At 32.4% G+C, this 115,343-nt stretch carries 118 protein-coding genes and 1 other RNA gene (2 of these 119 only partly in view); 45 read left to right on the forward strand and 74 right to left on the reverse strand.

Annotation, left to right across the window (positions count from 1 at the left end; genetic code table 11):
• The 32 genes from rimO to ABD940_RS04210 form a co-directional block, all read right to left on the reverse strand.
• Positions 1 to 1,075 carry the 5' portion of a 30S ribosomal protein S12 methylthiotransferase RimO gene (rimO, locus tag ABD940_RS04060; protein ID WP_345200476.1) on the reverse strand. Its footprint begins 227 nt before the window's first position, so the window shows 1,075 of its 1,302 coding nt (coding positions 1-1,075); the start codon lies at positions 1,073 to 1,075; the stop codon falls past the left edge of the window.
• A 94-nt stretch (positions 1,076 to 1,169) separates the two neighbouring features.
• Positions 1,170 to 1,715, reverse strand: a complete 546-nt coding sequence (gene rfbC, locus ABD940_RS04065; protein ID WP_345200477.1) for a dTDP-4-dehydrorhamnose 3,5-epimerase — start codon at positions 1,713 to 1,715, stop codon at positions 1,170 to 1,172.
• Between the two features lie 39 nt (positions 1,716 to 1,754).
• Positions 1,755 to 2,327 (reverse strand): sugar transferase, encoded by a 573-nt coding sequence (locus tag ABD940_RS04070; RefSeq protein ID WP_345200479.1) that lies wholly within the window; start codon positions 2,325 to 2,327, stop codon positions 1,755 to 1,757.
• 11 nt (positions 2,328 to 2,338) lie between these two features.
• A complete protein-coding gene (locus ABD940_RS04075; protein ID WP_345200480.1) occupies positions 2,339 to 3,475 on the reverse strand; it encodes an aminotransferase class I/II-fold pyridoxal phosphate-dependent enzyme in 1,137 nt (378 codons plus the stop codon).
• Between the two features lie 9 nt (positions 3,476 to 3,484).
• On the reverse strand, positions 3,485 to 4,081 hold the full coding sequence (locus ABD940_RS04080) for an acetyltransferase (RefSeq protein WP_345200482.1): 597 nt from the start codon (positions 4,079 to 4,081) through the stop codon (positions 3,485 to 3,487).
• A gap of 11 nt (positions 4,082 to 4,092) precedes the next feature.
• Positions 4,093 to 4,695, reverse strand: coding sequence for a sugar transferase (locus ABD940_RS04085; protein WP_345200483.1), 603 nt, complete (start codon positions 4,693 to 4,695; stop codon positions 4,093 to 4,095).
• Between the two features lie 13 nt (positions 4,696 to 4,708).
• A complete protein-coding gene (locus ABD940_RS04090; RefSeq protein ID WP_345200484.1) occupies positions 4,709 to 5,923 on the reverse strand; it encodes a glycosyltransferase family 4 protein in 1,215 nt (404 codons plus the stop codon).
• Positions 5,924 to 7,060, reverse strand: a complete 1,137-nt coding sequence (gene wecB, locus ABD940_RS04095) for a non-hydrolyzing UDP-N-acetylglucosamine 2-epimerase (RefSeq protein ID WP_345200485.1) — start codon at positions 7,058 to 7,060, stop codon at positions 5,924 to 5,926. It abuts the gene before it with no gap.
• Between the two features lie 3 nt (positions 7,061 to 7,063).
• Entirely contained in the window at positions 7,064 to 8,734 is a 1,671-nt protein-coding gene (locus ABD940_RS04100) for a glycosyl hydrolase family 28-related protein (RefSeq protein WP_345200487.1), read from the reverse strand.
• A complete protein-coding gene (locus ABD940_RS04105) occupies positions 8,731 to 9,849 on the reverse strand; it encodes a polysaccharide biosynthesis C-terminal domain-containing protein (protein WP_345200488.1) in 1,119 nt (372 codons plus the stop codon). The genes ABD940_RS04100 and ABD940_RS04105 overlap by 4 nt, the downstream gene beginning before the upstream one ends.
• 2 nt (positions 9,850 to 9,851) lie before the next feature.
• Positions 9,852 to 10,274 carry a WxcM-like domain-containing protein gene (locus ABD940_RS04110; RefSeq protein ID WP_345200489.1) on the reverse strand — a complete coding sequence of 141 codons (423 nt, stop codon included), beginning with the start codon at positions 10,272 to 10,274 and terminating at the stop codon, positions 9,852 to 9,854.
• A 6-nt stretch (positions 10,275 to 10,280) separates the two neighbouring features.
• Positions 10,281 to 11,315, reverse strand: a complete 1,035-nt coding sequence (locus ABD940_RS04115; RefSeq protein ID WP_345200490.1) for a polysaccharide biosynthesis protein — start codon at positions 11,313 to 11,315, stop codon at positions 10,281 to 10,283.
• Positions 11,316 to 11,326: 11 nt separating this feature from the next.
• On the reverse strand, positions 11,327 to 12,334 hold the full coding sequence (locus tag ABD940_RS04120; protein WP_345200491.1) for a glycosyltransferase: 1,008 nt from the start codon (positions 12,332 to 12,334) through the stop codon (positions 11,327 to 11,329).
• The gene (locus ABD940_RS04125; protein WP_345200493.1) at positions 12,331 to 13,317 is read right to left on the reverse strand and encodes a glycosyltransferase family 4 protein; all 987 of its coding nucleotides are present in this window, start codon (positions 13,315 to 13,317) and stop codon (positions 12,331 to 12,333) included. The genes ABD940_RS04120 and ABD940_RS04125 overlap by 4 nt, the downstream gene beginning before the upstream one ends.
• A 2-nt stretch (positions 13,318 to 13,319) precedes the next feature.
• Positions 13,320 to 14,396 carry an EpsG family protein gene (locus tag ABD940_RS22885; protein ID WP_425550350.1) on the reverse strand — a complete coding sequence of 359 codons (1,077 nt, stop codon included), beginning with the start codon at positions 14,394 to 14,396 and terminating at the stop codon, positions 13,320 to 13,322.
• Positions 14,397 to 14,451: 55 nt separating this feature from the next.
• Positions 14,452 to 15,564, reverse strand: coding sequence for an EpsG family protein (locus ABD940_RS04130; protein ID WP_345200494.1), 1,113 nt, complete (start codon positions 15,562 to 15,564; stop codon positions 14,452 to 14,454).
• A gap of 1 nt (position 15,565) precedes the next feature.
• Positions 15,566 to 16,561: a CgeB family protein gene (locus ABD940_RS04135; protein ID WP_345200495.1), complete on the reverse strand. Its 996-nt coding sequence runs from the start codon at positions 16,559 to 16,561 to the stop codon at positions 15,566 to 15,568.
• A complete protein-coding gene (locus ABD940_RS04140; RefSeq protein ID WP_345200496.1) occupies positions 16,558 to 17,430 on the reverse strand; it encodes a glycosyltransferase family 2 protein in 873 nt (290 codons plus the stop codon). Before ABD940_RS04140 ends, ABD940_RS04135 begins: the two co-directional genes overlap by 4 nt.
• Positions 17,430 to 18,044: a CatB-related O-acetyltransferase gene (locus tag ABD940_RS04145; RefSeq protein WP_345200497.1), complete on the reverse strand. Its 615-nt coding sequence runs from the start codon at positions 18,042 to 18,044 to the stop codon at positions 17,430 to 17,432. The genes ABD940_RS04140 and ABD940_RS04145 overlap by 1 nt, the downstream gene beginning before the upstream one ends.
• Before the next feature lie 44 nt (positions 18,045 to 18,088).
• Positions 18,089 to 19,333: a glycosyltransferase gene (locus ABD940_RS04150; protein WP_345200498.1), complete on the reverse strand. Its 1,245-nt coding sequence runs from the start codon at positions 19,331 to 19,333 to the stop codon at positions 18,089 to 18,091.
• Between the two features lie 2 nt (positions 19,334 to 19,335).
• On the reverse strand, positions 19,336 to 20,436 hold the full coding sequence (gene glf, locus ABD940_RS04155) for a UDP-galactopyranose mutase (protein WP_345200499.1): 1,101 nt from the start codon (positions 20,434 to 20,436) through the stop codon (positions 19,336 to 19,338).
• 3 nt (positions 20,437 to 20,439) lie between these two features.
• Entirely contained in the window at positions 20,440 to 21,744 is a 1,305-nt protein-coding gene (locus ABD940_RS04160; protein ID WP_345200500.1) for a flippase, read from the reverse strand.
• 96 nt (positions 21,745 to 21,840) lie between these two features.
• Positions 21,841 to 23,145 carry a nucleotide sugar dehydrogenase gene (locus ABD940_RS04165; protein WP_345200501.1) on the reverse strand — a complete coding sequence of 435 codons (1,305 nt, stop codon included), beginning with the start codon at positions 23,143 to 23,145 and terminating at the stop codon, positions 21,841 to 21,843.
• Positions 23,142 to 25,508, reverse strand: coding sequence for a GumC family protein (locus ABD940_RS04170; protein ID WP_425550354.1), 2,367 nt, complete (start codon positions 25,506 to 25,508; stop codon positions 23,142 to 23,144). Before ABD940_RS04170 ends, ABD940_RS04165 begins: the two co-directional genes overlap by 4 nt.
• 7 nt (positions 25,509 to 25,515) lie before the next feature.
• The gene (locus ABD940_RS04175; protein WP_345200503.1) at positions 25,516 to 26,337 is read right to left on the reverse strand and encodes a polysaccharide biosynthesis/export family protein; all 822 of its coding nucleotides are present in this window, start codon (positions 26,335 to 26,337) and stop codon (positions 25,516 to 25,518) included.
• 37 nt (positions 26,338 to 26,374) lie between these two features.
• The gene (locus tag ABD940_RS04180; RefSeq protein WP_345200504.1) at positions 26,375 to 28,303 is read right to left on the reverse strand and encodes a polysaccharide biosynthesis protein; all 1,929 of its coding nucleotides are present in this window, start codon (positions 28,301 to 28,303) and stop codon (positions 26,375 to 26,377) included.
• A 350-nt stretch (positions 28,304 to 28,653) separates the two neighbouring features.
• Positions 28,654 to 29,112, reverse strand: coding sequence for a regulatory protein RecX (locus tag ABD940_RS04185; RefSeq protein WP_345200506.1), 459 nt, complete (start codon positions 29,110 to 29,112; stop codon positions 28,654 to 28,656).
• A gap of 59 nt (positions 29,113 to 29,171) precedes the next feature.
• The gene (gene glyA, locus ABD940_RS04190; protein WP_345200507.1) at positions 29,172 to 30,437 is read right to left on the reverse strand and encodes a serine hydroxymethyltransferase; all 1,266 of its coding nucleotides are present in this window, start codon (positions 30,435 to 30,437) and stop codon (positions 29,172 to 29,174) included.
• Positions 30,438 to 30,554: 117 nt separating this feature from the next.
• The gene (locus tag ABD940_RS04195) at positions 30,555 to 30,974 is read right to left on the reverse strand and encodes an arsenate reductase ArsC (RefSeq protein ID WP_345200508.1); all 420 of its coding nucleotides are present in this window, start codon (positions 30,972 to 30,974) and stop codon (positions 30,555 to 30,557) included.
• 132 nt (positions 30,975 to 31,106) lie between these two features.
• On the reverse strand, positions 31,107 to 31,580 hold the full coding sequence (locus ABD940_RS04200) for a DUF6428 family protein (protein ID WP_345200509.1): 474 nt from the start codon (positions 31,578 to 31,580) through the stop codon (positions 31,107 to 31,109).
• Between the two features lie 59 nt (positions 31,581 to 31,639).
• Complete coding sequence (locus ABD940_RS04205) at positions 31,640 to 31,966, reverse strand: ArsR/SmtB family transcription factor (protein WP_345200511.1); 327 nt, start codon at positions 31,964 to 31,966, stop codon at positions 31,640 to 31,642.
• 108 nt (positions 31,967 to 32,074) lie between these two features.
• The gene (locus tag ABD940_RS04210; RefSeq protein WP_345200512.1) at positions 32,075 to 32,974 is read right to left on the reverse strand and encodes an NAD(P)/FAD-dependent oxidoreductase; all 900 of its coding nucleotides are present in this window, start codon (positions 32,972 to 32,974) and stop codon (positions 32,075 to 32,077) included.
• A gap of 95 nt (positions 32,975 to 33,069) precedes the next feature.
• On the opposite strand from ABD940_RS04210, the gene ABD940_RS04215 reads away from it, so the two are divergent.
• Positions 33,070 to 33,453 (forward strand): Fur family transcriptional regulator, encoded by a 384-nt coding sequence (locus ABD940_RS04215; protein ID WP_345200513.1) that lies wholly within the window; start codon positions 33,070 to 33,072, stop codon positions 33,451 to 33,453.
• A 133-nt stretch (positions 33,454 to 33,586) separates the two neighbouring features.
• Here the strand turns inward: ABD940_RS04215 and ABD940_RS04220 are convergent, their stop codons facing one another.
• The 4 genes from ABD940_RS04220 to ABD940_RS04235 all read right to left on the reverse strand — a co-directional run bounded on the left by ABD940_RS04220 (position 33,587) and on the right by ABD940_RS04235 (position 38,168).
• Complete coding sequence (locus tag ABD940_RS04220; RefSeq protein WP_345200515.1) at positions 33,587 to 34,783, reverse strand: efflux RND transporter periplasmic adaptor subunit; 1,197 nt, start codon at positions 34,781 to 34,783, stop codon at positions 33,587 to 33,589.
• 78 nt (positions 34,784 to 34,861) lie between these two features.
• On the reverse strand, positions 34,862 to 36,130 hold the full coding sequence (locus tag ABD940_RS04225; protein ID WP_345200516.1) for an ABC transporter permease: 1,269 nt from the start codon (positions 36,128 to 36,130) through the stop codon (positions 34,862 to 34,864).
• Between the two features lie 54 nt (positions 36,131 to 36,184).
• Positions 36,185 to 37,414 carry an ABC transporter permease gene (locus tag ABD940_RS04230; protein WP_345200517.1) on the reverse strand — a complete coding sequence of 410 codons (1,230 nt, stop codon included), beginning with the start codon at positions 37,412 to 37,414 and terminating at the stop codon, positions 36,185 to 36,187.
• Between the two features lie 64 nt (positions 37,415 to 37,478).
• Positions 37,479 to 38,168, reverse strand: coding sequence for an ABC transporter ATP-binding protein (locus tag ABD940_RS04235; RefSeq protein ID WP_345200519.1), 690 nt, complete (start codon positions 38,166 to 38,168; stop codon positions 37,479 to 37,481).
• 426 nt (positions 38,169 to 38,594) lie between these two features.
• On the opposite strand from ABD940_RS04235, the gene ABD940_RS04240 reads away from it, so the two are divergent.
• The 9 genes from ABD940_RS04240 to ABD940_RS04280 all read left to right on the forward strand — a co-directional run bounded on the left by ABD940_RS04240 (position 38,595) and on the right by ABD940_RS04280 (position 48,338).
• Positions 38,595 to 39,569, forward strand: a complete 975-nt coding sequence (locus ABD940_RS04240; RefSeq protein WP_345200520.1) for a ribonucleotide-diphosphate reductase subunit beta — start codon at positions 38,595 to 38,597, stop codon at positions 39,567 to 39,569.
• Positions 39,570 to 39,575: 6 nt separating this feature from the next.
• Positions 39,576 to 39,845 (forward strand): hypothetical protein, encoded by a 270-nt coding sequence (locus tag ABD940_RS04245; protein WP_345200521.1) that lies wholly within the window; start codon positions 39,576 to 39,578, stop codon positions 39,843 to 39,845.
• A 164-nt stretch (positions 39,846 to 40,009) separates the two neighbouring features.
• Positions 40,010 to 41,677 (forward strand): ribonucleoside-diphosphate reductase subunit alpha, encoded by a 1,668-nt coding sequence (locus tag ABD940_RS04250; RefSeq protein ID WP_345200715.1) that lies wholly within the window; start codon positions 40,010 to 40,012, stop codon positions 41,675 to 41,677.
• A 269-nt stretch (positions 41,678 to 41,946) separates the two neighbouring features.
• Positions 41,947 to 42,768, forward strand: a complete 822-nt coding sequence (locus ABD940_RS04255) for a hypothetical protein (RefSeq protein ID WP_345200522.1) — start codon at positions 41,947 to 41,949, stop codon at positions 42,766 to 42,768.
• A gap of 1 nt (position 42,769) precedes the next feature.
• On the forward strand, positions 42,770 to 43,573 hold the full coding sequence (locus ABD940_RS04260) for a hypothetical protein (RefSeq protein WP_345200523.1): 804 nt from the start codon (positions 42,770 to 42,772) through the stop codon (positions 43,571 to 43,573).
• 18 nt (positions 43,574 to 43,591) lie between these two features.
• Positions 43,592 to 44,413, forward strand: coding sequence for a hypothetical protein (locus ABD940_RS04265; protein ID WP_345200524.1), 822 nt, complete (start codon positions 43,592 to 43,594; stop codon positions 44,411 to 44,413).
• 401 nt (positions 44,414 to 44,814) lie between these two features.
• On the forward strand, positions 44,815 to 46,923 hold the full coding sequence (locus ABD940_RS04270) for a T9SS type A sorting domain-containing protein (protein ID WP_345200525.1): 2,109 nt from the start codon (positions 44,815 to 44,817) through the stop codon (positions 46,921 to 46,923).
• A gap of 99 nt (positions 46,924 to 47,022) precedes the next feature.
• On the forward strand, positions 47,023 to 47,913 hold the full coding sequence (locus tag ABD940_RS04275) for a DUF72 domain-containing protein (protein ID WP_345200526.1): 891 nt from the start codon (positions 47,023 to 47,025) through the stop codon (positions 47,911 to 47,913).
• Positions 47,914 to 48,107: 194 nt separating this feature from the next.
• Positions 48,108 to 48,338: a hypothetical protein gene (locus ABD940_RS04280; RefSeq protein ID WP_345200527.1), complete on the forward strand. Its 231-nt coding sequence runs from the start codon at positions 48,108 to 48,110 to the stop codon at positions 48,336 to 48,338.
• Positions 48,339 to 48,415: 77 nt separating this feature from the next.
• On the opposite strand, the gene ABD940_RS04285 is transcribed toward ABD940_RS04280, so the two are convergent.
• The 8 genes from ABD940_RS04285 to ABD940_RS04320 all read right to left on the reverse strand — a co-directional run bounded on the left by ABD940_RS04285 (position 48,416) and on the right by ABD940_RS04320 (position 55,824).
• Complete coding sequence (locus tag ABD940_RS04285; protein ID WP_345200528.1) at positions 48,416 to 49,009, reverse strand: hypothetical protein; 594 nt, start codon at positions 49,007 to 49,009, stop codon at positions 48,416 to 48,418.
• Between the two features lie 39 nt (positions 49,010 to 49,048).
• A complete protein-coding gene (locus tag ABD940_RS04290) occupies positions 49,049 to 49,693 on the reverse strand; it encodes an HD domain-containing protein (RefSeq protein ID WP_345200529.1) in 645 nt (214 codons plus the stop codon).
• A complete protein-coding gene (locus ABD940_RS04295; RefSeq protein WP_345200530.1) occupies positions 49,693 to 50,532 on the reverse strand; it encodes an alpha/beta hydrolase family protein in 840 nt (279 codons plus the stop codon). The genes ABD940_RS04290 and ABD940_RS04295 overlap by 1 nt, the downstream gene beginning before the upstream one ends.
• An 88-nt stretch (positions 50,533 to 50,620) precedes the next feature.
• Positions 50,621 to 51,511 (reverse strand): ribokinase, encoded by an 891-nt coding sequence (locus ABD940_RS04300; protein WP_345200531.1) that lies wholly within the window; start codon positions 51,509 to 51,511, stop codon positions 50,621 to 50,623.
• Positions 51,512 to 51,598: 87 nt separating this feature from the next.
• Positions 51,599 to 52,234 carry a DUF4241 domain-containing protein gene (locus tag ABD940_RS04305; protein ID WP_345200532.1) on the reverse strand — a complete coding sequence of 212 codons (636 nt, stop codon included), beginning with the start codon at positions 52,232 to 52,234 and terminating at the stop codon, positions 51,599 to 51,601.
• A 10-nt stretch (positions 52,235 to 52,244) separates the two neighbouring features.
• The gene (locus tag ABD940_RS04310) at positions 52,245 to 52,559 is read right to left on the reverse strand and encodes a hypothetical protein (RefSeq protein WP_345200534.1); all 315 of its coding nucleotides are present in this window, start codon (positions 52,557 to 52,559) and stop codon (positions 52,245 to 52,247) included.
• A 7-nt stretch (positions 52,560 to 52,566) separates the two neighbouring features.
• Entirely contained in the window at positions 52,567 to 53,181 is a 615-nt protein-coding gene (locus tag ABD940_RS04315) for a hypothetical protein (protein WP_345200536.1), read from the reverse strand.
• 27 nt (positions 53,182 to 53,208) lie between these two features.
• Complete coding sequence (locus ABD940_RS04320) at positions 53,209 to 55,824, reverse strand: valine--tRNA ligase (RefSeq protein ID WP_345200537.1); 2,616 nt, start codon at positions 55,822 to 55,824, stop codon at positions 53,209 to 53,211.
• Between the two features lie 128 nt (positions 55,825 to 55,952).
• Here ABD940_RS04320 and ABD940_RS04325 point away from each other — a divergent pair, with 128 nt between their 5' ends.
• Entirely contained in the window at positions 55,953 to 56,438 is a 486-nt protein-coding gene (locus ABD940_RS04325; protein WP_345200538.1) for a DUF1573 domain-containing protein, read from the forward strand.
• 134 nt (positions 56,439 to 56,572) lie between these two features.
• The gene (locus tag ABD940_RS04330) at positions 56,573 to 57,445 is read left to right on the forward strand and encodes a polyphosphate kinase 2 family protein (protein WP_345200539.1); all 873 of its coding nucleotides are present in this window, start codon (positions 56,573 to 56,575) and stop codon (positions 57,443 to 57,445) included.
• A 175-nt stretch (positions 57,446 to 57,620) separates the two neighbouring features.
• Here ABD940_RS04330 and rnpB read toward each other — a convergent pair.
• Positions 57,621 to 57,943: RNase P RNA component class A (gene rnpB / locus ABD940_RS04335), an RNA gene on the reverse strand.
• Positions 57,944 to 58,100: 157 nt separating this feature from the next.
• Between rnpB and ABD940_RS04340 the strand changes: the two genes are divergently transcribed.
• The 4 genes from ABD940_RS04340 to ABD940_RS04355 all read left to right on the forward strand — a co-directional run bounded on the left by ABD940_RS04340 (position 58,101) and on the right by ABD940_RS04355 (position 61,188).
• Positions 58,101 to 58,592 carry an RNA polymerase sigma factor gene (locus tag ABD940_RS04340; protein WP_072954385.1) on the forward strand — a complete coding sequence of 164 codons (492 nt, stop codon included), beginning with the start codon at positions 58,101 to 58,103 and terminating at the stop codon, positions 58,590 to 58,592.
• A complete protein-coding gene (locus ABD940_RS04345) occupies positions 58,585 to 59,259 on the forward strand; it encodes a beta-carotene 15,15'-monooxygenase (protein ID WP_345200541.1) in 675 nt (224 codons plus the stop codon). Before ABD940_RS04340 ends, ABD940_RS04345 begins: the two co-directional genes overlap by 8 nt.
• Positions 59,260 to 59,320: 61 nt before the next feature.
• On the forward strand, positions 59,321 to 60,943 hold the full coding sequence (locus tag ABD940_RS04350; protein ID WP_345200542.1) for an AMP-binding protein: 1,623 nt from the start codon (positions 59,321 to 59,323) through the stop codon (positions 60,941 to 60,943).
• A 68-nt stretch (positions 60,944 to 61,011) separates the two neighbouring features.
• Entirely contained in the window at positions 61,012 to 61,188 is a 177-nt protein-coding gene (locus ABD940_RS04355; RefSeq protein WP_345200544.1) for a bacteriocin-like protein, read from the forward strand.
• A 53-nt stretch (positions 61,189 to 61,241) separates the two neighbouring features.
• Here the strand turns inward: ABD940_RS04355 and rpoN are convergent, their stop codons facing one another.
• Positions 61,242 to 62,705 (reverse strand): RNA polymerase factor sigma-54, encoded by a 1,464-nt coding sequence (gene rpoN / locus ABD940_RS04360; protein WP_345200545.1) that lies wholly within the window; start codon positions 62,703 to 62,705, stop codon positions 61,242 to 61,244.
• 375 nt (positions 62,706 to 63,080) lie between these two features.
• Between rpoN and ABD940_RS04365 the strand changes: the two genes are divergently transcribed.
• Positions 63,081 to 63,269 carry a hypothetical protein gene (locus ABD940_RS04365; protein WP_345200547.1) on the forward strand — a complete coding sequence of 63 codons (189 nt, stop codon included), beginning with the start codon at positions 63,081 to 63,083 and terminating at the stop codon, positions 63,267 to 63,269.
• 51 nt (positions 63,270 to 63,320) lie between these two features.
• Here ABD940_RS04365 and asnS read toward each other — a convergent pair whose 3' ends face one another.
• The 3 genes from asnS to ABD940_RS04380 form a co-directional block, all read right to left on the reverse strand.
• Positions 63,321 to 64,769 (reverse strand): asparagine--tRNA ligase, encoded by a 1,449-nt coding sequence (gene asnS, locus ABD940_RS04370; RefSeq protein ID WP_345200548.1) that lies wholly within the window; start codon positions 64,767 to 64,769, stop codon positions 63,321 to 63,323.
• 135 nt (positions 64,770 to 64,904) lie between these two features.
• Positions 64,905 to 65,504: a CDP-alcohol phosphatidyltransferase family protein gene (locus ABD940_RS04375; RefSeq protein WP_345200549.1), complete on the reverse strand. Its 600-nt coding sequence runs from the start codon at positions 65,502 to 65,504 to the stop codon at positions 64,905 to 64,907.
• A gap of 2 nt (positions 65,505 to 65,506) precedes the next feature.
• The gene (locus tag ABD940_RS04380) at positions 65,507 to 66,058 is read right to left on the reverse strand and encodes a lipoprotein (protein ID WP_345200550.1); all 552 of its coding nucleotides are present in this window, start codon (positions 66,056 to 66,058) and stop codon (positions 65,507 to 65,509) included.
• A gap of 103 nt (positions 66,059 to 66,161) precedes the next feature.
• Here ABD940_RS04380 and ABD940_RS04385 point away from each other — a divergent pair, with 103 nt between their 5' ends.
• The 3 genes from ABD940_RS04385 (at position 66,162) to ABD940_RS04395 (ending at position 69,598) form a co-directional block, all read left to right on the forward strand.
• Positions 66,162 to 67,088: a helix-turn-helix domain-containing protein gene (locus ABD940_RS04385; protein ID WP_345200552.1), complete on the forward strand. Its 927-nt coding sequence runs from the start codon at positions 66,162 to 66,164 to the stop codon at positions 67,086 to 67,088.
• Between the two features lies 1 nt (position 67,089).
• A complete protein-coding gene (locus tag ABD940_RS04390) occupies positions 67,090 to 67,890 on the forward strand; it encodes an AraC family transcriptional regulator (protein WP_345200553.1) in 801 nt (266 codons plus the stop codon).
• 70 nt (positions 67,891 to 67,960) lie between these two features.
• Positions 67,961 to 69,598 carry a serine hydrolase domain-containing protein gene (locus ABD940_RS04395; protein ID WP_345200554.1) on the forward strand — a complete coding sequence of 546 codons (1,638 nt, stop codon included), beginning with the start codon at positions 67,961 to 67,963 and terminating at the stop codon, positions 69,596 to 69,598.
• An 89-nt stretch (positions 69,599 to 69,687) separates the two neighbouring features.
• On the opposite strand, the gene rimM is transcribed toward ABD940_RS04395, so the two are convergent.
• From rimM to ABD940_RS04415, 4 genes are all read right to left on the reverse strand, one after another.
• Positions 69,688 to 70,230: a ribosome maturation factor RimM gene (rimM, locus tag ABD940_RS04400; protein WP_345200555.1), complete on the reverse strand. Its 543-nt coding sequence runs from the start codon at positions 70,228 to 70,230 to the stop codon at positions 69,688 to 69,690.
• A gap of 11 nt (positions 70,231 to 70,241) precedes the next feature.
• The gene (locus tag ABD940_RS04405) at positions 70,242 to 70,799 is read right to left on the reverse strand and encodes a 30S ribosomal protein S16 (RefSeq protein ID WP_345200556.1); all 558 of its coding nucleotides are present in this window, start codon (positions 70,797 to 70,799) and stop codon (positions 70,242 to 70,244) included.
• A 240-nt stretch (positions 70,800 to 71,039) separates the two neighbouring features.
• Positions 71,040 to 71,549, reverse strand: a complete 510-nt coding sequence (locus ABD940_RS04410) for a nitroreductase family protein (protein WP_345200558.1) — start codon at positions 71,547 to 71,549, stop codon at positions 71,040 to 71,042.
• A 249-nt stretch (positions 71,550 to 71,798) separates the two neighbouring features.
• On the reverse strand, positions 71,799 to 72,248 hold the full coding sequence (locus ABD940_RS04415; RefSeq protein ID WP_345200559.1) for a GreA/GreB family elongation factor: 450 nt from the start codon (positions 72,246 to 72,248) through the stop codon (positions 71,799 to 71,801).
• Between the two features lie 133 nt (positions 72,249 to 72,381).
• On the opposite strand from ABD940_RS04415, the gene ABD940_RS04420 reads away from it, so the two are divergent.
• Complete coding sequence (locus ABD940_RS04420; RefSeq protein ID WP_345200560.1) at positions 72,382 to 72,747, forward strand: DUF805 domain-containing protein; 366 nt, start codon at positions 72,382 to 72,384, stop codon at positions 72,745 to 72,747.
• A 39-nt stretch (positions 72,748 to 72,786) separates the two neighbouring features.
• On the opposite strand, the gene ABD940_RS04425 is transcribed toward ABD940_RS04420, so the two are convergent.
• Positions 72,787 to 73,320 carry an SRPBCC family protein gene (locus ABD940_RS04425; RefSeq protein ID WP_345200562.1) on the reverse strand — a complete coding sequence of 178 codons (534 nt, stop codon included), beginning with the start codon at positions 73,318 to 73,320 and terminating at the stop codon, positions 72,787 to 72,789.
• Positions 73,321 to 73,535: 215 nt separating this feature from the next.
• Between ABD940_RS04425 and ABD940_RS04430 the strand changes: the two genes are divergently transcribed.
• From ABD940_RS04430 to ABD940_RS04485, 12 genes are all read left to right on the forward strand, one after another.
• Positions 73,536 to 75,554, forward strand: a complete 2,019-nt coding sequence (locus ABD940_RS04430) for a M3 family metallopeptidase (RefSeq protein WP_345200563.1) — start codon at positions 73,536 to 73,538, stop codon at positions 75,552 to 75,554.
• Between the two features lie 67 nt (positions 75,555 to 75,621).
• Positions 75,622 to 76,053 carry a hypothetical protein gene (locus tag ABD940_RS04435; protein WP_345200564.1) on the forward strand — a complete coding sequence of 144 codons (432 nt, stop codon included), beginning with the start codon at positions 75,622 to 75,624 and terminating at the stop codon, positions 76,051 to 76,053.
• Between the two features lie 26 nt (positions 76,054 to 76,079).
• Entirely contained in the window at positions 76,080 to 76,649 is a 570-nt protein-coding gene (locus tag ABD940_RS04440) for a hypothetical protein (RefSeq protein ID WP_345200565.1), read from the forward strand.
• 74 nt (positions 76,650 to 76,723) lie between these two features.
• Positions 76,724 to 77,545 carry a carboxylesterase family protein gene (locus ABD940_RS04445; RefSeq protein WP_345200567.1) on the forward strand — a complete coding sequence of 274 codons (822 nt, stop codon included), beginning with the start codon at positions 76,724 to 76,726 and terminating at the stop codon, positions 77,543 to 77,545.
• Positions 77,546 to 77,582: 37 nt separating this feature from the next.
• On the forward strand, positions 77,583 to 77,966 hold the full coding sequence (locus tag ABD940_RS04450) for a tetratricopeptide repeat protein (protein ID WP_345200568.1): 384 nt from the start codon (positions 77,583 to 77,585) through the stop codon (positions 77,964 to 77,966).
• Between the two features lie 104 nt (positions 77,967 to 78,070).
• Complete coding sequence (locus ABD940_RS04455; protein WP_345200569.1) at positions 78,071 to 78,334, forward strand: hypothetical protein; 264 nt, start codon at positions 78,071 to 78,073, stop codon at positions 78,332 to 78,334.
• 406 nt (positions 78,335 to 78,740) lie between these two features.
• The gene (locus tag ABD940_RS04460) at positions 78,741 to 79,703 is read left to right on the forward strand and encodes a GNAT family N-acetyltransferase (RefSeq protein ID WP_345200570.1); all 963 of its coding nucleotides are present in this window, start codon (positions 78,741 to 78,743) and stop codon (positions 79,701 to 79,703) included.
• Positions 79,704 to 79,761: 58 nt separating this feature from the next.
• On the forward strand, positions 79,762 to 80,640 hold the full coding sequence (locus ABD940_RS04465; RefSeq protein ID WP_345200572.1) for a hypothetical protein: 879 nt from the start codon (positions 79,762 to 79,764) through the stop codon (positions 80,638 to 80,640).
• 98 nt (positions 80,641 to 80,738) lie between these two features.
• A complete protein-coding gene (locus ABD940_RS04470) occupies positions 80,739 to 81,362 on the forward strand; it encodes a hypothetical protein (RefSeq protein ID WP_345200573.1) in 624 nt (207 codons plus the stop codon).
• A 36-nt stretch (positions 81,363 to 81,398) separates the two neighbouring features.
• Positions 81,399 to 82,031 (forward strand): hypothetical protein, encoded by a 633-nt coding sequence (locus ABD940_RS04475; RefSeq protein WP_345200575.1) that lies wholly within the window; start codon positions 81,399 to 81,401, stop codon positions 82,029 to 82,031.
• 124 nt (positions 82,032 to 82,155) lie between these two features.
• Positions 82,156 to 82,677: a 3'-5' exonuclease gene (locus ABD940_RS04480; protein WP_345200576.1), complete on the forward strand. Its 522-nt coding sequence runs from the start codon at positions 82,156 to 82,158 to the stop codon at positions 82,675 to 82,677.
• Between the two features lie 35 nt (positions 82,678 to 82,712).
• Positions 82,713 to 83,180 (forward strand): DUF2628 domain-containing protein, encoded by a 468-nt coding sequence (locus tag ABD940_RS04485; RefSeq protein WP_345200577.1) that lies wholly within the window; start codon positions 82,713 to 82,715, stop codon positions 83,178 to 83,180.
• 154 nt (positions 83,181 to 83,334) lie between these two features.
• Here ABD940_RS04485 and ABD940_RS04490 read toward each other — a convergent pair whose 3' ends face one another.
• From ABD940_RS04490 to panD, 4 genes are all read right to left on the reverse strand, one after another.
• A complete protein-coding gene (locus ABD940_RS04490; RefSeq protein WP_345200579.1) occupies positions 83,335 to 84,540 on the reverse strand; it encodes an ankyrin repeat domain-containing protein in 1,206 nt (401 codons plus the stop codon).
• An 82-nt stretch (positions 84,541 to 84,622) separates the two neighbouring features.
• Positions 84,623 to 85,198 (reverse strand): TerD family protein, encoded by a 576-nt coding sequence (locus ABD940_RS04495; RefSeq protein WP_345200580.1) that lies wholly within the window; start codon positions 85,196 to 85,198, stop codon positions 84,623 to 84,625.
• A 185-nt stretch (positions 85,199 to 85,383) separates the two neighbouring features.
• Positions 85,384 to 86,466 (reverse strand): lysylphosphatidylglycerol synthase transmembrane domain-containing protein, encoded by a 1,083-nt coding sequence (locus ABD940_RS04500; RefSeq protein WP_345200582.1) that lies wholly within the window; start codon positions 86,464 to 86,466, stop codon positions 85,384 to 85,386.
• Between the two features lie 4 nt (positions 86,467 to 86,470).
• Complete coding sequence (gene panD, locus ABD940_RS04505; RefSeq protein ID WP_047399636.1) at positions 86,471 to 86,821, reverse strand: aspartate 1-decarboxylase; 351 nt, start codon at positions 86,819 to 86,821, stop codon at positions 86,471 to 86,473.
• Between the two features lie 399 nt (positions 86,822 to 87,220).
• Here panD and ABD940_RS04510 point away from each other — a divergent pair, with 399 nt between their 5' ends.
• Positions 87,221 to 87,535, forward strand: a complete 315-nt coding sequence (locus ABD940_RS04510; protein ID WP_326984925.1) for an HU family DNA-binding protein — start codon at positions 87,221 to 87,223, stop codon at positions 87,533 to 87,535.
• A 75-nt stretch (positions 87,536 to 87,610) separates the two neighbouring features.
• Here the strand turns inward: ABD940_RS04510 and pdxH are convergent, their stop codons facing one another.
• Entirely contained in the window at positions 87,611 to 88,255 is a 645-nt protein-coding gene (gene pdxH, locus ABD940_RS04515) for a pyridoxamine 5'-phosphate oxidase (protein WP_345200584.1), read from the reverse strand.
• Positions 88,256 to 88,279: 24 nt separating this feature from the next.
• Between pdxH and ABD940_RS04520 the strand changes: the two genes are divergently transcribed.
• Together ABD940_RS04520 and ABD940_RS04525 are read left to right on the forward strand one after the other, a co-directional pair.
• Positions 88,280 to 88,828, forward strand: a complete 549-nt coding sequence (locus ABD940_RS04520) for a YqgE/AlgH family protein (protein WP_345200586.1) — start codon at positions 88,280 to 88,282, stop codon at positions 88,826 to 88,828.
• 109 nt (positions 88,829 to 88,937) lie between these two features.
• Positions 88,938 to 89,519, forward strand: a complete 582-nt coding sequence (locus ABD940_RS04525) for an N-acetylmuramoyl-L-alanine amidase family protein (protein ID WP_345200587.1) — start codon at positions 88,938 to 88,940, stop codon at positions 89,517 to 89,519.
• 81 nt (positions 89,520 to 89,600) lie between these two features.
• On the opposite strand, the gene ABD940_RS04530 is transcribed toward ABD940_RS04525, so the two are convergent.
• The 9 genes from ABD940_RS04530 to ABD940_RS04570 all read right to left on the reverse strand — a co-directional run bounded on the left by ABD940_RS04530 (position 89,601) and on the right by ABD940_RS04570 (position 100,687).
• Positions 89,601 to 90,410, reverse strand: coding sequence for an aminotransferase class IV (locus tag ABD940_RS04530; RefSeq protein WP_345200589.1), 810 nt, complete (start codon positions 90,408 to 90,410; stop codon positions 89,601 to 89,603).
• Positions 90,411 to 90,490: 80 nt separating this feature from the next.
• Positions 90,491 to 90,877, reverse strand: coding sequence for an START-like domain-containing protein (locus ABD940_RS04535; protein WP_345200590.1), 387 nt, complete (start codon positions 90,875 to 90,877; stop codon positions 90,491 to 90,493).
• Positions 90,878 to 91,065: 188 nt separating this feature from the next.
• A complete protein-coding gene (locus ABD940_RS04540; RefSeq protein ID WP_345200716.1) occupies positions 91,066 to 92,241 on the reverse strand; it encodes an aspartate aminotransferase family protein in 1,176 nt (391 codons plus the stop codon).
• Between the two features lie 452 nt (positions 92,242 to 92,693).
• Positions 92,694 to 94,436, reverse strand: coding sequence for an OstA-like protein (locus ABD940_RS04545; RefSeq protein WP_345200592.1), 1,743 nt, complete (start codon positions 94,434 to 94,436; stop codon positions 92,694 to 92,696).
• Between the two features lie 3 nt (positions 94,437 to 94,439).
• Positions 94,440 to 94,913 carry a Fur family transcriptional regulator gene (locus tag ABD940_RS04550; protein WP_072954526.1) on the reverse strand — a complete coding sequence of 158 codons (474 nt, stop codon included), beginning with the start codon at positions 94,911 to 94,913 and terminating at the stop codon, positions 94,440 to 94,442.
• Positions 94,914 to 94,980: 67 nt separating this feature from the next.
• Entirely contained in the window at positions 94,981 to 96,975 is a 1,995-nt protein-coding gene (locus ABD940_RS04555) for a KUP/HAK/KT family potassium transporter (RefSeq protein ID WP_345200593.1), read from the reverse strand.
• A gap of 123 nt (positions 96,976 to 97,098) precedes the next feature.
• Entirely contained in the window at positions 97,099 to 98,079 is a 981-nt protein-coding gene (locus tag ABD940_RS04560) for a pyruvate dehydrogenase complex E1 component subunit beta (RefSeq protein WP_345200594.1), read from the reverse strand.
• A gap of 108 nt (positions 98,080 to 98,187) precedes the next feature.
• The gene (locus ABD940_RS04565; RefSeq protein WP_345200596.1) at positions 98,188 to 98,604 is read right to left on the reverse strand and encodes a DUF2147 domain-containing protein; all 417 of its coding nucleotides are present in this window, start codon (positions 98,602 to 98,604) and stop codon (positions 98,188 to 98,190) included.
• A gap of 151 nt (positions 98,605 to 98,755) precedes the next feature.
• The gene (locus tag ABD940_RS04570; protein WP_345200597.1) at positions 98,756 to 100,687 is read right to left on the reverse strand and encodes an LTA synthase family protein; all 1,932 of its coding nucleotides are present in this window, start codon (positions 100,685 to 100,687) and stop codon (positions 98,756 to 98,758) included.
• Between the two features lie 138 nt (positions 100,688 to 100,825).
• Between ABD940_RS04570 and ABD940_RS04575 the strand changes: the two genes are divergently transcribed.
• The 5 genes from ABD940_RS04575 to ABD940_RS04595 are packed head-to-tail and all read left to right on the forward strand — an operon-like array spanning position 100,826 to position 103,876.
• Positions 100,826 to 101,539 (forward strand): CDP-alcohol phosphatidyltransferase family protein, encoded by a 714-nt coding sequence (locus tag ABD940_RS04575; RefSeq protein WP_345200598.1) that lies wholly within the window; start codon positions 100,826 to 100,828, stop codon positions 101,537 to 101,539.
• A 55-nt stretch (positions 101,540 to 101,594) separates the two neighbouring features.
• On the forward strand, positions 101,595 to 102,359 hold the full coding sequence (locus tag ABD940_RS04580) for an exonuclease domain-containing protein (protein WP_345200599.1): 765 nt from the start codon (positions 101,595 to 101,597) through the stop codon (positions 102,357 to 102,359).
• Positions 102,360 to 102,758: a putative signal transducing protein gene (locus ABD940_RS04585; RefSeq protein WP_345200600.1), complete on the forward strand. Its 399-nt coding sequence runs from the start codon at positions 102,360 to 102,362 to the stop codon at positions 102,756 to 102,758.
• A 15-nt stretch (positions 102,759 to 102,773) separates the two neighbouring features.
• Positions 102,774 to 103,379, forward strand: a complete 606-nt coding sequence (locus ABD940_RS04590; protein WP_345200602.1) for a fumarylacetoacetate hydrolase family protein — start codon at positions 102,774 to 102,776, stop codon at positions 103,377 to 103,379.
• 59 nt (positions 103,380 to 103,438) lie between these two features.
• On the forward strand, positions 103,439 to 103,876 hold the full coding sequence (locus ABD940_RS04595) for a universal stress protein (RefSeq protein ID WP_345200603.1): 438 nt from the start codon (positions 103,439 to 103,441) through the stop codon (positions 103,874 to 103,876).
• A gap of 83 nt (positions 103,877 to 103,959) precedes the next feature.
• Here ABD940_RS04595 and ABD940_RS04600 read toward each other — a convergent pair whose 3' ends face one another.
• Complete coding sequence (locus tag ABD940_RS04600) at positions 103,960 to 104,193, reverse strand: DUF6341 family protein (protein WP_345200604.1); 234 nt, start codon at positions 104,191 to 104,193, stop codon at positions 103,960 to 103,962.
• 42 nt (positions 104,194 to 104,235) lie between these two features.
• Between ABD940_RS04600 and ABD940_RS04605 the strand changes: the two genes are divergently transcribed.
• The gene (locus tag ABD940_RS04605; protein WP_345200605.1) at positions 104,236 to 105,141 is read left to right on the forward strand and encodes a DUF6427 family protein; all 906 of its coding nucleotides are present in this window, start codon (positions 104,236 to 104,238) and stop codon (positions 105,139 to 105,141) included.
• 8 nt (positions 105,142 to 105,149) lie between these two features.
• Positions 105,150 to 105,734 carry a DUF3109 family protein gene (locus tag ABD940_RS04610; protein ID WP_345200606.1) on the forward strand — a complete coding sequence of 195 codons (585 nt, stop codon included), beginning with the start codon at positions 105,150 to 105,152 and terminating at the stop codon, positions 105,732 to 105,734.
• A gap of 96 nt (positions 105,735 to 105,830) precedes the next feature.
• Here the strand turns inward: ABD940_RS04610 and ABD940_RS04615 are convergent, their stop codons facing one another.
• From ABD940_RS04615 to ABD940_RS04625, 3 genes are all read right to left on the reverse strand, one after another.
• Positions 105,831 to 108,692, reverse strand: coding sequence for a M16 family metallopeptidase (locus ABD940_RS04615; protein WP_345200608.1), 2,862 nt, complete (start codon positions 108,690 to 108,692; stop codon positions 105,831 to 105,833).
• Positions 108,693 to 109,037: 345 nt separating this feature from the next.
• Positions 109,038 to 109,724 carry a hypothetical protein gene (locus tag ABD940_RS04620; protein WP_345200609.1) on the reverse strand — a complete coding sequence of 229 codons (687 nt, stop codon included), beginning with the start codon at positions 109,722 to 109,724 and terminating at the stop codon, positions 109,038 to 109,040.
• A gap of 114 nt (positions 109,725 to 109,838) precedes the next feature.
• A complete protein-coding gene (locus ABD940_RS04625; RefSeq protein WP_345200611.1) occupies positions 109,839 to 111,173 on the reverse strand; it encodes a trigger factor in 1,335 nt (444 codons plus the stop codon).
• A gap of 632 nt (positions 111,174 to 111,805) precedes the next feature.
• Between ABD940_RS04625 and ABD940_RS04630 the strand changes: the two genes are divergently transcribed.
• Together ABD940_RS04630 and ABD940_RS04635 are read left to right on the forward strand one after the other, a co-directional pair.
• On the forward strand, positions 111,806 to 113,257 hold the full coding sequence (locus ABD940_RS04630) for a hypothetical protein (protein WP_345200612.1): 1,452 nt from the start codon (positions 111,806 to 111,808) through the stop codon (positions 113,255 to 113,257).
• Positions 113,258 to 113,326: 69 nt separating this feature from the next.
• On the forward strand, positions 113,327 to 113,866 hold the full coding sequence (locus ABD940_RS04635; protein WP_345200613.1) for a hypothetical protein: 540 nt from the start codon (positions 113,327 to 113,329) through the stop codon (positions 113,864 to 113,866).
• A 151-nt stretch (positions 113,867 to 114,017) separates the two neighbouring features.
• Here the strand turns inward: ABD940_RS04635 and ABD940_RS04640 are convergent, their stop codons facing one another.
• Complete coding sequence (locus ABD940_RS04640; protein ID WP_345200615.1) at positions 114,018 to 114,614, reverse strand: hypothetical protein; 597 nt, start codon at positions 114,612 to 114,614, stop codon at positions 114,018 to 114,020.
• A gap of 52 nt (positions 114,615 to 114,666) precedes the next feature.
• Positions 114,667 to 115,343: the 3' portion of a TonB-dependent receptor gene (locus ABD940_RS04645; RefSeq protein WP_345200616.1), read on the reverse strand. Its footprint extends 1,708 nt past the window's final position; 677 of the gene's 2,385 nt are visible here — the last part of the coding sequence; the start codon falls outside the window, past its right edge — the gene reads right to left on this strand; it ends in the stop codon at positions 114,667 to 114,669.

The raw sequence follows: 115,343 nt of genomic DNA on the forward strand, positions 1-115,343 counted from the left end.
ACTGAATTTCCATGATCTCCTCCACTCTGGCTTCTTTTACTTCCTGTGCAATATCATCTTCCAACACATATGCTCCCGTATTTTCTTCGTGAGAATATGTAAAACAGCCTAATCTGTCGAATTTTTGTTCTCTTACCCAATCCTTCAATTCTTGGAAAATCTCTTCAGTTTCTCCCGGATATCCTACAATGAGAGTTGTTCTGATCGCCATATCAGGAACTTTTTCTCTGAATTTTCCTAAAAGAGCATCTGTTTTTTCATGAGTCGTTCCTCTTTTCATCGATTTCAATAAATCTGAATTGATATGCTGAAGAGGAATATCTATATAATTACAAACTTTAGGTTCTTCACGGATAATATCCAGAACATCTTCAGGGAAACCGCTTGGGAAGGCATAATGCAGACGAATCCATTCGATTCCTTCTACTTTTACCAATTCTTTTAAAAGATCTCCAAGTGCACGTTTTTTATAAATATCCAAACCATAATAAGTAAGATCCTGAGCAATCAAAATCAATTCTTTAGTTCCTTTTTTGGCTAATTTTTGTGCTTCTGTAACCAATCTTTCAATCGGTGTAGAAACGTGACCGCCCCTCATTAAAGGAATTGCACAAAAAGAACAAGGTCTGTCACAACCTTCAGAAATTTTCAAATAAGCATAATGCTTTGGAGTTGTTGTTAATCTTTCTCCCACCAATTCGTGCTTGTAATCTGCTCCTAAATGTTTTAGTAAGATAGGAAGATCTCTCGTTCCAAAGTATTGGTCAACATCTGGAATTTCGCGAATCAAATCCGGCTTGTATCTCTCAGAAAGACAACCTGTAACGAATACTTTTTCTACTTCTCCTCTATTTTTAGCATCTACATAATCCAGAATTGTATTGATAGATTCTTCCTTTGCATTATCGATAAATCCGCAGGTATTGATTACCACAATATCTCCCTTGTCTTCATGAACAACTTCTTTACCGTTGGCTTTAAGCTGGCTCATTAAGACTTCAGAATCATAAACATTCTTGGAACATCCAAGCGTTACTACATTAATTTTCTTCTTACCTACAGATTTTGTGCGCATCTTTTTGATTTTGAGTTTGCAAAGATACAAAATATTAAAGAGCCTGACTTAAAAAATAAAAGCCACTTTATTAAAGTGGCTTTCAATATGATATTTAAAAATTCTTTTCTTTAAAATCAGGGGCATTTTCATCCTTTTCTGAAAGAACCGCATCTTCTTCTGAAATTTTCCAGTCTATATTAAGATCGGAATCGTTGTATTTTACACTTCCTTCTGATTCTTTATTATAAAAATTATCACATTTATACGCAAAAACACCCGTTTCACTCAATACAGAAAATCCGTGTCCGAAACCTCTGGGAATATATAGCTGTGTTTTATTTTCGGCAGTAAGTTCGATTCCAAACCATTGTCCGAAAGTCGGGGAATCTTCTCTCAAATCTACCGCTACATCCCAAACTTTTCCTTCAAGACACGAAACCAATTTTGCCTGTGCATGTTCTCCTTTTTGTAAATGAAGCCCTCTCAAAACACCATAAGAAGATTTTGAAATATTATCCTGAACAAAATGTCCATTCATTCCCGTAAGTTCTTCAAACTTTTTTTCATTAAATTTTTCAAAGAAATAACCTCTATCATCTTCAAAAATAGTAGGCTCTATAATGTAACAGTCCTTTAAAGGAGTTTCTTTTATTTTCATATTCTAAATAATAACAAAGATAAACTTATAATATTAATCTTATTTTATGATTACTTTAAAAATAGTTTTCGACAAAATTTTAATATCAGTAGAAAACGACATATTTTCCAAATAATGCAGATTCATTTTCACTTTATCCGGAAATAAAACTTCATCATTATATTGTAATGGATTTTTCTGGAGTTTTAAAATAGTATCTTCATTACTATACTTAATGCTTGCTTCAGAGGTGAGCCCGGGTTTTAACTCTAAAACTTTTCTTGAATCTCCTTTCAATCTATCATAATATCCTTCGATATCAGGACGAGGTCCCACAAAGCTCATATCTCCTTTCAAAATATTAAATAACTGCGGTAATTCATCAAATTTAAATTTTCTTAATAATAAACCGATTGAAGAACTTTCTCTCTTTTTATCATTAATCGTTTTAAATTTATAAATCGTGAAGACCTTTCCAAACTGACCTACTCTTTCCTGACAAAAAATACCATTGGATTTTGAGTCTAAACTGGAAATAATAAATAATAAAATCAATAAAGGTAAAAACAGAATGATTAAGAAAATCGATAAAATACAATCGAAAACAACTTTCCAATACCTATACTGACTCATTATTCACCAAATTATTTCCCGAAAAAATCGTTAACTATTTTTGCAATTCTTGCTCTATCTTCATCTCTAAGGTTTGAACCTGAAGGAAGACACAACCCGTTATTGAATAATTTTTCAGAAGTTCCGCCTCCATAAAATGGTACATTTTCAAAAACCGGCTGTAAATGCATCGGCTTCCATAACGGTCTAGATTCAATATTATCTTCAAGGAAAGCCATTCTTAGCTCTTCACGAGTTTTTCCTGTTTCTTGTGGATTAACAACAATTGCAGAAAGCCAGTGATTGGAATAAAAATCTGTATTAGGCTCTGAAAATACAGTAACACCGTCGATATCTTTAAAAAGTTCTACATAAAAATCGTGCATGTGTCTTCTTGCTTCTACACGACTATCTAAAACTTCCATCTGACCTCTTCCGATTCCAGCAACGATATTACTCATCCTATAATTGAAACCAATGTGAGAATGCTGATAATGAGGTGCATTGTCTCTTGCCTGCGTAGAAAGAAAAACAGTTTGATCCTTATCTTCCTGTGTATGACAAACCAAAGCTCCACCTCCTGAAGTTGTAATAATTTTATTTCCGTTAAAACTTAAAATTCCAAAACGACCAAACGTTCCGCACATCTGACCTTTATATTTTGAACCTAAAGCTTCTGCTGCATCTTCAATAACATCGATCTCAAATTCGTTGGCAATAGACATAATCCCGTCCATCTTTGCTGGCATTCCGTAAAGATGCACTACAATAATTGCTTTTGGCTTTTTACCTTTTTGAATTCTCTCTCCGATCGTTTGTCTTAATCCTGCAGGACATATATTCCATGTTTCAGGTTCACTATCAACGAAAATGGGAGTTGCTCCACAATATGCTATTGGGTTTGCAGACGCAGAAAATGTCATCGATTGGCAGATTACCTCATCTCCATGTCCTACTCCACATTGAATCAGAGCCAAATGAAGAGCAGCTGTTCCCGCAGATAAAACTGCAACTTTTGCGTCTTCTCCCAAAAATTTTTCCAAATCTTCTTCAAAACCGTTTACATTTGGTCCTAAAGGTGCTACCCAATTCTCAGCAAAAGCTTCGTTGATATATTTTTGTTCGTTACCTCCCATGTGTGGTGAGGATAACCAGATTTTGTTATTCATTTATGTTATTTAAGAATTATTTATATTTTTTATTATTTTCCCTGGATTCCCAACAACGACCGAATAATCGGGAACATCTTTTAAAATAACAGCACCTGCACCAATTATACACCATTTTCCTATTTTAACATTTTGAATCAGAGTCGCTCCAATACCAATATGTGACCCTTCACCTATGTAAACATTACCAGCTAAAGCTACATTTGGTGATATGTGTACAAAATTTTCAATACAACATTCATGATCAATGGAAGAGTTTGTGTTAATAATACAATGTTCTCCAATAATACTACTTGAATTAATTGTAACTCCTCCCATCACTACAGTTCCTTTTCCAATCTTAACTGTTTTGGAAATTATGGATCTTGGATGAATAAGCTTTATTATTTTGTTGACCGCTTCTTCTGCAATTGTTTTTCTAATAGCATTGTCCCCTATTGTAATTACTAAAGCTTTTTTTTCATCACTTATTTTATGAATAACAGGAAAACCATAACACTCTGTTTTATTCATATCATGATCAATAAAGGCAGTTATTTCAATACCATTTTCAATAGCGATATCTGCTACAACCTTTCCGTGTCCACTTGCCCCAAATAAATACATAGCTGTTTTTTTTAATTTCCTTTAAAAGGTTCTGTCGTTGCATGACCGTCTGCAGATATACCTTCTTTTAAAAACACTTTTTTTACCGTTAAAAAAATAATTTTTAAATCTACAACAAATGATACATTATCAACATACCAAACATCAAAATCAAATTTCTGCTTCCAAGAAATCGCATTTCTTCCATTTACTTGCGCCCAACCGGTAATTCCTGGTTTTAGTTCGTGTCTTCTAGCTTGATGCTCATTATACATTGGTAAATATCGAACCAAAAGCGGTCGAGGTCCAATCACTGACATATCTCCCTTTATTACATTTAGCAACTGCGGAATTTCATCCAAAGAAGTATTTCTCACAAATATTCCAATAGGTGTTACTCTCTCGGCATCCGGCAATAGATTTCCACTGGAATCTTTTTTATCAGTCATTGTTTTAAACTTAATAATACTGAAAACTTTCCCATTTTTTCCAGGTCTTTTCTGGAAGAAAAAAGGTTTACCGTTATTTGTAAAATATAGTCCTATCGTTATAATAATAAATACTGGACTCAATACTAAAAAGCCTATTAACGCCAAACAAAAATCAATAATTCTTTTGAAAAAATTTTTATACACTTTGTGTTCTTATTTAGTTCAACGAATTTATTATTTTTTCATAAGATTTTTTGGTCTGAAATTCTTTTTCAAGAAAATTCCAGCCGTTCTGTCTCATCTGATCAAATTTTTGTGAGTCCATTTTACTAAATAGATCTAATGTTTCAATCATTTCATTAATATCACCTGAATAAACTGATGCGCCACAATTATTATTTACAATATCCAGCCCGATGTCCGTATTTTTATCCGTTGCGGCAATTACTGGCATTTTGTACTCAAGATATGAAAGCAGTCTTGAGGGATAATTCGGAATCGTAAAATCTTTATGTAAAAAGATTAAGCCTACATCACAAGTCTGAACCAAAAGATCATAATCATTTTTAGGTAAAACTGAAATCAGTAATACATTTTTTGGTTGAACAGTATCTGTCCAATTTTTTATTTTTCCATATTCTGTACCTGATCCTGCAATAATGAAAAATATTTTTCCGTCATTTTTTTTAGCATCTAATGTCTCAATCAGAAAATCTATCCCTTGTGGTTTTCCTAAATTCCCTCCGTATATATAGATTTTTTTATCTAAGGGAATATTATATTTTGCTTTAATACTATTTCTTTCTAAATCTGATAATTCCTTAAAGTCCTGTACTTCTATCGAATTAGCATTAATCTCAATTTTGTTTTTTGGAATAAAAGAATTGTGTTGTAAGACAAAATCAACATTTGCTTTAGACATACATCCAATTTTATCAGAAATATTGTATAATTCCTTTTCTTTGTTTCTGAAATATTTGTATAAAACACCTTTTTTAGAAATAAGTTTCATGTCTACTGCATTTTGCGGAAAAATATCCTTCAATAGCAAATAGGTTTTTGCATTGTCTCTATTTTTAATAAACTTAATAAGGTTTGTAAAAGTAATTGGAGGTGTAGAATAGATTATCAAATCAAATTTTACATCAGAGAAATATTTTTTTACAGCTCTTAAAAACAGCTTTTCTATTGATAATGTGGAAATTCCTTTTTCAATAAAATTGGTTTTTTGGATATTTAACGTTCTTACATTCAGAAACTTTGTATTACCTTCAGTTTTTATGCTTGTTTTTTGATTTTCACGTCTTTCTGAGGGTGATACAATATAAAGATGATAACCGTGACTAGAAAATTCACGCATCAAATCATGATATAACCCACGTTGGTTTAATGTATCTATTTTTACTAAAGTAAGAAACAGTATATTCATCATTTATCTTTTACTCCAGACAACTCTATTAATATAATCTGTATAACTTAGAATAATTCTTACCATTTTTTCAGAAACATTTGGCATAGAGTAATCCGAAACTGTTCTATAGTTTCTTTCTTTTCCAATTTTTTGTTGCTGAAGCTGGACTAATCCCTGTAAAATTCTTTCAGGTGATAAACCAACCATCATTACAGACGCCTCCTCCATTGCTTCCGGTCTTTCATGAGCATCTCTAATGTTTAATGCTCTAAAATTTAATATAGACGATTCTTCAGAAATTGTTCCTGAATCTGATAACACAGCATAACTTCTCATTTGCAAAGCATTATAATCATGAAAACCCAATGGTTTCAGGAATTGTATTTCAGGTCTTACAGTCACATTCTTTTTATCAATCATATTTCTTGTTCTTGGGTGTGTTGAAACTATGATTGGAAAACCAAACTTTTCGGCAATGGCATTAAGACTTTCAATTAATCCATTAAAATTTTTTTCAGAATTAATATTTTCTTCTCTGTGAGATGACACTACAAAATATTTCCCTTCTTCCAAATTAAGACGGCTCAAAACATCTGAACTTTCAATCTGAGGAAGATAGTGATTAAGAACCTCAAACATTGGAGAACCTGTTTTGATAATTCTGTCTGCAGGAAGTCCTTCTCTTAATAGATATTCTCTTGCAATATCAGAATACGTCAAATTAATATCTGATGTATGATCAACAATTTTTCTGTTCGTTTCCTCTGGAACTCTCTGATCAAAACATCTGTTTCCCGCTTCCATGTGGAAAATCGGAATCTGTCTTTTCTTTGCAGGAATTGCACAAAGACACGAATTGGTATCTCCCAACACTAAAAATGCATCGGGTTGTAATTCTTCCAAAAGAGGATCTATTTTAATTAAAATATTTCCAACAGTTTCTGTTGCTGTTTTTCCTGCAGCTTCTAAGAAATGATCTGGTTTACGAAGTCCTAAATCTTCAAAGAAAATCTGATTAAGTTCATAATCATAATTTTGTCCTGTATGAACGATGATATGTTCAACAGCTTCAGAAGCATCCAAAGCTGATAATACTCTTGATAGTCTAATGATTTCCGGTCGTGTTCCCACTACCGTCATTACTTTTAATTTTTTCATAATTTATTTGATTTCAAATACAGGAATTGCAGGAACCTGTAATGATGATTTTATAGTGAATAATGTAAAATTATCTGCCACAAAGATATCAGTATCTCCCAAAACATCTGTAGCAAGCGAAGCTTTAATTTTTAGTTTTTTACCATTTGTAGGGATAAATGCAGTAATAGTAGTAAAACCTATATTTGTACCATAAGTTCCAGACATATATGCTTGTTTATAAGTCTGTCCGTTATCCTCCGAAATTTCGAAAATAATTACTCCCAAAAAATCTGATACTTTAGGATTATTTACTATAAATGAAACTCCTGCAATTTTATCATTTGCATTAGTATCTATTGTTTCGGAAGTATTTCCAAATAGTCCTGATGATTTATTAACCCTTACAAAATTTAGTTTTGGATAAGGATTAAGAATATTGACGCTTCCTGATGTCTTTGCTTTAACAGATTTTATTCCACTAAAGTCTTTAAGTACTTTATAAGAACTTTCGTATTTCCCTGTCGGTGTTTTTAATGTTGTACCGTATAAAATAGCTCTGTCTGATAAAAACTGATTTAAAATATTGGAATCATTTTGTCTTACATCACATTCATCTATATACAAATTATAAGGATCATAATTATAAATCATCATTGACTTAATAATGTAAGGTTTATAATCTTTTATTCCGTCAAAATTATTGCCTTTTATAAAAATTTTGTTTTTTTCGCTTCCTGTGGTTTTGCCGGAATATTCCGAATAAGTTCCGTCACTTTTAATGAAAGCGGAGGATACCGAAACGCAGTCTGAAATAACACTTTCAAAATGATTTCCTTCAAAATTAACTGTGCAATGACTTATTTCAATATCAACAATATTAGAAGGTTTATTCCCATTTGCATATGGAATATTGCCTTCCATATTATTATTAATGATATTTACAGGATCTTTGGAAAATCCGCCTCGTATAACTCTGGAATTATCGTGACAGGAATTATTCTGAAAAGTAAATCCCCATGTTAAATTTCTTCCCCCTGCCGGTGAAACTTTGCCATCTTGTAAATCTGAAAAATAAACGCATTCATCATTCTGAGAAAAAGCATTTTGGAGAAATTGCACAAAGGCAACATTATATTGGTTTGCAGATTCGAATTTCACAGCGTAATTAAATCCTCTGAAATTACATCTTTCTACAATAAATGGCCATGTAGGACCTGTAAATTCCGACTGAAATTTTATGCCGATTGTATTTCCCTGAGTTCTGCCGTCTTTTGCAAGAAACTGGATATTTGAAATCCTTACAGGATCTGCTACCGTTTTTTCAAAAATTATTCCTGCTGAATTTTTAGGAATTATTAAAGTACATCCAATGAAAGGTTCATCATTAGCAAAATTTTTATTCTGTTTTGCCCATCCTTCTTCTCTTAGTAACGCACCGGTTCCTACCAGTTGAATTCCTCCTTTTCTAAAAACCAATGGTTTATCCAACAAATACTTTCCGTCTGGAATTACAATTGTTTTTATAGAATTCTTCTCGGCAAAATCAATTGTTTTCTGAAGATTATCAGAATCTGAAGTCTTACCGTCACCAATGCTTCCAAATTTTTTAATGGATAAAAAATTATTTGATAAATTCTGAGCATTATGAGTAGAAAAAATCATAAAGATCAGACAAAAGAATAGTTTTTTCATATCTCTACAAAATAAGTATCCGAATCTTCAGGATTAAAAGGCTCATTGATCCAGAAAATTGTATATAATTCTTCTTCATCAATGTTTTTAATATTATGCGTATACCAAATCGGCATATCTACATAAGCAGGTTCGTTCCCATCCAGATAAAAGTCTAAAACTTCATCTGTATCTATTTTTCTTAATTGTATAAGCGCTTTACCTTTTATAACAGCAAATCTTTCGATCTTTCTTGTATGGAAGTGATTTCCTCTTGTAATTCCGGGAACCGTTGTTGAAAAAGAACATTGTCCGCCAATTCCTAAACGAATAACCTCTACAAATGCACCTCTTGGATCTGTATGTTGTGTAAACTTTACAGGATAATGATTTTTAATATCAAAATAACAACGGAATGTATTGAAAAGATTCAGATCAAATTTACTTTCCAAAACAGGAATTTCACCATTGTCAAAATATAATTTTTTATAATTTTCAAGCTTTGTTAATACTTCCGAAACTTTATTTACAGAAGTGTGAGGAACTTCATACAGCTCATTCGTTTCAGCAATATCAATCTGATTAATGATTTCCTGAACAAGTTCTCCGACATAGATCAGCTTTACTTCACCATCATTATCGATAACAGGATTTTCGCCATGGGTAAGCTTATGACAGAATGTTGCGATAAAGGAGTTGTAATTCGGCTTTCCAAACGGACCGAAAACATTAGGAATAACCATTCCTGTAAATGTTCCTCCATTTTTTTTTGCCCAATCTGCAAATAATTCTCTTCCTTCTTTTTTGGATTTTCCGTATAAATTATCTTTTTCCTCCTGAGACGAAGATGAGAAAAGAATATGTGCTTTTGATTTTGTTCTTTCTAAAGAATCCGTCAGTTTTTTTACCAGTTCAATATTATTATTGAAAATCACCTCCTGATCAGAATGACGATTCATTGCTGCAAGATGAACTATAACATCACATTGTTTAACAAAGTCATCAAGTTTTTCAGAAGATTCAAAAAAATCTTTTTCAAAAGATATTCTTTCAAATTTTTCTGGCTGTAAACTTAGTGTATTATATAAATGAGAGCCAACAAAACCGTTTTGCCCGGTAATTCCAATTTTTTTCATTATTATATTTTTTTAAAGTAATCCTGAGGAAAACGATATTCATCATTTATTTCCCCTAAAGCATGATCTACCATTACCAAAAGTTTCGAGTTTTCTTCTTTTGCCTGAATTGCACTTACATAACCTTTCGGCATATGAAGAATATCCAGCTTATCAGAAACAAGTTTAAATTCTAATATTTCAAAAATATTTAAAGGATTCTCCCAATCGTTAATCTTAATTAATCTGATAATAAAACTTCCCTGAACAGCAGAAAACCAACGTTGTTCAATCTTATGACCTGTCCAACCACGAACAAAATCTATCTCATTGTTTTCAATAGTATAAATTCTTTTGATTGCAGAAGCATTAAAATTATTATTAAAAGATAGTTTTCCTCTTTCATCAGAATGTTTTCTCCCTTCAATAATTTCTGGCAGATCCATAAAATACTAGTCTGGATATTGCATTAGATCTTCTCCTAAAACTTCTTTTCTTATCAAGGGAAGTTTTAGAAGCAATTTTTTCATGCCTTCAACATCTTCTTGTTTTGTATTGTGCGAATGATAATCTTCTATTTTCGAAACTTTCTCTTCTCCTTTAGAAAAATATTGAGCATAATTTAAATCTCTATTATCTGCAGGAATTCTATAAAAATCTCCCATATCTTCGGCTTTTATCATTTCTTCGCGTGTACAAAGAGTTTCATAGAGTTTTTCACCGTGTCTTGTTCCGATAACTTTTATTGGATTATCTGCTTTTAACATTTCTTTTAAAGCTTGTGCCAAATCTCCTATTGTTCCTGCCGGAGCTTTATTTACAAATAAATCGCCTGCATTTCCGTGTTCAAATGCAAATAAGACTAAATCTACAGCTTCTTCCAAAGACATTAAAAACCTTGTCATATTAGGATCTGTAATTGTCATTTCTTCACCACTTTTTATTTGTTTTACAAACAATGGAATTACTGATCCCCTTGATGCCATTACATTTCCGTATCTTGTAAGACAAACTACTGTATTTTCAAGATTTCTGGATGCAGCTACAGCTACTTTTTCCATCATAGCCTTAGAAATTCCCATTGCATTGATAGGATACGCAGCTTTATCGGTACTTAAACAAATTACTTTTTTTACATTATTTGCAGCAGCTGCGTCGATTACGTTTTGTGTCCCTTCAACATTAGTTTTGACAGCTTGCATAGGAAAAAATTCGCATGAAGGCACTTGCTTTAATGCCGCTGCATGAAATACATAATCTACTCCTCTCATTGCAGGTTCAATACTTTTATAATCTCTTACATCTCCGATATAGAATTTCAATTTTTCACTTTTAAATTGATTTCTCATATCATCCTGCTTTTTCTCGTCACGGGAAAAGATGCGAATTTCTTTGAAATGATCTGTATTGATGAATTTTCTTAAAACAGCTGTTCCGAATGAACCTGTTCCACCTGTAATAAGGAGAGTTTTATTTTTTATTTCCATTATTTATATTTTTAAGATAGATGCGAAATTAAATTATTAATTTCATTATCAACTTTTGATTCTGAACTGTTTGCATTTTTTTGCAAAGATAATGATAATGCATCAGTTATAGAATTAATATCTAAAGGGTCGAATACAAGACTGGGTTTGCACACTGCATAAGTATACGGTAAATCTGAAGCAATAATCTTACAATTGTTTTCTATAGCTTCCACAATTCCTAATCCAAAGCTTTCTGTAAGTGATGGGAAGATATGATATTCTGATTCTGCGTATAGCTTTTGCAAATTTTCTCTTTCAACAAAACCTATGTTTTCAATGGGATATCCTTCTTTTTGTTTAGCATTAATTATATTTAATATCTCTGTTGCTTCAGAAGGAATTGTCAAAATAAGTTTACCTTTTTTATGTAAATTATAAAACTTTATAAATCCTTCAATTAATCTTCCATGATTTTTGTGTACCGTTACATTGCTTACATAAATATATTGATGTTCTTTTTTTGGCACATCAATATATGAATCAAATGGAGGATAAAACGGCAATGTTAAAATGCTATTTTCAGAAATTTTATATTTTCTTGAAAGTTTCTCTTTAACCAAGTCAGTCTGAACTATCCAATAATCGGTATTTTTTTTCAAATTATTCAAAATACGGGTTTTGATATAGTATATTTTTTTATTAATAAAAGACATTTCTTTTGGCAGATCAAGAAAAAGTAACTGATGAAAGTAAGTATAAACTTTGGCAGATGTTCTGATATTGGGAGGTAAATTCCCGAAACATAATATGCTGGAAAAATTATCTTTATTTTCTTTATAAAAACTTCGTCTCTTCAACAATGAAGATTGAAGATAAACTAGCTTGTTAGTCGGTTTTATTGTTAATCCTTCGTTTTTTATCCTTATATCCAAAAGATAAAAAATCTCCTTATCGGTTTTTTCCAATTCGGTAATCAGATAGTCCAAGAGAACTTTCCCACCACTGTTATTTATATATATTGCATCAATAAGAATCATTTTTCTGCCAGCATTTTTTGATATAATTCGATGTATTGTTGTACTACTAATTCAGGAGTATATTTTTTTACATTTTCATGCCCTTTTGAGATTAATTGTTTTCTCAAATTATTATCGGACATAATTTTTATTATTGAATTTCGAATATCTTCGGTTCTATATGGATCCACAAGAAATGCACCATCTCCTGCAACGTTATTCATTGGTGAAAGATCAGAAGTAATTACAATACAATTTCGCGCTTGTGCTTCTAATATTGGTAAACCAAATCCTTCATATGTCGAAGGAAAACATAATATATCATTTTCATCATATAATTTTTTCAGCTCATTATCAGAAATATTAATATAATTTGTATAGTGCTGATTATTTTTTTCTAAAATAGATAATTGGTTTTGATCTAATTTTCCTACAATAGAAATACTAACATCAAGACATTTACAAGCCTGTAAAACTCTTTCAATATTTTTATTTGATCTGGTTCCTACAATAAGAATTCTCGTATCATTCAAATTTTCCTTGAAATTTAAAGGCAAAACATCAATAGTAATACAATTAGGAATTACGTGAATTTTATGTGCAATAGAAGGCAATAATTTAATAATTTCATGTTTAGTTTTTTCAGAAATTACGGTAATATATTTTAGTTTTTTTAAAGGCAAATACACCCAAAACAAATAATATATAATTTTTTTTATTCCTGTATATTGATATAAACCTGAAAGATCATGAACAGTTAATAATGTTTTTTTGGGATCTAATACTAATGAAACCCAATGTATATCCCCAGTAATATGATTGATCTCTCCTTGATTTTTTTTAAAATATCCAAGTGCTTTAAAAATTTTTGAAAGAGAATAAGGATTGATAAATGTTTTATGTAAAATTTTTTTCCTATCCAATTCTTCCTTTATAACTGAAAAAAGTTTTTCTATACTTATTTGGTATTCTGCCGGATTTCTTTCAAAAAAATGGATATTCATAATTATAGAGTAAAAAATATGGTTTTATATGGTATAAATAATTGTGGATAACTCATAATATATTTGGCTCCTAACAACAGGAAAAATAAAACCAGTCCAAAAACATAAATATATTTTTTTTCTTTAATGAACATGGATATAAGCCATCCATAAAATAATGCTTCAAAAATATTAAAATAAATGCTAATTCTAGATATAATAAATGTGAAATTAAAAGATAGTATAATATAAGCAAAGAGCGAGAAAAACAATATATTCAAGATATATTGTAGTATATTATTTTCTACAAATTTATTCAACTTGTCCTTATATATAAATAATAAAACTATTGGCAAAACTCGTCTAAAAATTCCACAAGAATAGGTTTTTAAATTTATGCTTTCATTTCCTAACATAGACAAATAACTAGAAAATCTTTGAGAAAATGATTCAGGCAAAATTAAAATTGTTTTTCCAATAATAAATGAGTTCAATCCACTAATTTGTGCTATTCCAGCAAATATAATTAGGTAAAGCCAGTATTTATATCTGATATTGTGAGTGAACAATATAAAGATTAAACAGACTATAATAGTTCTATGAAAAAAAGCAGCTAATACAATACATACAATAAACCACAATTTTTTCTTTTCCAAAAAATATATAGTTGCAAAAAACATAATAGATATAGCCATTAATTGTCTTGTACTCCCCATCAATCCAACAATAAAACAAAAAAAGATAAATAAGAACAATATGGGTTCTTGTATGACTTTTTTTACTGAAAAGAAATATAATAAAAATATTATACCGTAATACACCGAATTAAAAATGTAAAATGTAAAATGTAAATAATCTCTGCAAAATAATACTAAAAGATTATATCCCAATTCAAATCTATCTGTTCGAATATGGTCTATTTGAAGTCCATTAAAATTATTATAATAATTATAAAAATCCGTTCCACTTTCCCATCTGAAGCTTTCTAAAAACCACCAACATACTAAACCTATAATGAAAATTATTGTTCTATTTGTAAATAATAATTTGTTACTAACAAAAGCAAGGTTTAGCAAAAGGAATACAAATAATAGTATCATTTGTTACTTTACTTATGGTTTAAAAAAATTAGTTTTATAATAATATTACTTATCATTAATAAATAAATCTACGATAATTTACATTATAAAATATTCCTTTATACGGATCAAAAAGATCTTTATAAGCTCCTATTGATTGATTAAAATCTATTAATGCAATAATAACTAATGGAATTAATAATATCATTCTTTTTTTCCTATCTTCCACTAATAAAAGAATAAACCCTATTAAAATAGGTTCCATTGCATTAAAATATAAACTTCCCCTACTAATCATTACCAACAAAGACCTACTGAAAATAAAATAAAAAAGTATTCCAAGAAAATATCCATTAAATATAAAATTATACTGAGGTATTTTTTCCTGTAATTTATCTCTTGTAATATAAAATAAAAATAAAAAGAGTAATCTTTTTAAAAGACCAAATATGGACAATACTGCAGTTTCATTTTCAGCAGCCTTTACATACATTTCAGCTTTTTTACTTACATCCTGACTAATACCGCCCGCAAATCCAAATATATATATCGGAATAGATGAATAACCTATTGCAATTGAAGCTAATACTAGCGTTAGAAGTAAATATCCTTTAAATTCACGATTAATGAAAAAGAAAAAGATAAATATCAAAGATGTTGCATGAAAGAAATATCCTATAAATATTAGTAGAAAATAATAGATATATTGCTTTTTGTATAAAAATGTTAATGCATATAATCCTAAACCTAGTGCCAACAATTGCCTATTAGTTCCAAGATTACCCATAAATAGACAATAAAATACAAGTAAAGTGATAAAGAAATATTTAGAAAAAAAATCTAAAGCTTTAAAAATCAACAAGTAAAAAATCAATGCATTTGTAAAAAGAAATATTGAATATCCATAAACATATTTATAAAAAAAATGGGCGAAAAAATCATATCCAAGTTCCAGTTGATTATTATAACCTATCCATCTCTGTTCATTTCTGAAATTTTCGTAATGGTTGAGATAAGGAATCCAGTCAGTTCCGGTTTCCCATCTAAGACCCATTTGCATAACCAGCATTACAAAACTCAAAAACTTTAAAGTATTCAGAATAACACCTGAACCTTTAACGTCTTTAAGATTTATTTCTACAGCAGAAAAAAATATTAAGAAAAATATTGTAAAAAAATAAATCTCCATATTAGTTGATTACTTCTAACATTGTTTGCATTCTTCTCTCGTAGGTATGATGTTCTAAAAAATGAGCTCTCTGCTGTTCGCAAATTGCATACCTTTCTTCAGGCTTATCAATATAATATCGTATTTTTTCTATAGCCTCACTTATATTTTTGTAGGTAAATTTTTCCGGATCGATAACAGAATATTCCTTAATAATCGGTTTGTAATCACAAATCTGGAAGCCTCCAATTCCTGCAATTTCAAAAAATTTTACATTTACAGACTCTATTTCTGCATAATGAAAATTATTAAATACTATTTTTGAACCCGATAAAACTTCCGATTTTCTGTCGCCCGTTATAAATTCATTAGTGAAATTATTTTCCACTGCCTTTTGCGGGAATCTTCTGTCCGGAACTCCAAATAATTTCACATTTATGCCGTTATCAACCAGATTTTTCACCATATTGGCGCGATAAGGATACATTGTACCGAAGGTAACAACATCTATATCAGTTTCTTTTTCCAGTATTGCCCTGTCTTTATCTGTTGGTTTGTGTACTCTCTGATTAAAAGCTTCAGGAAGATAATGTGCATTAAGATTCATTTTACCCTTCATAAAATCAACGATATAAGGATCTTTGGTAAAATAAGCATCATAGTCTGAAACAAATATCTGTTGATATTCAAAAGTCGTTAACGCATCCGGATTGATGTGGATCACTTTTATATTTTTCAGCTCTTTTTTGATTTTCTTAATACAGCTTGGGTGAATAAAACGATATACTCCAATTACCAGATCCGGTTTTTGATCGATGATACGGTCTGCAATTTTAGTAAATACATGCTCATCATATTTAGGGAAAAATTTTGTCGCCCAATAATTATATTTATAGGGTATTTTAATAACATCTTTTACATCAATGTGAAATACATTATGCCCAAGAAACCTTAGAGAATCCTGAATATGATACTCAAGGCTGTCAAAATCCTTACTTCCTATAATGGCTATATTCATAAAAGCTTATTTATATTATTCTTAAAGAAACTGATATTTTCCTTAAAAGTATAATTTGAGTTCAAAAATCTTACAGGACTGCACAGTACCTCAAAAAAAGCATATTTCCAAAAATTTTGACTATCATTTTTTCTGAAATATAGTGTCTGACTGTCCTGTATAATCTTTCTTTTCCAATTATTTACTTTGGAGCTTGCACCTTCCAGATGAATAATGTTTGTCTGGTTGGTAATATAATTTATTTTGGATAAGTTGGCGATCCTTTTCTGCAGGTCGGTTTCTTCAAAATACAGAAAAAATTTTTCGTCAAATCCCTGTACTTCATCAAATAATTCCTTTCTTAAAAACATGTCTGCTCCACTCACCATATCTACTTTTGTGATATCGTCAAAATGGATTTTCTCGTAGGTTTTATATTTTGTTTTAAAAAATAAATTCAAATAATCTGAAATATAAAATTTTATCTGAGGAAATGAACCTGCAGTATTAATCATATTTAAATTTTCATCACATAAAACAGCCCCCAAAACTCCTATATTTAATTGATTTTCATTATTTTCAAAGAAATTTTTTAAAATTTTTATTGAATTTTCAATTAAAATCGTGTCAGAATTGAGTATAAATAAAAATTCTCCGGAAGCATATTTATTACCTAAATTATTAGCTTTACCAAAACCTAGATTTTCTTCTGAATAGATATATTTTATATCTTTCCTTTGTTGAAAATGTTCTTTGGAACCGTCTGTAGATCCATTATCAACCAGAATAATTTCATATTCTATATCCTGAGTTTTCGAGATAATAGAATCTATGCAGTTATTTGTGATAACTTTTGTATTATAATTGACGATGATAATGGAAACCCGCATTACTTGATCTTTAATTTTTTTATGGAATCTAAAATATCTTTATCCAGTGTTTTGTAAAATATATTGTTCTCTTTTTTAATTAATTCTATATCAAAATCAATTAGATTGATCTTTTTTCTTTCTTCAATCAATTCTTCGGGAATTCTCCATTTAATAAATTTAGCAGGATTTCCTCCGACAATTGAAAATGGTTCCACGTCTTTTGTGACTACACTTCCTGTCGCTATTATGGATCCTTTACCTAATGTTATACCCGACATGATAATGGAATTTGCACCAATCCATACTTCATCTTCAACTGCTATCGCACCTTTTGTTGTCGAATCATCTTGAGGACTATGCCCTATAAAAACTGATTTTAAAGGAAATGTAGAAAAAGTATTAATTTGATGATTTCCTCCTAAAATAAAACGAACATTAGAGGCAATACTTACAAAATTTCCTATTATTAATTTTTCATCTTTATGATCATAGGCTTCAATATTGAGCTGACCATAAGAATATTTCCCTACTTTTACTTTTTCTATACCCGAAAAATGTTTTCCTAAAGTAGTAGTATTGTGCTGATTAGACATTCTCCAGTCTATAATCTGAAGATATTGTCTAAATAACATGATTATTTTAGAGCGAATTAAATTTAAAAGTTTTAAAAACCTGATCATAAAATCTGATTATAAATTTTCATCAGCTCATCCATATGCTGTGAAGCTGTTTTCGTTCCGTTTATTGTATTAATTACTTTATTATATAAATTATAAATTTCTTCTGAATTCATCAACTTTAGAACAGATTCAATACCGACTTCGTCGATTTCAAAAAGAAATCCATTATTTTCATTAACGAAATCTGGTATTCCGCCCATTTTCGTTCCGATAACAGGAACTCCGGCGTTCAAAAATTCAAAAACAACTTGTGGTGCATTGTCTTCCCAGATTGATAATACCAATCCCAAATCAATTTGCTTTAAAATATCAACCAAATCACTATGTTGATATCTTCCATGGTAAAACACATGTGGCATTGACTGTATTTTTTCTAACACAGTAGGATCTATCCCACCATAAATATGAAATTCGTGATCACTGTTTTCCACTAATTTCAGAAACAGATTGGCTCCTTTGTGAAAATGTAAATTTCCGATAAAGCCTAATTTTAATTTTTGGGAAGGATCTTTTTTTACTCTTCCTGTAAAATTACTTCTAAAACTTTCATCTGCGGTATAATTTCCGATATGATTAACAATAAATAAATCATTATCATATCCGTTTTCCTGATAAATTTCTTTTACCCTGCTGGAAACCGCAATTAAAGAATCTACATTTTTAAATAATTTTTGTCCTTCTAAAAATCGCTCATGATGACCACTGGAATTTCCTAATCTTTTTATTTTCAAAAGTTTTAATCCTTCTCTTACTCCTTTAGAAATATATCGGTTATCTATTGTTTCTTCGTATGAAATGCAAGAATTACACTTACTGTTTTCATTACTATTTGTACATAGTTTCCCTTCTCCATCCAAAAGGATGATTCTGTTGCATAAGTAAGAATAATCATGCAGAGATATAACAACTTTAGCATATTTTTTGAAAACTTCCAAAACTTTCACCGGTAAATCAATCATCATATGTACATGAATAATATCCGGTGAAATATCTTTTACTATTTTTTCTAATAAATCGATATCACTATTGCTGATAACACTGCTCAGATGAAAAGGTCTAAGTATAGGATTAATATTGAGTGTTTTAAAATTGTAATTTTTTTCCTCATTATTATCCTTTGAGTAAAGTACGGTGACATCATGCCCGTTTTCCGCCATTGTACTGGAAATATTCCTTACATAATTTGTTATTCCTCCATGAAAAGAAATATCAAAACCGGTACAAATTTGAAGAACTTTCATTATTATATTTTTTTTATTAATTCCAATGCTTCACCTATCACATGATGCATATCCATATATCTGTAAGTTGCTAATCTGCCTACAAAAGAAATTTTATCCATTTTTTTTACTTCGTCTTCATATAAAGAAAGCTTTTCCATATCATCTTTTAATCTTTTTGGATAATAAGGAATATCATTTTCCTCAGTTTCTTTACTGAATTCTGTAAAATATGCTGTTTTATCATGCTGCTCCCAAGGAGTGAAATGCTTATGTTCATGCACTCTTGTATACGGAACTTCAGGATCTGCATAATTGATTACGGGATTTCCCTGATAATCCCCTTCCGTAACCGACTTTTCGAAATATACGGTTCTGTAAGACAGCCTTCCATATTTGTAATCAAAAAAAGCATCTATCGGTCCAGAATAAAAAACATGATCATATTCCGACAAATCCCATGAAGAATCAAATTTTGTATTTAATTTTACTTCAATATTCGAAGCATCAAGCATTTTTTCAAAAATTGCAGTATAACCGTCTCTTGGAATTCCCTGATATGGATTTGCGTAATAATTATCGTTATAATTAAATCTTACAGGCAATCTTTTTAAAATACTTGCAGGCAATTCTGTAGGTTCACAACCCCATTGCTTTTTGGTATAGCCATAAAAGAAAGCTTTATAAAGATCTTCCCCGATGAATTTCATAGCCTGTTCTTCAAAATTCTGAGGCTCCTCAATATCTTTTTTAGCAATAGATTCTATGAAAACTTTTGCCTCTTCAGGCTTCATCGTTTTATTAAAAAACTGATTAATTGTATGTAAATTAATAGGCATAGAATACACATTTCCTTTATAAACAGATTTTACACGGTTTACAAAAGGAACCATCTCACAAAAATTCTGAATATAATCCCAAACCTCTTTATTATCCGTATTGAAAATATGAGGTCCATATTTATGAACCATCACATTGGTTTCCGGATCTCTTTCGGTATAGCAATTTCCTCCGATATGATTTCTGTCGTCTACAACTGTGATATGGTTTTCTGGATTCTTGCTCAACTGCTCTGCAATTACAGCTCCGGAAAATCCTGATCCTATTATTAGATATTTTTTCATTTATTATTCTTTTCTATTTTTTAGTGTCAAAATAATTTGTTTCGGCTTAAAATAATTAGCTTCAAAAATTTCGATCTTTTCTCTTTTTAAAGCAAAATACATCAATATTACTACAAAGCATTCAATAATTACACAATTCCATGCAGTTCCAATATATCCCCAATATTTACTCATTACAATGTTAAGAATAAATCCAATAACACTAGCGATAAAAGTGGTTCTGAAAAACACTTTATCCAAACCTAAATTTAACATTAACTGAATCCCAAAAACATTAGACATTCCAACAATAAGAGGGATGAATGATATAATTTTTAAAACAACTATGGAATTATCAAATTTATGCCCATAAATAAGCTTAATTAAAAACGGTGCAAATATTAATAGAGCTACCGAAGCAAAAAAAGTTAAATAAAAAACAATGGGTAGTATTTTTTTGATCAGATTTATCCCATGTTCTCTCGATATAGAAAAACCTTTACCAATGAAAGGATAAAGAGCTGTTGAAAGAGGAATTGTAAGCATCAGATTAACGATATTCAGAAAACCTTGGCTAGTTGTATAATAACCAACTTCTTTATTATCTGCAAAAAATCCCAGAACAACTGTATTAGTAGAGGTATATAAACTGATAACTACAGTAGAGAAGAAAATCATTCTTTCATTTATAATCAGTTCAAAAGCTTTTTTAAAAGAAACTAATCTATATTTTACATTAAATTTTTTTGCAGCATATATAAAAAGAAATATATTAATAAGAATTAAAAAAACTGTCGATAGAAGGGGTATCCAAAAATAATCTGAACTTTGTTTTATTAAGACAAATACCAATACTGTATTAATAATACCTTTTACAAAATTCAGTTTTGCGAAGATCTCTAGTTCCTGAAGTCCTTGAAAAATATATTGTGGTGATATTACTGTAGATATGCATCCAATAAATAATATAACGGCTATAAAAATATCTTTCTGGATAGGTTTAAAAAAATAAATCGAAACTATAAAAAGTATACATGAAATTAAATATAAAATGATCCTTGATGTAAAGACTTCTGAAACTATAGTATTAATGTATTCTTTATCTTCCGAATTCTGTGAAATCCTTCTTGTAGCAGTAAGATCAAAACCATATGCTATTAAAAGCGTAAAATATCCGATAAATGCAGCTGCATAATTAACGATACCATATCCGTCGGGACCAATAATTCTAGAAACATATGGCACGGTAATCAATGGAAATACATAATTTACAATTTGTATAATTCCCAAAGAGGCTACATTTCTGACTAATTTTTTCCTTTCAAGCATTGGTATCTTCTAGATATATTTAAAATTCAATTGAAATATGTACAACTTCAGCAAATTTTATAAAAACCTACAATAGTAGCATATTATTTTTGCAGATTACAATCTTGCATCCACGGTATCTCTATCTAAAAATGCTTTAACATCAAATAATACCGATTCGTCGTTTTTTAAAGATGCAATATCCAGCTCTTTGAATTCTTTATGAGAAACCGCCAAAATAACAACTTCATATTTTTTGTCTGTTACTAAATTTTCAAGAGTTTCCAAATTGTATTCGGCTTTTACTTCTTCTTTATCTGCCCAAGGATCGTAAACATCTACATTTAGTCCATACTGCTGAAGTTCTGTGTAGATATCCACCACTTTTGTGTTTCTGATATCCGGACAATTTTCCTTAAAAGTAACTCCAAGAATCAAAGCATTGGCATTTTTAATCTGAATTCCTTTCTGGATCATCAACTTTACTACTTTGCCTGCAATAAATTCCGGCATCATATCATTCACTCTTCGTCCGCTTAAAATGACTTGAGGATGATATCCTAATTGTACTGCTTTATGAGCCAAATAATAAGGATCAACAGAAATACAGTGTCCGCCAACTAAACCGGGACGATATTTTAAAAAATTGAATTTTGTACCCGCCGCTTCTAAAACATCATGAGTATCTATACCCACTCTGTCAAATATTAAAGCCAGTTCATTTACAAAAGAAATATTAACGTCTCTTTGCGCATTTTCAATAGCTTTTGAAGCTTCAGCAACTTTTAAGCTTGGTGCTTTGTGAGTCCCTGCTTTTATGATCAATTTATATAACTGATCTATATTTTCTGCAATTTCAGGTGTAGAACCAGAAGTCACTTTCTTTATTGTAACAAGTGTATTTACCTTATCACCCGGAACTATTCTTTCCGGAGAGTATCCTACATAGAAATCTTCGTTCAGTTTTAATCCTGATTCTTTTTCCAATACAGGGATACATTCTTCTTCTGTACAGCCTGGATAAACAGTAGATTCATAGATAACTATGTCATCTTTTTTGAGAATTTCTCCAAGCATTTTGCTTGCTTTAATTAATAAAGTAAGATCCGGAGCATTAAATCTGTCTATCGGCGTTGGAACCGTTACAATATATACGTTTGCATTTGCGATTTCTTCCAGGGAACAAGAAGGTATATATCCTTTTTTAAAATTACTTTCAGAAACGTTTTGTAAACGTTCTTTTATTTCTACAGAATCAGCTTCTAGTGTATGATCTTCACCGTTTTTAAGTTCTTCTATTCTTTTTTCATTAATATCAAAACCATAAACAGGTAAGTGTTTTGAAAACTCCAATGCTAACGGAAGTCCAACATAACCTTGTCCGATTACTGCAATTTTATAATTTTCCAGTGTATTCATCATTTGTTTTTAAAAATGCCTTTTATTTTATCAAAAAAGCTTTTATTATCTACTGTATAACCATATCCATACTTATTTCCATAAGCAAAGTATTCTTTATTCACATCATTCAGTACAAAAGCAACATTCTTTATCTTATGGCTCTCTATCTGCTTATTAGCAAAATCAATCAAGGATTTTTCAGTATGTTTAGACCTTGTTACATAAATAGTAACATCAGCCATATTAGAAATAAGTAAGGTATCTGTAACCAACATCAATGGTGCCGTATCTATAATAATATAATCATAAGTACCTTGTAAATCCGCAAGAAGGTCTTCATACCTTCCATTAGATAGCAATTCTGTAGGGTTTGGCGGGATACTTCCAGAAAATATTACATCTAAATAAGGATTAAACGCACTTTGATGTATAATATCTTTTATGGAAACGTGATCATCATACAGAAATTCCGTAAGTCCTGCCAAACCTTTTCTAGCAGTATTATATCTCTGTAACTGAGGGTTCCTTATATCCGAACCGATAATGACTATTTTCTTTTTAGGAGTTGCCATAGTTAATGCCAGATTAACAGAAATATGGGTCTTTCCTTCCCCCTTCACGGTAGATGTTACGAATACTGTTCTTCCCTTCTTAATATTTTTGGGGAACATAAAATTCATGTTCGTAATCAATATTCTGAAAGATTCTGCCATCGGGGAGAGATCGTTCATTTTTACCAATTCATCCTGCCCTCTTTCCATACTTGGGATTTCTCCAATAATTGGTTTTCCGTGTGTTAGTTTTTCAAGATCATGTTTTGTTTTTACTTTATTATTAAGTAATTGTTGAAGATAAATAATTAATACAGGTAATATTAATCCTATCACAAATCCAGACAAAAGAATAACCATTGATTTTGGAGCAACTTGAAAACCGATATATGCTTCATCAACAACTCTAGCCTTAGGAGCAGTAACAGCCATAGAAATTGCAGTTTCTTCTCTTTTTTGTAATAAAAGCAAATATAATGTCTCTTTTATCTGTTGTTGTCTTTCAATACTTCTGAAAAGCTTTTCTTGGGCTGGAACTTTAGCAATTTTACCCGAAATATTATTTTGCTCAGACGACAAACCATTTTTTGCCAATTGAAGTCCTGTTCTATTTTTTTGTAAACTTTGTATTACAGAAACACGAATGTTGTTAATCTGTTTTGTAACATCCACTACTAATGGATTTTCAGGAGTAGCACTTTCCAGTAATCTATTTCTTTCTAATACTAATTGGTTATAAGTAGCGACATTAGCTGTAGCGGAAGGATTACTCAACCCAACATTACTAGGAAGTGTTTGATATGAATTTTGGTTTGAAACATATCCCAATAAAGCATCCGTAAGTTCTAATTGAGCATTAACTTCTAGCTCTTTACTTTTAGATTCTACATTTGTTTGTAATCCTAATTTAATTTCAGTTTCTATATCTGAAATCTGATTTTGTTGCTTAAATTTTTGTTTTTCACCCTCAACATCTCCTAAGTCTTTTCCCACTTGAGCTATACGCTCATCTATAAATTTTGCGGTATTACTAAATTCTGTATTTTTATCCGTAATTGCATCTTCATTGTATATCTGAACCAGCTTATTGATAATAGCTTTTGCTTTTTGGGTTTCACTATAATTCATAGCTAACTTAATCACTGTTGCATCTTTATTTATTAAAGTTACACTAAGTGCGCCCTGATATTTATCTGTCTTATTTGCAAGAGTAGAAATATCCAACAATAATTTATTAATTTTATTACTAGACGAGTACTCCTCGTTTTTCAATATCATTATATTAGCAAATGGCAAACTAATTATTTTGTTAAATGTAGTATGAATAGTCGGTATCCCCTCTCCACCCAATTCCAATTGGTCACCATTAATATTTAAATTCAATAATCTATATACTTTTGCTGAAGTTTCTTTTTCCTGAATTATTCTTATCTTTACAGGAGATGTTTTGCCATAAAGTTCATGTTTTAAATCATTCTGAAAAACATCTGATTCAAGCCCTAAACTTCTGACAACTTCTCTTATGAGCTTTTTGGATTTGAATAGTTCCATCTCATTTTCTACTCCATTACTACCTATTTTTCCTATACCCGAAATATCTCTCAATACAGCAAAATCCTGAGTGCCTCCATTATTAGCTTTGGAATCTTTAATAAGCACTGTAGAGGCGACCTCAAATACAGGAACTTGTTTTCTAAGATATAAATAAGCTAGCATTACCAGTATGATAACACTACCTATAAACCAATACCAACGTTTCAAATACGGTTGTAATATATCACGAATATGCAATTCGGTTTGTTCTATTTCAGCGACATGATTGTTCTGTTCCATCATTTCATTATTTCTTAAATAAACCTACTACGACCGCGATAGCTGTAACACCTATAGATACTGCAGATAGAATAAGTGGTGTATTGGGATTTTGTTTAGATGTAATATCCTTTGTATTATTTGCAGAAACGATTATGGCATCTCCTTGCTTAAGATGATAATATGGTGAGTTGATAAGGTTGGCATCTTGCAAATTCACCCTCCCATGTGTTATTTGCCCATCTACAGTTCTTATAACCAATACATCATTTCTCTTACCATATACTGTAAGATCACCCGCCATACCAATTGCATTTAAAATTGTAGCCTGACCATTCCCTACAATATAATCACCCTGTCTATTTACCTCACCTAAAATTGTAACTTTAAAATTAGCTAATCTAGCACTAACAGTTGGATTAGTTACAAATTCCAACATTTTGGTTCTTATCTCTTCTTTGAACTGCAGTAAAGTTTTATTAGAAGTATTAAGAGTTCCCAGAATTGGAAAATCAATATTACCATTTATATCTACAATGTATGAAGGACCTGAAATATTAGTAGTTCCTTGACCAGGTATATTTCCTCCTGCGAGTGCATTATTTTGTATAAATTCTGATGACGAATAATTTTGATTAAACGGTTTTACTACATCCATATCCTTAGCTGTAATCAGTATGATCAGCTGATCCCCTGATTGGATTGTATTCTGAGAATTTTTAGCTGATGCTTCTATTGCAACACTTTCTATATTCTGCATGTAATTCAGATCATTGTGTGCGTTGGGATTAGTTTTACAGGAAACTAAAACAAATGCTATTAATACAGCCAGTATTTTACCTTTCATCATATTTTAAAAATTGTACAAATATACATTTTATATTTTTCTATTTATCGAGTATTTCGTAAATAGAGTTGTTACTTTTAAATTCGGGGACGATAGTTTTCAAAATCCTTACAACCTCTACTTTATCCCTTCTTATTGCCGCTTTAGTAATTAAATTGGCCATACTTTCGATCTTCAAAAATTCCATACTTGGATCTTTTGAAATCATTATTTTATCATTATGAGTCGGAAGTGTTTTTGAATTATCGCTTAATAATTCCTCATAAAGTTTTTCTCCCGGTCTTAAACCGGTATATATTATTTTTATATCAATATTAGGTTCAAAACCTGATAACTTAATCATTCTTCTGGCAAGATCCAATATTTTCACAGGTTCTCCCATATCAAACACAAAAATTTCACCACCATGTCCCATTGTTCCCGCTTGTAATACCAATTCACAAGCTTCAGGAATTGTCATAAAATATCTTACGATATCCGGATGAGTAATCGTCACCGGACCTCCTGCTTCAATCTGTTTTTTAAAATGAGGAATCACAGATCCATTTGATCCTAAAACATTCCCAAATCTTGTCGTGATAAATTTAGTCGTGTTTCCTTCTACGTTTTGTAATGACTGCACGAATAATTCCGCAGCTCTTTTTGAAGCTCCCATCACATTGGTTGGATTTACCGCTTTATCTGTGGAGACCATTACAAACCTGTTCACGTTATATTTACTAGACAGTGTAGAAATAATTTTTGATCCCAAAATATTAACTAAAATTCCTTCATGTGGATTTTCTTCAACCAAAGGAACATGTTTATACGCAGCCGCATGATAAACCATCGAGAAATTATAAGCCTGAAATAGTGGCTCTATTCTATGCTTATTGGAAACATCTGCCAAAACAAATTTAAATCTGATATGAGGAAATTTATCCTTCATCTCAAGCTCAATATCATATAAAGGTGTTTCAGCCTGATCCAATACTACGATTAAAGAAGGATTAAACTGTGCAACCTGCCTTACAATCTCACTTCCAATAGAACCTGCGCCTCCGGTTACTAAAATATTCTTGTTATAATGTCGACTCTTAATCTCTTCATTCTCAATCTTAATGGGCTTTCTATTCAATAAATCTTCAATCTGAAGAGTTCTGATAGATCCTCCCAAATCACTGTCTCTTAATTTTTGTACAGACGGAGCTTTGAAAATATTAAGATCCTTTTCTAAGAATAAATTCACCCACGAATTCATTTCGTCTTTGGACATCATTTCTTTAACGACAATTACCCCATCTATCAGAAGTTCTTCCTTTGTATTTCTTTGTATTTTGTCTTTTGAAAGAATTGGTTTTCCTAATAATGAAGCTCTTTTTGAGTCTGTTCTTTGGGTAAGAAATCCTACAACATGATATGGTAAACTTGGGTTATCTAAAATTGCCCGTGCAATTGCAATAGACTGCTCATCAATACCCAAAACAAGGATTCTTTTTTTGAGTGTGCTTCTTCGGTATTCTCTTACAATATGAAAAAATTCTTTCACATATAATCTGAAGAGAAATAATCCCATAAAAGATATGATAAAATAAAGTACTAAATATGGTGTAAGAATAAATTTACCTCCGGTGATCCAAAAGTAAATCATATTAATAGTTCCCACCACAAACATAGTGCAGAAACAAGAAACCAGAAGCTTGAATAAATCTATAAAAGTAGAATGTCTTATAATTCCTGCATATGTCTTGAAAACATACATGAATAAAGTATTCGCAAGAATAATCGATACAAAAACAATACTTTTATCTTCATGATAAATGAATTCTTTTTGAGTGATCTTCTCAATAATGTAAGTGGAAATGAATAGAGATATTACCAGAATAATAATATCGATTACCAATATTATCCATCTGGGAAGATATCTTACATCCGAGAGACTGACAACATTATCTCCTCCGAAAATTTTTCTTCTAAGAGAATCGTACATTGTCTTTATTTGTGTTCATATATTATAAAAGGTATAAAACCGGATTATCTAAAAAATAACCTTAAGGCATTCATGCAAAATTAAAATAAAATTTCATCTATAGTTTAAATTTAAAAATAAATTTAATAGGAGTTTTGTCATTTCCCATTAACAGTTTATTTCCAACATCAGGCTCAAACAATTTTCAAAAATTATACCACAACTTTCTTTTCTTTTAAATGCAAATTTATTTCATAATTGTTAGAAATAAACATTTTTCGATTATATTTTATTTTAATTAAATTATTACATCAGATATCATCTTTATATTAAAGTTTTAAATTCATCTTCTTTAATACTAAGAATAATATTTATCCAAAAATATCATTTATTTTCTCATATTCAAAACCTCGGCTCATCAAATATTTTATTGTTTTTGATTTTCTTTGATATTCCTTCAAGCCATTTTGTTTAGAATAGTAGTCTTCATAGATTTTCCAGATGATTTTTTCATAATCGTCTTCATCTATTTCATCAAAACATTTATTTATTAATTTTTCCGAAATCTGTTTTTGTTTTAAATTAATCTTGATCTTCGCCTTTCCCCAATGTTTGATATAAAATTTTCCACGAATGTAACTTCTTGTGAATCTTTCTTCATTTAAATAGTTTTCCTTCAAGAGATAAAGCATAATTTCTTCTTTAGCTTCGTCAATTAATAGAAACTCCCTCATCTTCTGTTCCACTTCCGCATGACAACGATCCTGATAAACGCAATAATTCACCAGTTTTAATTTTATTTCGGAAAAAGTGAAAGATTTCTTTTCCATATTTATAAAAAAAGAATGAGCAAAAGCCCATTCTTTATATTTTTTAATTGGGGTAAATATTAATAATTAAATAAGGCTTTACCTTCCATTAATTCATTAACTTTCTTTCTTACAGAAGCAATTACCTCTTCATTCTTGATATTGTCAACCACCTCAGAAATAAATCCTGCAAGAGTGTCCATGTCATTCTCTTTCAATCCTCTAGTTGTGATTGCTGCAGTTCCCAATCTGATACCGGAAGTCGTAAATGGTGACTTATCATCAAACGGAACCATATTTTTATTACAAGTAATATCAGCAAGAACCAAAGCTTTTTCAGTTTCTTTACCGTTTACATTTTTATTTCTAAGATCAACCAACATTAAGTGATTGTCTGTTCCTCCGCTTACGATATCAAATCCTCTGTCAATCATTGATTTTGCCAAAGCCTGAGCATTAGACTGAACCTGTTTTGCATACGTTAAGAACTTATCATCCAAAGCTTCTGCAAACGCAACTGCTTTACCTGCAATAACATGCTCCAACGGACCTCCCTGAATTCCCGGGAAAACAGCTCCATCAAGAACCTGGCTCATCATTTTGATTTCTCCTTTCGGCGTTTTGTGACCGTAAGTATTTTCAAAATCTTTACCCATCATGATCATTCCTCCTCTTGGACCTCTCAAAGTCTTGTGAGTCGTTGTTGTTACAACGTGGCAATGTTCAAATGGATTATTTAAAAGACCTTTTGCCACCAAACCTGCAGGGTGAGCAATATCTGCCCAAAGTGTAGCTCCGATTTCGTCTGCAACCTCTCTGAATTTAGCATAATCCAAATCTCTTGAATATGCTGAGAAACCAGCGATCAACATTTTTGGTCTTTCTCTCAAAGCAACTTCTCTCATCTGATCGTAATCGATAAGACCTGTCTCTTGCTGAACTCCGTAAGAAACCACATCATACTGAATTCCTGAAAAGTTAACCGAAGAACCATGAGTAAGGTGACCTCCCATTGAAAGATCCATCCCCATAATTTTGTCTCCCGGTTTCAAAACCGCCAAGTAAATCGCCGCATTTGCCTGAGAACCAGAATGTGGCTGAACATTTACATAATCTACTCCGAAAAGTTCTTTAGCTCTATTGATAGCCAAAGTTTCAACCTCATCTACTACTTCACAACCTCCGTAATATCTTTTTCCGGGATATCCTTCAGCATATTTGTTAGTCAATACGCTTCCCATTGCTTTCATCACATTCTCAGAAACAAAATTTTCTGATGCAATCATCTCAATTCCATGCGTTTGTCTTTGTCTTTCTTTTTCAATCAGGTCGAAAATTATGTCCATTTTACTTTTAGTTTTTGAAATTTTTCACCCCAAAAGTACGAAATTTTCAGTGAGAATTCAATATTGCGAAATATGATTTTTAGATTTGGTTTTTTAATAAAACTTCGAAAACCTTATTTATTTGATGTTTTCCTGAATAAATCTTTCACAATAATCTTTTATCTGATCGCGAACATTTTTAAATTCTTCATTGATTTGTTCGTCTGTTCCAACAACTTTAGCGGGATCCTGAAAATTATGATGAAATCTTTCTGCTTTTGTTGGAAAATATGGACAGTTTTCTTTAGCATGATCGCAAACCGTAATGACAAATTCAAAATTGATATCTCTATATTCATCAATATTATTTGAAGTATGATGAGAAATATCAATTCCGTCTTCTGTCATGGTTTTAATAGCTTTAGGATTTACGCCGTGAGTTTCAATTCCGGCACTGTAAATTTCTGCTTTTTCCTGAGCAAAATATCTTAAATAACCTTCCGCAATCTGACTTCTACAACTATTTCCGGTACAAAGTACCAATATTTTCTTTTTCATATTTTAAACAAATAACCAAATGATATTGATGATGCAAAATTTAGGATCAAATCCGAAAATTAACTGCAAAACAATAACAGAGGTTGTAATAATTAATGGTTTTCTGTATTTGATGAATCTATTTTTCATGGTTTAGCAACATCCGGAATTCGGCGAACATGTGTTTTGATTATTTCCAGACAATTCACTCAAATTCACTTTTTGTTTTTGTGGAGAAATTCCACAAGCATCTTCAGCCAAACAAGCTGTCAATTTATTTTTTAAGACAAAGTGTTTTCCATTAAATTCCAAATTATATTTGCCAATTGTATGATCTTGATATTCTACTTCAATTTCAAAATCTCCAATTCCTAGTTTTTCTTCCGAAAGATTAATAATGTGCAACAATTTTGCAGGTTTTAGACGATGTTCAAAATCATCCGCATTCCAAAGCTGAAAGTTTACTTTTTCTTCTTTTCTGATAGTTCCGCCGCAATCAATAAAGTTTTTAGTGACCATTCCAATTTCAGTTACGTGAAAATGTTCAGGTACAAATTTTCCGTCTTCTAATTGAAATTCCACATTATCTAATGTCGGAAGGATTTTTTTAATTTGTTCAAGTGTCATAATTATTTATATTTAAATCGTTATATCGCAATATTACGATAATTAGTTTCAAAAAATTTTTAACAGCAATTTTGTTTTTTTTCAGTAGAAATTATATTAGAGAAAAATACATTCAGAACTTCAAATGCTTTTTCATCGATACAATAGCAAATAGAATTTCCTTCGATATTTCCTTTGATTAATCCTGCGTTTTTTAATTCTTTCAGATGTTGTGAAACCGTAGGTTGTGCAAGAGGAAGTTCATTGACTATATCTCCACAAATACATTCGTTGACTTTCAATAAATATTCAATAATCGCCACTCTTGCAGGATGTCCCAAAGCTTTTGCAATCGTTGCAATTCGGTTTTGCTGTTCGGTGAAAAAATCGGTTTTGGTTGCTCCCATCACATTATTTATATCGCAATATTACGATAATAAATTTTACTGACAAATTTTATCAAAAAAAATCCTCACAGCAAACTGTAAGGAAAGTCATATTGTTTTAAAAAAAAATTAGAATTCTTCCTCCGAAAGTTCTTTATTCACAACAGCACCAGCAAAATTTCCCTGAGCGACTGTATTGGCAACTGATCTCATCATCGTTACATTATCGCCACATGCAAAAACACCTTCAATATTTGTTTTCTGCATCATATCTACTTTTATGAATCCTTGTTCATTCAATTCAATTCCTAAATTTTCAACATTAATATTTTGTTCGAAAGGAATTTTCGCATACAAGGCTTCTAATGGAATTTCTTTTCCGTTTTTAAGAATTACTTTCTGAATTTGCCCGTTTTCGTGTACAATTTCTTCGATCTCATCTTCAACTATTTTAATTTTATTTTGATTGAATTTTTCAATTTGACTTTCATTTAAAGTTGATCTCCCGTTGGTGAACAAGGTTACATCTTTTGTTAAGTTAAAAACCAATTTCGTAAAATCAAAAGCCATATCACCATTAGAAAGAATTCCCGTCACTTTTCCTTTCACTTCATAGCCATGACAATACGGACAATGAATCACAGAAATTCCCCAACATTCGGCAAACCCCGAAATATTTGGCATGATGTCTTTAATTCCTGAAGCAAGAATCAGTTTTTTAGCATAAAATTTTTCGTTGCTTTCTGTTTCAACTTCAAAACCTTTAATATTTTTTGATGTTTTTACCACTACTCCATTGTGAAATTTTACGGTTTCATATTTCAAAACTTGTTCTTTTGCCAGCTCAGAAATTTCTTTCGGTGTTTTTCCGTCGTGAGTAATAAAATTATGTGAATACGGAGTCTGTCTGTTACAGGGTTTTCCGCTGTCTATAATTAAAACTTTTCTTAAAGATCTTCCTAAAGCCATTGCTGCAGATAATCCTGAATAACTTCCTCCGATGATGATAACGTCAAATTTATTTTCCATTTTTTTGATTGTTGGTTGCTGTTCGTTGTTGCAAATGTAAAAACAAATTTTCACTAATGCGATTAAATCGCAATTATAATTTTTATCTTTGTAATATGGCAAAACGAAATACCATCACGAAACAGTTGATTCTGGATTCTTTAAAGAACTCAAAAACAGCGGTGAGTCAGGAAATTTTACAGAAAGAATTGGGAGAAGCCGTCGATCGGGCAACGATTTACAGAGTTTTGAACAGCTTCTGCGAAGACGGAATTGTCCACAAAATTTTGGGTGATGACGGAAAGTTTTATTTTGCTTTTTGTATTAATTGTTCGGAAAAAAAGCATCAACATAATCATTTTCATTTCAAATGTTTAACCTGTGGAAAAATTGAATGTCTTCCGAACGAGGTTGATGTGAAATTACCAGAAGGATATCAATCTGTTACGTTTAATGGTTTTATTTCGGGGTATTGTAAGGATTGTTCAAAAAGTTTCTAAGAGATAATTAGTGATGAGTATCTTTTTGAGATTGCTTCGTCGCTTCGCTCCTCGCAATGACAATGATTTCAATAAAAAAATCCTGAGAAAATATCTCAGGATTCACAGTTTAAAAATTTATAGTGTTAGTTTACTATTTTTTTGCTTTTTCTTTTAATTCTTCTTTGTCTTTGTCGGATGGGTTCCACACTTTTACGTCTGCATTTTTATCAATTCCTGATAAAATCTGAACATTGATTCCGTCACTTGCTCCCAATTTCACATAAGTTTTCTTGAACTTTCCGTCTTTTTGTTTTACCTCAACAAACGGAACATCTTTACCGTTCTTTTTCTCATACTGAATAAGAGATTCATCCAATAACAAAGCATTTTTCTGAGAGTTTAAAACAATTTCTCCGTTGGCAGAAAAACCGGCTCTGATGTAAGCATTGTTTGGATTGTAAACATCACCTTCAACCGGGAATTTAATCGTTCCGTTATTATCTTTTCCTTTTGGAGCAATCATCGTTAGTTTTCCTGGGAAAGTTTTGTTTTGAAGAGCACCGATTACGATATTCATGCCCATTCCCTGCGTTAATTTCCCAGCTTGAGCTTCATCAATTTCTCCCTGGAAGATCAATGAACTAAGGTCTGCGATTGAACAGATTGTTGTTCCTGCGTTGAACGAGTTCGCTTCAATTACCTGACTTCCCACTTTTACAGGAACTTCAAGAACAGTTCCCGCAGCTTTTGAACGAATCTGAGTTGTCGCTAAACCTTGCAATTCAGGAGTTGAACCTGTTTTTACGATCTGTAACGTTTTTTGCGCAGTGATCAATTGCTGAGTTGCATTCTTTAAAGTCTGTTGAGTAGAATATAATTGTTGTTGAGAATTTAAATATTCCTGTTTTGACGCAACTCCCTGTTTGTAAAGCTTTTCCTGCATTTCAAATTGCTTACGCATGTTTTCAACATTCAGTTTTGCATTGCTGATCTGAAGTTGTTGATTATCCACATTCTGTTGTGCACTGTTTACATCAGCAATATTCGGAACGATTCTTACCGTTGCGATCAATTGCCCTGCAGTTACTTTATCACCTTCATCTACTAAAATTTTGTCGATGATTCCTGCAATATTTGGTTTAATTTCAATTTCTTCTTTCGGAACAATTTTCCCTGTTGCCATCACCTTATCATCCATGTTCTGCACGGTTGGTTTTCTGGTAAGGAAAGCCTCGCTTTCTTTAGAATTGGACTTTACGAGATACCCGATTCCCGAGAACAGCGCCACTGCAAATAAAAGCCCCAAGACAATATAAATGGCTTTTTTCCAAGTGAATTTCTTTTTCATATATAGTTTATTTTTTTACTTAAAATTTAAAATATTTAGAGAGTAAGAGATTTTAAAATTCTTGAATTTCCTAATCAATTATTCTGTTCTTAATGCTTCAATCGGTCTGATTTTTACTGCTCTTTGCGCCGGAATCATTCCAATAATTAATCCTAAGATTACCATCACCGCCATTGCTGCGAAAACGTTTCCATAATTTACCGTCGGATTGTAAAACGGGAAGGAATCCTGACCTTGCGTTGCCATATCCAAGATCATTAAGACAAAAATTCCCGACATAAATCCGAGCAATCCGGACGAAAGAGTAATAACAACACTTTCCAGCAAAATCTGGTTTCTTACTTCTGCAGGTTTTGCACCTAAAGCTCTTCGGATTCCGATTTCTTTAGTTCTTTCTTTTACTGTAATTAAAAGGATATTCGAGATGGCAATTACACCGGCAAGAATCGTTAATGTTCCTACAATGATGGTTAAAAGCTGCATTCCGGTTAAAAATCCTGTCAGTTTTTTAAATTCTTTTCCAAGGTTAAAAGTTCCAAAAGCATTCGTATCATCCGGTGAAACATTATTTTTTGATTTCAACTGTTGCTTCACCTTCGTTTCTACATTATTTACATCTGCATTAGGTTTACTTACAATGGCAAAGAAATCGACATTATCACCATTATTATACATTTTTGTAAAAGTGGAAAGCGGAATAAAAGTAGTCTGGTCATTTTCCATTCCTCCTCCTTTTTTCACTCTGAAAACTCCGATTACATTGAAGAAAATACCTTTGATATTAATAGATTTTCCAAGCGGATTTTCATTCTTTTTGGCATCAAAAAAGTTTTTATAAACTTCTTCTCCAATTACCACTACACTTTTATTTCCCGAAATATCTGCGTCATTCAAATATCTTCCGAAAATCAGTTTCTTTTCTGAAATTTTATTCCCTAAAGGATAATCTCCATTCAAAGTATAGGTTGCGGATTTTCCGTTTCTCGACATTTGTTCACCTGCATTTCCAAAGTTTCCTCTAGAATTTTGTGGAGAAATGTAATCTATTTCCGGAATTTTTCTTTTCAGCATTTCAATGTCTGCAAGTTTCAGATGCACCTGTCTTCCTTTCGGGAAACCGTCGTAAGGAATCGACGTATTCTGAGCCCAAAGGAAAATTGAGTTGGTTGCAAATCCTGAAAACAATTTGTCGAAACCGTTTTCCATTCCTTTTGCCGCTCCAAGCAAACTTACATACAAAAACATACCCCAACCCACACCAATCATGGTAAGGAAGGTTCGAAGCTTATTATTTCTCAATGAATAATAAATTTCCTGCCAAGTATCTTTTTTAAATATTATGTTCACTTTATTTAATTATAAATGATGAATTATTCATGATAAATGATCTTTAAGGCTAAATTATTCCGTTCTCAATGCTTCAATCGGTTTAATTCTTGACGCTCGGTACGCAGGAACAAACCCGGCAATCAATCCTGAAAAAACCAGCGCAACGAATGCCATAATAATCGTTCCCCAACCTACACTTGGACTTTTGATAAAATATTCCTCAAGATTATTTCCAATTAAGTGTAAAGCTAAAATTCCCAATCCTACTCCTACAAATCCGGAAACTACAGTGATCACAACACTTTCCTGAACAATTAAAGCAACAATACTTCTCGGTTTTGCACCGATTGCTTTTCGTACTCCGATTTCTTTGGTTCTTTCTTTTACGATATACACCATGATGTTACTGATCCCGATAATTCCTGCCAATAAAGTTCCCATCCCGATAAATCCTACAATCGCCGTAAGAACCGCCATGAAAGTAAATGTATCATTCATATTTTGGGCATTATTCCAGACTCTTACTCCATTTTCATCGTCAGGAGAAACATTTTTTCTAGCTTTTAATCGTTCCTTTAATTCGTCACCATATTTTATTGCCTGTTCAGGATTTAGCTTGTCATTATAAGCGATATAATTTATACTCACAGTATCCGAACCTTTTTTCATTTGCTGTAAAGTTGTGATAGGAACAGTAATGTGTCTTTCATCCCAATCTCCACCATCATCCGAGAAAACACCGACAACTTTGAACATCGTTCCGTTGATATCTAATTCTTTACCAACCGGACTTCCGTTTTTAATTAAATCTCGCTGAACCATTCTTCCGATCACTGCAACATTTTGCTTTCTTTCCAAATCTGTTGGTGTCAAATAACGACCATCCAGCATTTTTCTGTTTTCAATGATTTTTTCTTCAGGCTCGGCTCCGTTAATTTGATAATTTCCGCTTTCTTTACCATATTTAACTAATAAATTTGCGGTATATCTCGGTGTAGAACTCCCTACTTTTTCTTTATCTACATTTACCAGGAAATCATAGTCGGAGTTATTCATTGTCACCTGTCGGTCAGACTGAAGACCTTTGTAGGCAATCGTTGTCTTTCCCGTAACGATCGAAATCAGGTTTTGGGCATCTCTTGCAAATCCTTCCGTAAAAGCATTCTGCAACCCCGTTCCGATCCCGAAAAGCACGATGAAAATAAATAAACCCAAAGCCACGGTAAAACCGGAAAGCACCGTTCGCAATACATTACTGCGAATAGAACTGAATATTTCCTGCCAACGATCTAGGTCGAACATTTTTTTATTATTAAAAGATTAAAAATTGACTTCTAAAGCAAAATTGATTATTTACAATTCACTTTTAAAGAACAATCTGCTTTATAAATTCATCACTTTCAATGATTCCGTCTTTCAGAATGACGTTTCTTTTTGTTTGTGCAGCTACGTCGGGTTCGTGCGTTACAACGATGATGGTTTTTCCTTCATTATTAATATCCTGAAGAAGTTTCATAATATCATGCGTCGTTTTAGAATCCAAAGCTCCCGTTGGCTCATCCGCAAGAACAACTTTTGGATTTGTAATCAAAGCTCTTGCGATTGCAACTCTCTGTTTTTGCCCTCCGGAAAGTTCATTCGGTAAGTGATTTGCCCATTGAGCCAATCCTACTTTCTCCAGATACTCCATTGCTTTCTGGTTACGCTCTTTTCTAGGTACATTTTGATAATATAAAGGAAGCGCAACATTGTCCAAAGCTGTTTTATAACCAATCAGGTTAAAAGACTGGAAAATGAATCCCAAAAATTTACTTCTGTATTCTGCAGCTTTCACCTCAGACAAATGTTCGATCGGAACATTATCCAGTTCGTAAGTTCCCGAATCTTTTTCATCAAGAATCCCAATAATATTAAGAAGCGTAGACTTCCCGGAACCGGAGCTTCCCATGATGGAAACAAACTCGCCTTCGGAAATATTTAGATTAATTCCCTTGAGAACGTGCAACTTGCTTTTCCCCGTATCGTACGATTTATGTAAATCCTGAATTACTAACATTAAGTGATGTATGTTTTTATACCCAATAAGTAGATATATTTTTTAATTTGTTACGAAGATTGGAAAATTCTTTAATTAAATTAATGTTTAACATATTAATCCTTTATTCATAGTACTTAACAATTTTTTGTTTAATTAAAAATCACTAATAATAACCATTTCCGCACGCTAAGTCTTTGTAAACCAATCATAGAGCAAGTTTCGGGTAAATGTGGAAAACTTTTACTGTTAAAAGTCAATCATTTAGTATTTCACCCTTTCAAATACAGTTCTTTTTATCGAACTTTGTGCTTGCACAATACAAAAAATAAAAACAGTTTCTTGGTTAATAACTTCCATTCATAAGTTACAAAAAATCAGAATGTTGAATATTTTTTGAATGTTATCCACATTGATCTATTCATTTTAATTTTAAGACATTTTAATATGGGAATTTTTGATAAAAGAGTAAGTTATAAACCGTTTGAATACCCTGAGGTTCTTCAATTCGTAGAAGCAATTAACAAATCATTTTGGGTACACTCGGAAGTAGATTTTACTGCAGATGTTCAGGATTTTCATTCGCAGTTGGAGCCGCACGAAAAACATGCTGTAAAAAATGCGCTTTTAGCGATTGCTCAGATCGAAGTTTCTGTAAAATCTTTTTGGGGGAACCTTTACAACCATCTTCCAAAGCCTGAACTTAACGGTCTTGGATCTACATTTGCAGAATGTGAGTTCCGTCATTCGGAAGCGTATTCGCGTTTGCTTGAGGTTTTAGGTTATAATGAAGAATTCACGCATGTAGTAGAAGTTCCAGCCTTGAAAAAGAGAATCGAATTTTTATCTAATGTCTTAAAACATGCTAATTCTGCAACACCGAAAGAGTACGTTTCATCTCTTTTGCTGTTCAGTATTTTGATTGAAAATGTATCTTTATTTTCTCAGTTTGCCATCATTCTTTCGTTCACAAGATTTAAAGGTTACATGAAAAATGTTTCCAATATCATTGCATGGACTTCAGTTGACGAGCAGATTCATGCAAACGGAGGAATTTATCTGATCAATAAAATCCGTGAAGAACAACCTGATCTTTTAACTGATTCTGATATCGAAGATATTTATACCTTGGTAGATCAGTCAGTAGAACTTGAAGGAGAAATCCTTGACTGGATTTTTGAATTGGGGGAACTTGATAAATTCTCAAAAGGTGATTTAATCAACTTTATGAAATACCGTGTTGACGACAGTTTAAAGAAAATAAACATGGCGCCACGTTACAACATCTCTCCTGAACAATACCGTCCTCTAATGTGGTTTGAAGAGGAAGTTTTTGCTAATTCTATGGATGATTTCTTTGCAAAAAGACCAGTGGATTATACGAAACATGATAAGAGTATTACCGCGAACGATTTGTTTTAAATTACTATGAGTACCTATTTAATTAATTATTATTCAAAATCTTCAAGTAGAAATCTAAAACTAGAAGCAACGATTAAAGAAATCTCGAACCAATATATAGAAGTTTTTCCAAATACATGGTTTATTTCAACTTCAGAAATATCTCTTCAAATAAATTCATATTTGGCTACAATTATCGAAGAAGGAGATCAATTATTAGTGACAGAGACGACTGGAGACTGTTCTAGTACAGGTTTAAAAAATAATACAATTGAATTTTTAGATACTTATTGTTAAAATAAAAATCAATTAGATGTGCGTGGCGAGCGTCAAAACAGATAGTATTGATGTCATGCTGAGCTTGTCGAAGCATCTATAAAACGGCTTATTTTTAGTAAGTTGTAAATAACAATTAAAAAACAAAATTCCTGAGCAATAAACCCGCTCAGGAATTCGAAAATATAAAATCTATGGACGAACAAAACAACAACATATGGTGGCTCAACGAAGAATCTGAGCAAATGCTGAACAGAGGTTATCTCTTAAAAGGAGAAACTGTAGACGGAGCAATCGACAGAATTACCACTGCAGCAGCCAAAAAATTATACAAACCGGAACTTCAGCCTGCTTTCAAGGAAATGATCACGAAAGGATGGATCAGTTTCTCATCTCCTGTTTGGGCGAACATGGGAACGCAGAGAGGTCTTCCTATTTCTTGTTTCAATGTTCACATTCCGGACAGTATTGAAGGCATTACTCACAAAATGGGTGAAGTGATTATGCAGACGAAAATTGGAGGGGGAACTTCAGGATATTTCGGAGAACTTCGTAACAGAGGAACTGCGGTAACAGACAACGGAAAATCTTCCGGAGCCGTTTCTTTCATGAAATTGTTTGATACGGCAATGGACGTTGTTTCTCAAGGCGGTGTAAGAAGAGGTGCTTTTGCAGCTTATCTGGATATCGACCACGGAGATATTGAAGAATTTTTATCAATTAAAGACATCGGAAGTCCGATCCAGAACTTGTTTACAGGAATTTGCGTTCCTGATTACTGGATGCAGGATATGATCGATGGTGATATGGATAAACGTAAAATCTGGGCAAGAGTTTTGGAAAGCCGTCAGCAAAAAGGTCTTCCGTATATTTTCTTTACAGATAACGTCAACAGAAATAAACCACAGGTTTACAAAGACTTAGGAATGCCTGTTAACGCAAGTAATCTTTGTTCCGAAATCATGCTTCCTTCTACAAGAGAAGAATCTTTCATCTGCTGTTTATCTTCTATGAACTTAGAATTGTATGATGAGTGGAAAGATACAAATGCAGTACAATTAGCTGTTTATTTTCTGGATGCAGTTTTAACTGAATTTATTGAAAAAACAGAAGGAAACTATTACTTACAAGGTGCAAGAAACTTTGCAATGCGTCACAGAGCGCTTGGTTTAGGAGTTTTAGGTTACCATTCTTACTTACAGAAGAATATGATTCCGTTTGAAAGCTTTGAAGCCACTCAATTCAATGCAAGAGCTTTCAGACATATTAAAGAACAAGCAGAAATCGCTTCAAGAGAGCTTGCAAACATTTACGGTGAGCCGGAATTATTGAAAGGTTACGGATTGAGAAATACCACTACAATGGCAATCGCTCCTACAACTTCAAGTTCTGCAATTTTGGGACAGACTTCTCCGGGGATCGAGCCTTTTGCTTCTAATTACTATAAAGCAGGTCTTGCGAAAGGAAACTTTATGCGTAAGAACAAATATTTGGCAAAATTATTAGAAGAAAAAGGTCTTGACAATGAAGAAACATGGAGAACCATCATGTTGAATCACGGTTCTGTACAGCACTTGAAAGAATTAACCGAAGAAGAAAAAGCGGTATTCAAAACTTTCAAAGAAATTTCTCCGATGGAAATTATTTCTCAGGCGGCGCAAAGACAGCAATATATCGATCAGGCTCAGTCTCTGAACCTACAGATTCCTTCGACAATGCCAGTAAAAGATGTAAACTATCTTTATATTGAGGCTTGGAAAAAAGGTGTAAAAACTCTTTATTATCAAAGAAGTTCTTCTGTTTCTAAAGAAATGATGGTAAATTTTGTTACCTGTTCAGCTTGTGAAGCTTAAGATTCTCAAATAATAAACATCACATATTCACTTCAGCACGCTATTTTTTAGCGTGCTTTTTTGTTTTGGATTAAAAAAATGTTAAATTTTACTCTCACACTCATAATAAATTATCATTATTAAATCCTTCATGAATAAAGGAAATTTTTAATATTTATCCCCCAATTTCTTGACTCCACTGACATATCCCATTGATTTTCAATCAATAATAATTCATAATTTTTTATACATTTGCATAATTAACACAAAAATTATTTCAAAAGAATGTTATGAAGAAATATTTTTCGCCTATTAGTGTTATTACATTAATTTTATTAACATCTGTACAGGCAAAATCTCAGGTAAAAATTTCAAACTCTTCGGGAACAGTTAATACAGAAAGTATTTTAGAGTTAGAAAGCTCGTCTAATAACAAAGGTTTCTTACTTACAAGAATTGCTTTACAGTCCACTACTTCAGCATCTCCGTTGACTGCTCACAGTGCAGGAATGATTGTTTATAATACAGCAACAGCAGGATCTGCTCCAAATAATGTAACCCCAGGAATGTATTATAATTCCGGAACGAGCTGGATAAAATTATCTGCTAAAGCACCAAAAATTGGAGACATTAAAAACGGATTCCAAACTGCCGATCACAAAGGTTGGTACCTACTGAATGGTAGAGTTGTAAGTACTCTGGCTACAAATCCAAAAGCAAGAGCAACAGCTTTAGGCTTTACAACCAATCTACCCGATGCAACAGATCGTTTTTTGAAAAATACAGGAGGTACGGATAATTTGGCAACTGCTTCGGGAACTGATAATTTCACTTTAACACAAGCAAATTTACCCAATGTAACATTTACCGGAACAACAAATGTTACCGGAAATCATACCCATACTTATACGGACAACCCAGTAAATTCTGCGACAAACGGAGTTGTATCAGGAACTAATAATCCTATTTCCGATACATCAAGTGTAAATGACAACACAACTACGGATGGCAATCATACACACAGTTTAAGTTTTACTTTGGGAAGCAGCCAGCCTGTAAACATTCAGCCAAACAATATTGTTACAAATGTCTTTATCTATTTAGGAAATTAATATGAAAACAAAATTTTTCTACACCTTTACTGTTTTATTTTTATTTGTCACACACAAAGCGCAAGTTGGCATTGGCACTACAACACCATCTAACTCTGCAGTTTTAGAATTGAACAGTACCAATAAAGGCTTTCTAATGAATACAATAGCTTTAACATCGATAACATCTCCAAGTCCTTTCGGAAGCAATGTGGAGGGAATGTGGGTTTACAATACCGCAACAGCAGGAACACCACCCAATAATGTAATTCCCGGACTTTACTATAATGACGGAACAAAGTGGGTTCTGATGTCTATCAATAATGATCTCCCTAAAATCGGAGATATAAAATCCAGTATGGCAACGATAGATCATGATGGATGGTATTTACTGAACGGACGCAATGTTTCCACTTTACCATCAATCAGTCAGACAAATGCTGCAACTTTAGGTTTCAGCACGACTATTCCGAATTCAAGTGACAGGATTATAAAAGGTAAAAATACTTCAGAATCTATAAATGCAACAGGGGGAAGCAATTCTTATTCGGTTACACAGGCTAATCTTCCAAATGTGAATATAACTGGAACAACTTCTTCTGCGGGAGCACATACACACAATTATACCAACAGAGGTGTCAACTATTGGAATTACAATGCCGGAAGCATCAATACAACAAGAACAATAGATACAGAGGTAAGAACAACAGGAGCTTCAGGAGATCATAGTCATACGATTTCGGTAGCAAGTGGTGGAACCAATACAGCTATTGCCCAATATCCGAAGCATTTGGTTGTACAATATTTTATTTATCTTGGAAAATAACACAAATAAACTTTAGTAATGAAAAAATTAGTTTTTGCCATCATATTATTATCAATAAATTCTTTTATTAATGCACAGGTTTTAATCACCAATGGAATACCCACGAATCCTACTCCGAATCCAAACGCATTATTGGAAATTTATTCTCAAAATAACAATAAAGGGCTTTTAATGCCGAAAGTTTCATTAGTAACAACAGACAATCCCAATCCGCTTTCAAGCCATATTGCAGGAATGACAGTCTATAATACAAATACTTCTACCACAACTACACTTACGAGCGTAACACCCGGAATTTACTATAACGACGGAACTTCATGGAATAAACTCGAAGTGCAGACTCCAACCGTAGGAGATGTAAAATACAGCAATGTGACAACCGACCATGATGGATGGTATCTTTTGGATGGAAGATTAATCTCAAGTTTATCTTCTACGGCACAGACTGCCGCTTCATCACTAGGATTCACATCAGTACTTCCAAACAGTGCAGATAGATATCTGAAAGCAAAATCTGCCTCTGAAACTTTAGGTGCAGCAGGAGGAAATACATCTGTTGTTCTTACTCAGGCAAATCTCCCCAATAATACTTATAATACAACAACTTCGAGTACAGGTGCACACAATCACACATATAACGACAGAGCAAGTGGAACAGTAAACAGTATAGAATCGGGAAGTACAAAAACTGTTGTAGATAACGATTTCGCCATTTCCACAACTTCATCTGCAGGAGCACATACACATACATTTTCGATATCTACAGGTGGATCAAGCACGCCTTTGAATTTACAGCCTAAATATTTATCAGCTTATATTTTTGTTTATTTAGGACAATAGTCTAAGCTAAATCAATGATAACTTATTAGCCACGGAACTTTTCTGTGGCTTTTGTTTAGTTCCAAATGTAGAATGTCTCTTACATCTTTATAAATTTCTTATTATGCTTAAAGCCATATTATATAAAATATTATAACATTTCCTTTAGCGTGCTTTTTTATTTAAGTTTTTATAAGTTCATTTTCAAAACTATACTACATGAATTTGATTGTGTTGTATAATTTAATTTTATGCTTAATTATAAAATGTATTAATACAAAATATCTTATCTCAAAAGCATTAATAATCACATTATTTAAAATAAGTTTCAAAAAATAGGTAAATACAAAAATTACTACATTCGCAGCATCAAATTTCAAGCTTATAGAGCATTGATTGATATAATAAAAAACACTCAAATCATGAACAAATTATTATTTACACTTTGTGTAGGTTGTTTTTCCGCAGCTTACTCTCAAAATCTAAATTTTACAGATGTGAAATTCAAAGCTTTACTTTTAAGCTCAGGTTCTGGCAACCAAATTGCACAAAATTTTAGCGGAAATTATATTGCAATAGACGCCAATAATGACGGAGAAATTCAGGATTCGGAAGCACAGCAAGTTAAAATTTTAAATATAAAATTAAACGGAACTCCGACTTTCAATAATCTTCCCGATCAAATTATAGATGCTATTCTTTTTACAAATATTGAAGAATTATATGTAAATGATACGAAATCGGCTGTAATTAGTTTCTCTAATAATTCTAAGATTAAAAAAGTTTTGTACACGGGAACAGGTGGTTTCACGGATAATACGGGAACTGCACAAAATGTTTCAGTTGATTTTTCTTTTAATAACTGTTCATCTGTTCAGGATATTAATGAGTTTTCGAGAAATCTTGCAATGGGTTCATATTATATGGTTCCAAACTCTGTTTTAAGATTTAGCAATTGCCCGCAACTTACAGGAAATATCGTATTGAGCGGAAAAGCTATTAAACAACTTTATCTTGACAACTGCAATAATATTACCTCAATTACAGCAACTTCATGTTATGAGCTTGAAAAATTGCATTTTCAAAATTTAAATTCATTAGCCAACATTACAGTGGACGGAAACAGTGGTCCTTCGTGGATGCAGGTTTATAATCAAAATATAGATCTTACAGCAACCAATTGTGCCACGCTGCAAGAAATTAAATCAGATACAGATCATTATTACAGTGTTGGAGCTTATTTTTCTTCGGTAAATTTAAATGGTTCTACCAATCTAAAAAAAATAAAAGGACTGAATACTCCTTCTATTGATTTTTCGACAGCAGGATTATCAAATCTGGAAGAGCTTGACTGTTCGTTTTATAATAGAAATGTTTACAGTACAACTTCGGGAGTATATTTTGGAAACGTAACTTCATTAAATCTTGCCGGATTACCCAAACTTAAAATTTTAAAAGCATTCAATCAGCCAATTACCAATAATGTAAATTTTACCGCTGCAGCTGCTCTCCAAAATATTGATATTACAAATTCATGCGGCTATATGAATACGGTAAATGTGAACAATCTTGCCAATCTTAATACTTTAAAAACAGATAGGTTTGATACAATGGGAACGCAGGGAAACAACAATTTGCAAAAAATTACTGCAAAAAACTGTATAGCCTTGACCGATTTTGTTTTCAGAAACAATCAGGATCTAAAACAATTGGATATCCAAAATTGTCCGGGAATACAGAAGCTGGCAATCGGTTATTATGCGTCAATGAGCGACGGAATTTTCCCTGAACTAAATACTGTTAATCTTCTGCAATGCACAGGATTGAAAGAAATCACCATACAATCTACCAAAATAAACAGTTTAAATACTTCAGATTGTATTGCCTTAACTTCATTGGATCTTTCTGAAAACAATTTTCTGCCTTCCATTGATGTTTCAAACAATACAAAGTTAAAATATATCGGTCTTAAAAGTATGCCTTTAATTTCACAGGTAAATACTGCGACCAATAATAAGCTTGAAGTTGGAGATTTCATTAATTGTCCGCAAATTACTCAACTGAATTTTTCAAATTCTCCTGCCTTTAAATTCCTTACTTTATGGAACATGGCTAATCTTACCTATGCAAGCGTAAGAAATGGTTCTATCGAAGATGGATTGGATTTTATGAATTATAATTCTAATCTTACAGTTTGTGTAGACGATGCTCAGTTAGCCGATTCGCAGGCTCTTTATGCCGACATTACATTTACTACCAATTGCGGAAGTTTTTTAAGCGCAAAAGATTCTGAAATCAATAAAAATGACATCCAAATTGCACCGAATCCTGTGAAAGATTTTGTAATGGTAAAAGCTAAAGAAAACATCAAAAATATTAAAATATTTGATGTACAGGGAAGAGTAATATACAATCAGAATTGCAATCATGAATTGATGAAAATTGATTTGTCTTCTCATCCTTCCGGAAATTATATTGTAAAAGTTACCACCGACAAAACAGAAATATCCAAGAAGATTATCAAACAGTAATTCATAAACAACTAAGTTTTTTTAAGCAAAGACCATAGAAATTTTCTGTGGTTTTTGTTTTATATTTGTTTAAAGAGTTAATCACTAAAAACGTTAGATATGAAATTCGGACAAGTAGAAGATCCTTCAAAAATAGATTTTACATTACCAAAAGATCATCCTAAAACAAAGGAAATTTTGAGCGAAAACAAAAAAGGACTGGAAAATATTTCAATAGGATGTGCAAAGTGGAACAAAACCGACCTGAAAGGATTTTACCCGAAAGGAACAAAAGACGAACTTACTTATTATGCCACTCAGTTTAACTCTATTGAACTGAATGCTACTTTCTACGGAATGCCGACTCCGGAGCAAGTGCAGACATGGAAAGAAAAAACGCCTGCAGATTTCAAATTTTTCCCGAAAATCACCAACACTGTTTCACATTTCAGAAGATTAATTGATGTTACCGATCCTGTGACGCAATTTGCGACTTCTGTGTTGAACTTTGATGAAAAATTAGGAATGGTTTTCCTTCAGCTTCACGATAATTTTAAGCCAAAAGATTACAACAGGCTGGAAAAGTTCGTGAAAGAATGGCCAAAAGAAGTTCCGTTGGCAATTGAATTGAGAAATACCGAATGGTTCACGAATGAAGAAATCCTGAATACAACTTGTGAGCTTTTTGAAGAGCATAATATTACCAACATCATTGTAGATACTGCAGGAAGAAGAGATATGCTTCATATGCGACTTACCACTCCGAATGCATTTATCCGTTATGTAGGAGCAAATGCAGAAAGCGACTATGCAAGATTGGATGACTGGATGAAACATCTTACAAAATGGAAGAAAGAAGGTTTACAAAATGTGTACTTCTTCGTCCATCAAAATATCGAAAAAGCCTCTCCTCTACTTTCCGCCTATTTTATCAAAAAAATGAATGAAGAGTGGAAAACTGACATTCTAATACCACAAATGGCAACAGAAAGTACAGGAACATTATTTTAATAATTAATAATTTTCATTATTATTCACTAATTAGTGTAATAATTTATATTAAAAAACAAAATTTTAACGAAAATAATTCACTTTTTTATCCGGAAAAAAAATTAAAGGAAAAGCTCCTTTTTCATTATAAAATTTAGTAAATTAGAGAGTGTGATAAAATACATAAATGTTGAACCCCTCAAAAATTTAACGAAATGGAAAAGGAAATTTGTACAATCAGTATTACGAGCAACTGGCTCGGAGATGAATATACTTTTTATGAAGATGAAAAAATAAAAAGAAACTATGATAACAATAGTCTAAGTTCTGATGTAACCGAATGGCTGGAACCCAAGCAAATCAGTAAGCAGAATAAAGACAAACTTATCAAAAACTGTCCGGAAGAACTGAAGGAAAGAATCATGCTGATCCTGGATTATCCCTAAATTATTTCTGAAGAAAGATAAAAAACTGCAAGATTATATAAACTAAAATCCCAACTTGATATACAAGTCGGGATTTTTTATTTTTTATTTCTGATCAATAAAACCAAGTTGAGAAACAACAGAAGAAAATCAAGAGTGACCCAGATTCCTAGTTTGATGTTTTCGTAATTATAAGCATCAATTTGCTTCTTAGCAATATCAGAAAGTTTTACGCTTTGGTTAATGTAATTATTGACCTCAATGATCTGATCAATATTTTTATTCGGAACAGAATGTTGAGAAAAATACACAAGGTTTTTCTTTCCTAAATATCCTACAACCCAATATTCATCAGACTTTTCCATTCTTAGATATTGAATTCTGTAGTATTCTGAACGAATGTTGCCGATGTGCTCCGTTTCAATTGCTTTTCCTGCTTCAGGTTCATTAAGGTTGATTACGTAAAAATCTATCGGCTGCGGAAGTTTATTGATAACCTGCAATGCCACAGAATCTTGCACGATCCCAACAGAACTTTTTTTGATAAACCAATAGGTGAAAAAAGAAACTGCAAAAACCAACGTGATAATTCGGAATAATTTTGCCCATTCAGCACCTTTTCCCCTCTTTACTTTCGACAAAATAAGAGAGAAAACCAACGCCCAGAAAATCAGCAAAATGACAAATACCATGTTGCAAAGATACTTATTTTAAAAGGTTTTGGAAAAATGCTAATCAACATTCCATTCTTTGTAAAACTGATCGAGGAATTTTAACATAAAATCATGTCTTTCACCCGCAATTTCTTTTCCTTTCTCAGTATTTATCAGATCTTTCAACAATAATAACTTTTCGTAAAAATGATTGATTGTTGTTCCGTTGGATTTTTTGTATTCGTCTTTCGACATATTTAGTTTCGGCTCAACATTCGGATCGTACATCGGATTATTTTTAAAACCTCCAAAGTTGAACGTTCTTCCGATTCCGATGGCGCCAATCGCATCAATTCGGTCTGCATCCTGAACAATTTTCAGTTCAATCGGAAGATTTTGAGGAACTTCTCCCCTATTTTTAAACGAAATATTTTTAATAATAAACAAAACCTGCTCAATCAATTCTTCTGAAGCATTCTGACTTTCTAGAAACTCACGGGAAACTTTTAATGCCAATGTTTCATCGCCATTATGAAATTTCGGATCAGCAATATCGTGAAGCAAAGCCGCCAATTCTACCACTTCCTGATTACAATTTTCAGTTTCAGCAATCTTTTTAGACAGTTTCCATACTCTTTCGATGTGAAACCAGTCGTGTCCGGCTTCTGCACCTTCCAGTTTTTCTTTTACAAATTCTATCGTGTTTTCGATGAGGTTCTTCATTATATCAATTCATTTAAAATAATATTCCAGAGACTTTTATTATAGCTTCTAAAAAAATTAACGTGCCCGATTTCGCCTTTTTCCGATTCGGAAGTTCTGACTAATCTGTAGGTTGGCTGAAGATTCGGATAGGTATCATTTAACAGACTTTTCACCCCTTTCTCAGTTAACCAAACATCATCTTCAGCCCGAATTACGAATACTTTCTGCGTTAAATTTTTAGAATAATCATCAATTTTCTCCAACAAACCGTTGGTTGATTTCCTGTTTAAAATTAAGGTTCTCCAGTCATATGCACAATTTTTTGGAAGACTTTCTCCAAGCCCGAACCAATTTCCGGGGAAATATCCTAACAATGCGGTAGTTAAAGGCTGAGCAATTCCAAAACCAAGATAGGCTTCGATTTTTGTTTTAAATTTTAAATTTCCGACAAATGCATTTTGAGTTCCGACAAAAATAAATTCCTCGAACATTTCAGAATCCTTATTCATTCCTAAAATCAAAGCTCCGACGGAATGTCCTAAACAATATTTCTGATAATTGTTAAAATTTAATTTAATATAATCTGTCAGTGTTTTATAATCTTCTGAGCCCCAAATTCTCATCGAAGCATTGAAACCTTTCATATTTTGGGGTTTTGAAAGTCCGATTCCGCGATAATCGTAAGTAATGACAGTAAATCCTTTTTCAGAAAAATACTGAGCAAAAGAAAAATAAATCTGTTGTTTCACTCCCGTTGCAGAATTGATGAGCAAAAGTTTATGATTGCTTTTTTCAGGCAAAAAAAGATGTGTAATGATTGAAATATTATCCTGAGTTCTTAAGGTCAAACTTTCCATATTCAAAAAGAAAAAATCCACTATAAAAGTGGAAATTTTACTTTGTATTTTATGTTAAGTTTAAAACTTTCGATATGTAGCAAATAGCTTATGAGATGAAGTCTGAAACTCTTGGTAATCCCGTTTGCGAACCTTTTTTGGACGAAACTCTCGCAGAAACCTCATTCCCGAATTTCACACATTCTTCGATGGAATTACCATGACACAATGCAATGGAAAAACCTGCTGTAAAGGCATCTCCCATTCCCATTTTGTAATTGTTTTTATCGTTGTCTTTTCGACAATACTTCATTTCTGTTCCGTCAAAATAAACAGTAGAATTGATATCGTCTCTTACAAAAACCTTGTTGAAATATTTTTTAAGAATATCTTCTCTCTGATCTTCCCCGAAAACGATATGAAGTTCATTGCTTTTCACTACAATGAAATCTACGTTATCTAAAATTTCATTACTCAATCTTTGTGCAGGAGAAGCATACAATCCTATTTTTTTGCCATATTTTTTAGCTTTTCTTACTGTATATTCCACTACTTTCATTGAAACTTCCAATTGAAGAAGGACAAGATCTGTCGTATGAAAATATTTGTCGGCAGCCTCTACATGTTCAATACTCAGAAAATTATTTGCTGCGGGAACTACTACAATTGCTGCATTTCCATCGGAAGTCGTTACATAAGCCGTTCCTGTAGCTTCCTGATCAGTTTCATAGACAAAACCTACATTCACGTTTTCATTCACCATATTTCTCATGATCTGCTGACCAAGAGGATCCATTCCTACGCAACCTATAAAATATACGCTGGCTCCCAATCTTGCAGCTCCAACTGCCTGATTTGCGCCTTTACCTCCAAAATAACTCTCAGAATTATGGGCAATAACAGTTTCATTCTGACATGGAACTTTTTCTGTTTCTAAAACAAGATCAATCGATGAACTACCTACAACGATGATTTTTGGCTGTTCTGATGAAAAATTCATTGTGTTTTTTATTATTAGTTTAATATTTTGTGAGATTCTAGCAAATGTATAATATGGGAACTGTGTTTCAAAAATAATTAACTTTAATTAACTAATTTCGATAAATTCAGTCACTATTTTCACTGGCGCATTAATTTTATCATAAGCAATATAGCTTGCATAAAAACCTTCTCCATATCCCGTTTCAAAGGCAAAAATAGTTCCAGGATGATTTTCTGAGGGTTTTAAAAATGCATACTGATCTATTGCTCCATTCTCATCAAAGAAATATTCATGGAAAAATTCTTCATAAATCCCCATGAAATCTACACCTTTGTTGTGATATAGTTTCTGCTCCAGTTCATTCAGATTATGTTGCGTATTAACATCCATAAAGCATCCCATTCCGCTTTCTACAGGATATCCGAAGATTTCCTCTTCTGCCAAATCTTTGATATTCTGCCCCTCTGTCGTAGCTAATTTCCAGTCTGAAATTTCAGAATTACTGAAAATAATTTCAGCATAAGCAACACAATTACTCTCTCTTTCTTTATGTAACAAAACAGAAAAATTTCCTTTTGGAAATTCTGTAGTAAAGTGCTTCATATCGTTTGTAATTAAAGGATCACAAGCAACAAGCTTTCCACTTGAAAGATAGATCTTCCCAACTTCGAAACTTTCCAATAGCGGACTTTCCACGAAGTTTTTTGAGAATATTTTTTTTATATTTTCTATGTGTTTCATTTAGTTTTAATTAATCTTCACCACTTAAAGTGATGTATACATTTTCGTTTTCTACATTTTGACAAAACAAAATATCATTTAATTCGTCATGCTCACTTTTTATAATGATTAGTGTATAAATTTTAGGATCATTTGCAATTTCAACATTTTCTAGAGAGGAAATTTTTGCAGACATTACAAGACTTGAGTTTAAAACTATATTAATATAATGATCATCATTCAAAATTCCTTCCAATAATTCCCCGATCAGATAAAATTCTTTTTTTAATCTGATAGTAAAACTACTAATGACATTAAAAGTACCAACTTTATCTTTAAAATTCATTACACTTTTACCAACTACTGTTTTCAGATGATATTTTAAACAAACCTTCTTTGTATGGTTTCGTTATCTGCTCTATTCGACTTTCCAAAACTTCCCAGCTTTCGGTAGAATAAGAGCTTAAAACAGCGTTCAATTCAGCTTTATTATTATTCACATATTCTACAGGAACCGGAAAAAAATCATTCCAGTGAGGAACACAGCTTTCCGAACCTTGGTAGAGAGCAACTGTTCCTATTCTTTCATTCAGTTTGCCTTTTCCTTTATAAGCTATTATTTTCACGACAGGAAAACTTCCTGCAAATCCTTTGGTAAGATCCGTGGTTACTGCAAGTAGTTTTGGCTTTTCAGATATGATTATTCCTCCGTTAGAATCTCCATGTGCAAATTGCTCTTTTTTTCGTCTCCAGTAAAAAATATTTACAACTAAAAAAATGAAAAATGCAATACCTCCAAAAATCAACGAAATATCCAGAGCAAAAGCTAATGAAGCCAATAGAGCTATTAACAAAAAAACAGGTTTATACATATATCTCATCAATACCAAAGGCATCACTTTCACTCTGCCCGGATTAGAAGCTATTGTATCGCTGTCTAATGTGAAAATATCTCTATTGTCTTTCATATTTTAAAAGTTTATTTTAAAATATTCTTATAAACTTTTCAGCCTCTCTTCAAGAATTGCGATCTTGTCAAGAGCATCTTTTTGCTTTTTGCGCTCAACGTCTACAACTTCAGGCTTTGCATTGGCAACAAATTTTTCATTGGAAAGTTTTTTATCAACAGAAATCAAGAATCCTTTTAAATATTTCAATTCTTCTTCTGTCTTAATTTTTTCCTCTCCTAAATCTAAGTTTTCACTTAAAGGAATTGAAATTTCCGTTGCACCAACTAAAAATGTAAAGCTTGGCTTATCTGTTTTTGTTCCGAAATGAATTTCTGAAACGTTTGCTAACTTTTTAATAACAGGTTCATTCGCAAATTCTGAAGCATTTGTATAAATTTCAACAACTTCTTTTGGTGAAATTCCTTTTGTCTGACGGTAATTTCTAACTCCGGAAATCACTTCTGATGCTGTCTCGAAATTTTTAATAATATCTTCACTAAATCCTTCTGCTTTTTTCTGCTGAGAAATCATTAAAGCATCTTCTATTTTTCTTTCGGAAATAGTTTGCCACAATTCTTCCGTTAAGAAAGGCATAAATGGATGCAATAATTTCATTAATTCTTCAAAAAGAGCAACCGTTTTATTATAGACTTCCTTAGAAATTCCTTCACCATAATTTGGCTTAATTGCTTCTAAATACCAAGAACAGAAATCGTCCCAGATTAATTTATAGATCAAATGTAAAGCATCAGAAATTCTGAATTTTTCAAACTGATCATCAATTTCAACAATTGTTTTGTTCAATTTATTTTCGAACCATTCGATTGCCTGAAGTTCTGTTGAATTTGCAGGTTTATCTTCATGATTCCACATATTGATCAATCGGAATGCACTCCAGATTTTCGACATGAAATTTCTTCCCTGAAGCATCAGATCTTCATCAAAAAGAAGGTCATTTCCAGCCGCAGAACTTAATAAAATTCCTACACGAACTCCATCTGCACCATATTTATCCATCAATTCCAACGGATCAGGTGAATTTCCTAAAGATTTTGACATCTTTCTTCTCTGCTTATCTCTTACAATTCCTGTAAAATAAACATTTTTAAACGGAACTTCTTTTCTGTATTCCAATCCTGCTATGATCATTCTTGCCACCCAGAAGAAAATAATATCCGGACCTGTAACCAAATCCGAAGTTGGATAGTAATAATTAATATCTTTATTTTCAGGATCGTTCAAGCCATCGAAAACAGACATTGGCCACAACCAAGATGAGAACCATGTATCAAGAGCGTCTTCGTCTTGTTTTAAGTTGTCGGTCGTTAGTTGATCATTGTTTGTTTTTTGTTTTGCTAAAACTAAAGCTTCTTCAATGTTTTCTGCAACTACAAAGTCATTTTCTCCGTCTCCGTAATAAAATGCAGGAATTTGCTGACCCCACCAAAGCTGACGGGAAATGTTCCAGTCGCGGATGTTTTCCATCCAGTGTTTGTAGGTATTTTTAAACTTTTCAGGATAAAATTTCACCTCATCATCCATTACAACATCCAAAGCTGGTTTTGCAATTTCAGACATTTTTAAGAACCACTGAACAGAAACTTTAGGCTCAATAACTGCGCCTGTTCTTTCTGAAGTTCCTACTTTATTTACGTAATCTTCTGCTTTTAACAAAAGATCTTTTTCTTCTAATTCTTTTGCGATCTGCTTTCTTACGTCAAATCTGTTTTTTCCGGCGTAATGTTGACCGTAATCATTCAAATTTCCATCATCATCCAAAGAATCAATCATTTGAAGATTATGTTTTTGTCCGATTTCATAGTCATTAACGTCGTGAGCAGGAGTAATTTTTAAAGCACCAGTTCCGAATTCGATATCAACATATTCATCTTCAATTATCGGAACTACTCTATTTACGATCGGTACGATTACGTTTTTACCTTTCAGATGAGCATATCTCTCATCATTAGGATTGATACAAACTGCTGTGTCGCCAAAAATCGTTTCAGGACGCGTTGTAGCAACCGAAAGAAATTCTTCTGTACCTTCGATTTTATATTTTAGGAAATATAATTTTCCGTTTTGTTCTTTAAATATTACTTCTTCATCAGAAATATTGGTTTTAGCTTCCGGATCCCAGTTTACCATTCTGTAACCACGATAAATCAATCCTTTATTGTATAAATCAACAAAAGATTTGATAACCTGCTGAGAAAGTTTAGGCTCCATAGTGAAACGTGTTCTGTCCCAATCACATGAACAACCTAATTTTTTCAACTGCTCAAGGATGGTTCCTCCGTATTTGTCGGTCCATTCCCAAGCGTGCTTTAGAAATTCTTCTCTTGTAATATCAGATTTATTGACACCTTCAGACTTCAGTTTAGCAACAACTTTCGCTTCAGTAGCAATTGAAGCGTGATCTGTTCCCGGAACCCAACAAGCATTAAAGCCCTGCATTCTTGCACGACGGACCAGAACATCCTGAATGGTATTGTTAAGCATATGCCCCATGTGCAAAATCCCCGTTACGTTTGGCGGAGGAATTACAATCGTATAAGGCGGCTTATCATTTGGCTCTGAATGGAAGTACTTGTTTTCCAACCAGTAATTGTACCACTTTTGTTCTGTTTCCTGTGGATTGTACTTTTCTGAAATCTGCATAGATTCTATTTCTTTAATTTACAATTTGCAAAAATAGTCTAAAGAAAAAAAATTTTAAGTATGAATTAAAATAATTTTTAACTTTGTTTCTCAAAATTTATCTAACAACATATTTAATATTCAAGGATATGAAAAAATTAATCGCAGGAATTGCTTTATTCGGAACATTCGCATTGGCATCTGCACAAACTATCACGTTTGACAAAACTACTTTCGACTATGGAACTATAAAGCCTAGTTCAGACGGTATCAGATTTTTCACTGTGACAAACACTGGTGATAAGCCTCTTATACTTTCAAACGTAAAAGCATCTTGTGGATGTACAACTCCTGAATTCAGCCAGGATCCTATTATGCCTGGAAAATCTGCTAAAATCAAAGTTGGATACAACACTGGTATCAATGGTGGTTTCAACAAAATGATCGAAGTATTTTCTAACGACCCTGCAAACAGCAGAAGCGTAATCTACATCAAAGGAAACGTAGATGCAAATGCTCCTGAACCAAAACCATTAACTCCTGAAGAGTTAAAAGCTAAAGCTAAGGAAGAGAAAGCTGCTGCAAAGGCTGCTGCTAAAGAAGCAAAGAAAGCCGCTAAAGCTGCTGCAAAATAGTAAATCTCTACTCAAAATAAAGAAACCGTCTCCATCGAGGCGGTTTTTTTATTATATTTATGTTAGATAAGATATTAGACTTCTACTAAATCTTAAAATTTAGAATTCAAATTAATTAAACTATTTAAAAATATATGAACACCAATTTCTCAGATGACTTTTTAGTTAAAGGAAAATTTTCAATAAAAAAAGCTTCAACGGAATATAAAGGAAAACTTACAAAAGAAGAAGGCGCACAATTATTAATTCAGGAAAAAGAAAAACTTCGTGAGCTTCAGGAAAGGTTATATTCTGACGGAAGCAAATCTATTTTGGTTGTTTTGCAAGCTATGGATGCTGCAGGAAAAGACAGTTTGATAGAACATGTTTTCGGAGGCGTAAATCCACAAGGCTGTAACGTGACCAGCTTTAAAACTCCAAGCTCTAAGGAGTATGCTCATGATTTTTTATGGAGACATTATCTGGCTTTACCTCAAAAAGGAATGATTGGGATTTTCAACCGTTCACATTATGAAAGTGTGTTGGTTTGTAAAGTTCATCCTGAATATAATTTAAGTGAAAAAACATGGAAATCCGTAAAAGATTTTGACGATAAATTCTGGGAAAACCGCTACGAAAGCATCAGAAATTTTGAAAAACACTTGACTCAAAACGGAACAACTATTATAAAAATATTTTTAAACGTTTCTAAAGACGAGCAAAAGAAAAGACTTCTCGACAGAATCAACGAACAGGAAAAAAACTGGAAATTCTCTACAGCCGATCTTCCTGAAAGAGCTTTATTTGACAAATATATGGAATGCTACGAAACAGCCATCAACGAAACTTCAAAAGATGATGCACCGTGGTACGTTCTTCCTGCTGATAACAAATGGTTTGCAAGAGTTGCTGCAATTCAGATTATTATTGATGCTTTAGAAAAAATGGATTTAAAATATCCACAGCTTTCAAAAGAAGACAAATTGGGTTTAGAAGAGGCAAAAAAACAATTGGAGAGTGAGAAATAAAATTTAAACTATATAAAATAGATGCTTCGACAAGCTCAGCATGACAACTCTAATACTATCTGTTATATTAACAGTTAAATTACCAGCGATGTCACGCTAAGTTTGTCGAAGCATTTTTAAATTTAAATAAAAAAATCAAAGCATAAACCTTGAATTCTTAATTTTAAACAAAAAAATCACGAGAAAATCTATAAGCCGGATTTTGTACTTTAAAAAAGTGCCTGTTATTTATCTACGTTGTACATTACTGCAAAACTTGAGCTGATTACCCCTCGGCTTTCAGAGCGAGCAACTCCTATTTTCATTGCTGAAAAGAACCGATATACTTATCATTGCACCACAAAGAGTTTACCTGGTTTCACTACAGCCGAACTGTACATACTTTCTGTTGCACTTGTCCTACCCTCACGGGTGACGGATGTTATCCGCTTTGATGCTCTATGGTGTCCGGACTTTCCTACCCTTATCGAAATAAGAATCAACAAGCCGACTTTCTCGTGGCTGCAAAGATACAATTTAATGTCACAATTTACCTATGTAAACAATCTAACCATATAAAAATGCGCTATTTTACGGATTGCTACATTGTTAGATTATTAAATTGTTAGATTGAGATTTTGTCGTTATCTTCGTGCAACTAAATTACACATCTACATTGGCTTCAAAGGAAAAGGAATTTGCGCAACTTATTAAGGATAATCAGGGATTGATTATTAAGGTTTCGCGTCTTTATACCAATTCTTTGGAGGATGAGGAAGATCTTTTTCAGGAAATTGTGTTGCAATTATGGAGAAGTTATGACTCATTTAAAGGAAATTCTAAAATTTCTACCTGGATGTACCGTGTTGCCTTAAATACAGCCATTACTCTTTTCAGAAAAAAAAGCAAAAGCCTACCAACTAATGAGTTAGACATTAATCATGCAGATTTTATTGAAGATGATGATGAAAAACAACAACAGGTATCACTTTTGTATACTGTAATAAAGACTCTTCCTAATGTGGAAAGAGCAATCGTAATGATGTATCTGGATGATTTGCCTTACAAGGATATTGCTGAAAACCTCGGGATCACCGAAGTAAATGCGCGTGTGAAAATGAACAGATTAAAGAAAACCCTTAAAGAACAGATGGAAAAATATGCCTGAATTTGATTTAGACAGTTTTAAGAAAACATGGCAGGAACAGCCTGTTCAGGAGAAATACGACAACAAGGAAATCCTTCAGATGTTGAACAGAAAATCGCGTAATTATGTGAAATATATTTTCTGGATCAGTGTTTTTGAGTTTTTCTTTTTCTCTGTGATGGGCATATTTTATTTCTTTCAAGGGGATGAAACGAATGGTTTTTTAAGTTATCTTGAAAAGTTAGGCGCAAGAAAAACACCTGAAGTTGAAAACAGTTTTGATAATATTTATTTGATTTTAAAAATATTAAGTCTTGTTGTTACCGCATATTTCGTTTATAAGTTTTACCAAAATTATCGTAAAATACGAATTGAAGAAAATCTTAAAGGGCTGATTACAAGAATCATCAAATTTAAAAAGACCGTAAATGCCTTTATTTTAATAAGCATACTTTTGTTGGTAGCTTTCACTTCTATTTTTACGATTTTTATATTTTATTCTTTAAATTCTCAAAATATTGAGCCAAAAAATTCTGAGCTGATTATATTCGTTATAGGAATTGTATTAACGACAGGTCTTTCTGCTTTACTGATCTGGCTTTATTACAGGTTGGTTTATGGAATCATCATGAAAAAGCTCGATAAAAATTTAATTCAATTAAAAGAAATTGATTCTCAGGAAATTTAACATAAAAAGCAAGAATTTAAGATATTATTGTTAATTTTATTTAACCAAATCTTTTTATTCTATGCAAATATCCTATGTTCACGGTGGATCCGACATTCCATTATTAGGCGAAACGATCGGAAACAACCTTAAACACACCGTTGAAAAATTTCCAAATCACGAAGCATTAATCTTTGTACATCAAAATTACCGTGCGACTTATCAGGAATTTTACAATCAGACAACTGCGGTTGCAAAAGCTTTAATTTTCCTTGGTGCAAAATCCGGCGACCGTATCGGAATCTGGTCTACAAATCGCTATGAATGGGTTCTTTTACAATATGCTACGGCAAGAATCGGAGTTATTTTAGTAAATATCAATCCTGCGTACCGAACCAGCGAATTGATTTTTGTAATCAATCAATCCGAAATGTCACATATTTTTTCGGCTTTAGCTTTTAAATCAAGTAATTATAAAAAAATGATTGCTGATGCGAGAGAATTTTGTACTACTTTAAAATCTGAAATTTTCTTTGATCACAATTGGGAAGAATTTTTAAATAACGGACAGGAAATTTCGGATGATACTTTACACAGTTTTGAGGAACACGTTCAATTTGATGATCCTGTGAATATTCAATATACTTCCGGAACGACAGGCTTTCCAAAAGGTGTTACACTTTCTCATCATAATATTTTAAATAACGGATATTTTATCGGAATAAGACTAAAATATACCGAAAAAGACAGAGTCTGTATCCCTGTTCCTTTTTACCATTGTTTTGGAATGGTGATCGGAAATATTTGTTGCACAACTCACGGAGCTTGTATGATTATTCCAAATGACAGTTTTGATCCTGATATTACGTTAAAAGTCGTTTCTGATGAAAAATGTACCTCATTATACGGAGTTCCGACTATGTTTATTGCTGAATTGGCAGTAAAAAATTTCGATACTTTTGATTTTTCAAGCTTAAGAACAGGTGTGATGGCCGGTTCAGTTTGTCCTCCTGAAATTATGAAAAAAGTTGAAAATTTAATGAATATCAAAGAAATGAGTATCTGCTACGGAATGACAGAAACGTCTCCCGTTTCAACTCAAACATTGATAGGAACACCTTTTGAAAAACAAGTTAATACAGTTGGAACTGTCCAGAATCATTTAGAAATAAAAATTATAGATGAAAGCGGAAAAATCGTTGAACGCGGTGAACATGGAGAATTATGCACAAGAGGTTATTCCGTCATGCTTAAATATTGGAATGATCCTGAAAATACAAAAAAAGTTCTCGATGACTCACGTTGGATGCATACAGGAGACATGGCTGTAATGGATGAAGAAGGTTATATCACGATTTCCGGAAGGATAAAAGACCTTATTATTCGTGGTGGAGAAAATATTTCGCCAAAAGAAATTGAAGACTTCTTATATACTTATCCTAATATTTTAGATGTTCAGATCATTGGAGTTCCGAGTGAAAAATTCGGGGAAGAGGTAATGGCTTGGGTAAAAGTGAGACAAGGTTTTGATGTAACCGAAGAAGAACTTTTGGATTATTGTAAAGGAAGAATCGCTCATTATAAAGTCCCGAAATACTGGAAGTTTGTAGAAGAATTCCCAATGACTATTTCAGGAAAAATAAGAAAAGTAGAAATGAGAGAAGTTTCTATGAAAGAACTCGGCTTAGAAAAAGTGAATAATTAACTAAAATATAAATAAAGCGTATTCCGAAAAGCTTAAAGAGTAGGAGAAATCATCAAATCAAAATTACTATGAAAAATCTGAAAAAATTAAAAAGAAATGAGTTGAAAAACTTAACAGGAGGCGGAAAAATTTGCTACTGTTTGGTGAGTCCAGATCCTTGTTATGATCTAAACGTTAATAATCAGGGAAGACCTTATGTTTTTAACTGTTGTACATCAACATGCGAACAGCAAGGTCCTTTTTAAATTTAAAGTAAAACAGAAAAGCATTTCGATTTGAAATGCTTTTCTTATATTTTTTAAAGTTCTTTTCTTAGTCTTGCAACAGGAATATTTAACTGTTCACGATATTTTGCAATCGTTCTTCGTGCAATATTATAGCCCTGTTCTTTAAGAATAACTACCAAAGCATCATCTGTCAAAGGTTTTCTTTTATTTTCTTTACTGATAACTTCCTGAAGGTGATTTTTAATTTCTTTTGTAGAAACCTCCTCTCCATCATCATTGGTTAAACTATCTGAAAATAAATCTTTTAAATAAACAATTCCGTTTGATGTATCGGCATATTTACTTTTAACAACCCTTGAAATCGTAGAAATATCAAATCCTGTAATATCTGCAATATCTTTCAGAATCATTGGTCTTAAAGATTTTTCGTCCCCAGTAATAAAATAATCCTTCTGAAATTTCACAATCGCTGTAATTGTTTGCAGCAAAGTATTCTGACGTTGATTGATCGCATCAATATACCATTTTGCAGCATCCAGTTTTTGCTTAATAAATAAAGCAGCCTGCTTGTGTTCGGAAGAATTTTTATCATGAGAATACGTTGACAGGATATCTTTATATTCTTCGGAAACTCTTAAAGTAGGTGCATTTTTACTGTTCAGCATAGGAATCACCATTCCATCTTTTACCTGAATTACAAAATCCGGGATAATTTCCTGGTTGATAGTAATGGTCTGAGTATCGAAATTTCCACCAACTTTTGGAGACAATTTTGAGATTTCATCCAAAGCATCTTTCAGATCTTCTTCCTCAATATCATATTTTTGGATGATCTTATTGTAATGTTTGTTTGTCAAAGCATCAAACTGATGCCTCAAAATATTTGCAGCCAGAGAAACCGCTTTATCAGAGCTTACTTTCTTTTCAATCTGCAGCAAAAGACATTCCTGCAAACCTCTCGCTCCCACTCCGGGAGGATCAAGCTTTTGGACATAGTTTTCAAGAATATCTTCAACATTTTCTTTCGTTGTATAAATTCCCTGTGAAAACGCTAGATCATCAACAATAGATTTGACTTCCCTTCTTAAATATCCGTCAGTATCAAGATTTCCGATGAGATATTCTGCAATTTTCACATCTTCTTTATTGATATTTACAAGATGAATCTGTTCTAAAAGATAATCATATAGAGACTGACCCTCCGTTAAAAGGCTTTCGTTATCGAATTCTTCGTCATCAGCAGAATAATTGCTGGACGAAGTTTTATAGCTTGGTTCGTCGTCATAAAGATATTGGTCTACATCAAAATCTGTTTCAATGCTTTCTGTACCCTCATTTTCATAAGAATCTTCCAGCGCAGCATAATCATCTTCTTTAGATTCTTCTTTTGCGATTTCCAATGCCGGATTCTCTTCTAACTCTCTCTCCAATTCCTCTTCAAATTCCAGAGTGTGAAGCTGGATCAACTTCATCAACTGGATTTGTTGGGGAGCCAACTTCTGTCCTAATTTGAGTTGTAAGTGTTGTTTAAGCATATTATTAATTGGTGTTTTAACATAACATATTCTACGAATTTAATAAATTATTTCGACAAAAAAACATTTTAGCATGATTTTTGCATTATATGGTACGTAATAAACTATAAAAATAAACAACAAAAGCCTTTAATCGATTTTTAAAGGCTTTTTTATTTTAGATTTAGAAATTAAAATTTGTTATTATTTCATATATTTAAAATAAAAAAAATAATGATTCGAATTGGGTTAATATATCTTTTGCCTTTTATGTTAATTTTTATATTGTTTGGAAAGCAAAGTGTAAGATATAATCAAAAAACTGGATTAAGAACTTTTATTGCCCTTCTATTATTTTTTGGATTTCAATTTATTTCTTCATTTACAGTCTCTTTTTTGATTTTAAAATACAGTTCTGATGAGAATCCTAAACAAACTTTGGTTGACAATATTCTTCTTATTAATATTTTATCTTCTGCATTAGGCGCCATCACAACATTTTTATATTACAGATTTACTGAAAAGAAATTGAAAATTAATTTTTCAGAGAACGATAAAGAAATTGATAGTTTGGGAGAAAAATAGTAAGCGCCAAAAATCTAAGATTTTTGGCGCTTATTTTATATTTAGTAGAGATTAAAACTCTGCATTTTTCGGTGTTCTCGGGAAAGGAATTACGTCTCTGATGTTCGTCATACCTGTTACGAAAAGAACCAATCTTTCCAAACCTAAACCAAATCCTGCATGCGGAACAGAACCGAATTTTCTGGTGTCTAAATACCACCAAAGTTCGTGCTCATCAACATGCATCTCTGTCATTTTCTGCTTTAAAACATCCAGTCTTGCTTCTCTTTCGGAACCTCCGATGATTTCACCGATTCCTGGGAAAAGTACGTCCATTGCTGCAACCGTTTTGTTGTCGTCGTTCAACTTCATGTAGAATGCTTTGATCTCTTTCGGATAATCAAATAAAACTACCGGACTTTCAAAATGCTTTTCAACCAAAAATCTCTCGTGCTCAGATTGAAGATCCGTTCCCCAGCTTTCAACCGGGTATTGGAATTTTCCTTTTTTATTCTCTTTAGAATTCATTAAGATCTCGATCGCTTCCGTATAGCTTACACGTTTGAAACGTTTAGCAATAACATTCTGAAGTTTTTCGATCAAACCTTCTTTTGCTCTGTCTTTTTCCGGTTTTGATTTTTGTTCCTCTTCAAAACGCTTGTCTAAGAAATCAAGATCATCTTTACAGTTATCCAGAACATATTGAATTACATATTTAAGGAAATCTTCCGCCAAATCGATGTTGTCTTCCAAATTGTTGAAAGCAACTTCCGGCTCTATCATCCAGAATTCAGCCAAGTGACGTGTCGTGTTTGAGTTTTCAGCACGGAAAGTCGGTCCGAAAGTATAAATTCTTCCCAATCCCATTGCTGCAGTTTCTCCTTCAAGCTGTCCTGAAACCGTTAAGTTTGTTTTTTTACCAAAGAAATCCTGAGCGAAATCAATATCTCCCTGCTCGTCTCTTGGAATATTATTTAAGTCGAAGTTGGTTACTCCAAACATTTCACCCGCTCCTTCTGCATCAGCTCCAGTAATTACAGGCGTGTTGATGTAAAAGAATTGGTTTTGGTTAAAGAAAGAATGCACCGCAAAACTTACCGCGTGACGCACTCTGAAAACCGCTCCGAATAGGTTTGTTCTAAATCTTAAATGCGCTTGGTCTCTCAATGTTTCCAATGAGTGTTTTTTAGGCTGAAGAATCGTTTTGTCTCTGTCTTCTGTGAAGTTATCTCCTAAAATTGTAATTTTTTTAGCAATAATTTCTACAGCTTGTCCTGCTCCCTGACTTTCCACAACCTCGCCAACAATTTTCAAAGAAGCTGCTGTACTTATTTTGCTAATAATTTCTTCGTCAAAATTTTCGAAATCAACAACTATCTGCAAATTATTAATCGTAGAACCATCATTTAGCGCAATAAAGCGATTCGCACGGAACGTTCTTACCCAACCGTAAACCGTAATGTCATGATGTAATACTTTCTTGTAATCCTGTAGGATTTCCTTAATTGTCTGCTTTTTCATTTGTTGATTAAAATTTTCTATAAAAATTAATGAGTGCAAAGTTACAAAAAAACAGCGCAATTTGATGATGGCGCTGTCTTAATTAAAAATTCATTTATCAATTGTTCAACGAAAAACTATGCTTTGAGTATTATTTTAATTAAAGAAAATCGACTTTTTACGTTTTTTACCATTTCGGATTTTCCATGCGTGATAAGAACTTGGAACGTCATATTGCCATTTTGGAAGGATTAAAACAATCAAAATAACATCAATATGAGAAATAAATCCCAAAATTACAGTAAGATAAAAAGCCCAACCCGCCCGTTGAAATCCAATTAAATAAGTAAAAGCAATCAACAAACTCAATCCCCACATTTTTGATAAAAAAGCATGAGTACAGGTTTCCTTTCCAAATTTCCAAATGCTGACAACGTAGCAAAGTGCTTCCATAACGAAGATTAAAACAATACCTTTCCATTCGTGTTTAATCAATTCAGGATTTAGAAAATACACTGCAAATCCTAATGAAAGCCAGAAAATCAAATCTGTTTGGCTGTCTAATCTTCTTAGTTTTTCAGAAGAAATTCCAACTTTTCGGGCGATAATTCCGTCGAAAATATCCGTTAATAATCCGAAATACATTAAACTTAAAATTAAAAACCGGGATTCTTCTCCTTTGAAATAAGCTAAAGAAATAATAATCGGCGCCAAAATGAATCTTATGGCAATTAAGATATATGGTATTGTTTTCATAATCATAATGTTTTTTCAAAAGTTAAATTATAATGAAATGTTTTCCAGTCACTCATAACAATTAATATCCCGTTACAGAAAAAGTAATTCGACTCTACATATAAATTTTTGTTTTCATCAATTCTAAAACGAGATTTCTGGATATTCCAACCACCAAAAATCAATGGAATTCCATCGAGCATGAATCTTTTTTCCTTTAAATAGATAAATCCATCATGTTTTAATTTCACTTTTAAATTTCTATCAAATAATAAGTTTTCAGCTTCATATATTTTCACATTTAATCTATTTTGATTGATTGCTTTTAATATTACTTTCAAATCCTTTTTTTCATACTTTTCTTTGAAATTAAACATATTGGTATTTCTATCAAAAACACTTGTCAGACTTCTAACATAAAAACCATCACCAGAAAATGGGAGATTATTATAAGTCCCATTGATAAGATCCAGACTACTCGTTTCCAATTTATTATCAATGAATTTTTCATTTTTAAATGTCGCGCAACTACTTAACAGTAATATAATACTCAAGTAAAAAAATATTTTTTTCATAGTTATTGTCTAAAATTATACCTCAAAATTAAATGTGAAAAGCACAAAATTAAATGCGAAAAAAAATTAAAATAAATGAGTACATTTGTGAAAATCACAAAACATGCATCAGGAAAGTTTGCTTAAAGAAATTCGTAAAAGAATTGGCGCCAAATCATTGAATGACGAGATCGCAAATATTCTTTCGATAAGTTATGATGCAGCGCACAGAAGAACTTCTTTAAAAGCAAAATTCAGTTTTGAAGAAGCTTTGGAACTGGCAAAATATTATCAGATTTCGCTGGATCAGTTTCTAACTTCGGATCATCAGATTTTAGTACAAAAAACATCTGCAGTTACTACAACGGAAGATTTACAGTCTTTTTTTCAGAATAATCTTGGTGTTTTTGAAAATTTACCGCTTTCTGATGGAATGACAATTTATTATTCTGCGAAGGATATTCCATTCTTTTATACGCTTTCGGACAGCCTTCTTTCCCGTTTCAAAATTTATGTCTGGATGAATTTGTTGAATGCTAAACAGGTTTTTGTTCCTTTTTTACAATTCTCACCTCCTTATTTTGAAGCAGATACACAGGAATTGCGGAAAAAATACGAAGAACAAAATGTTGTGGAATTATGGAATGACATGACGGTTTCCAGTATCTTACAACAAATTTTATTTTATTATGAAACCGGACTTTTGAAAAAAAATGAAGGGCAAATTATTCTAAAAGAATTGAAAGAATTAATAGAATATATCGAGCAAAAAACAGAAAACAATCCAAAATTTCACCTGTATGAAAATGAATTGATGCACCTTTCCAACGATATATTTTTTCATCATCCGCAACATTCGCTTTTTGCGCTGCCAACGAATATGTTTGGATATATCTTAATTAATGATGCTAAAACCTGCAACGAAACACAAAATTATTTTGAGCATCAAATAAAAAATTCGAAATCGCTGAATACTTCAGGAAATCGTGACAGAAAGATCTTTTTCAACAAAATGTATCAACAGATTGAAAATTTAAACCAAAAACTATAATATGAAAAATCTTCGTAATGGTGAATTTTTCGGACACACCAATGAAACCCTCAGTTTTGATGGATTGACTATTACGGATACAGAATATACGCATCCTTTTGTCGATTGGCATTATCATGAAAATCCATATTTCACTTTTCTATTACAGGGAAATATGACAGAAGGTAATAAAAAAGAAATTTACGACTGTTCCGCCGGGACACTGCTTTATCACCATTGGGAAGATGCTCATTACAACATAAAACCAGAGGTTTTTACACGGGGCTTTCATATCGAAATTACAGAAAACTGGTTTGAAAAACTTCAACTTTCAAAAGATCAGATTGAAGGAAGTTTCAATATTAAAAATCCGGATTTAAAATTATTGATTTATCAGATTTTAAAAGAAACTAAAATTAATGATGATTCGTTCGAATTGTCTGTTAATCAGCTTTTACTGAATATTTTTGATCGCTTATCCAATCAAAAAGAAAATTCAGACAAGAATCCGGTTTGGGTAAAACAAATCAATGAAATTTTGCATGAAAGTTTTACAGAAAAATTAAGTTTAGCTGAACTTTCTCAAACTTTAAATATTCATCCGATGCATTTGAGCAGAGATTTTCAGAAATATTTTCAATGTAATTTGGGAGAATATGTAAGAAAATTAAAGGTCGAGAAATCGTTGAAGATTTTAAATGATTTTGAATCTTTATCTGAAGTTGCGCTAGAATGCGGATTTTCAGATCAAAGCCATTTTATTCGTTGTTTTAAGGAAAATATAGGAATTACTCCATTGAAATATCGAAAGATTTTGAAATAAACTTCACATGTTAATTTCATTCTATTTTTTATAAAAACAGATGCCTATTTTTGTTTAGATAAAATTTACAATGAAACCAATCCTCTTATTCTTTCTGAATATAATTTTCGGATTTTCTTTAGCACAAAATATTATTGAACCTGAAAAAATTGAGAATTCAATTCAGAAAAATCATTTGAGCACAATAATGTTTTTAGATAAAGTCACTCCTTTAGAAAATATAAAAGAAACTGATTTCCTAAAAACTATGACATTTCAGGAAGATAAAGATTTTGACATTCGGGTTTTTATGGATAATTCTTTAGTCAATTATTTGCATCAACTTGATTCTTCTTTATCCGTTGATGAATTGTTTAAAAAAGGAAATTATCAATTCAATTTCTTTGTTGACGGAAAATTAATTTATACCGAAAATCTGAATTCAGGAGCCGGAACAGCTGAAAACAAAAAGACTAAAACAAGTTTCAGAATTCCTTTTCTTAGTACAACAAACGAAGATTCCTGGGGGAAATATTTGTGGATGAGATTCTATCTTGCTAATGGTGGAATTGATGCTTTGCAGACAGGAAATCATACATTAAAAATTGAAATTAAACCTTATTTAAAATTATCAACTTTAAAGGTTGGAAATGTAATTGCAAAAGGTGAAATCCAATTAATTGTTCCGCAAAAGAATGTTTCTGCGGAACAAATTGCTCTACAAAAAATAATGCCAAACAGCGGTTGGAAAGTTTCCGATGAGAAATTTAATGAAGAAAAAATAAGACTTTTAAATAAAAAAATCGCAGAAAACAGATTCCGTGATATTACAGGAATCGTTGTGATTAAAAATGAAAAACTGTTATTGGAAGAATATTTTAATGGCTATAAAAGAGACAGTTTGAATGACACCCGTTCTGTCGGAAAGTCATTTTCTTCAGCATTGATGGGAATTGCGATAAAAGACGGTTATATTAAAAATGAAAACCAAAGTCTTGGAAATTTTTATGATTTAAAACAATTCGGTAATTATTCTTCTAAAAAAGATAGTGTTACGATTAAAAGTTTGTTAACAATGAGTTCGGGTTTTGACGGAAATGACCAAGACGAAGAATCTCCCGGAAATGAAGAAAATATGTACCCAACTGACAATTGGATAAAATTTGTTCTCAATTTGCCTATGTCGGAAAATAAAATCGGAAAAACCTGGAATTATTTTACAGCCGGAGTTATTTTGACAGGCGATATTTTAGATAAATCTGTTCCTAATGGTTTAGAAAACTATGCCGATAAAAAACTTTTTCAACCTTTGGGAATCACCAATTATAAATGGCAATTCACACCTCAGCAAAAACCTTCTTTGGCAGGAGGACTGAAAATGAACGCTTTAGATTTCGCCAAATTCGGACAACTTTATAAAAATAACGGAATATGGAATGGAAAAAGAATTTTAGATAAAAACTGGATCAAAAAATCGTTTACCAATTATTTTACTGATAATAAAGACTTTGAAGGATATGGTTATTTATTCTGGAGAAAAGTTTATAAAATTGGAAACAGAAGTTTAGAATCTTACCAATCCAATGGAAACGGCGGAAACAAGATTATCATATTTACAGAAATTCCTGTTGTGATAATTGTTACAGCAAAAGCATATAACAAACCTTATGCACATTCTCAGGTTGATAAAATAGTACAGGAATATGTATTACCCGCAGTTTATGAGTAATAATTTGATAATAAAAAAATTGTGCGAAATATTTATAGAATAAAAAGGCAGATTTAATTATCAGCTTTTTTTTTACAAAAGAGAAAAAATTATTCGTCTTTCTTAGAAGCAATCAAAAATACATCGATAAGACCTTCAGGAAGCTGCATTTTGATAATCCTTTCTTCTCTGTCTACTTCAAGAATCCAGTCTTTGATCATAGGAATTACAACTTCTTTTCCGTCTAAATTGGTCACAAAATAAACCTGAGCCGTCTGATCGTTAACAGATCTGATGACACCACAGTCATTATCATTTTCATCAAGAATATTATATCCTATGATTTCGTGATAATAAAATTGTTTCCCTGTAAGTTTTGGCAATGTAGACAATGGTAAATAAACGTCTTTACCTAAAGATTGGTCTACCAATGCTTCTGTAGAATTTTTGAAAGCAATATTCAGAGCATCTAATTTGCTCCAAGATGACTTTTCAATAAAAAAAGGAACCAATAATCCGTTGATTTCAACGAATATTGATTCCAGTTTATTGTAAAGCTCGGGTTGATCGGTATCCAATTTAAGGATAACATTCCCCGCAAGTCCGTGTCTGCGTGTGATTTTTCCTAATAAATAGCAATCTTCTTTACGCATATAGGATTTTCTTAAGCTTCAGTGTTTTCTTCTGTAGATTCAGCAGTAGCTTCTCCTTCAGCAGCAGTTTCCTCAGCAGGTGCATTTGCAGCTTCTTCAGCAGCCTTTGCATCAGCTTCAGCTTGTGCAGCCGCAGCAACTCTAGCTTCGTTTACTTTTGCTTCAGCATCTAAAGCAGCTTTCTTAGCATCAGATTTAGCAGTTGCCAAACCTTCTACTTTACCTTGTACTTTAGCATCTTTAGCATCTACCCAAGCAGCAAATCTTTTTTCAGCTTCAGCCTCATCAAAAGCTCCTTTAGCAACACCACCTTGTAAGTGTTTTTTGTAAAGTGCACCTTTGTAAGAAAGAATAGCTCTTGCAGTATCAGTTGGCTGAGCACCGTTGTTTAACCACTTTACAGCAGCATCAACGTTCAAGTCGATAGTTGCAGGGTTAGTAATTGGGTTGTAAGTTCCTAGTTTTTCGATGAATCTACCATCTCTTCTTGATCTAGAATCTGCAACCACGATGTGGAAAAAAGGTCTCCCTTTTGATCCGTGTCTTTGTAATCTGATTTTTACTGACATAATGTTGTGAATTTTATGGGATCTCGTCCCAGTTAAATATTTAAGAGTGCAAAGATATGGAAAATTTCCAATGTAGCAACTATTAAATACGACAATAGTTTTGATCTTTTAATTAAAATAAAACAAAAGGCAATACAGCTGAAAGAATTACAGAAATAAAAAAACACTATTTTACTGTATACTTAACATTAAAAGATAAGCGCAGTCTTAATTCTTTATAATTCCTGTAAATATTTCAATTTAAACAGCGCCTAAATAGAAAAGTCCAAGACATTTCTGATTTTCTTCGATCGTTAAAGATTCTTTCAGGTTATCAACAATTTTTGGAGAACTCCAATAACAGCCGATCTCGTTTGCGGCACAAGTAAGATACATATTCTGAACAGCCATTGAAACGGCAGCAATTTCTTCCCACTCCGAAACCATTCCACTGAAATTCACAACAATGGAAACTACGGCATCAGCTTTATTAATTTTAAAACCGATATCGTTGTATTTTTTCTCTAAGAAAAGTTGTTCGGGTTGAGAAGCTTTGTAAATAGACTGCATTTCTGAAGCCAATTTTGCTTTTTCTTCACCTTTGAATATTTTGAAACGCCAAGGTTTTGTACGTTTGTGATTAGGAGCAAATGTCGCCGAATTCAAAATCTCATCAAGAATTTCCTGAGAAATTTCTGCGTCTGTATAATCTTTTGGAAAGATACTTTTTCTTTGCTCTATGATTTCTTTTAAAACGTCTGCTTTATTCATGAATACAAAATTACAACATGAATTTCAATCTTTATAATTATTCTAAATTAAATTTCAAATGATTTTAAATTCTTAATTCTAATTTTGATTTAAAATTCGCCCATCATTCTGACTAAGGAAGAATCTTTTAGCCATAAAGATGAATAAAAATAGATTCTTCACTACGCTTCGCTTCATTCAGAAAGACAGCAGGATTTAATTTAAAAATTCATCATTCATCATTCATCATTCATCATTTATAATTTATAATTAAATAACCTCAACGATTTTCTGATGAATTTTATTTAATGTAAACTCGTCACCGGACTTCATGCCCATCATTTTCTTTGCCATCGGGCTTTCGGACGAAATAGCATAAAACCTATCACCTTCAAAAAAGAATTCTCCCAAAGAAACCGAAATATAAAAACGAGCTTTGTTGGTAATGACCAAAGAACCCAGCTGAACTTTTTCTGTGGAACTATTTAAAACTTTTGCCATATTTCTCTTTAAATCATTCAGAGCTCCGAGCTGTCTTTGCATTTGATAAATTTCTTCCTGCATTTCTTCTCGCATACTGTCATATTTCGGAGTCTTTTTGATATCGCGGCTTGCCTCTAAAGTAAATTCTATAAATTTTTTAAGCTTTTCTATTTTTTCGGCAATCACGTTTTTCACATAATCTCTTATGTTATTTTTCTCAAATACTATCTTCTCCATAAATCGAATCTTTATATAAAGATAATATTTTTTTAAATAATTTTTATTTGACTTAACATAAAATAACAGTTTTGAATATTTGATAAAAATCTTAAAATAATTTTTACATTTGTTTTTCTAAAAAACTAAAATCATGTTTAAAGCACCATTTTCATTCGACGGAAGAATCAGAAGAACCGAGTATGGTTTATCTTATCTTATTTACTTGGTATTTTCTGTACCATTTAATATTTATTTGAATACTAATAATGAAGATCCTTCAGGAATTGTTCTTGTTATCTTTTTTGTTTTACTTATTCCATTTTTATGGTTTATGCTTGCACAGGGAGCGAAAAGATGCCACGACAGAGGAAATTCCGGATGGTTTCAAATAATCCCTTTCTATGGTTTATGGATGTTATTTGGCGACAGCGATCATGGACCCAACGAATACGGACCGAACCCGAAAGGCGAAGGGAACTACAACTCTATCAACGAAATCGGTAAAAAAGAACTCTAAATAAAAAAGCCTTGCGAGATTATTCACAAGGCTTTCATTTTATTTTTCTGATAATTTCTTAAGGTTATCGAGACCTTCACCGTAAGATTTTCCCATTTGATAATCCATCATCGGTCTCATTATTTTCATCATCGGATCTTGTTCTGTATCCATTGTCCATGTTACTTTTGTGCCATTTCCTTCAGACGATAAAGTAATCTCCGAAGTTGCCTGTCCTTCGAAAGGTTTTTTAAACGTCATTTCCGTTTTCTGTTTTTCATTCAAAACCAGTTCTTTAATTTCCTGACAGCCTGCTCCTGCATCGTTATTTGCACTGTCCCAACAATATTTATCTCCCACCTGACCGGAATTTCCACTATAGTCAATTTTCATACCTGGATCTAATTTCATCCACGGATTCCACAGATTAAAGGCTTTCATTGAACTTATTTGTTGCCAAACTTTTTCCTTTGGAGCATTAATCACGATCGATTTTTCATAATGATAATTTTTACCGAAAGCCATCATAGCAATTACAGCATACAGAACAATTAAAAGAATAATTACTCCGATGATTTTTAAGATTGTTTTCATAGTTTAAATATGTTTAGAGTTTAATTTTTAACATTTATAAGTTTAAAAACCTGTTGTCAAAATTAGTCATTCGTACCCCAACTCCACTTTTCCTATGACAAGATTAATAAAGATAAACAATTTTGTCACATCTTTTTACTGAGGCATTATTTTTGCGCCATCATCTCTCAAATCACTATGATTGCTTACATTTACAATAATTAAAAAATCGAAAAATGAATATTTTAACAGAAAATTTTAATACACCATATCATTCCGCGCCGTTTACTTCTATTAAAAATGAAGATTATCTTCCGGCTTTTCAAGAATTAATTCAAAAATCTGAAGCAGAAATCGACGCAATTGTCAACAATCCTGAAGAACCGACTTTTGAAAACGTCATTGAAGCATTGGCTTATTCCGGAGAACAGCTTGATAAGGTTTCCAATATATTTTTCAATCTAAATTCTGCCGAAACGAGTGATGAACTGCAACAAATTGCTCAGGAAGTTTCCCCAATTCTAACGGAATATTCATCAAAAATTTCTCAAAACGAAGCGTTGTTCAATAAAATTAAAAAAGTTTACGATGAAAAAGAGAAATACAATCTGAATGAAGAACAGCAAATGCTTTTGAATGAAACTTACAAAGATTTTGTGAGAAGTGGTGCATTGTTAAACGAAGAAGGCAAAGAAAAATTAAAGAAAATCAGTATGGATTTATCTTTAAAATCGCTTCAGTTCGGACAAAATGTATTGGCTTCGACGAATAATTATTTCAAACATATTACTAATAAAGAAGATCTTGCCGGAATTCCGGACGCCATTTTGGAACAATATGCCGAAGAAGCAAAAGAAAGAAATCTGGAAGGCTGGGTTGTGACATTACAATATCCGAGCTACATTCCTTTCATGACGTATGCAGAAAACCGTGAATTGAGAAAAGAAATCGCATTGGCAAATGGTAAAAAATCTTTTGAAGGCGATGAATTTGATAATCAAAATTTGATTAAAGAACTTCTTACTCTAAAACAGCAAAAGGCGGAATTATTAGGTTATAAGGATTATGCAAATTATGTTTTGGAAGAAAGAATGGCAAAATCTCCAACAAAAGTTATTGATTTCCTGAATGAACTTTTAACGAAAGCAAAACCTTATGCAAATAAAGAAATCGAAGAATTAAAATCGTTGGCAAAAGCTGACGGAATTGATGAAATGCAGGGTTATGATCATGCTTTTTATGCTGAAAAACTTCGTAAGGCAAAATATGATCTTAATGATGAGGAATTAAAACCATATTTCCCTTTAGAACAAGTTCAGGATGCTGTTTTCGGATTATCAAAACAACTTTTCGGATTGACTTTTGAGGGAAGAAATGATATTCCGAAATATCATGAAGATGTAAAAGTTTATGAAGTTAAAGAAAATGGTGAGTACAAATCTTTATTATATGTTGACTATTTTCCAAGAAAAGGTAAAAGAGCTGGAGCTTGGATGACGAGCTATAAAAGTCAGTATAAAAAAGATGGAGAAAATTCCCGTCCTCATATTTCTATTGTCTGTAATTTCAGCAAACCGACGAAAGATACACCGAGTTTACTGACATTTCAGGAAGTGACGACTTTGTTCCATGAATTTGGTCATGCTCTTCACGGAATGTTGGCAAATACGCAATATCCTACTCTTTCGGGAACTTCTGTGAAATGGGATTTTGTGGAATTACCTTCTCAATTTTTGGAAAACTTCTGTTACGAACCGGAATTTTTAAAAACTTTTGCCAAACATTACAAAACAGGAGAAGTTCTTCCGGATGAAAAAATTGAAAAGATTGCTCAGTCGAAAAACTTTATGGAAGGTTATCAAACGATGAGACAGCTTGGTTTCGGGTTGTTGGATATGAATTACCATTCTAAAGTTGCAGAGTTGGAAAACAAAACTATTAAAGAATTTGAAGATGAGTATACGAAAGCAACGCAATTGTACCCTTCAAATCCTGAAACAGCGATGAGCCCAAGTTTTTCGCACATTTTTCAAGGTGGATATTCTGCAGGATATTATTCCTACAAATGGGCAGAAGTTCTGGATGCAGATGCATTTCAATATTTTAAAGAAAACGGAATTTTCAATCCTGAAATTGCAGCGAAATACAAAGTTCTTCTTTCTTCGGGAGGTACAAAAGATCCGATGGAATTGTATAAGGATTTCAGAGGAAGTGAGCCGAAAGTGGAGAGTTTGCTGAAGAGGGCGTTTGGATAATAGATAATACATTAAAAAACCATTAAGTTTGAGAAGGACTTAATGGTTTTTAATTTAATAAAAATCAATGGAAATAATTAGGGATATTGTTTGCCAAGTTTATTACGATTCGAAATCATCTGAAAAAATCTTTGAGCTTCTCAATTTATATTTACCGAAATATGAACCTTTGAATTTGGATTATACTTTCAGAATTGATAGCGAGGAAGGATTTAGCAGCAATCATAATATGATTGATTATTTTGTGAATACTGATAATGTTGATACAACATTTTATTGGAATCAATATACTGATAATCCTAATAAAATTATGTTTGGTGTAAATATTACAGACGACAACAAAACTATATTTAGCTTAACTATTGACGGAACAATTTTATTGGCAGAAATTTATTTAAATGATTTAAAACAAAGATTAAATTCCGATATTGGGGTTATTACTTTTGTGAATCCTGCAGAATATGAAAATGGATCTGATTTTAAACTTAAATATCAATAACTTCATTCAATTAATAAAAACTGAGAATGACGAGACAAATCACAGACCGACTTATATTTGAAAATAAAGAATATTATCTCAACGTTGAGCTTTTAGAAGATTACTTTCGCGAATTTCCTGAGAAAAGACCTGAATTTAAAATTAGTTGTACTGCTCTATGGAGAGGATATATCGCTATTTTTGAAATTAAAAATAAAGAACTTTTAATTAAAGAAATTGATTGGTTAACTGATGTTGATTTTAAGATGAAATCATTGAAAGATGAAATTTTTCCGAATAATAAATTTGAATGGTATTCTGGATTGATTAGAATTGATGATTTTAGAGGAGAATTTGATAAAGAATCTGAAAATGGAATTTTTGAGTATTTACAAATAGAAAATGGGAATTTTATTCAAAAAAGAGTTTTTAATTACGAGCAACTACAGAAATTTAAAAAAGAGCAATACGAATATTTTCTATTATCAGATGAAGTGAAAATAATTTGCAATTTTTGGAGAAAAAATAATGAAGAAGGAATAATTAATAAAGAAAGTTTAAATAAAATAATTTTTGAAAACATTATGCAGTATACCCGAAAGGTATATGTTGATTAAAGTATCTTAATTATTAAATCTTTTTTAACCCGGACATCAACAGCTTTTCTGCTTTGAAATAATCTTACACAATTATGAAAACCAAGATCATCTTTTTATTAATTTTTACAATCAATCAAGCTTTTGCTCAAAAGAAAGAATTTCGGGACACAAAAGTTGATACTCTTACCTTTCTGAACAATAGAAAATTATTAAACAGCTTAAATACTGATAAACTTCAAAAGAAAATATTTGTAGAAAATGACATTAAAATTCCTTACAGATTTTTAACGCCTAAAAATAACCGCAAAAACGAAAAATTTCCCTTGGTTATTACATTTCATAATTCTACAAGGATTGGAAATGATAATGAAAACCAGCTTGAACCATTCGCTAAAATATGGTTACGAGATGAAATTTATGAAAAGTATCAATGTTATGTTGTAGCTCCACAATTTAATAAACGCTCCACAAATTATGAGACTAATGGAGAAGGTGTTCAAATTTCAAAACCATCAAACGAAGTTTCCGCTTTATTGAAATTAATTAAAGATCTTGAAAAAGAATATCCCAATATTGATAAAAACAGAATTTATCTGATTGGTTATTCAATGGGTGGCTCAACTGCACAAAATCTTATGAATCTGCAACCCAATACATTTGCGGCAGTTGTTTCTGTGGCTTCTGTTCCAGATTTGTCGAACCTTAATAAAATTAAAGAAAAAAATATATGGTTAATCCACGGTAAAAATGATGATGAAAACCCATATATTGGAAGCGTTGAGTTGTATGATAAACTTTCCTCTGACAAAAATTTGATCTTCACAACTTTCACAAACCTTAATCATAATAATATTGTGATTCCATTTCTATTAACAGATGAAATTCCGAAATGGTTGTTCGGAAAACGCAGGTAAAAGAAAATAATTATTGACAATTCCGTAATTTTACGCCATGAATAACATAACCCAAAGATTAGAAAACGTAAAAAAACTCCAAGCCAAAAGATGGGAAAATGAAGATCACTGGGACGATATTAATGATCTTTTAATTAAAGAACTGGATGAAATTTTGCTAATTGAGCCTGAAAATACTTCAGCCTTAATTAGTATCGGTGCAATTTATTCTGATATGGGAGAAGACGAACAAGCCTTGGAATATCTACATAAAGCATTAAATCTTGGTTCTGTTGACAAAAATCTCTTCATCAATCTGGCTATTGTAATGACTTATATGGGAAGGCATCCTGAAGAATATCATGAATATCTAGAAGAATCTGAAGATAAAACAGAAGATCCACTTACTTTTAAAGCTCATTTCGATCCTCAGTCACGTTGAGAATTTTTACTTAAACATGATCTAAAAATAAAATTCTGTTTATAAAACAATCAATTTAATTTCCTTAATTTTATCAAAAACATAAATATTTTTAACAATTTCCCATGAAAAAAACCATTATTTCGTCTTTATTTATTATTACTTTTTCATCTTCTTATGCACAACCTCCCCGTCAAAGATCTACACTAGGAGGATTAGAGCAAAATTATCAGAATTTCAGTTCAAGAAAAGAAACGGTTATTGAAAAAGAGATTATTAAACTTGGAAAATTCAAGGATCTAAATTTTCAAAAAATAGTTCTAAAAGATTTATCGGACAATTCAACTTTAAACGTTTTCGCTATTATGGCTTTGTCTGGAAACTTTTGATAATATTTCCAAAAAGACAATCACTTTCGAAAAAGAAGAATTAACAAAGCTGATTGATGCACTTCAGAAAATTCAGCAAAATTCCGGCAAAAAACCAGACAACGAAACAAAATATAAATATCTGACAAAAAATAATATTGAAGTCGGAAGCAATTATAATCCAGTCTCAAAAACCTGGGAAAATTATTTAAAATTTGCTCCACAATTTTATTCTCAGGATCTCATTCTGTTTTCTTCAGACGAGCTTAATGAATTAATTAAAATGCTAAAAACAGCTGAGCAAAAACTATAGAATTCTTGCAGCAACCATCTCAAAACTAAATTCATAATTTTCATTAAAAGATTTGGCAATAATTTTTAAATCATTTACATTTGCATAATTAGTTATATAATCAATTACAAAACAATGAATGTTTTCGATAAAACCGGAAAAATGGCTTTAGGAAGCCGTATGAGAATTTTAACGGCAAAAATGACCGATGATGCAGCCAAGATCTATGAAATGTACAATGTTAAAGGATTTATCCCCAAATGGTTTCCTGTATATTTCCTTCTTTCGGAAGAAGGCGAGAAAACAATCACGGAAATTGCTGAAGAAATCGGACATTCTCAACCTTCTGTTACTAAAATAGTAAAGGAGATGACTGTAGCTGGTTTAATTGACAACAGTATTCAGTCGGTCGACAAACGTAGAAATGTTGTCGCTCTTTCTGAAAAAGGAACCGAACTTTCAAAAAAGATAAAAATTCAATGTGAAGATATTGATAATGCCGTTGGACTGATGCTGAATGAAGCTTCTCACAATCTTTGGGAAGCCATCAAAGAATGGGAACATATTTTGGAGAAAAAATCTTTATTTAAAAGAGTTCAGGATCAGAAAAAACTCCGCGAAAGTAAAGATGTAGAAATTGTAGAATATGAAGAGAAATATCAAAATGCCTTTAAATCTTTAAATGAAGAATGGATTTCTACTTATTTCGAAATGGAAGAAGCCGATTATAAAGCTTTAGACAACCCGAAAGAATATATTCTCGATAAAGGCGGGAAAATTTTGATCGCCCTTTACAACAATGAGCCTGTCGGAGTTTGCGCATTGATCAAAATGAATGACCCAAATTATGATTACGAAATGGCAAAAATGGCTGTTTCTCCAAAAGCTCAGGGAAAAAATATTGGCTGGCTTCTGGGAAAAGCCATTGCAGAGCAAGCAAAAAAATTAGGTGCCAAAAATCTTTATCTTGAAAGTAACACGATCTTAAAACCAGCTATTAATCTTTACTACAAACTAGGCTTTGAGAAAGTTGTCGGTCATGCGACACCCTACAAACGCTGTAATATTCAGATGGAATTGAAATTGAACGAAAAATAATTTTGCAAACAATAATTAAGAGAAAAATTCATTTATTTGTTATAAACTAATAGTAAAAATGAAACTTTTTTTATCATTATTTCTTTTCGGATTGTCTTTCACTTCTTTTGCCCAAACCAAAGATCAACTCATTCAATCGATCATTGATTATAATGTTCTGGATTCTGATTGTATAGGAATTGCCTGCTCAAAAAGCCCACAATATGAAAATTTTCAGAAACTAAAGAAAATGATTTCTAAAGAAGAGCTTTTGGAACTTTCAAAACATCAGAATCCCGTTCTCAGAACTTATATTCAGATTGAATTGATTAATACAGGTCATGATGTTCCTAAAATTCTATCATACGAACTCAGTAGAAACGATACAATCGACACTCAGGATGGCTGTCTCGGAAATTTCGATCTTACATCTGAAATTGTTTACAAAACTTATCGCGGAAAAGTACTTTTGGGAAGTATCACGAAAAATGACGATGAAAAAACAATACAAGTAAAAATAAAGAAAGCCATTGAGCAAGATTCAACCATGAAAATTCTTGACAGCATTATGATATATTCTGATCAGGAGTTATCCAATTATCGATATTTATATATTTTTGAAAATAGGAAATTTGATGTTAAAGACCTGCCACAAATTGAAAAAATGGCTTTCAAAAAAAATAATTTCTTTGCTTTTAAATATTTAATTTCAAACAATCCTGAGTATCAATCCAAAATAGAAAATTATCTACAAAATGATTTTATTAATGCGAATTTTGAAAGCTACAACAAAGCTGGGCATATTGAAGCGTTCATCAAATATTTATTAGAAACCAATAAAAATGAATATAAAAACATCGCCATAGACAAGTTAAGAAAGGATAAATCCTGGAAAGAATTTTCTCATTTTATGGAAGGTATTTTGAAAGAACATCACATAAACCCTGAAAATATTTAACATGTAATAAAATAAATTAAAAAACAGTTGATAACTTATGTAAAAAAATTCTTTACCTTAGAGATGAAAATACCGAAAACAAGGCATCACATAACATTATGGCGGAAGAACTTTATTTTATAAAAACCAATTTGGTTGCTGCAAAGATTAATTTGTACAACAAACTCTGCCGTGAAGAAGATACTGTGCTTGAATTTCTTAAAGATGATAAAAAAACGAGTCTTGAACTTATCAAGAAGAAAGTTCTTGAAAATGTGGAAAGCCTTTCAAAAGAAGAATTGCTTAATCTTATCAATTGGTTTAAAACAAAATACAATTCGGATTTTGAAGAAGTAAAAACTCAGCTTTTTATTCATGGGATTGATGTTTTTTATGAAATTTCACCTTCTTTCAATGTTGAAAAATTTCAGCAAATTCTTTCAGATTATGAAAAATATTCACAAAACAGTTTTAAATATAAGTTTGATTCGGAAAAATTCAACCAGTTCCTGATCTACGGAATATTTTTCACAGGATTAATAGACAGAGAAAATGGTCAGGAAAATTTTCTTTTTAACTTTTTAAAATCAGATTATCAAAATCTATATTCGTTTGCTGAAAATGAATTTAATGAAAGAAAATCTGATTTGCTTTTACAGCCTAATATTTACAATTGCTTTTCAGATTTGTATGACGGTACTAAATTTTATAAAGGATCGATTATCGAACTTCATGATTTTTAAATTCAGCTTGAAATTTGCTTTAGTTTATCTTAAATAATGGAGAAAAATTATCTGGAAATTGCCCGAAAATATGTTTATGAAACTATAGGTGAAGAATTAGAAAGTATTGAAGATTATGATGATATTTTTTGCTTCTTTTATCAATCAAAAAAATATTTAGAGACTTTAGATTTCAGAGATATGCTTGTAGGACAAGGTCCTCAATTAATTATAAAATCTGACGGCAGAATCATTCCTTTTGGAAGTGCTTACACTTCCGATACTGCGATAAGGGAAACTAGGAAAAAGATTCTCATTGAAAAAACAATCAGAAAAGTCTGTCCAAACTACAATTATTGGTACGATAACTACGTTCTTATCATCGATAAAGTTTTCAACGAAAACAAATTAATATCTATTTTAAAAGATCATCGTGCAACTTATATAATTCCAGAAGTTATCGGAAATTCTATTTATCGTGTGGGAAAAGTTTATACCAAAAATGATCTGATAAAAAGATTTCAAAATCCTCCTGCAAGTTTTAGTACTTTTTACGGTTTGTATTCTGAACTTTTGATAAAGTTGACGGAATCTTATTGTTGTAACTTTAGTATTAAACCCAAAAAAAACAGAAAATTCGCTTCTTCTGTAGAATATGCTACAGAAAAAGATTATGAAACTGTTTGGTAAAATCATGTAATGAGATAAGGAAAAAGAAGTTTTTTGAACTTTTGTAAATAATTAAATTTTCAATTATAATTTCGATATATTCGTTTTTTAATAAAAATATTTTAACCTAAAAACACAAAAGAATATGAGCTACATTATGGTCGATATAGAATCGGATGGTCCGATTCCCGGGGATTTTTCGATGATTTGCTTTGGAGCAGTTTTGGTAGATGAAGGTCTGGAAACTACTTTTTATGGAAAATTAAAACCTATTTCAGAAAAATTCAATCCTGATGCTTTGGCGGTTTCCGGTTTTAGCAGAGAAGAAACAATGGAATTTGATGATCCAAAAGAAGTCATGCTGAAATTCGAAGAATGGATCAAAGAAAATTCTAAAGGAAGACCTATTTTCATCAGTGATAATAATGGTTTTGACTGGATGTTCATTTGTTGGTATTTCCATCATTTTATCGAAAGAAATCCTTTCGGATATTCGTCGAGAAGGCTTGCTGATCTTTATTGCGGACTGGAAAAAGATACTTTTGCACAATGGAAACATTTAAGGAAAACAGAACATACGCATCATCCCGTTGACGACGCAAAAGGAAATGCAGAAGTTTTGCTTTACATGAAAAAAGAATTAGGATTGAAAATTGGGCTGAAATAGAAGTTTCATTATTTTCGCCGACATAAAAACAAACCATGAAAAACGATATCGAATTATATGAGAGTTTCTTTCAGGAAAGAAAAGATTATTATCTGGAGAAATTAGAAAAATATGAAAAAGGTAAAAAGTTTACATTTAATTACGCAACCTTAATTTTTGGATTATTTTGGTTTCTCTACAGGAAAATGTATCTGGAAGTTATCATAATTTATTCATTACTAATCCTGGAAACCCTGTTCGAAAACTTATTTCTTAAGCATATCATCGGAGAGGAACAGGCTATTGTTTTCAATATTTGTTTTACAATAGTTTTTTTAATCTGCATAGGATTTACCGGGAATTTACTATATCTGAAAAAATCTAAAAGAATAATAGAGAAAGCCAAAGAAAAACACTCTGATTATGAAGAGCAAAAGAATTTTGTCACAAAAAAAGGCGGAACAAGTTTTCTTTTAGTTGGAATTTTAATTGTTGTGATTGTTATAATTTTAGCATTAAAATAGATCAGACTTCAAAATAAAGGTACATTAATAATTTACGATTCATTAAGTGATTACTTTAAAAATTTCCTCAGAATTAATTTTTACTGAAAATTAATTCTGAGGAAATTTATTTGTATGATTATTTTAATTTAGATCAGTTCTTCAAATATCTTATCTATTTTTTCTTTGGTGTCAGAAGCTTTGCCATTTCGTGATCATTCCAATGTTCGGCTACTTCGCGGGCTGTAATACCTTTTTTAAGCCCACAAAATTCTTCGGTTCCACCCTTGGTAAGATCAACGCCATTTTTAATCAATAGTTTTGCCATATCAGGATGCCCTCCCGAATCTGCCAAAAAGTGTGCGGGCGTCCAACCTTTTCCGTCCACGATGTCCGTTTTTGGATTTTCGTTCCATTTGTAAAATGCTTTTAACCCGTCCAGACGCTTGCTGCGCGAAATATAATGCAAAGGTGTGATTCCGTCACTGCCATTGAAGCCAAATGAAGCACCTTTTTTAGCTAAAGCAGTAATGACTTCAGCCTCACCTACAGAGCATGCCATAATCATAGGCGTACTTTCGTCTTGATTCTGAATATTAACATCGGCACCATTGTCAATTAGGTGTTTTATAAGATATATACATTTCACATACTCCATGAGTCCGTCTGGACCCCAAGAATAGCCCGCAATATCATATTGGTCGCTCATCGATAACACCCTGCCTAATTCATTAACACCACCTTTATATGGTTTGATGTATCGAAAGCAGCCGTTTGTAATTTGGTATTTGACATTAACACCCGAATTGCTACCAACCGAACTCCAGGATTCTATTTTAGTTCTTTCAAGCTGGTACAAGACATTAAGAAGTGGATTGTTCCCTGATTCATCAATTGTATTAATATCAGCACCCAGATTTGCAATGCGGTATCCGAAGGTATAACTTCCGAAAGATGCAGCAACATTCAATGCCGTTTTTTGCTCATGGTCCCGTGCTTCGAATGGCATTTTTTTAATTTCATTTATATCAAGAATTTCGTAAAAATCAATAGCTGCAGCAATATGTAAAACCGTGCCCAAACTATTGGTAACGACATTTAAATCTGCGCCATGCGCTATTAATTCCCTTACGATAGCGAGATGTTTTTTAGAAGCAGCCAAATGCAGAGGATAAAACGATTGATGATCGGCAACGTTTGGATTCGCTCCTTTTTCGAGCAAAGCTTTTACTATATTTGCATGTCCGTTGAATGCGGCACAGTGCAAAGCACCCGAGTTTGGTCCCATCGCATTTGGATCTGCACCGTTATTTAATAATTCGTTTACTGTTGTTTCATTTCCTGCTTCAGAGGCAAGTACTAATTCTTTGATTAAATCCATTTAGTTTTCTTATGGTTATTTGTTTTTTTGATGGCGTTATTTTTCCTCGAATTAATTGCCATTTGTTATTCGTTTTTTTAAATTATTTGATAATTTGTCCTTTATAATATTTCTCAAGGAAAAATCCTAAGTCAGCTCTGTAACCGATTCCTGAAGCCTCAAACTTCCAGCTACCGTTTCGTTTGTATAATCTTCCGAATTCGATTCCTGTTTCGATGGAAAAATCTTCATCCAGCTCATATTTTGCAATTTCCTGATGAGTAAAATTATCAATAATTCTGATATATGAATTTCTTACCTGCCCGAAGTTTTGTTTTCTCCGCTCAAAATCTTCTATTGTAACAACAAAAAGAATTTCTTCTACTCTTTGATCTACTTTTTCTAAATCTACAATAATAGATTCATCATCGTCTCCATCACTGTTTTTCCCACTCGGATCGTCACCTGTATGTGTGAGAGCTCCATCAGGAGAATTCAAATTATTATAAAAAACAAAATATTCTTCACTCACTAGTTTCCGATCCGCATCAATCATAATTGCCGAAGCATCAAGGTCAAAATCATATCCCATTCCATCATTCGGATCCCAACCAAGACCAATCGTCATTTTTGTAAATCCTAAATCTATTCTTTGTCCTTTCTGTAAATTAATTGCCATAATAATGTAATGTATTTTATGTAACCGCAATTCGAAGTTATGGCTGTTTTAGGAATTTTCCAAAATATTTTGTGATAAAAATTTATGTAAATTGCGACTTATAGAATTGAAAGATTGCAATATTCAGCATAAAAAAACCGATCATAGTGACCGGTTTTTATATTTTAAATGGAAAATAAGTGAACTTATTCTAAAATTTCTTTATCTGTAATTATATTATTTCTTGCTTTTGCCAACATCGGAATTGAAATTAATCCCATTATCAACATAATACAAATCTGTAATGGTAAAGAGATGAACGAATACGTTAATCCTACTTCTCCTCCAAGCTCACCACTTTTCCCCATTGAAATAAATAAAGCCATAAAACCATATTTCATAGCAAGGTTAAAAGCTCCGATTCCTCCACTCGCAGGAATAATCATTCCGAAAGTTCCCACAACAAGTATTAAAAATCCATCGTCAAAAGTAAAATCTGTAGTTTCCGGCAATGCAAAACATACTAAATATGCCGCAAAATAATATGAAACCCAGATTCCTATTGTATAAAGGATAAACTTTCCTTTTTCTTTTAATTTAAATACAGATGTTAAACCCTGTAATATACCTTTTCCAAAGTTGATTAATTTTTCTTTTTTGAACTTGTAAAAAAGAACTAATCCTATCAGAATCAAAACTACAATTACAATTTTTAAATAGAAATAAAAAGAATCAAAATCATTTACTCCAACCTTCATCATTTGTCTTTCAAAAAGATTCGGAACAAATTTTTCTTTTTCATCTTTCTTTTCCATTACAAAATGGTAGAACGACAGAATAGTATCAAATTTAAATATTGCTGTTAAACATAAAAACACAACCATACAAACCAGATCAACTACTCTTTCCAAAATAATTGTTCCAAAAGACTGATCGACAGGAACTTTTTCTACGCCGTATAAAGCTGTTGCTCTTGCTACTTCTCCACTTCTTGGAATGGTAAGATTCATTAAATATCCGAACGATATCGACCAAAGCGAATTTGAGTTTGAAATATTGTGTCCCATAGGTTCCAACATCAGATTCCAGCGAATCGCTCTGAACCAATATGCGGAAATTCCGAAACAGGCTGCAAATAAAACCCACCAGTAATTGGCTTTTGCCAAAGATTTCTGAATCACTTTAAAATCTAAACCTTTTAAAGCAAACCACAAAAAAAAGCCTGCAAAAGCAAGCGAGATTACTATTGTTAAGATTGATTTTAGAGGATTTTTTGATTTTTTCTCCATCGGATTAAGTCAAAAGATTGGTCTTTTCGTCCGGGAAAACAATTTTTGGCTGAAAACTTTGTGCTTCTTCAGGAGTCATCTGAGCATAAGCAATGATAATAATAATATCATCTCTCTGTACTTTTCTTGCAGCAGGACCGTTCAGGCAAACTTCCCCCGATTTTCTTTTTCCTTTGATGACATACGTGTCAAAACGCTCACCGTTATTTACATTTACGATATAGACTCTTTCTCCCACTACCAAACCTGCAGCCTCAATAAGGTCTTCATCTATCGTGATACTCCCAATATAATTAAGGTCAGAAGCCGTTACTCTCACCCTGTGAATCTTAGACTTAAAAACTTCTATTAACATGGTGCAAATTTATTAATAAAAATTAATAAATTGGTGTTTTAAAATGAATTTAAAACTAACAGATACACAGGCTTTTAATTTTATTAAAAATAATTTTATTTGATTTTACTTACAAAATCTCTAACCATATCATGAAAACCGTTAATAGTTTACACGTAATTTCGGATTTAATAAATATAAAAAATAATTTTCAAATTTTGCTAAAGTCAATACACATAAGCATTTGGCATGATTTTAGTAACGTGTAACGTAGATTTTTCGTGAAAAGTGGAATTATCATATTTTAACCATTTTAACCTAAAATCAAAAATATTATTTATTTTTTTACAAAAAAATTGCACATTTACAAAATATTATTATATTTGCTATAATTACGAACTAACTTTAATATTAAAAATTATGAACAAGTCTGAATTAATCGACGCAATCGCAAAAGATGCAGGAATCACTAAAGTTGCAGCTAAAGCTGCTTTAGAATCATTCATTTCTAACGTAACTACTACTCTAAAGAAAAAAGACGGAAAAGTTTCTTTAGTAGGATTCGGTACTTTCTCAGTAGCTGAGAGAGCGGCTAGACAAGGTATTAACCCTGCAACTAAAAAGCCAATCAACATCGAAGCTAAAACTGTTGCTAAGTTCAAAGCTGGTGCAGATTTATCTACAGCTGTTGCTACTGCTAATGCGCCTGTTGCTGCTGGTAAAAAGAAAAAATAATCATTCAGATTATAAAAATTCAAAACCTCATCAGTTGATGAGGTTTTTTTATGGTAATTATAAGGTATCAATTATTTAGGGTGCTAATCTTGAAATTTTCCAATCCAGATTATCAATTAATTCATAAATAATTCTGTCATGAAGGCGGTTTGGTCTTCCCTGCCAAAATTCTATTTCATAAGGCTTTGCGATATATCCTCCCCAGTTTTCAGGTCTTTTAACTTCACTGTTTTCATATTCTTTTTCTAAATCTTTCAATTTATCTTCCAAAAATTCTTTATTGGGAATAATCTGACTTTGTGGAGAAACCGCTGCTCCAAGCTGACTTCCTTTTGGTCTTGAATGAAAATATCCATCACTAAGGTTTTCTGCAATACGTTCTAGATTCGCTTTAATAATAATTTGACGCTCAAGATTCGGCCAAAAGAAATGAAGACAAGCTTTATGCGTCTTTTCAATTGATTTTCCTTTTTTACTGTCGTAGTTCGTATAAAAGATAAATCCTTCATATGTATATTCTTTAAGTAAAACCATTCTCGTACGCGGACAACCATCTTCTTCTACCGTAGAAATAGCCATAGCATTGGCTTCTGAGATGTTTGGGTTTTCACTTGCTTCCAAAAACCAGTCACGAAACTGTTCCAAGGGATTTCGTTTTATCTCACTTTCAATAAGTTGGGATTTCTCGTACACTTTTCTTTTGTCGTGCAGGTTTTCCATAAATATTTTTTATTAAATTTGAGTATGAATTACTCTTACAAAGGTAAAATATTAATTTCCACACCTGACATTTCCGGCGATATTTTTTCGAGATCGGTGGTCTTGGTTATTGAACATAACGAAAACGGTGCATTTGGTTTAATATTAAATAAAAAGAACAGCCAAATGAGTAGTAAGTTCAAAAATTTCTTTGATTTCAAGATCGAAGTTTATGACGGCGGTCCCGTGGAAAATGATAAAGTTTTTTTTATCGTAAAAGGAAAAAAAGTAACCGAATTATATACAGAAATTACTCCTGAATTTTATTTAACGGAAGATATAGAAAATATCATCAGTCATGTTTTGAGTGGTGAACTGGATATTAATGATGTTAAAATTTTCTCAGGATATTCTGGATGGACAGCGATGCAGCTTGACAGCGAGATTCAGAAAAAAGTCTGGACCGTTGTAGAGGTTTATAATCTGGATTACACTTTACCCAATGATCAGACTCTTTGGAAATCTATCATGCAGAATTTGGGTGGAGAATATCTTTTATGGGCAAATTCTCCAGAAGACATTTCTTTGAACTGATATTTTTTAAGTCCCTGAAAGCAAGTTAAATATTTAACAAACTTTAAGAATCCATTAACCAATTTTAAGCAAAGAATTTCCGTTATTTGATAAACCAAAATTTACTGATATGAAAGGGACACGATTACTTGCTTTATCAATTTTTTCTGCAGCGTTTTTATCTTTCACTCCTGTCAATAAAAAATTAATTATTATCGATGCCGGTCATGGCGGAAATGATATGGGAGCTAATAAAAATGGCATTTATGAAAAAAATATTGTTCTGAATATCGGGAAAGAAATTCAAAAATTCAATAATACTCAGGATAAATACGAAGTAATTTTAACGAGAGATAATGACACATACAGTCAGTTAACCGACAGAACAACTCTTATTAATAAACTAAATCCTGAAATGGTAATTTCCCTTCATGTAAATAGCAACCCGAAAGCTGAAGCTACGGAAGAAGGACAAGAAATCTATACACAGAATACTGAGGATTCAAAAAAACTCGCAGATAAAATCTCTAAAAAATTCAATGTTCAGAAAATTGAAGAAAAAAATCTTCATATTTTAAGAGAATCTAAAGCTCCGACTGTTTTGGTGGAACTTGGATTTATCAATAATACAAAGGACAGAGAATATATGACCAGCGAAAAAGGTCAAAAAGAAATTGCACAAAAATTCGTAGAAGTTTTCAACGAATACTAAATAAAAAACAATTCTGATCTATTCAGAATAAAACCCGGTAAAGGACTTTGGAACTTTGTTGTTTACCGGGTTTGTCAATTTTTAGAAACCTCCTTTCCAGCTTTCTACCAATTCTAAAAAGCGGGTGTTTCCGAAAGTTTTATTTCTTATTTTACCTACAGAAAATATCCCTTTTTCATCCGAAATCAATAAAATTTCTTCGGCTTTCTGAGACTCAAATGCGATAATCTCATGTTCCTGTATATCTGCAAGATTATTTTTATGTAAAAAAGTAACAAAATTTTCCATCAAAGGAGAAATGTAAGCTCCTTCTGTCTGTTTGGGAACTTTTATGACATCGCCTTCCAAAAATAAAAGATTTCCAAAGGTTGTACGTGCAATTCGTTTATTCGGATTTAATAGAATAACATCATCAAGGTCGTTTTCCTCTGCATAAATTCCACCATAAATATTTTCCGGACTATGAACACGGATATTACTTAAAAGGTTATTATTAACGTTAATTTCCTTTATTAAATCCAATTCCAAAGCTCTTTCATGTACCGCCAAAACATCATTCATTTCCAATACTTCATAAAAATATGAAACTGAAGATTTTGACAAGGTAATTCCGTCAGTATTTCTGAAAACCTGAAAATTGATAATTCCGTTCTGAATTCTCTTCCCATCAATAACATCTTTCTGGAAAAGTGACTGGAAAAACTCAAGCGTATAAGTAAGAGGAATATTCAACCTCATTTTTCTCATGGAAGCCATCAGGAAGAAATAACATTCTTCGTCCATGATCAATTTACTATTTCTCACAAAGAAAGAAACCTTCACAGCATCACCTGAAAGAAAGGCTCTGTTCTTCACATTTAATTCGTCTGATGTAAAATATTGATTTTCCAATTTTTAATCTGATTTGTTTACAAAAAAAATAATGAACGATAAATCGTTCATCAGTTTTTATCATTTAGCACAGCTTACGTTTAAGCAGCACCCAATTTTATTCTAAGATTTTCGATAAGATTTTCCCAATACATAGCATTTTCGTTCTCGTCACCTTCTTCACAGAAATCTGTAATATTTAATGCTAAATCTTCAGTAATATCATCAATTGTGATAGTCATTTCAAAGAAATTTTTTGTTCCTTCATCCTCTTCCCATCTAAAACGAACAAAACCTTCAGGCTTATATCTAATTAAAGTCGCCTTCTCAGCAGGACCTCCTCCCCAACTGAAAAAGAAGTCATCACCTTTCTCTGTTACCTCATCCGCAAACCATTCAGACAATCCCTCTGCAGTTGCCAGATATTCGTATAAAATCTCTGATAAACAGTGCATTGGAAATTCGTAATGGACTTTATGTTTCGCCATATAATCTTTGTTTTAATCGTCCCGCAATATATAAATTAATTTTTTTATTACACAAAAATGTGTTTACTTTTTTACATAATCTTCATGATATTTGTCACAGATTTTTAAATATGTGTTTAATCTCAGATTTAATAGAATAACACCACTTTTTTGCATAAAAAAACTCTTCAGAAGAAGAGCTTTTTGTTTTAATTTTCATTCAGGACATCAAGAATAATCTTACATCCCTCTGTTATTTCTTCTTTTGAAATCGTCAGTGGCGGAGAAATTCTTAAATATTCATTTCTGTATAATTGCCAGAAAACGATCAGACCTTTATCCATACATCTTTTTGCAACCTTTAAAGTATATTCCGGTGAACCAAGATTTACAGCTAACATCAAACCTTTTCCATTAATATTTTTTATTTTAGGATGAACTAAAAGTTCTCTGTACAATTTTTCTTTTTCGTCAACTTCATCCATTAAACCGCTTTCCAAAACTTCTTTTAAAGTAGCATGACTGGAAGCTGCAATCAAAGGGTTTCCTCCAAACGTTGTAATATGTCCTAATTTTGGAGAGTGCGCCAAAGTTTCCATGATTTCTCTTGAACTCATAAAAGCTCCTACAGGAACGCCGCCTCCCATTCCTTTTCCCATCACCAAGATATCGGGAACAATTCCGAAATGTTCAAAAGAAAATAATTTTCCTGTTCTTCCGAATCCCGGCTGAATTTCATCAAGAATTAAAAGAGCTCCGACTTCTTCACATCTCTTTTTTAACTTAATTAAATAATCATCATTTGGAACTAAGAAACCAGCCGCTCCCTGAATTGTTTCCAAAATAACACAGGCGGTTTTTTCTGTGATCTTATCAAAATCATTTTCATTATTAAATTCAATGAAGGAAACCATCGGCAGCAAAGGGCGGAATTCTCTTTTGTGCGTTTCATTTCCCGAAACACTTAAAGCTCCATGCGTATTTCCGTGATAAGAATCTTTAAAAGAAACAATCTCTTCTCTTCCGGTGTATCTTTTTGCTAATTTCAAGCTTCCATCAATGGCTTCAGCACCACTATTTACCAAATATGTAATTTCTAAGGGATCAGGAGTTGCTTCCGCCAAAAGTCTACATAACGCTACCGGTTTTTCCTGAGCATATTCTCCGTAAACCATTACGTGAAGATATTTTTGTGCCTGTTCTTTTATGGCATTTACAACTTTCGGATGAGAATGTCCCAAAGTATTTGCTGAGACTCCTGCTACAAAATCCAGATATTTTCTTCCGTCTTTTCCATAAATATAACTTCCTTCTGCTTTTTCAACTTCAAAACCTGCTGCAAACTTTGTCGTTTGAGCCTGATATATAAAAAAATCTTTTTGCATTTCCATTTTCCTGAAAAATTTTAGCAAAGCTAAAAAACATTCGCCAAACTCTGAAACAATCCTGATAGAATAAAAAAATCGCTCACAGTAAAATCCGTAAGCGATACCACCAAATCACAAAATATTAATATAGTTTCATATATTTCTGTGATAAATATATATAAAAAAAAGATTCAAAATACACATTCTTTAAAAAATATTTAGTTTAGGTATCGATATAAAAAACTAATTCAACATTTAATGAATATAAATCAACAGAAAAACATAATTGCCATGAGGCTTTTGAATTCACTAGATTTTGAATAAATTCACTCTGAAAATTTTAAATTTTAACACTTAAACAGCAGTTATGACCTTTATTTTAAGGGATTTTTATAAAATAATTCACCATTTCCAATGAAGAAAATGGTGAATTAATATATTTTTTCTGAAATTTCGTAATGAAAAGTGAATTATCGCCTTACACGTTTAGGTTTTTTGGCTTCTTCTTTGGCTTTTTCTTTTTCGATTGCTTCCTGCGCTTTATCGTATAGATCATTATCAGTCGAATATTTTACTTCTTCATAATTAGGCGTATCAACGAGAATATCCCTCCATTTTAAGATCCTGTCTTTTGTATTCCAATTGAAATCCGGGAATTTTCTTTTTGCAGGTTCTATTTTACTCATCGGATAGGTATCTGAATTCGCTCCGATATTACAAGCTACGACATACAACATTTTTTCTTCAAAAATCGCGTCTATAATTCCACAAGAAGTAAGAGAGATACCAATTCTTTCTTTTTCCTTTGTCTCTTCATTCTCATCATCAGAATATGTGATTGACTGAGCGTTTCCGATTACTTTTGCTTCCTTAATATTATTATCTTCACCATAGTAAATTGTCATTAATTTCCCTTTTACCTGATTGAATTCGTCTTTCATATTCAGGGAATCAACTTTACTAATAGCGAAAGCATTTCCAAGAACTTTTAAAGAATCTATGTTTTCTTTTTCTGTATTAAAGTAAGCCTCCACTTTGTCTCCTGTAACCTGCTTTCCGTTGCTCCAAAGAATTGGATCTTTGTACATGTGAAGAACTCCGTCTGTTTCATTAAAAGCAATAGAATCTGCTCTTCCCTGTGCATTTGATTTATAAAACCTTCCTTTTCTGAATGCTCGAAGGAAACTTTTTTTAACTTTAATATCCGCAGGATCCGGTCGCTGGAAAGAAAGAATTTTTTCTGCTGCAAAATACATTGAATCTTTTTCTAAAGCTTTTACTGCATAAGGATTTTTGGTCATCATTGCAGAGTCTTTCTTTTCGTAAATCTCTCCGTAACCTCCCTTTATCCATCTTCTTTCATTAGGATCATCCAATGTTACATTTCCTGTTGCCTTCCCAAAACCAGTCAACTGGTTATAATACATTTCGTCACCCGTAAGAATCTTATTATTATAATAAACTTTTGAATTTTTATATAAGAAAGCTTCCTTAGTATTTGTATTATAATTCCCTTTATCTGTAACGATACGGTTTAGAGGATTTTTCTTGTTGGTAATTACTGTAGGACCGTTAATATCTACAATATTTGTATTTTGATGCTGAACAACATTATCTCCTTCCAAAACATATTGAGCATCTTCAATCTTCACTCTTCCTGTAAGATCGATTGTACGCGTTGTCAAAAAATAAGTTGCAGATTTTGCATACGTTGTACTTTTTCCGTCATTGATTGTACCTCCCGTATTATAATAAGCCTGATTTGAAACTTTGTCATAATACATTGTTTCAGTTTTAATGACCGTGCCTTTCGGATCTGTAAGAACTACATTTTTTCGAGCAATCCCACGTTGGGTATTGCCGTCGTACTCCATTTCATCCGCTGTAATTACAGAACCGTCTGCATTTTGAAGTTTTACATTTCCAATTGCTTTTATAAAGTTTTGCTCTTCATAAACAATTACCAAATCTGCATTCAACAAAGAACCTTGATGTGAAAACTGAACATTTCCCGTAAAATAATTATTTCCATCATACTTATCATCCTTTCTCAATTCATCAGAATGGATATGCTTCACCTTTTCCGCAGGTGGAGCATTTTTTTTCGGGGTTGTCGCAGGTGTAAAATACGGATCTTTCTGCAAAGATTTCGGCTGATCCTGCGCAAAAGCAAAAGTTGAAATAAAAACTAATAAAACAAAAATCAGTCTCATTGATTAATCATTCTTAGTACCATAAAAATACAGCGAATGAGAATCAATTTTTACGCCAAATGCCTCTTCAATTGCTTCTTTGATACCTTGAATTCTTGGGTCACAAAACTCAATGATCTCTTCGATCTCCTTGTCTGAGTCTTTTTTATAGATCACCAAATGATCATGTTGTTTATCAAAATAAGACTTTTCGTAAGAAGAAGACGTTAATGTTTTTTCTCCGAACTGATGCTTACGAATTAATCCCGCATCAAGGAAAATCTCAATAGTATTGTAAATTGTTGCTTTGGAAACATGATATTTTTTCTGCAGCATCAAAAGATACAGATCATCAACATTGAAGTGATGATCCATATTATAAATTTCTTCTAATATTGTATATCGTTCAGGAGTGTTTCGGAAACCTTTTTCTAATAAATAGTTTCTTAGAACATCCTTAATAAGCGCAATATTTTTTTCTTTTTGTATAGTATCCATCAAAAAAATTATCTACAAATTTATCGATTTTTATTTAAATAAATATTGTAACATAATGTTAAAGAATTTAACTGTTATGACGAATGAATTCACATTGCTGGATTTTAGAATTTCCAACACAATCCTCCGTCATAGGCGCAGATTCTACCACTACATTGTGCGAAGTGATACCCCACGCTTTGAAATCATCACTACCAATATATTTAACAAAATTGTAGATATTCAGTATAATTTTCTCTTTTACAGTAAGAAGTATATCGTTGATATAGGTATTGTCTATAATTACATACTTCATATCCGGCGGAATATTGTGTGCTCTCAGCGAAGGATGGCTACTTCTTGAAGGAATTGTTCCGTCTGCCATTAAATCCCTCATCACCATGTCAAAATAATCATTAATTCTTCTGTCGATCTTAAATCCTAACATGAAATTAATTTTATAAATCGTTCCCGGAAGAACCTCATCCACTGCATATTTGAAAGTATATGGATCTTCCTGATTGGTAATCGTCAAGATAAAATAATGATCTGCTCTCTTTGGTTGTTTCTTAATGATTGAATAAATAATTTTCGATTCAATTTCATCATTTCTTTTTGCACGGCTCAGGTAAGCTAAGTTTGTAGCATATTTTGGAATAGTTTCATCCAGCTTCATATCCTTAATAATAGGAATATAATTCTCTAATTTGATGAATTTGATGAATTTTGTTTTAATAGATCTACCATTATACCAAGCATACATACAAACTCCGATAAATCCTGCTAAAATCACTGTAATCCAACCTCCGTCGAAGAATTTAATGATATTCGCACTGAAAAATCCTAATTCAATCGACATATATACCAAAGCAAACACAAGGATCAATCCCTTATTCACTCTATGTTTTAACAGCCAGAACATTAATAAAATGGTCGTCATCAACATCGTAACAGTAATCGAAAGACCATAAGCCGCTTCCATTTTACCAGATTCTTTAAAGTGAAGAACTACGATAACACACAGAATAAGTAATCCCCAGTTAATTCTTGGAATATACATCTGTCCTTTTACCCCGGAAGGATAATCAATTTTCTGATTTGGCCATAAATTCAGCGACATTGCTTCAGAGAAGATCGTAAACGATCCCGTAATCAACGCCTGACTCGCAATAATTGCTGCTGCAGTTGCCAAAATTACTCCCGGAACAACCATCCATTCCTCAAGAATTCCGAAAAAAGGATTAATTACAGCAAAACCAGGTTTTCCATAATTTGTTAAAAGCCAAGCTCCTTGTCCAAGATAGTTTAAAATCAACATGATCTTTACAAATGCCCAGCTTACTCTGATATTTTTCGCACCACAATGTCCCAAATCTGAGTAAAGAGCCTCTGCTCCCGTCGTACACAGGAAAACAGCTCCTAAAATCACAATCGCGCTTGGCGAATTTACAATAAGTTTATAAGCATAATAAGGGTTGAAAGACCTTAAGATCTCGAAGTTCTCGCTTAAATGTGATAATCCTAATCCTCCCAAAACCAAGAACCAGATCACCATCACAGGTCCGAAAAATTTTCCGATAAAACTTGTTCCAAACTGCTGAACAACAAAAATTATAATCAAAATTCCAATGGTAATAGGAACTACCGGTGTATGCGGATTATAAATCTCAAGCCCTTCAATAGCGGACATCACCGTTAATGAAGGCGTAATTACACCATCTGCAATAAGTGCTGCTGCTCCTACAATTGCAATGAGATACAGCCAGCCTTTTTTCAGATTTTTAACTAAAGAGAATAATGCCAAAATACCACCTTCTCCTTTGTTATCTGCTCGTAAAGCAATAATAACGTACTTAATCGTCGTCTGAAGAGTAAGCGTCCAAATAATACAGGAAAGAGCTCCTTCGATGTATTCATTGAAAGGCATCGTACTTCCGCTTTCCCTTGCGTTCACGATTGCTTTCATTACGTAAAGCGGTGAAGTACCGATATCTCCAAAAACGATTCCCAGAGAAACTAAAACACCAATGAAAGAAAGCTTCTTAATGTCAAAATGATGACCGCCTTCTGTAACTTCTGCCATACCAGCTGATTTTATTTTTAAAAGCGCAAATTTAAATCAAATTTATAACCCCATGAACTTTTATCCATGAATAGAATAAATGAAAAAACTTCCTTTCGGAAGTTTTTCTCTATAATCATGTAATTACTTTACGTACATTGCTTTTTTGATTTCCTCTTTTACTTTTTCAAGTTTTGGGAACCATTCTGCAAATAGTGCAGCTGAATAAGGTGCAGGAGCATCAGGAGTAGTAATTCTCTTGATTGGAGCATCCAAATAATCAAATGCTTTCTGCTGAACCATATATGTAATTTCAGAAGCTACTGAACCAAATGGCCAAGCTTCTTCCAAAACAACCAGTCTGTTTGTTTTTTTAACGGAAGTTAAAACTGTATCATAATCCAAAGGACGCACAGTTCTAAGATCGATAACTTCTACAGAAATACCTTCTTTAGCCAAATCCTCAGCTGCCTGAATAGCTAATTTCATGATTTTTCCGAAAGAAACCAAAGTCACATCAGTTCCTTCTCTCTTGATATCTGCCTTCCCAATTGGTAAGTAATATTCCTCCTCAGGAATTTCCATTTTATCTCCGTACATCTGTTCAGATTCCATGAAAATTACAGGATCATTATCCTGAATAGCTGTTTTCAACAATCCTTTCGCATCGTAAGGGTTTGATGGAACTACTACTTTAAGACCCGGAATGTTTGCAAACCAGTTTTCAAAAGCCTGAGAGTGAGTAGCACCCAACTGACCTGCAGAAGCGGTAGGACCACGGAAAACAATAGGACAATTCCACTGACCGCCGCTCATCTGGCGGATCTTAGCCGCATTATTGATAATCTGATCGATACCAACCAATGAGAAATTGAATGTCATATACTCTACAATTGGTCTGTTCCCATTCATCGCAGCTCCTACAGCAATCCCTGTAAAACCAAGCTCAGCAATAGGTGTATCGATTACTCTCTTAGGACCAAATTCATCAAGCATTCCTTTTGAAGCTTTATATGCACCGTTGTATTCTGCAACTTCCTCCCCCATTAAAAAGATGGATTCGTCTTTACGCATTTCCTCGCTCATTGCCTGTGCAATTACCTCACGAAAAGTATATTCTGCCATATTTATTTGAAAAATTTAGAGTACAAAAATAGTGTTTTTTTATTATTTACATACAAAAACGACACTTCATTTGAATGAAATGCCGCTTATTACTTTTATTTAATATAATTAATTAACTTTTTGCCAAGTCTGCGATCTTCCGATGAAAGATAATCCTACATATCCTCTTACATTCAGGTTGTCTCCACTTCTTGTGATCGTACATTTGTAAGTTTTACCAGTTTTAGGATCTGTAATTGTACCTCCAGTGAATTCATCTCCGTCTTTTTTCAGACCTCTGATAATTTCCATACCTAAAATAGGCTTGTTTTTTCTGTCATCCTTACAGTCTACACAGTTAGGATTTGCAGGCTTTATCAATAACTGGGAAACTTTCCCAAAATACTGATCTCCTTTTTTATAGATTTCTACGATAGACTTTGCCTGTTTTGTTTCATCATCTATTGTTTTCCATTTTCCTTCGATCTGAGCAAATGTCATTACTCCAAATAACGAAAGAACGAATGTTAATAATAATTTTTTCATATTTCTTATAGTTTTAATTTCAATAAAATAATTTCGTTGTCTATTTACTGTTAAAAATATAAATTAATTTCACACCAACAAAAAATTTTATTATACAAGGCATATATTACAATAGATGTACCAATTATTTGCATTTGACATTTGCTAACTACTAATACATTTTTCTATTAATAACTCTGTTCATATAATCCTGATACCAAGCCTTTGCAATTTGTTTTCCTTTTTGTACTTCAGTATTATTTTTTAGCTGATCCATCAGATTTTTTTCTAAGCCTAAATCTGTTTTATCAAAAATTCCAATGATTTCTTTTCCATCGAAACGATAAATATAATTTCCGATGATAAATTGCTCAACCGTTCCGTCAGAATTCGCAATAATTGGCGAATATTGTTTTTCGCTTACCAGACTTCTTCCCCAGCTTCTAATTTTTTTGTTGTAACCAATTAAATCTGCCAAAGTTGGATAAATGTCAATCTGTTGAGTCAATTCCTGATTCACGCCTTTTAATTTATATTCAGGATTGGGAGAATAAAAAATCAAAGGAACTGCAAAACGATTCATTGCTTTATCATATTCAGGATAATAAATTTCATTAGTGTGATCTCCTGTGAAAACAAAAATTGTATTGTTGTACCAAGGTTGCTTTTTCGCTGTTTCAAAATACTTTTTAATAGAATAATCCGTATATTGAATCGGCTCATGCATTTGACTTTTCCCTTTTTTAAATTTTCCGTTATATTTTTCAGGAATTTTAAAAGGATGATGCGAGGAAGCCGTGAAAACCGTCGTCATAAAAGGCTGTGTTTTTCCTACATTTTTAGCAAAATATTGTAAAAACGGTTCGTCCCAAATTGCCCAGATTCCATCGAAATCTGCATCATTATTATATTCTGTCTTGCCGAAATAGTGTTTAAAACCAAGAATATTTCCAAAGCCTAAAAATCCCATAGAACCATTCGGAGCGCCATGATAGAAAGACGTATCGTATCCCATTTCATTGCAGACCGATACAATCGACTGAATTTTTTGATTGGAATACGGTGAACTTGTAAATGCATCCGTTAAGCTTGGAATTCCTGCCAAAACAGAGCTCATTCCGTGGATTGATTGTCTTCCGTTAGCAAAAGTGTTCGGAAAAATCAAACTTTCATTCGCCAAACTGTCGATAAATGGCGTGTAAGAAACGTAATCTTTAATATTTTTATCTTTATTAAAAGCTCCGGAATATTCTCTTCCAAAGGATTCTACGATGAAAATTACAATATTTGGTTTGTTAGCAACTTTTCTGTCATACTCTTTATAAGGCTGAATATTTTGATCAATAAATTTTTCATCAACAAAATGAACTTCCTTAAAATTATTCGTATTTAATGTTCTGAAAAAAGAAAATGTACTGTTCAAAACCATATTTCCCTGAGAAGGAAGTTTAACAAAACGGTTTGCATCAACCAAATTGATTGGTCTTGTGCTATGTTTGAAATCTCCGCGAATTCCGCCAACCGCCAAAACCGCCGTAATACAAAGCGTAAGAATCGACCATATAAAATACGGAATCAGCTTTACGGGTTTATTTTCCTCGACTTTTACTCTTTTATACAGGAAAACCCAAAGCCACATTAGAACTACAAACCAGATCAGCACAAAAGGATTCTGTACAATCGAAGATGTGAAAACTTTGAAAATATTATTTTCATGTTGCGCCACCTGAAGCGCCGCAGAAGTCAATCTCATCTGGGAAAACTTGAAATAAACCATATCCCCGAAATTCATAGCATAGGCAATTCCGTTTGTGATAAAGTACAGCCAGAAAAGTACTTTCTGATAAACTTTTTTTGTATTAATAACAATCGGAATGATACTTAATAATATGAATAAAGCATTCACATATAAGATCGCCGTCGTGTCAAACGCAATTCCGTGAAAAGAAAGACTGAAATAATCTGAAACAGAATCTATCTTTATTAAATCTCTATTGAAATACCAAAACAGCAATCTTGCGATCTGATAGAAAAAATATGCTAAAAAAATTCTGTACAAAAGCACCAGAACTTCCTGTCTTCTAAATTCTTTAAACAATTTCATGGCGCAAATTTACATTAAATTCAAATTAATTTAATAATTTATCAATGTTACAATCAGCCAATTTGTTCATAATTATTCCTTAAAACTTTGTTACGTTGTTGGATTGCTACATTAATATAATGTTTTAATTTTGCATCTATGAGTTTTATTAAAAATAATCTTGCTAACGCAATCACACTTGGAAATCTGTTTTCCGGTTGTATAGGCGCGATCCATTTGATTTTGGGTGATTATCAAACGACTGCAGTATGCATTATTCTCTCTTTGATCTTGGATTTTTTTGATGGTTTTGTAGCGAGAGCTTTGAAAGCGAATTCTAATTTGGGCACTCAGCTTGATTCTTTGGCGGATATGGTGAGTTTTGGGTTAGTTCCGGGATTGACGATGTATGCAGCATTAGAACCTTTTGGAAAGATATTTTTAGGAACAGAATTACCTTTCGAAATCAAATATTTAGGATTATTTGTTACGCTTTTTTCTTGTTTAAGATTAGCTATTTTTAATTTGGATGAAGACCAGAAATATTATTTTAAAGGATTGAATACACCTTCTAATACTATTTTAATTTTCGGATTGTATTATGCGTTTAAACAAAATCAAAGCTTCGAATTTTTATTTAATAATGAAATTTTCTTAATTATTTTGATTATTCTTTGTTCTTGGCTTTTAATAAGTCCTATAAAAATGATCGCAATGAAATTCAAATCGATGAAATTACAGGACAATTATCCGAAAGTCGCTTTATTAATTGGCTCAATTATTATTTTGATTATCTTTAAAACTGTCGGAATTCCGATGGTAATTATCTATTATATTTTAATTTCTATTTTGTTTCAGAAACAACTTAATTAGAAATTAAAAAACACTTTAAAATTTATCACATTAACACATTTTCAAATTATTAGAAATGAATTTAAAACTATATAAACCTCTTTGCATTTTTGATTTAGAAACAACAGGAACCAACATTGGAAAAGACAGAATTGTAGAAATCTGTATTTTAAAAGTAAATCCTGATGCATCAAGAGAAAGCAAAACATGGAAAGTAAATCCTGAAATGCCAATCCCAAAAGAATGCAGCGAGATCCACGGAATTTATGATGAAGACGTAAAAGATGCTCCGACTTTCAGAGAAATTGCTTCTAAAGTGGTTGAAATGATTACTGGCGCAGATTTGGGAGGTTTTAATTCTAACCGATTTGATGTTCCTTTATTAGCTGAAGAATTACTTCGTGCTGATTTTGATTTTGATCTTAGTAAGTTTAAATTAGTCGATGCACAGACAATTTTCCATAAAAAGGAACCTAGAAATTTAGGCGCTGCGTATCAGTTTTATTGTGGAAAAACATTGGAAAATGCCCATTCTGCAGAAGCTGATGTGATGGCAACTTTCGACGTTTTGGATGCACAAGTTGGAAAATATGATGATATTCCTAATGAAATTGCACAATTAAGCGAGTTTACATTCCATAATAAAAATGCAGATTTGGCAGGTTTTATCGGGTATAATGATAAAAGTGAGGAAGTTTTCAACTTTGGAAAATATAAAGGGCAAGGTGTAAAAGCTGTTTTCAAGAAAGATCTTGGATATTACGGATGGCTTCAAAATGCTGATTTTCCATTATATACAAAGAAAGTTTTTACTAAAATTCAATTATCAAGCAAATTTTAAATGAGCGAACTGGTTAAATTCAAATTCTACGAAACTGCGCTTCAAGCCAATCGGGACAAACAAATTCTGGCGGAAAGCGGAATCAACAGCTTTATTGCGAATGAACAGCTGATCCAGACTGATTGGTTGCTTTCTCAGGCAGTTGGCGGAATTCAGCTGCAGGTTTTTGAAGAAGATCTGGAAAAAGCGAATCAGGCTTTACAGGATTATAAAGAAAATGAAGAATTTTCATTGGAAGTAGAACATACAATCGAAAACCCTGAGTTTGATTTTGTATGCCCGAAATGCGGCTCCAATCATATTTACAGAGACGACAGTGCCACAAGTTTCTTTGGAATTTCGATTCTTACAAGTCATAAGTTCGTTTGTTATTACTGTGGAAATGAATTTACCCATTAAAAATTTTAAATAATTATGAAAATAATCTGCATAGGAAGAAATTACGGTGAACACGCAAAAGAATTGGGAAACGAAATTCCTGAAAGTCCGGTAATTTTTATGAAGCCGGATACAGCCGTTTTGAAAGGAAACGATTTTTACATTCCTGAATTTTCCAATGATGTTCATTATGAACTGGAAGTTGTCGTGAAAATTTCAAAAGGTGGAAAATATATCCAGAAAGAAATGGCACACAAACATTATGAAGAAATAGGATTGGGAATCGATTTTACGGCACGAGATCTTCAAAGTGAACTAAAATCTAAAGGTTTGCCTTGGGAATTGGCAAAAGGTTTTGATGGTTCTGCAGTGGTTGGAAACTTCTTCAAAAAAGAGAATTATAATCTTGAGTCTCTGAATTTTTCATTATTAAAAAACAAAGAAAAAGTTCAGGATGGAAATACAAAAGACATGATCTTCACGATTGATGATATTATTGCTTTTGTTTCACAATATTTTACGTTGAGAGTCGGAGATTTAATTTTTACAGGAACTCCAAAAGGTGTCGGAAAAGTTGAAGAAAACGACATTCTTGAAGCTTACCTTGAAGATGAAAAAATTCTTGACATCCGAATATTATAAGTAATTTAACATAACTTTTGGCATAATTTTCCTATCTTTAGTAAACAAAGTTAAAGGTTATGATAAATATTGTAGTACCCGTAGATTTTGGGGATAAAACAGAACAACTTGTAGAAGGTGCAGTAAAATTCGCAAAACAGGTAAATGGTAAAATTTTCCTGATTCATGTGGCTCCTTCGGATATTGGTTTCGCTATCGGAGATATGGGATTTCAATATTTTCCGGAGGTTGAAGAAAATGAGATCCGGGAAGAATTGGTTCAGCTAAACAAAATCGAACAGAGAATTCTTGCCCATGAAGTAGATTGCGAACATCTTTTAAAACAAGGTCTTGCGAAAGATATTATTCTGGAGCATTCTAAAGCAAAAAACGCAGATTTCATTGTGATGGGATCGCATGGAAGAAGCGGAATTTACGATGTTTTCGTAGGAAGCTTAACTAAAGGAATCACAAAAGATTCAAGTATTCCTGTTTTGGTGCTTCCGATTCATGACTAAATTAAAAATTTAATTTTAATCGTTAATATAAAAAAGCCGACCAAATAAAAATTTGATCGGCTTTTTACTATATAACCAATTAATTAACCTTCTTTTTTGTAGATATTCGGATCATAGTAAGGATGCTTACCTTCCGTAGGGGAAAAATAGTCTTTATCTTTATTGCCACCCAATGTAACAACTAAAACGTAGCACCAGTAAGTGAACAATACGCAGCAAACTGTAAACAAGATCCAGTTTAAAACGTTTCCAAATGTATCGTAAAAACCGAAAGACCATTTGAAAACTTTACTTAAGAATAGAAAGAAAGACGTCATTATTTTCCTTTTTTAAATTAACTTTGTACAAATTTATAAAAAATGTTTAGATTACTTTCAAAAGAAAGCAATATTTTTTCAATTCCTGTTTATATTGGTTTTCTTCTGTTAATAGTAATAACTTTTAACTTTTTGAATTTCAACACTTATGAGGGCATTATCGCAGGAATTACTTTCTTGGGAATTGCATTGGGATATTTTTGTTTTCACAGCATTGCGCTCAATTATCAGACGCATTTGCCTTTATTTTTGTATACATTTTTTATTTTTGGGTTGTATCCTGGGAATTTAGACATAGGAATTGCCGTCTCATTACTTACCAATTCGTTTCTTTTGCTTCTTCTTACAAGTACAAATGAAGACATCAGAAAAAAATCTTATGTTTTGGTGGGAGCCATTGTTGCTTTGAATTTTATTTTCCTTCCGACAACCTGGCCAATGGCGGTTTTTGTGATTATTCACGTAATTGCAACTTCGGAAAGAATTGGTCTAAATATTTTCAGATTTTTGCTGGGGATTATTTTAATTGTTTTCAGCTATTTTTCGGTGATGTTTTTCTTTAATTTTACCAATTGGAATCTCGATTACTTTCCGTTTGGAAAAATGAAACCGATCACAGATTATACAGAATTAATTCCTTTAATTCCTGTTGTATTAATGTTGATCTACGCAGTGTACGACCATTTTAGAAATTATAATAAAAAGAGCCCTATAAGCCGATACAAATACACTTTTTTATTGGTTTTTTCTGTGGCACAGCTGGTTACTATTATTCTTTACATGAATAAAAGTTATGAATACTTACTTCTTCTTGCCTTTCCTTCAACAATTATTATCAGCAGAATGTTGAAATTTTTGCCAAAATACTGGATGCAGGAAGTAAGCTTGTGGTTGATTATTTTTAGTTTAATCGGTTTTAAAGCCGGAACTTATTTTGATTTATTTTAAAAAAGATTATGATTCAGATAGACGATAAATTGATCTCCGAAGATATTTTTTCTGAAGAGTTTGTTTGCAACCTTTCGAAATGTAAAGGTGCATGTTGCGTGGAAGGCGATGTAGGAGCGCCATTGGATAAAGATGAATTGGAAATTTTAGATACTATTTTTGATAAAATTAAGCCTTATCTTACTCCTGAAGGCATTAAATCCGTTGAAGAAATCGGAACATGGACGACTGATCCAATTGACGGAATGTACGTAACTCCAATGGTTGATAATCGTGAATGTGCTTATGTAACTTTCGACGAAAGAGGTATTACAAAATGTGGAATTGAGAAAGCATACGAAGATGGTGCGATTGACTGGCAAAAGCCTATCTCATGCCACCTTTACCCGATTCGTGTAAAAGAATATTCTACGTTCAAAGCATTGAATTATGATGTATGGAGTGTATGCAGCGATGCATGTACTTTAGGAAAAGAATTACAAGTTCCTGTTTATAAATTCCTGAAAACTCCTTTGATCAGAAAGTATGGTGAAGAATTCTATGAAGTTCTGAGTGAAGTAGCTGATGAATGGAAAAAAGAATATGGTTCTTAGTTGAATACAAGAATTTCTAAAATTCTTTCCAATATTAAAAAAAATAAAACCGTCCCGTAAATTCTACAGGACGGTTTTTATTTAATAAAAAGTTGATTAGTTTCCTGCTCCAGCTTTTATAACAGCTGTTTCTACTTTTGCTTCATCTTTTTTGGCATTTTCCCAACCGTCTTCCGGCATCAATGTCGCTACAATTTTACTTTTTGTAAGATATTTTTTCGCAACATCCTGAAGATCTTTTACTGTCAATGCATTTACTTTATCTTTATAATTTAAGATTTCGTATTTATCACTTCCATCATATTGATTTCTCGTCAATGAGTTCATCCAATACATATTATCTTTAATTCTTGTATTGTAATCGTTCATTTCTCCCTCTTTGTATTTGTCAAGATCTTTTTGCTCAGGACCTTTATCAATTAACTTCTGAAGTTCCGCGATCGCACTTTTTGTAAGCTTTTCTGCATTTTCCGGTCCACAAGGAAAATTAATACTGAAGCTGTAAGTGCTATAAGGAACTTTAGACATTGTACCTCTTGCTCCGCCACCATAGATTCCACTTTCGTCTTCTCTTAATTTTTCAATCACTTTAATCGTAGCAACTTCACCAAGAGCCGTTAATGCTAAAGCTTCTTTTTCGTTGTAAGGAGTTTCTCCTGCGTAAGAAATCGTTACCATACTCTTAGGATCTTTCCCTTTTTTATATGTTTTGACAAAATCTCCAGTCGTTTGTCTGTAACCTGTATCTTTATAATTCGTAGATTTTCCTGTTGAAGGCAAACTTGCGATATATTGTAAAACTTCATTTTTAAATTTAGCTTCATCAATATTTCCTACAAAATAAAACTGGAAGTTTCCTGCGTTTGCAAATTTTTCCTTGTAAATATCGTACGCTTTTTTATAATCTGTATTTGCCCATTCTTTTTCCATTGGAATAATTCCTATGAATCTTGGGTTTTTCTGATTCATGAATTTTGCATGCTCATTCGAAAAATAGAATTGCGGGTTCGACAATAAATTATCCAACATTGCAGACTGCTTTGTTTTGTAAGCATTAAATGAATCCGTATTGTAATTTAATCCTGTAAAATAAGCATACATCAGCTCCAACGCAGTTCCAAGATCTTTCTGAGTCGTTCTTCCTGAAAGACCTTCATAATAAGGACCTACGGAAGGATTTACATTAACCTGTTTTCCGGCTAGATAATTCGTAAGATCAGATTTTGAATAACCGTTTACACCCGCATCAGCTAATGCCGGGAAAGCAAATTGAGTTTTATTGTAATCTGCATCGTTAATCAATGAACTTCCTCCCATACTTCTAGCTGAGAAAACAATTTCATCATCTTTAAAGTCTGTTTTTTTGAAAGTCACTTTTGCACCGTTGCCTAATGTCCAAGTTGTAGTTCCTAATTTGGCATCCGTTTCTGTTTTAGTAATTTTTCCTTCAGATTTGAATGGTTTTACTAAATTTTTAATAGTTGCTTTCTCTTCGTAAGGTTTAAGGTTTGCCATTTTCACTCCTTCAAAAGTATTCATCACCATTGCTTCCGTCGGCATCTGAACGTTATCTTTTTTAGGTCCCGTGATTACCACTACTCTGCTGTCATCCTTTACAAATTTTTTGATAATCTCATTAGTTTGAGCCAGTGTTACAGAAGGTAAAAACTTCTTAGTATCTTCATATTCCCAGGCAATTCCAGGCATCGGTTCTTGTTCAAGGAAGTTTCTTACATATTCATCCACCAACATTGCACTTTCTGTTTTGTCGCGGTTGTTGTAAGTTCTTTCCATATTTGATAAAGTCTGAGCTTTTGCTCTATCAAGTTCAGTTTGAGTAAACCCGAATTTTTTTGCTCTTTCAGTTTCTTCCAAAAGAACTTTCAAAGCATTGATCTGATTTCCTTCTTTTACCATTGCAAATCCCTGGAAACCTTCTTTACTTCTCGCGTAAGTTCCACCATGATATACAGAACCGTAAGTGAAAGGCGGATTATTTGAATTTATTAATTCTCTCAATCTGTTGTTCAGCATCGTTGAAGTAAGATCTTCAATAATACTTTGGTTGTATTGCTCAACAGTAACGTCTGGTTGATACGCCTCAGAATCTTTCATAATAAACTGAACCACAGAACTTGTCGCATCCGGATCTGTTTCAATTGCTACTAAAGTTTCTTTGTGATTAGGAAGATCAAAAGTTTTTCTTTCTCTCGGCTTTGAAGGGTTTTTATATTTACTGAAATTATCCTTAATTTTCTTTTCAACTTCATCTACATTCACATCTCCAACCACTACAATCGCCATTAAATCTGGTCTGTACCAATCTTTATGGAACTGTCTGATCACATCCGGCTTAAAATTTTCCAGAATTTCTTTTTTCCCGATCGGAAGCCTCTCTGCATACTGAGATTTGTACAATAATTTCGGAAGGTATTTGTCCGACATTCTTTTATCAGCGCCCAAACCAAGCCTTAATTCCTCCAAAACAACGCCTCTTTCTTTATTGATCTGCTCATCGGAAAGTGTCGCATTGAATGCCCAGTCTTCCATAACTTTAAGACCTGCATCAAGATTTCCAGGCTTGTCCAAAGGAACCGGAAGCATGTAAACCGTTTCGTCGAAACTTGTGTAAGCATTTAAATGTTGTCCGAATTTTACCCCGATTGACTGTAGAAAGTCGACTAATTTGTTATCAGGGAAATTTTTTGTCCCATTAAAGTTCATATGCTCCATAAAGTGAGCCAAACCTCTCTGGTTTTCATCCTCAAGAATAGATCCCGCATTGATTGCCAATCTGAAATCTACTTTCTTTTCGGGTAGCGTGTTTTTTTTGATATAGTACTTCATTCCGTTTGGAAGTGTACCCGTTTTTACAGAAGGATCCATAGGAATATTCTGCGCAAAACCATTTGCAGACATCAAGAAGATCACTGCAAGTGACGAAAACATTTTTTTCATAGTTTTTTTGATTATTAATTTTTATGGTTCAAAAATATCATTTATTCACTAAACGAGGAAATGTTTAAAATATTATTTAAAGTTAAAATTGAGTTAAATATCGTTAAATTTTAAAGTGAAAATATTTAGAAAAATTTCTTGAATAAGAAATAATTAGAAATGAGGAATATCTCAGATCAAAATAATTCTGTTTTTACCAATTCGTTTTTGTGTTATCTATAAGGACAAAAATATCATTTCCTGAAAAAATGAAATATATTTTTTTAGTTAAACTTAAGTTAAAAATATCAAATCAACAATAAAGCCGAGCATTGCCCGGCTTTATTATGTTAAATAGTGAATTTATTATTTAAAATCCGCATCAGTAACTCCTGAATTGATCGTTACTTTTGTCGTTTTAATTGTTACTTTCTGACCTCCTCCTTCAGCTTCAATTTCCTGTGGAAATTTGATTCCGTCAACAGTCATATAGCTTTTTACAGTAGCATTTCCTTCAGCTGCAGTCGATTTGTACAACAATCCTGTAGAAGCATCAAAATAATGTGTTCCTTTAGTAGAGTTTAAAACATTATAATCCTTTCCATCAATTTTTTCAACTGTCACACTTGTAAAATTTGCAGGATCATATCCTAAAGCATCCATTACTTTACCTTTTTTCAATTCTCCAACTTTATCAGCCGGAAGATCCATTTTGTTACCTCCCTGTTCGAAATATCCTTTCTCACCATCAAAAAACTGAACCATTTTCTGTCCCATAACAGATTGTTCAGACTTGAATTTGTTGCCCATTTTCTTAGTTGTCATAGCAACTTCCATTCCCTGAACAGAAAGAGTATTTTCAATAATGGTAGTTTTAACTCCTTCTATTTTATCTTTTCCTCCAAGAGCTTTCAGATAATTATCAATAACTTCTTTAGGAGTTAATTTTGATTTTACAGCTTCCGTTTTAGCGGAAACAACTGTAGTCTTTTGTGCAGCTACTGAAGTAGAAAAAAGCACAGCGCAAAAAAACGGAATGATGATCTTTTTCATATACTAAGTTTAGAGACGTAAATATATGAATATTGCCTGAATTATATATGACTGTTTTCCAATAAAAAAACCACCAAAAAATTGGTGGTTTTCAAATATTTATAATAAAATAAATTATTTTTTAAGCTCTTCTAAAAACTCGTCGTGAGAAATCGCTGTTTCTTTCTTCGTAGCTTTTTCCAAGATAACATCTTTCAACTTCGTCATAGCAACTTCAGAAGAAATTTGTCTTACCTGCTCTTGGTCTTTCAACATTTCAACAGCATACTTCTGGATCTCCTCATCACCTAAGTGGTGGATTCCGTAGATAGCTAACTGATTTCTTACCAATTGCTCAGCTTGTCCTAAAACATCAGCATAGTCTAATTGAATTTCGTTTTCACTCATCAATTTCCCTTCAATGATCTGATATTTCAACTGGTTTTTCTCAGCTTCAAGAATTTCTTTAGCCTGCTCTTCAGACTGGATATTCTGATTAGAGAACTGTAACCATTTTACAAGGAAAGTTTCAGGAAGTTTTACTTCTTCTTTTTCAGAAACCTGCTCCAATACTTTATTCACAAAGTGAACATCAGCATTCTGCTGGAAATACTCGTCTAATTCTGATTTTACTTTTTCTTTAAGCTCTTCTTCAGAAGTAATATTTCCTTCTCCGTATACTTTGTCGAATAATTCCTGATTAAGTTCAGCTAAATTAAGACCATAGAAATCTTTTACTTTTACTTCAACTTCGTTGTGGTGTAAGTGCTCAACTTCTTCTTTAGAGAATCCTAATTCTTTAGCCAATTCTTCGTCACCAGCAAGAGTTTCTTTAGAAACTTTTACAGATCCGTCCATTTTCAAAGATTTTACCAATTTGAATGCTTCTTTGTTTTCAGCATTAATGGTAACATTCTTTGGTTGGTGGTGGTGCTCTCCTTCAGCATTTTCTTCAACAACCTGAGAAATTTCTAAAGCGATATAAGAATCTTTATTGATTTTGTCTTGAGGAGCCTGCTCAGCGAAACGCTTCTGCATGTTCTCAATACTTTTGTTGATTTCTTTTTCAGAAGCTTCTACTTTGTAGTGAGGCGCTTCATATTTAGCTAAATCTATACTGAATTCCGGCTCATATCCTACTTCAAAAGCAACTTCCAACTGATCCGCATTGTAATCGAATTCGTTTACTGGCTGAGGAACCGGCTGACCAACTAATCTTAGTTTGTTGTCATTAACATATCCGTTTAAAGCATCAGAAACCTGCTTGTTGATTTCTTCAAAAGCAATACCTGCTTCATATTGTTTTTTAACCATACTCAAAGGCACTTTTCCTTTTCTGAAACCAGGAACTTGTGCATTCTTAGCATAATTAATCAATTGTTTCTCAACTTTTTCCTTATAGTCAGATTTTTCCAATGTCACTGTAAGCAATGCACTTACATCATCATGGTTTTTTGCAGTAACCTTCATTATTGATTAAAATTTTAGGTTGCAAAAATATGAAAATTTTATGAAAATCTATCAATTAAAATCAACTTAAAAAGCCAAATGTTGTTAAAAAACAAACAATGTAATTATTGTAGGTATTATATAAAGATTGCGACTGATCAAAAAAACAATATATCAACTGTTGTAAGGTTTTATCATCTAATTTTTATTCTGAAAATATGACTATAAATCGCCCTTAAAACAATTATATAATATAGTATTTTTTTGCATAAATTTTAAAAATAAATAAGAAAAATATACCACATTTATTATAAATTAATACAAAATAAACATTAAAACTTAATTTTTTATTTATTTTTGCAACCGAAAATTCATTTTTGTAATAAATTTTACCGTTTTTAAAATTTAACAATTTTAAAAATTCAAGTACAATTATTTACTGATAACTCATCTTTTATTGAAATATACTATTATGCAAAACATAAAATATTTCAAAAGATTAAAAATTCTACAATTTAAAAGAAGAAAAATTTATTTATACAAACTATTTAAAGATAGTTTAAAATATGTCCCTTAATAATTTATTAAATAATGAATGGCTTAAACGATATAGCTATTTCATAAATATATAATAAACATAATAACAGTAAACTATGAAAATCTCTCATCGAGTTACAGTGCACCTTAGTAAAAGAAATCGAGGTCTCTCTGTAATTCTATTCTTTTTTTTAGCACAAATCGGCTTTGCACAGACCAGAGTTTTTGTGAATCCCGGATTAGAATTCGGAGTTGCCACTGGAACAGTACAACAAACAGATACCAACTTCGGTTTCGACACAACTTTTGATGCTGGATTACCTGTCTCTTCCCCTTGGTATACCTCGCATCCAGCTCAGTCAACTGCCTGTACGGTTGGTGCTGTCGGAGCGTGTCACCCCGTTGAAGTTTGGGGTAATAATTTTGGAGGTGTTCCAGCTGCACAGGGCAATAATTTTGTAGAACTGAACGCTTATGTCAGTTCTATGATCTATCAAAACATATATCTGGCAAATGGCGATATTATCAGCTATGATTTCAAACACAGAGCCAGAACTCTTACCCAAGAACAAGCGGCAATGCGAATTGAAACACAAAACGAAACACTTGTAGCTACAATTCGCCAGACAACTGTACCATCCAGTTTGACAGCATGGACAAATTATCAGGGAACTTACACTTTCACAGGAACATCGGGTGTATACCGAGTAGGATTCAGAGCACTTGCTGATGGAGGCAGCCCGGGATTAGGAAACTTATTGGATGACATCAGAGTAACGCTTAATCCTCTTATTGACCTAAAATTTTCTAATTCTTTATCATCTTGCGAAGGTTCCAGCAATGGTAATTTATTTATGAGAATTAATGGAGCTGTAACTTCTGCAACTACAGTAGCTTTTGAATTAATAAATCCTAACAACGGAACAGCTTTCGCTTCAGACAGTGATATTACCGTAACGGGTGTTACAAATTCACATGGTACACCGGTAGTATCTCACGTAGCAGGAAGCAGTATTTATCTGGTAACGATACCAACCGGAAACTATGATGGTGGAGTTACACCAGGATATTCAAGTCCAAATAATGACGAAGATGGAATAGCAATAAACATTGCTTCAGTAAATGATCTGATTTACGAGCCTAACGAAACCTTTAAATTCCAAATTAAACAACAGGGAACGAATGGTTCAACAAATAATTTTGTTTCAACTTCATCCCCTATTTACGGAGATACATATTATCCTACAACGAATGACTATATCATACAAAGATGCGTATGTTACGATGACGCAAATACAGCTACTGCCGGTACAGATACGAAAGTAGGGATCTCTCTACTACAAAAATCCAGTCCGAACAGCGGAAGCTGGCCAGCAAACAGAAAATCGGGTCATCTCGCTCTAGAATCCAACAATAAAGGTTTTGTAATTTCCAGATTAACAACAGCTCAGGTAACCGCTTTAGCATCTCCTCAAGAAGGAATGATGGTTTATGACACTACTGTGAAATGTTTAAAAATCTATGATGGAACTGCATGGAGCTGTTTTAGCACTGCAACATGTCCATAATCAAGTTTAAATTGAAAAAATTTCAGTTTAATCATTATTAAAAACTTTCACATCAAAAAATTAAATCAAATGAAAAAGATAATATCCGGGATCTTTATAACAATAACAACATTATCGTACGCTCAGGTTATCATTGGAGATGCTATTGGTACAGCGTCCGTAAAAACTTCTGTTCTGTTAGATTTTGCACCCAATCAAAATAAAGGAATAATTTTACCTTATGTAAGAACATTACCTACAACTCCTACAGAAGGAACATTAATTCTTGACGCAACCGATTCCACCAAAGCACGTATAAAATACTACAATGGAGCATGGATAGACCTAAGTGGGCAAGATGCTGATATTACAACCACTTTAACAACGCAGCCCGCAACAGCACAAATACCTGAAGCATCCGGTGAGAAAATAATTATTGGATCTACAGCAAGTACAGCCACTGGTGTTTTGGTATTGGAATCTACAACCAAATCAATGGTATTGCCTATTGTTGAGGATGTACAGAATATCCCAAGTCCGTCTGCCGGAATGATGGTATACGTTAACAAAGCCGGAGCGAAACGTCTTGCAGTTTTTAATGGCAGTAAATGGTCATATTGGAAACCATAAAGAATCAATTGATACGAAATAGATTCTAAAAACATAAAATCCTAGTTCCCTAAACCTCCTTTTTGGAGGTTTTATTTTTTATACAAATAAAAAACCACCGAAAAAATTCAGTGGTTTTTGTTAACAAGATTAAAGATATTAAAATAAAATTTTAATTCGTGATTGTATAATTTGCCTGAGCGTCTGTTTCTCCTCCAACCTGAGTTCCGAAAACAACTCCGTTTCCACTTCCCTGAGAATCTTCTGTAACACTTGCAGGCTCATGATAAAGTGTAAAAATCAACTGACTTGTTGCAGCTGGATTTTTAATGGCTTTGTTTACCACCCATTCTGTTTTCAATCCTACACGTTTTCCATCACCTCTCGTAGACTTAGGACCATCTGTACGAGTCAACGAAATATCAGAATTAGGAAAATTGAAAACTAAAAAATGTTCGTCTTTTGCAGCTTCTATTTCTTCTGTAGCATCGTCGTTTCCGTTTTTAAACTCTGCAATTACCTCATAAGTTTTTCCGTCCTCCAATTTAATGGATTGAGCTCCACCAGCTCCCATACTATAATTATATGCAATTGCTGCCGCTGTACTTCCCGGTGAAATATCTCTTACTTTTAAAATAATGTTTGTAAGATCCTCTTGCGGCAAATCGTCTTCCGCAGCAGATCCGTCTCTCTGACAAGAAACCACAGTAATTGCAATGAATAAAACAGCTAATAATTTGATTATATTTTTAGTATTGAATAATTTCATTTTTTGTAAAATTTTAAGATTGTAAATTTTGTTTAAATAATTTTTGAAATCTTTAGAATCTGTATCTAAAGTTTAAAATAAAGTTTCTTCCTGCCTCATCCGCAAAGAATCTCATACGATTCAGATAATCTCTGTATGAAACATTAAAAAGATTATTCACGATAAGACCTGCAGAAAGATTTTTGCTGATATTGATCCCGGTCTGGATATTCCACAGAGAATAACCGTTTGGCGGAGTACTCAAATCAACGGTTTTTTGTACTTCGTCCCCATCTACATAAATAGGAATAGTCGCATTATAAACCGGGAATCTGTTCTGTTTTAAGAACGTCTGATTTTCTAACGTAAAATAAAATTGATTCCAGTTTTGTTTAGTAAACTGCAAAGCATTTGAGAAATTCGAAGGCATCATCAAAATTAAAGGAACGTTATGCGTATCGTCCTGTCCGTAAACATAACTTCCTTTTCCGACATATGTAAGATTATCCGTAAGTTTAAAATTAACATCCAGATCTATCCCATACATTTTCACATCGATCTGTTGATAAGACCAAACCGGAAATACACCTCTGATTGTATTTTGAACGCCCGTCGGAACTTCATTGATGAAATTTTTAGTGATAAAAAAGTAAGGATTTACGGAAATATTCAATCCTTCTAAAACATTGAATTTCGAATCAATTGTTAAATTAAATTGATGTCCCTGTTCATTTTTCAATCCCATATCTC

This window comes from Chryseobacterium ginsengisoli, assembly GCF_039542325.1.
Taxonomy (GTDB): domain Bacteria; phylum Bacteroidota; class Bacteroidia; order Flavobacteriales; family Weeksellaceae; genus Chryseobacterium; species Chryseobacterium ginsengisoli.

Bases quoted from the DNA above. Each gene is read 5' to 3' on its own strand.
- rfbC (WP_345200477.1), bottom strand. From the start codon at position 1,715: ATGAAAATAAAAGAAACTCCTTTAAAGGACTGTTACATTATAGAGCCT.
- ABD940_RS04070 (WP_345200479.1), bottom strand. From the start codon at position 2,327: ATGAGTCAGTATAGGTATTGGAAAGTTGTTTTCGATTGTATTTTATCG.
- ABD940_RS04075 (WP_345200480.1), bottom strand. From the start codon at position 3,475: ATGAATAACAAAATCTGGTTATCCTCACCACACATGGGAGGTAACGAA.
- ABD940_RS04080 (WP_345200482.1), bottom strand. From the start codon at position 4,081: ATGTATTTATTTGGGGCAAGTGGACACGGAAAGGTTGTAGCAGATATC.
- ABD940_RS04090 (WP_345200484.1), bottom strand. From the start codon at position 5,923: ATGATGAATATACTGTTTCTTACTTTAGTAAAAATAGATACATTAAAC.
- wecB (WP_345200485.1), bottom strand. From the start codon at position 7,060: ATGAAAAAATTAAAAGTAATGACGGTAGTGGGAACACGACCGGAAATC.
- ABD940_RS04100 (WP_345200487.1), bottom strand. From the start codon at position 8,734: ATGAAAAAACTATTCTTTTGTCTGATCTTTATGATTTTTTCTACTCAT.
- ABD940_RS04105 (WP_345200488.1), bottom strand. From the start codon at position 9,849: ATGAAAAAAATTGGAATTACCGGGCAAAACGGTTTTGTTGGCTCTCAT.
- ABD940_RS04110 (WP_345200489.1), bottom strand. From the start codon at position 10,274: ATGGATCTGCCAGAAATTATTGAAGGGAGAAAACATTCTGATGAAAGA.
- ABD940_RS04115 (WP_345200490.1), bottom strand. From the start codon at position 11,315: ATGGAAATAAAAAATAAAACTCTCCTTATTACAGGTGGAACAGGTTCA.
- ABD940_RS04120 (WP_345200491.1), bottom strand. From the start codon at position 12,334: ATGATTCTTATTGATGCAATATATATAAATAACAGTGGTGGGAAAGTT.
- ABD940_RS04125 (WP_345200493.1), bottom strand. From the start codon at position 13,317: ATGAATATCCATTTTTTTGAAAGAAATCCGGCAGAATACCAAATAAGT.
- ABD940_RS22885 (WP_425550350.1), bottom strand. From the start codon at position 14,396: ATGATACTATTATTTGTATTCCTTTTGCTAAACCTTGCTTTTGTTAGT.
- ABD940_RS04130 (WP_345200494.1), bottom strand. From the start codon at position 15,564: ATGGAGATTTATTTTTTTACAATATTTTTCTTAATATTTTTTTCTGCT.
- ABD940_RS04135 (WP_345200495.1), bottom strand. From the start codon at position 16,561: ATGAATATAGCCATTATAGGAAGTAAGGATTTTGACAGCCTTGAGTAT.
- ABD940_RS04140 (WP_345200496.1), bottom strand. From the start codon at position 17,430: ATGCGGGTTTCCATTATCATCGTCAATTATAATACAAAAGTTATCACA.
- ABD940_RS04145 (WP_345200497.1), bottom strand. From the start codon at position 18,044: ATGTTATTTAGACAATATCTTCAGATTATAGACTGGAGAATGTCTAAT.
- ABD940_RS04150 (WP_345200498.1), bottom strand. From the start codon at position 19,333: ATGAAAGTTCTTCAAATTTGTACCGGTTTTGATATTTCTTTTCATGGA.
- glf (WP_345200499.1), bottom strand. From the start codon at position 20,436: ATGAAAAAATATCTAATAATAGGATCAGGATTTTCCGGAGCTGTAATT.
- ABD940_RS04160 (WP_345200500.1), bottom strand. From the start codon at position 21,744: ATGCTTGAAAGGAAAAAATTAGTCAGAAATGTAGCCTCTTTGGGAATT.
- ABD940_RS04165 (WP_345200501.1), bottom strand. From the start codon at position 23,145: ATGATGAATACACTGGAAAATTATAAAATTGCAGTAATCGGACAAGGT.
- ABD940_RS04170 (WP_425550354.1), bottom strand. From the start codon at position 25,508: ATGGAACAGAACAATCATGTCGCTGAAATAGAACAAACCGAATTGCAT.
- ABD940_RS04175 (WP_345200503.1), bottom strand. From the start codon at position 26,337: ATGATGAAAGGTAAAATACTGGCTGTATTAATAGCATTTGTTTTAGTT.
- ABD940_RS04180 (WP_345200504.1), bottom strand. From the start codon at position 28,303: ATGTACGATTCTCTTAGAAGAAAAATTTTCGGAGGAGATAATGTTGTC.
- ABD940_RS04185 (WP_345200506.1), bottom strand. From the start codon at position 29,112: ATGGAAAAGAAATCTTTCACTTTTTCCGAAATAAAATTAAAACTGGTG.
- glyA (WP_345200507.1), bottom strand. From the start codon at position 30,437: ATGGACATAATTTTCGACCTGATTGAAAAAGAAAGACAAAGACAAACG.
- ABD940_RS04195 (WP_345200508.1), bottom strand. From the start codon at position 30,974: ATGAAAAAGAAAATATTGGTACTTTGTACCGGAAATAGTTGTAGAAGT.
- ABD940_RS04200 (WP_345200509.1), bottom strand. From the start codon at position 31,580: ATGACACTTGAACAAATTAAAAAAATCCTTCCGACATTAGATAATGTG.
- ABD940_RS04205 (WP_345200511.1), bottom strand. From the start codon at position 31,966: ATGGGAGCAACCAAAACCGATTTTTTCACCGAACAGCAAAACCGAATT.
- ABD940_RS04210 (WP_345200512.1), bottom strand. From the start codon at position 32,974: ATGGAAAATAAATTTGACGTTATCATCATCGGAGGAAGTTATTCAGGA.
- ABD940_RS04215 (WP_345200513.1), top strand. From the start codon at position 33,070: ATGGCAAAACGAAATACCATCACGAAACAGTTGATTCTGGATTCTTTA.
- ABD940_RS04220 (WP_345200515.1), bottom strand. From the start codon at position 34,783: ATGAAAAAGAAATTCACTTGGAAAAAAGCCATTTATATTGTCTTGGGG.
- ABD940_RS04230 (WP_345200517.1), bottom strand. From the start codon at position 37,414: ATGTTCGACCTAGATCGTTGGCAGGAAATATTCAGTTCTATTCGCAGT.
- ABD940_RS04235 (WP_345200519.1), bottom strand. From the start codon at position 38,168: ATGTTAGTAATTCAGGATTTACATAAATCGTACGATACGGGGAAAAGC.
- ABD940_RS04240 (WP_345200520.1), top strand. From the start codon at position 38,595: ATGGGAATTTTTGATAAAAGAGTAAGTTATAAACCGTTTGAATACCCT.
- ABD940_RS04245 (WP_345200521.1), top strand. From the start codon at position 39,576: ATGAGTACCTATTTAATTAATTATTATTCAAAATCTTCAAGTAGAAAT.
- ABD940_RS04255 (WP_345200522.1), top strand. From the start codon at position 41,947: ATGAAGAAATATTTTTCGCCTATTAGTGTTATTACATTAATTTTATTA.
- ABD940_RS04260 (WP_345200523.1), top strand. From the start codon at position 42,770: ATGAAAACAAAATTTTTCTACACCTTTACTGTTTTATTTTTATTTGTC.
- ABD940_RS04265 (WP_345200524.1), top strand. From the start codon at position 43,592: ATGAAAAAATTAGTTTTTGCCATCATATTATTATCAATAAATTCTTTT.
- ABD940_RS04270 (WP_345200525.1), top strand. From the start codon at position 44,815: ATGAACAAATTATTATTTACACTTTGTGTAGGTTGTTTTTCCGCAGCT.
- ABD940_RS04275 (WP_345200526.1), top strand. From the start codon at position 47,023: ATGAAATTCGGACAAGTAGAAGATCCTTCAAAAATAGATTTTACATTA.
- ABD940_RS04280 (WP_345200527.1), top strand. From the start codon at position 48,108: ATGGAAAAGGAAATTTGTACAATCAGTATTACGAGCAACTGGCTCGGA.
- ABD940_RS04285 (WP_345200528.1), bottom strand. From the start codon at position 49,009: ATGGTATTTGTCATTTTGCTGATTTTCTGGGCGTTGGTTTTCTCTCTT.
- ABD940_RS04290 (WP_345200529.1), bottom strand. From the start codon at position 49,693: ATGAAGAACCTCATCGAAAACACGATAGAATTTGTAAAAGAAAAACTG.
- ABD940_RS04295 (WP_345200530.1), bottom strand. From the start codon at position 50,532: ATGGAAAGTTTGACCTTAAGAACTCAGGATAATATTTCAATCATTACA.
- ABD940_RS04300 (WP_345200531.1), bottom strand. From the start codon at position 51,511: ATGAATTTTTCATCAGAACAGCCAAAAATCATCGTTGTAGGTAGTTCA.
- ABD940_RS04305 (WP_345200532.1), bottom strand. From the start codon at position 52,234: ATGAAACACATAGAAAATATAAAAAAAATATTCTCAAAAAACTTCGTG.
- ABD940_RS04310 (WP_345200534.1), bottom strand. From the start codon at position 52,559: ATGAATTTTAAAGATAAAGTTGGTACTTTTAATGTCATTAGTAGTTTT.
- ABD940_RS04315 (WP_345200536.1), bottom strand. From the start codon at position 53,181: ATGAAAGACAATAGAGATATTTTCACATTAGACAGCGATACAATAGCT.
- ABD940_RS04320 (WP_345200537.1), bottom strand. From the start codon at position 55,824: ATGCAGATTTCAGAAAAGTACAATCCACAGGAAACAGAACAAAAGTGG.
- ABD940_RS04325 (WP_345200538.1), top strand. From the start codon at position 55,953: ATGAAAAAATTAATCGCAGGAATTGCTTTATTCGGAACATTCGCATTG.
- ABD940_RS04330 (WP_345200539.1), top strand. From the start codon at position 56,573: ATGAACACCAATTTCTCAGATGACTTTTTAGTTAAAGGAAAATTTTCA.
- ABD940_RS04345 (WP_345200541.1), top strand. From the start codon at position 58,585: ATGCCTGAATTTGATTTAGACAGTTTTAAGAAAACATGGCAGGAACAG.
- ABD940_RS04350 (WP_345200542.1), top strand. From the start codon at position 59,321: ATGCAAATATCCTATGTTCACGGTGGATCCGACATTCCATTATTAGGC.
- ABD940_RS04355 (WP_345200544.1), top strand. From the start codon at position 61,012: ATGAAAAATCTGAAAAAATTAAAAAGAAATGAGTTGAAAAACTTAACA.
- rpoN (WP_345200545.1), bottom strand. From the start codon at position 62,705: ATGCTTAAACAACACTTACAACTCAAATTAGGACAGAAGTTGGCTCCC.
- asnS (WP_345200548.1), bottom strand. From the start codon at position 64,769: ATGAAAAAGCAGACAATTAAGGAAATCCTACAGGATTACAAGAAAGTA.
- ABD940_RS04375 (WP_345200549.1), bottom strand. From the start codon at position 65,504: ATGAAAACAATACCATATATCTTAATTGCCATAAGATTCATTTTGGCG.
- ABD940_RS04380 (WP_345200550.1), bottom strand. From the start codon at position 66,058: ATGAAAAAAATATTTTTTTACTTGAGTATTATATTACTGTTAAGTAGT.
- ABD940_RS04385 (WP_345200552.1), top strand. From the start codon at position 66,162: ATGCATCAGGAAAGTTTGCTTAAAGAAATTCGTAAAAGAATTGGCGCC.
- ABD940_RS04390 (WP_345200553.1), top strand. From the start codon at position 67,090: ATGAAAAATCTTCGTAATGGTGAATTTTTCGGACACACCAATGAAACC.
- ABD940_RS04395 (WP_345200554.1), top strand. From the start codon at position 67,961: ATGAAACCAATCCTCTTATTCTTTCTGAATATAATTTTCGGATTTTCT.
- rimM (WP_345200555.1), bottom strand. From the start codon at position 70,230: ATGCGTAAAGAAGATTGCTATTTATTAGGAAAAATCACACGCAGACAC.
- ABD940_RS04405 (WP_345200556.1), bottom strand. From the start codon at position 70,799: ATGTCAGTAAAAATCAGATTACAAAGACACGGATCAAAAGGGAGACCT.
- ABD940_RS04410 (WP_345200558.1), bottom strand. From the start codon at position 71,549: ATGAATAAAGCAGACGTTTTAAAAGAAATCATAGAGCAAAGAAAAAGT.
- ABD940_RS04415 (WP_345200559.1), bottom strand. From the start codon at position 72,248: ATGGAGAAGATAGTATTTGAGAAAAATAACATAAGAGATTATGTGAAA.
- ABD940_RS04420 (WP_345200560.1), top strand. From the start codon at position 72,382: ATGTTTAAAGCACCATTTTCATTCGACGGAAGAATCAGAAGAACCGAG.
- ABD940_RS04425 (WP_345200562.1), bottom strand. From the start codon at position 73,320: ATGAAAACAATCTTAAAAATCATCGGAGTAATTATTCTTTTAATTGTT.
- ABD940_RS04430 (WP_345200563.1), top strand. From the start codon at position 73,536: ATGAATATTTTAACAGAAAATTTTAATACACCATATCATTCCGCGCCG.
- ABD940_RS04435 (WP_345200564.1), top strand. From the start codon at position 75,622: ATGGAAATAATTAGGGATATTGTTTGCCAAGTTTATTACGATTCGAAA.
- ABD940_RS04440 (WP_345200565.1), top strand. From the start codon at position 76,080: ATGACGAGACAAATCACAGACCGACTTATATTTGAAAATAAAGAATAT.
- ABD940_RS04445 (WP_345200567.1), top strand. From the start codon at position 76,724: ATGAAAACCAAGATCATCTTTTTATTAATTTTTACAATCAATCAAGCT.
- ABD940_RS04450 (WP_345200568.1), top strand. From the start codon at position 77,583: ATGAATAACATAACCCAAAGATTAGAAAACGTAAAAAAACTCCAAGCC.
- ABD940_RS04455 (WP_345200569.1), top strand. From the start codon at position 78,071: ATGAAAAAAACCATTATTTCGTCTTTATTTATTATTACTTTTTCATCT.
- ABD940_RS04460 (WP_345200570.1), top strand. From the start codon at position 78,741: ATGAATGTTTTCGATAAAACCGGAAAAATGGCTTTAGGAAGCCGTATG.
- ABD940_RS04465 (WP_345200572.1), top strand. From the start codon at position 79,762: ATGAAACTTTTTTTATCATTATTTCTTTTCGGATTGTCTTTCACTTCT.
- ABD940_RS04470 (WP_345200573.1), top strand. From the start codon at position 80,739: ATGGCGGAAGAACTTTATTTTATAAAAACCAATTTGGTTGCTGCAAAG.
- ABD940_RS04475 (WP_345200575.1), top strand. From the start codon at position 81,399: ATGGAGAAAAATTATCTGGAAATTGCCCGAAAATATGTTTATGAAACT.
- ABD940_RS04480 (WP_345200576.1), top strand. From the start codon at position 82,156: ATGAGCTACATTATGGTCGATATAGAATCGGATGGTCCGATTCCCGGG.
- ABD940_RS04485 (WP_345200577.1), top strand. From the start codon at position 82,713: ATGAAAAACGATATCGAATTATATGAGAGTTTCTTTCAGGAAAGAAAA.
- ABD940_RS04490 (WP_345200579.1), bottom strand. From the start codon at position 84,540: ATGGATTTAATCAAAGAATTAGTACTTGCCTCTGAAGCAGGAAATGAA.
- ABD940_RS04495 (WP_345200580.1), bottom strand. From the start codon at position 85,198: ATGGCAATTAATTTACAGAAAGGACAAAGAATAGATTTAGGATTTACA.
- ABD940_RS04500 (WP_345200582.1), bottom strand. From the start codon at position 86,466: ATGGAGAAAAAATCAAAAAATCCTCTAAAATCAATCTTAACAATAGTA.
- panD (WP_047399636.1), bottom strand. From the start codon at position 86,821: ATGTTAATAGAAGTTTTTAAGTCTAAGATTCACAGGGTGAGAGTAACG.
- ABD940_RS04510 (WP_326984925.1), top strand. From the start codon at position 87,221: ATGAACAAGTCTGAATTAATCGACGCAATCGCAAAAGATGCAGGAATC.
- pdxH (WP_345200584.1), bottom strand. From the start codon at position 88,255: ATGGAAAACCTGCACGACAAAAGAAAAGTGTACGAGAAATCCCAACTT.
- ABD940_RS04520 (WP_345200586.1), top strand. From the start codon at position 88,280: ATGAATTACTCTTACAAAGGTAAAATATTAATTTCCACACCTGACATT.
- ABD940_RS04525 (WP_345200587.1), top strand. From the start codon at position 88,938: ATGAAAGGGACACGATTACTTGCTTTATCAATTTTTTCTGCAGCGTTT.
- ABD940_RS04535 (WP_345200590.1), bottom strand. From the start codon at position 90,877: ATGGCGAAACATAAAGTCCATTACGAATTTCCAATGCACTGTTTATCA.
- ABD940_RS04540 (WP_345200716.1), bottom strand. From the start codon at position 92,241: ATGCAAAAAGATTTTTTTATATATCAGGCTCAAACGACAAAGTTTGCA.
- ABD940_RS04545 (WP_345200592.1), bottom strand. From the start codon at position 94,436: ATGAGACTGATTTTTGTTTTATTAGTTTTTATTTCAACTTTTGCTTTT.
- ABD940_RS04550 (WP_072954526.1), bottom strand. From the start codon at position 94,913: ATGGATACTATACAAAAAGAAAAAAATATTGCGCTTATTAAGGATGTT.
- ABD940_RS04555 (WP_345200593.1), bottom strand. From the start codon at position 96,975: ATGGCAGAAGTTACAGAAGGCGGTCATCATTTTGACATTAAGAAGCTT.
- ABD940_RS04560 (WP_345200594.1), bottom strand. From the start codon at position 98,079: ATGGCAGAATATACTTTTCGTGAGGTAATTGCACAGGCAATGAGCGAG.
- ABD940_RS04565 (WP_345200596.1), bottom strand. From the start codon at position 98,604: ATGAAAAAATTATTATTAACATTCGTTCTTTCGTTATTTGGAGTAATG.
- ABD940_RS04570 (WP_345200597.1), bottom strand. From the start codon at position 100,687: ATGAAATTGTTTAAAGAATTTAGAAGACAGGAAGTTCTGGTGCTTTTG.
- ABD940_RS04575 (WP_345200598.1), top strand. From the start codon at position 100,826: ATGAGTTTTATTAAAAATAATCTTGCTAACGCAATCACACTTGGAAAT.
- ABD940_RS04580 (WP_345200599.1), top strand. From the start codon at position 101,595: ATGAATTTAAAACTATATAAACCTCTTTGCATTTTTGATTTAGAAACA.
- ABD940_RS04585 (WP_345200600.1), top strand. From the start codon at position 102,360: ATGAGCGAACTGGTTAAATTCAAATTCTACGAAACTGCGCTTCAAGCC.
- ABD940_RS04590 (WP_345200602.1), top strand. From the start codon at position 102,774: ATGAAAATAATCTGCATAGGAAGAAATTACGGTGAACACGCAAAAGAA.
- ABD940_RS04595 (WP_345200603.1), top strand. From the start codon at position 103,439: ATGATAAATATTGTAGTACCCGTAGATTTTGGGGATAAAACAGAACAA.
- ABD940_RS04600 (WP_345200604.1), bottom strand. From the start codon at position 104,193: ATGACGTCTTTCTTTCTATTCTTAAGTAAAGTTTTCAAATGGTCTTTC.
- ABD940_RS04605 (WP_345200605.1), top strand. From the start codon at position 104,236: ATGTTTAGATTACTTTCAAAAGAAAGCAATATTTTTTCAATTCCTGTT.
- ABD940_RS04610 (WP_345200606.1), top strand. From the start codon at position 105,150: ATGATTCAGATAGACGATAAATTGATCTCCGAAGATATTTTTTCTGAA.
- ABD940_RS04615 (WP_345200608.1), bottom strand. From the start codon at position 108,692: ATGAAAAAAATGTTTTCGTCACTTGCAGTGATCTTCTTGATGTCTGCA.
- ABD940_RS04620 (WP_345200609.1), bottom strand. From the start codon at position 109,724: ATGAAAAAGATCATCATTCCGTTTTTTTGCGCTGTGCTTTTTTCTACT.
- ABD940_RS04625 (WP_345200611.1), bottom strand. From the start codon at position 111,173: ATGAAGGTTACTGCAAAAAACCATGATGATGTAAGTGCATTGCTTACA.
- ABD940_RS04630 (WP_345200612.1), top strand. From the start codon at position 111,806: ATGAAAATCTCTCATCGAGTTACAGTGCACCTTAGTAAAAGAAATCGA.
- ABD940_RS04635 (WP_345200613.1), top strand. From the start codon at position 113,327: ATGAAAAAGATAATATCCGGGATCTTTATAACAATAACAACATTATCG.
- ABD940_RS04640 (WP_345200615.1), bottom strand. From the start codon at position 114,614: ATGAAATTATTCAATACTAAAAATATAATCAAATTATTAGCTGTTTTA.